Below are 115,343 nucleotides of genomic sequence, written 5' to 3'. Positions count from 1 at the left end.
TCCAGTCGTTCCACTTGATTAATTCCTTGAATGTGATAGACAATGTGGAACTTCCGCTCCTGTACCGGAATGTATCGGCGAAGGAACGCCGTCACCTGGCCGAAGAAGTGCTGAAGAAAGTAGGATTGAGCCATCGTATGCGTCACATGCCGACCCAGCTCTCCGGTGGTCAGTGCCAGCGTGTAGCCATCGCCCGTGCCATCATTGGAAATCCGGAAATCATTCTGGCCGACGAACCGACCGGTAACTTGGATTCCAAGATGGGTGCCGAAGTCATGGAGTTGTTGCATCAGCTCAATCAGGAAGACGGACGCACCATCGTGATGGTAACTCACAACGAAGAACAGGCCCGACAGACTTCGCGTACGGTACGTTTCTTCGACGGACGTCAGGTGGGATAATATGTGAACTGAATAAAACATGACACGAATGATGATCAGACAATATTTTCAACAGGCATGGGCGCAACTCCGCCAACAACCCCTCATCAGTGCGGTGACGGTAGCGGGTACGGCACTTTCCATTTTCCTCATCATGCTGGTGGTGATGATGCAGCAGGTGAAGGTAGCTCCTTTCTCACCCGAGAGCAACCGTGACCGCTTCCTGCATGTGAAGTGGGGAAGTATTACGAATGAGGCTTGGGGAGAGAGTACCAGTAACGGTCCGCTGAGTGTACGGACCGCCCGTGAAGTCTATGGTAAAATGACCACTCCCGAAGCGGTAACCATTTATTCTGTATTTTCAAAATCCCGTCCGGTCAGCTTACCGGGACAACCTGCCATTTCGGTGGATGTACGAGAGACCGATAATCAGTTCTGGACGGTCTTCGATTTTGTCTTTATCGATGGAAAACCTTATGATCAGGCTACCTTCGATGCCGGCCAGCCTGTAGCGGTCATCACCGAAAGTGTGGCACGGCACTTGTTCAAGACTACCCAAGTAACAGGAAAGGAGTTCCTGTTGGCTCATGCGCCTTATCGGGTGTGCGGGGTGGTGAAAGATGTCTCTACGTTAGCCGAGACCGCTTATGGTCAAGTATGGATTCCCTATACATCGACCGACCAGATAAACAATACCTGGAACGAGGATTTGATGGGATTTGTCAGTTGTACCATGTTGGCACGTGACCGTAGTGATTTCCCGGCCATCCGCGAGGAGGCGAACCGTCGGTTGGACGAATACAACAAGCTGATAGGTGAGGACGGGTGGAAATTCATCAACCGTAACCGGCCTTACGACCAGGAAAAGAATGTACTTGCCACCGGTGCCAATTGGGAGCCCGATGTAAAAGTTGAACGCCGTAACCGCTTCATCATTTTTCTTATCCTGCTTATTGTTCCGGCCATCAATCTGAGTAGCATGACCCAGAGCCGTTTGCGTCGGCGCATCAGTGAAATCGGAGTACGCCGTGCTTTCGGATGTACCCGTATGGAGCTTCTGGGACAGATATTGGGGGAAAATCTGGTCATTACCTTGCTGGCCGGTATTTTGGGCTTGCTGATGAGTTTCCTTTTCGCTTATTGGGGCAATGAATTGATTTTTGCCCAGCAATATAGCATGACTCTCAATCCTCCGACCGTGGATGCGTCCATTCTGATACATGCTTCTACCTTCGGTTGGGCTTTGCTTTTTTGCTTTATTCTGAATCTGCTGAGTACCGGTATTCCTGCCTGGCGTGCGTCAAGGATGAATATTGTAGAAGCGATAGGAGGAAAGAATCATTAAATGAATAGAATAGAGAGTCGACTAAAATATCGAATATGGAAAAGAAATTATTTACACAAATACGCAATGAGTGGCATAGTAACCTGTGGTTGGCGCTTGAGTTGCTGGTAGTGAGTGTGGTGATGTGGTACATCATCGACCTGCTTTATAGCCGCATTGCGACATATATGGAACCGCGCGGATTCAATACCGAGCATTGTTACCTGATAGAAATGGGGGTACTTACCGATAAGAGTCCCGATTTCACACCTTATAGCGATACGCACAAGCAAAGTGATGAGGTACGTGAATTGGTGGAGCGTCTGCGCCATCGTCCGGAAGTGGAGGCGGTCAGTCTTTCTCAGAACTCCTATCCTTACAACGGCAGCAATTCGGGACTGGATGTGATGTATGATACCCTTCATGCTCCTGGCTGGACTATTCGCCGTTTGGCAACTCCTGACTTTTGCCGTGTATTCCAATACAAGGGAACCCGGGGAGAAACGTCCGAGCAATTGGCGGAACTTTTGGAACGGGGTGATTTTCTGGCATCGGACAACCTATATCATCACTATCAGATATCCATGACTTCGCTGGTGGGTAAAAAGGCATTCCGTTTCAATTGGAGTAGTCCCGATGATAGTACGGAATACCGTTTGGGAGCTGCCTTGCAGAATGTCCGTTATAGCGATTACGAGCAGGGACGTTTCTGCTACTCGATGTTGTATAACTTGAATTTGATAGGCGAAGGATGGATCAATGCGGACAACGAACTTTGTGTCCGTGTCCGTGCCGAACATGACAAGAATTTCATTGAGAATCTGAAGGCTGATAGTGAAAAACAGTTCCGGGTAGGAAACCTCTACATCAGCGATATACGTAGTTTTGTGGATATCCGCCGGAATTACCAGCAATCCTACGCCAACGAATTGCGTAACTACATCGTAGGCATGGGCTTCCTCCTGCTCAACATCTTCCTGGGCCTGCTGGGCACCTTCTGGTTCCGTACCCAGCAACGGCATTCCGAAATAGCCTTGCATAAGGCACTGGGAGCTACCAATGGCGATGTTTTCCGCCGGCTCATGGCCGAAGGCTTGTTCCTTCTCATCCTTGTGACGGTACCAGCCATCATTATCGACATCGTACTTGCTCAGAATGAATTGAATGCCTGGCATAACGGAACGACGCTGGAATGGAACCGCCTGTTGCTTTGTGCTTCCGCCACGTTTGTCCTGATAGCCCTGATGATAGGCATCGGTATTGGTATTCCCGCCCGCCGCGCCATGAAGGTGCAGCCCGCCGAAGCCTTGCACGATGAATGATTTAACCGAAAAAAGAACAGTATGTTTACACAATATTTCAAACAAGCCCTCTGGCACCTGCGTGAGAATCCCGTCATCAGCTGGATTTCCGTACTGGGTACGGCCTTGTCCATCTGTATGATTATGGTCATTGTCATTACCTTGCGGGCACGTATCGCCGATTGCGAACCGGAAGTGAACCGTAGCCGTTCGCTTTATGTGCCCAACATGTCCTACCGGGCCAAGGGCGATACCAGCGGAAGCTCTGCCAATTCACGCATGTCGGTACAGACAGGGCGCGAGTGCTTCAAGGCATTGACTACCGCCGAGGCCGTTACCTTGGTGTCACAACCCGGTAAGGTGCGGGCTTCGTTACCAGCCGGAGCCAAGATGACTATCGATAAAGTAGAAACCGATGAGGCTTTCTGGCACATATTCCGATTCCGTTTCCTCGACGGGAAACCTTTTACCGGAGCCGATGTACAGAGCGGATTGCCACGGGCCGTCATCGCCGCTTCTGTAGCCCGCCGGCTGTTCGGACGTACGGATGTGACGGGGCAACACTTGGAGCTGAACCACGTGGATTTCCAGGTGTGCGGCGTGGTGGCCGATGTCTCCATGCTGGCTACGGATGCCTACGCCCAGGTGTGGATACCTTACACGGCAGGCGATGCAGAGGCCAGTACATGGGGGTACAACCTGATGGGGCAGATGCGGGCCGTTATCCTGGCCCGTAGTGCCGATGATTTCCCGGCTATCCGTGAGGAATGTGAACGTTTGAGACAAAAATACAACGATATGCAAGATGGTGTGGAAGTGTTTTACCGGGGCCAACCGGATACCCAATTCACCCACCTTTACCGTTCGTGGTCGCAGGTTCCCGATGTGCAGGGAGTTGTTCTCCGTTATCTCGTCGTCATTCTGGTTCTCCTCATCGTGCCCGCCATCAACCTGAGCAGCATGACGCTCTCGCGGATGCGTCGGCGGATGGCGGAAATCGGGGTGCGGAAAGCTTTTGGAGCTACGGCCAACGAATTGTTACGACAGGTGTTCGTCGAGAATCTGATGTTGACTTGTCTGGCGGGTTTGCTGGGATTGTTGTTGAGTTATGCGGTCACGTTCGTATTGAACGGTTTCCTGTTCGGTAACTCCATCAATGCCTATTATTCCGGAGAGACTACCTTGACGGCAGGTGCCTTGCTGAGCCCGTGGATATTTCTGGTAGCCTTTGCCTTCTGCCTGCTGATGAACCTGCTCAGTGCGGGAATTCCGGCCTGGAGGGCTTCGCGGATGAACATCGTAGAAGCGATAAACGGAAAAATGTAAGCAAGTAACGGGCACTTGCGGATAATTTGTGAAAAACAGAGAATAAGACACTTTATGAGAACGATATTCCGACAATTAAGAAATGAATGGCGAAGCAACTTTTTCCTGGCGCTGGAGTTGCTGGTAGTCTTTGTGGTATTGTGGTACATCGTAGACTGGTGTTGTGTAACGGCACGTGTCTATTTTGCACCGATGGGCTTCGATACAAATCATTGCTATTGCCTGATGTTGAATCGGCTGACGCCTAACTCGGCTCTTTATGAAGCCGGCCGTACACCGGAAAACGATATGGATGATATGCTGGAGATAGCCGAACGCCTGCGTCATCGTCCCGGTGTAGAGGAAGTAGCCATCTCTCAGAACAGTATTCCTTATGGAGACGGTAGTAATGGTCTTACGGTGTGTGTAGACACGGTACCTGTCCATGCCATGCATCGTTGGGTGCAACCCGACTTCATGCGGCTGTTCCGCATACAGGGCGTAGCCGTACAGGGGGCGGACGGACAGACGGTCTATACCACGAGTCCCGATTCGCTGGCTTCTGTCTTGAATTCGGGTACCCTCATCCTCTCACGTAATGTAGCGGCCGATTACGAGGAACTCCATCTGCCCGACGCCACTCCGTTATTGGGACGTCAGTTACCTTTGGGGGAACCCGATAATGATTTCCGGAGGCGGGTAGCCGGTATCGCCGAACCTATGCGCTGGAGCCATTTCCAGACTTCCGACCAGTGGGGAGGGCCTTTCATCGCTACCGACCTTTCGCGCGAGGTCATGATTGAATTCGAGAATCCGGCGTATTTGCAATTGAGCGTGCGCGTAAAGCCGGAAGCCGACCATGATTTCGTTGAAGGACTGATGAATGATGCCGACCGGCTTTACCGCATAGGCAATGTGTATATTTTAAATGTATTGCCTTTCCATCAGTTGCGTACGATTGAAGAACTGGAAGATGTGAACGAAGTCAAGACCCAGCTTTGCATCCTGGGTTTTCTGCTGCTGAATATCTTCCTGGGCGTTGTCGGCACTTTCTGGTTCCGCACGCAGCACCGCCGTCAGGAAGTCGCCCTCCGCATGGCGTTGGGGAGTACCCGTCAGGGCGTGTTCATTCGCCTGATAGCCGAAGGGTTGCTCCTGTTCGTCGTGGCGATGATACCCGCTTCGCTCATTGCGTTGAATATCGGTATCGCCGACTTGGTGGATGTCTCGTGCCTGCCTTTCGATACGCTTCGCTTCTGTATAGCTCTGTCGGTGACGGCAGTACTCATGGCCCTGATGATTGTTCTGGGCATCTGGTACCCCGCCCGCCGCGCCATGAAGGTGCAGCCCGCCGAAGCCTTGCACGATGAATGATAGGAATGTGGAATCTTTAAAATGACTCGGGTATGAAGTATTCTTTTGGACATAACTTACGGTTACTCTTGAACCAGCTGAACCAGCACCGTTTCTATACGGCGGTGTGTGTAGTAGGAACGGCGGTTACCATGGCCTTTGTGATGGTGGTGGTAATGGTTTACGATTTCCGTACGGCCGATGTAGCGCCGGAAACACGTCGTAGCCGGGTGCTTTATAATTACGGTACCCAGTGTATGCGTCCCGACGGTACCAACATGTGGGGGTATCGGGGATTGGGACCGACGGCTTTCCATGCTTTCTTTGATGACCTGCCGGGGGTGGATGAACTGACCTTCCACGGAGGACTCCGCAAGGCGGTGTGTGCCTTGCCTGCCTCGTCCGACCGTCATTCGGTATTGATTCGTCCCGTAGCGGCCAACTGGTTTGAATTTTTCCGTTACGATTTTCTGGCGGGACGTCCGTTCACCCAGGCTGAGTACGATGCCGGGCGGGCCGCTCTCGAGAAGGCCGATGACGAATGGCGGAGCGTCCGCAACCGCGATGACGGTGTGGTACGCCGGTTCGTCGTCATCAGTGAAAAACTGGCAGGAGAGTTGTTCGGAGGAACCGCCGAGGCGGTAGGCAAGCAATTCCTGCTGGATTTCCAGGAGGTCCGTGTCGTAGGTGTGGTACGTAATGTCAGCTCCATATTCCAGACGGCCTACGCCGATGTATGGGAACCGTTTACGTTGATCTACGAAGAAAATATGGACCCTTCTACCAGCACCGGCGGTTTGATAGGATTTCACTATACCGTCCTTCACTTGTCGTCAGATGCGTCACCGGATGAAGTACGTGCCGAGGTGAACCGCCGGATGGAACAGCTCAACAAACAGGGGTTGGAGTATATCCTTCAGGATCCGCGTCTGTATACGCATACGGAGTACACCTTCTTCCGCGATGGAAGCATCCATGCGGGGCTGGTTTATGGATTGTTGCTGGTGATTCTGCTGGTAGTGCCCGCCGTAGGCATATCAGGACTGGTCCATGCCCAGATGCAGAGCCGGTTGGGCGAGATAGCCATCCGCAAGGCGTATGGGGCCTCCAATGCCGACATCATCGGACGGTTGTTTGCCGAGAGCCTGTGTACCACCTTGATGGGCGGTGTACTGGGTTATGCGTTGTCGTGTGTGTTGGTAGTGGCAGGCGGTACGTGGTTGTTCGGTACTGGTGGTGTGGAACTGGAAGGTATCGTGTTGGGTAGCGACCTGTTGTTACGTCCGACGTTGTTCTTGACGGTACTGGCGGCCTGTCTGGTGTTCAATGCCTTGTCCGTATTGTTGCCCGCCTGGATAGCCGTACACCGGAGTATCTCATATACATTGACAGGAGGAGAATAAGCTATGTGGAAACAGATTTTCAATCAGATATGGAACCAGCGGCGTACCAACGCCTGGCTTTGGACTGAATTGTGTATCGTAACCGTATTGTTGTGGTATGGGGTCGATGTGGTGTACAATTACGAAGGGGCAGCCTGGCAACCCAAGGGATATGATACCTCGTGTGTGTTCGACCTGACGATGGGTACCAAACCGATGGATTTTATCAACGATGCCGACAACCGGCGGGCAGGAGAAGATTTCACTTACCTGTATAACCTGATAAAGGATTATCCCGGCGTGGAAGAAGTTTGCGCCTATTACGGGAGTGTTCCTTATACGGATGAGGTGATGTCCGAAGGATATGCGCCGCATACCGATTCTACGCATGTGGTAAATTGTTACATCAGATACGTGACCTCTTCCTACTTCAAGGTGTTCCGCCTGAATCCGTTGGCCGGGCAGTTGGACGAGGAACATTGGTCGTCGGCCGAGAATCCCGTCCCCACACTGATGAGTGTAGACTTGGTGGATTCTCTGTTCCAGTTGCCTCATGCGGCCGATGCCGTGGGCAGGACCTGTTTCAATCCCTATTGGCTGAACACGAAGCATCCGGTGACCAACTATCGGGTATCGGCCGTCCTGCCTCGCCACAAGCTGGGCGACTATGAGCGCTACGAGCCTTTCATCTACCTGCCTGCCGACAAGGCCTTGTTCTGGCAACACGTGGCACTACGGGTTTCGCCCGATCAGGTGGCCGGTTTTGCCGAACGTTTCCGGCGTGACATGCAGCCGGTGTTCGACCGGGGCATCTTCTACCTGGACAACATCCGCTTGTATGGAGATATGAAAGAGGCTTATGACATTCAGAAAGGCACGGTGAATTACCTCAATACGGTCTATACTGTAGCCGCATTCTTTCTGTTCAATGTCTTCCTGTGTGTGTTCGCCACCTTCTGGTATCGCACCCGCAAACGTCGGTGCGAGGTGGCTCTCCGCATGGCCTTGGGAAGCAGCCGGAGGCAGGTGATGCGGTATTTCTTGCTCGAAGGACTTGTTCTCCTGTTGATGGCGGTGATACCGACGCTGCTGATTGCCCTGAATATCCAATGGGCCGACCTGACGGTACATACACTGGTCGATGTCTCGGCGGCCCGTTTCGGTGGCTGTTTCGGGGTGGTGCTCCTGCTCATGGCCCTGATGATTGTCCTGGGCATCTGGTACCCCGCCCGCCGTGCCATGCAGGTGCAGCCCGCCGAAGCCTTGCACGATGAATGATTTTTGTTGAACCCTATTATCCCTGGAAATATGAAACGAACGATTTTATTTCTTTGTTCTTTACTCTCTCTTAACACCGTGCTTGCGGCCGGAGCAACCGATGCTCCGGCGCGGCAACGCACCATTTCGCTGGACGAAGCCATTACCTTGGCCCGGGTACAGAGTGTGGATGCCGCCGTGGCATTGAACGAGTTGAAGACCGCTTATTGGGAATACCGTACCTTCCGGGCCGACCTGTTGCCGGAAGTGAATTTTGCGGCTACCCTGCCTTCCTATAACAAGAGTTACAATTCCTATCAGCAGGACGACGGTTCGTACACCTTCGTGCGGAACAACTACCTGCAGATGAACGGCCAGCTCTCCATCGACCAGAACATCTGGTTTACGGGAGGTACCTTGTCTCTGAATACCTCGCTCGATTTCCTCCGTCAGTTGGACGGAACGGTGGGGAACCGTTTCATGTCCGTTCCGGTGGCCCTGACCTTGAACCAGCCTATTTTCGGCGTGAATAATATCAAGTGGAACCGTCGCATCGAACCGGTGCGTTATGCCGAGGCGAAGGCGGCTTTCCTGAGTGCGACCGAAGAGGTGACCATGACCACCATCAATCATTTCTTCAACCTCCTGCTGGCACGCGAGAATGTGGCCATCGCCCGTCAGAACCTGGCCAATGCCGAGAAACTTTACGAAGTGGCGAAGGCGAAACGCCGCATGGGACAAATCAGCGAGAACGATTTGTTGCAACTGGAACTGAATGTGCTCGATGCCCGTTCTACCCTGACTTCGAACGAGAGCTCCCTGAAGAGCAGCATGTTTACCCTCCGTTCTTTTTTGGCACTCAGCGAAGACGAGGAACTGGAACCGGTGGTACCCGATTCGGTGCCCGATGTACGGCTCGACTACGACGATGTCCTCCAGAAGGCGTTGGCCAACAACTCCTTTGCCCATAACATCCGTCGCCGCCAGTTGGAGGCCGATTACGAGGTGGCGAAGGCCAAGGGGAACATGCGCGAAATCACCCTCTTCGCCCAGGTGGGCTTCACCGGTACGGACAACCGCTTTGATAGCGCCTACCGCCGCCTGAAGGACAACCAGGTGGTAGAGGTCGGGTTCAAGATTCCGATTCTGGACTGGGGCAAGCGCCGCGGACAGGTGAAGGTGGCGCAGAGCAACCGCGAAGTGACCGAGAGCAAGTTGCGTCAGGAATCCATGAACTTCAACCAGAACATCTTTATCCTGGTGGAGCAGTTCAACAACCAGCAGACCCAGCTTCACCTGGCCGATGAGGCCGATCGCATCGCCCGGAAGCGGTACCATACCAACGTAGAGACCTTCCTCATCGGAAAGATTTCCACACTCGACCTGAACGACTCTCAGACTCAGAAGGATGAGGCACGCCGCAAGCACATCAACGAGCTTTTCTACTACTGGTATTACTACTACCAGTTGCGGAGCCTGACGCTTTGGGACTTTGCTTCCGGTACGGGAATCGATGCCGATTTTGAGAAGATTGTCAGACAATGAATCTCCGGATTCGAGGAATTATGTTTACTTTTGCAGGGTTATGATACTGATAATTGATGATGATAGTGCAATCCGTTCTTCGCTCAGCTTCATGCTCAAGCGGGCGAAGTACGATGTTCAGGCGGTTTCCGGTCCGAAGGAAGCCATCGAGACGGTCCGTTCCGTTACGCCGCAACTGATTCTGATGGATATGAACTTCAGCCTTTCCACGAACGGCGAAGAGGGGCTGGTGCTCCTCAGGCAGGTCAAGCTCTTTTGTCCGGATGTGCCGGTCATTCTCATGACGGCGTGGGGGAGTATTCCGTTGGCGGTGCAGGGGATGCAGGCCGGAGCCTTCGATTTCATTACGAAGCCCTGGAACAACGCGGCCCTGATGCAACGCATCGAGACCGCCCTGGAGCTCACGGCCAAGGACAAGACGGCCGATGCGCCGGTGACTGACGATGACGGGTTCGACCGGAGCCGCATCATCGGCAAGAGCAAGGCGTTGCTGGACGTACTGGCCACGGTGAAACGGGTGGCACGTACCGGAGCGTCGGTACTGGTCACGGGCGAGAGCGGTACGGGAAAGGAACTGATAGCCGAAGCCGTCCACCTGAACAGCCCCCGCCGGAACAAGCCGTTCGTGAAGGTCAACCTGGGCGGTATCTCGCAGACCTTGTTCGAGAGCGAGATGTTCGGACATAAGAAAGGAGCGTTCACCGATGCCGTGACCGACCGCAAGGGACGTTTCGAGCTGGCGGATAAGGGGACTATCTTCCTCGATGAAATCGGCGAGCTGGACTTGTCGTGCCAGGTGAAGCTGCTCCGTGTGTTGCAGGAACAGACCTTCGAGCCGTTGGGCGAAAGCCGTCCGCGGAAAGTGGATGTGCGGGTGGTCTGCGCCACGAACGCCGACCTGGAGCAGATGGTGCGCGAACATACCTTCCGCGAGGACCTTTTCTATCGCATCAACCTCATTACGGTGCATCTGCCGGCCTTGCGCGAACGGCGGGAGGACATCCCCCTGCTGGCACGTCATTTTGCCGAAAGCCGTTGCCGGGCCGACGGGCTTTCTCCGGTAGAACTGACCGCCGATGCCTTGGAGTTCCTGAGCCGCCTGCCTTATCCGGGAAATATCCGCGAACTGAAGAACCTGGTGGAGCGCACGTTGCTGGTATGCGGCAAGCCGCAACTCACGGCCGACGATTTCAAGGCCCAGTATCATCCGTCCGCTCCCGGCGTGTCTGCTACGGAAAGTTTACAGGGCCTCACGCTGGAGGAACTGGAGAAACGTACCATCCTGCAGGCGCTTGAGGCTCACGGGAACAACCTTTCCCAGGTAGCCCTTTCGTTGGGAATCAGCCGGGCGGCTCTATACCGGCGTCTGGAGAAATACGGCATTTCGTTCAACGACTAATCCGAACGACCGATGAAACTGAAAACCTTGTTCTTTCTGCTGGCCCTGTTGTTGCTGGGCGCTTGGGGTATCCTGTTTTTCTTCGTCTTGAAGGAGAAAGGAACCTTGGTGTATGTGGGCGAAGCGGTCGTTACCGTCAGCCTCATCGTGCTGGTCTATTTCTACCGGAAAGTGGTCCAGCCGCTCAACAGCATCGCCAACGGGATGGACTTGCTCCGCGAACAGGATTTCAGCAGCCGTCTGGCTCCGGTCAGACAGGCCGAGGCGGACCGCATCGTCGATATGTTCAACCGCATGATGGACCAGTTGAAGAACGAACGGTTGAGGCTTCGGGAACAGAACCATTTCCTCGACTTGCTTATCAATGTTTCTCCCATGGGGGTGGTCATCCTGGATTTCGACGGAAAGATTTCCATGCTGAACGCGGCGGCCTTACGGTTTCTGGGCTATATGGCGGCCGATGAATTGGCAGGCAAAAGTTTCCAGGACCTGGATGCCCCGTTGGCCGGTGAGATAGCCCGTCTGCCCAGGGATACCGTCGAAACCATCCGCCTGAGCGATGCCATGATTTACCGTTGCTCGCGGCTCTCGTTCATCGACCGGGGATTCGCCCATCCGTTTGTCCTGATAGAAAGTCTCACCACCGAAGTGGTGAAGGCCGAGAAGAAGGCGTACGAGAAGGTCATCCGCATGATAGCCCACGAGGTGAACAATACCACCGCCGGCATCACATCGACGCTGGAGACGGTAGGCGAGGCCCTGAAGGAGATGGACGATACGGAAGACATCCAGGAAGTGATGAAGGTGTGCGTGGAGCGTTGCTACGGCATGAGCCGCTTCATCACCAACTTCGCCAATGTGGTGAAGATACCGGAACCCAGTCTGGAACAGGTGCGCCTGAACGACAGGGTGACCGCCTGCCGGATGTTCATGGAGACGGTGTGTCGGGACCGTCGGATTACTTTCCATAACGAGCTTTGTCCCGAGAATCCTACGGTGCGGATAGATACCGTCCTGTTCGAGCAGGTACTGGTGAACATCATCAAGAACGCGGCGGAAAGCATCGGCGAGTGTGGCGACATCTACATCCGTACCACCGCTTCACCGGTCACACTGGAGATAGCCGATTCCGGCAAGGGTATCAGCCGCGAGGTGGAAGCCAAGCTTTTCAGCCCCTTCTTCTCCACGAAACCGAACGGGCAGGGCATCGGCCTGATTTTCATCCGCGAAGTACTCACCAAGCACGGATGCACCTTCTCCCTCCGTACCTATTCCGACGGTCTGACCCGCTTCCGCATTTCGTTTCCGCCCGTTCCGTCCCGCTGATTTCCTCCGAGTGGCCTTTCCGGAAAAAATGTGACAAGGTTCCGCGAGATATGTTTGTGCGGCACGGCTGAATTCCCTAACTTTGCAGGCTGAAAATTAATGAGACTATGTGGTTACTTTTGGCTTTCTGCTCGGCGGCGCTGCTGGGCTTCTATGACGTATTCAAGAAAAAATCGTTGGCAGGCAATGCCGTACTTCCCGTACTGGGACTGAACACCCTCTTTTCCAGTCTGATATTCCTACCGTTCATCCTCATTTCCCATTTCCGTCCGGAGTGGTTGCAACAGACCATCTTCTTCGTGCCCGATGCCGGGTGGGAGGTACACCGGTACATTCTTCTGAAGTCGGTCATTGTCCTTTCTTCGTGGACCTTCGGATATTTCGGTATGAAGCACCTGCCGCTCACCATCGTAGGCCCCATCAATGCTACCCGTCCGGTCATGACCTTGGTGGGAGCCTTGCTGATATTCGGCGAACGCCTGAACCTGTACCAGTGGATTGGTGTATTGCTGGCCATCGTTTCGTTTTTCCTGCTGAGCCGTTCGGGTAAGAAGGAGGGCATTGATTTCCAGCACAACCGGTGGATTTGGTTCATTGTGCTGGCTGCCCTGCTGGGAGCCGTCAGCGGGCTGTATGACAAGTACCTGATGGGACGGTTCGATAACATGGTGGTGCAGGCCTGGTACAACGTGTATCAGCTCTTCCTCATGGGCGGAGTGCTGATGTTCCTCTGGTGGCCTAAACGGAAAACCACGACTCCCTTCCATTGGGACTGGTGCATCATCCTGATTTCCGTGTTCCTCTCGGCGGCCGATTTCGTGTATTTCTATGCCTTGAGCCTGGACGGTTCCATGATTTCCATCGTGTCGATGGTGCGCCGGAGCAGCGTGTTGGTTTCTTTCCTTTTCGGTGCCATGATTTTCCGCGAGAAGAACCTCACGAGCAAAGCTATCGACCTGGTGCTCGTCCTGCTCGGTATGATTTTCCTTTACATCGGAAGCTCGCATTAATAAGTGATGACCATAAGTAGGGACGCACGGTCCGTGCGTCCTGACATCATTTCAAGTTCCGGAGACAAAAAAATGTCCGTTTGTTCGAGCGAAAACAAACGGACATTTTGATGAAAACGAACGTTCCTTTGGGTTGAAACGAACGGACGTTCTGATGAAAACGAACGGACGTTTTACTGACCGGAGAAACGGTTAGTGTTGTTGCAGGTATTGCTTCATGCCGGTGGTGTAATAGATTTCCGTATTTCCCTTATCGGTAGTATAGATGAAATACGCGTCCAGTTCCGGATGAGCGTTGCAGATTTGTTTGGCCGAATCCAGACCCAATACCATGAACGAGGTGGCGTAGGCGTCGGCGGTGGCACAATCCGGAGCTACCACGGTAGCCGAAAGGATGTTGTGCTGGATGGGATAACCGGTGCGCGGGTCGATGGTGTGGGCATATTTCTTGCCTCCCTTGTAATAGAAGTTCCGGTAGTTGCCCGAAGTGGCCAGTCCCACGTTGGTCAGTTTCAGTACGGTTTGAATTTCCTGGTTCACCGACAAGGAATCGTCTATCGGCTTGTTCACGCCGATGCTCCAGGTCTCCATCTTCGGATTCTCACCCTTCATCACCAGTTCTCCGCCGATGTCAATCATGTAGTTGCGGATGCCCTTGCTATCCAGCAGACGGGCCACACAATCCACTCCATAGCCTTTGGCGATAGCGCTGCAATCCAGCATCAGACGCGGGTCTTTCTTGACAACCTTGCCGTCTATCAGCTCTACCTTGTCGATGCCGACAAACTGATGCAGGCTGTCTATCATGATGGAATCCACCTGTGCCGCGTTCTTGAAACCGAATCCCCAGGCGTTCACCAGCGGAGCTACCGTGATGTCGAAGGCGCCGTGAGTCTCTTGGGAAATCTGTTTGGCCAGCAGGAAGACCTCCGTAAAGAGCGAATCGGCGGTCAGGTCTGTATTTTCGTTGATGTGGGTGATGACCGAAGCCTTGTTGAACGGAGAAAGCGAGTTGTCCACCTTCTTCAGTTCCGCTTCGATTTCATCTTTCAGGTTTTCTTCCGACTGGTACGTAATCTTGTAGATGGTTCCGAACACGAACCCCTGGTCGGTCTGGTAGGGCGCCTGTTTCCGCAGAATCAGTACGGTACCTACAATCAGTACCACGAGGAACGGGAGCTGCCATCTGAGTTGTTTGTTTGCCATATACAAATTAGAATTAAACGTTTGTAAATAAATGCTCTATCAGTATCTTCACACCGATGCCGATAAGGACCAGTCCGCCGAAGAGTTCCATCCGCAGGTGAAATCTTTTACCGCAGAATACCCCGATAAGGCTTCCGATGATGGAAATCACGAACGAGGCGATACCGATGGCGGTAAGCGGGAAAGCCAGCGAATCCAGGCTCCGGTAACCGGTAAAGGCGAATGAGATACCCACGGCCAGAGCATCGATACTGGTGGCCACGGCCAGGGTGAGAATCACCTTCAGGCGGGTAGGGTCGAAGCTGCTTTCTTCTTCGTTCTTGAAATGTTCGCGGATCATCCGAATCCCTAAAAAGGCCAGCAGGCCGAAAGCTATCCAATGGTCGTAAGATTCTATCAGCTTGCTGAAACGGCTGGCTCCCAGCCATCCGATGAACGGCATCATAGCTTGGAAAAGACCGAAGAAGAAACCCATCTTCAGGAAAGTACCCCATCGTATCCGGTGGAGGATGATACCGCTGGTGACGGACACGGTGAAGCAATCGATGGCCAGACTGACGGCCAATAACCAGATTTCGAATGCACTCATGGGTTAGAACGGCAGGTTATAGATGAGGTTGTACGTAAAGTTGAAGCTGGTCTCGCCGTTCTTTCCGAATCCGGGGACGTACCAGGCCTCGGCATTCTCATTGGCGGTGATGCTGAGCCGTCTCTTGTAGCGCACACTCCAGCCCATGCAGAACCCTTTGTAGATTCTGGCCTTCATGCCGCAGACGATTTCCACCCATCCGGCCTTGCTCTTCTGTCCCGGATAGTCGAAGGGGACGGTAACGAGGCCTCCGTAGTTCGGGTCCTGCATGGCAGGGCCTTTCACGTCGTAGGTGAACGAGGTGAATCCGTAGCGGATACCTACCAGCAGCCAGCCCGGCAGGTGGGGTTTCTTGTACAGGGCGTTGATGTCCAGACCTACCCGGAAGTACGGGGCCGAGGTCTTGTAGGACAGTTCGGTGTCTTCGTTGAAGGAGTCCGTTTTTCCGTAGCCGATTTCTACCGTCGGGAAAAACATGTTCTTCAGGTTGCTCTGCACCTGGACTTCCGAATTGAGGATGTCGCTTCCCAGCAGGTGGCTGATGGGACCAGCGACCTCCACTCCGATGGCTGTCCCCTGGTAGAACGGAACCTTTTCCTTTTCCTGGATGATGGTCACCTTCTCGAATTTGGTCTGACTCCGTCCCGCTACCGGCACGAGCAGCAGACTACTCAGTAGCAGCGGTAAAATATAGTTTGAAATTCTCTTTCTCATTGTTGTCGATATTCGGGTTAGTGATGACGATGGAGTCCATCATGCGTATCTGGTCGGCAGTGACGCCGGTCACCTCGTAGAACATCATGGTTCCGCAATCCAGGTTCATGAAGTAAGGGATGTTCCGGTGATGGATGGTGAACTGGTCCTTGTACGTGTTGTTGTATACGAGGGTGATGATGGTTTCGTCGTCGTAGCTCAACGGGATGCTGAGGGTACTCACATTGGTCTCCCGGTTGACAAGGGTGTCACTGATGAGGGAATCGTGTACGACGACTTCCTTCAGGGTACCGTCGGCCAATGTGTCGTAGCGGGTCACATCGGCCTTGATTTGTCCGATGACGCTGAGGGTATCCAGGTAGCTGATGGCTTGTCCGTACTGGTTCACCAGCTGGAACTTGGCAAACGACAGGGCGTTGGGTGGACATTCCTCTACCTCACAGGCCGGGATGCAGAGGAAGGCCAGCAGGATGCATACGATAACCGGTAGTTTCTTCATACGTATTACAGTTCTTTCTCGATTTGGTATTTGTTACGCTCGCTGGAGTTGCGGGCAATCAGTTCGCCCAGGAAGCCTGCCAGGAAAAGCTGGGTTCCGATAATCATGGTGGTCAGCGCCAGGTAGAAGTACGGGTTTTCCGTAACCAGGCGGTAGGGATTGCCGCAATACATGTCATAGAGCTTGGTGGCACCTACGACGATGACCGAAATGAATCCGAGGATGAACATGATGGAGCCCAGGAAACCGAAGATGTGCATCGGTTTTACGCCGAAGGTGGACAGGAACCAGAGGCTCAGCAGATCCAGGTAACCGTTCACGAAGCGGTTCAGGCCGAATTTGGTCTTTCCGTACTTGCGTGCCTGGTGGTGTACCACCTTCTCGGCTATCCGGGTGAATCCGGCGTTCTTGGCCAGGTAGGGGATGTACCGGTGCATCTCACCGTACACCTCGATGTTCTTCACCACATCGCGGCGGTAGGCTTTCAGCCCGCAATTGAAGTCGTGCAGGTTATGGATGCCCGATACGGCACGTGCCGTGGCGTTGAAGAGTTTGGTCGGGATGGTCTTCGAAAGCGGGTCGTAGCGTTTCTGCTTCCATCCGGAAACCAGGTCGTATCCGTCTTGGGTAATCATCCGGTACAGTTCCGGAATCTCGTCGGGGCTGTCCTGCAGGTCGGCGTCCATGGTGATGACCACATCGCCCTGTGCCTTCTCGAATCCGCAATAGAGTGCCGGCGATTTCCCGTAGTTGCGGCGGAACTTGATGCCTTTCACCTGTTCGTGTTTCCGGCTCAGTTCCTCGATGACGTTCCAGGAGCCGTCGGTACTTCCGTCGTTCACGAAAATCACTTCATAGCTGAAGCCGTTGGCATTCATCACTCGTTCAATCCATGCGTAGAGTTCCGGCAGGGATTCTTCCTCATTATATAAAGGTATTACAACAGATATATCCATAATGCTAATAAAAAAATCAAAGTCAAAATCATTGGCGCTTTCTCCGCATCACCAGCAGGGCGGTAGGCAGTGCCAGCAGTGTCCCGTACAGGAAGTTCTGCGAAATCAGCTGGAAGGTCAGCTGGATGGGGGAAAGCGAAGAAATCAGGCTGAACCCCTCGATGAACTGGTCGATGCTTTCCCTCAGCTCTTCCGTAGCGGCGGGTTTCATGGCTTCCAGCTGGCCGATGTAGCTGTCTATCAGGAATCCGTTGTCGATGTAGCGGAAATAGATGTAATGCGCCACGGCGGCCAGCAGGGCTGCAAACAGGTACATCAGTACCGTAAAGGCGAACGCGCGCGAGAACGTGATGCTTCCTCCGCAATAGCGGTTGCGGAACTTGCGCGCATACAGGTATCCCAGTATCGGAACAAAGAAGGTGAGCAACACGAACAGGAGTTGCAGGAGCGGGATGGTGAATCCTAACGGGAGGAAAGTGAACTTGATAATCCAGAATATTCCCATGAGGGTTCCGAAATACATGGCGGTCTGTTGCAGACTGATTGGTTGGTTCTGTGTCATGTGCGGTGGTTTAATTTATGCATGCAAAAGTACGTTTTTTCGCTCGTTGTAGGAATGAAAAACCCGAAAAAAACGTGTTTCCGGTGAAAAAACAGCATTTTTTTTGCGGAAGGTATTGCAGATTCAAAAGAAATGTCTACCTTTGCACCCGCAATCGAGAAACAAGCGCAAGTTTGGTATCTCGGAAGCAAAAGACACGGGTAAGTCCCATACGGCCAGCTCCCTTCGAATCCTCCAGGGCTTGATCGCAGCAAAGGTAGTTGGTTGTAGCGGCGCGATATGGTCAGCTTACCCACCCGCCTCTTTAGCTCAGTTGGCCAGAGCACGTGATTTGTAATCTCGGGGTCGTTGGTTCGAATCCGACAAGAGGCTCGAAGAAACAGACGGGAGTAAGCGTCTGTGGATTCAGAAAAACTGCTTACTCGTTTGCCTCTTTAGCTCAGTTGGCCAGAGCACGTGATTTGTAATCTCGGGGTCGTTGGTTCGAATCCGACAAGAGGCTCAGCAAAGGAAGTCTTCGAAAAGAGATTTCCTTTTTTTTTGTCTTAACGCTCCGTGTTTGCGTATATTCTTCCATTTTCGTACTTTTGCAAAAATTTTCAATTTTGAACTACTAAACAAACACTATGGGAGGATTTTTCGGAACAGTCTCTCAGACTGAATGTGTGACCGATTTATTTTACGGGACAGACTATAATTCTCATTTAGGTACCAAGCGTGCCGGTATGGCTACATACGCCGAAGGCGAAGGCTTTGCGCGTACGATTCACAGCCTGGAAAGCTCTTATTTCCGGACCAAGTTTGAACCGGAGTTGAAGAAATTCAAAGGAAAGGCCGGTATCGGCGTCATCAGCGATACGGACCCTCAGCCTATCTTGATCAATTCTCATTTGGGGCATTTCGCCATTGTTACAGTCGCTAAAATCAACAACCGGGAGGAACTGGTGCAGGAGCTGCTCGAAGCCAACATGCACTTCTCGGAAATGAGCATGGGGAAGACCAATCAGACGGAACTCATCGCTTTGCTGATTATCCAGGGAAAGACTTTTGTGGAAGGTATCGAGCACGTGTTCAAGAAAATTAAAGGTTCTTGCTCCATGCTGATTCTGACCGAAGACGGCATCATCGTGGCGCGCGACCAGTGGGGACGTACGCCGATTGTCATCGGTAAGAAGGACGGGGCCTACGCGGCTACCAGCGAATCGAGCAGCTTCCCGAACCTGGACTATAAGATTGACCGTTTCGTAGGTCCGGGAGAAATCATCCGGATGCGTGCCGACGGACTGGAACAGCTCCGCAAGCCGAACGACAAGATGCAGATCTGTTCATTCCTGTGGGTGTATTACGGTTTCCCTGCCTCCTGTTACGAAGGCAAGAACGTGGAAGAGGTGCGTTTCGCTTCGGGATACAAGATGGGACAGACCGATGAGTCGGAAGTGGATTGCGCCTGCGGTATTCCGGATTCCGGCGTAGGAATGGCATTGGGGTATGCCGAGGGGAAAGGGGTGCCTTATCACCGTGCCATCGCCAAGTATACACCGACCTGGCCCCGTAGCTTCACACCGAGCGACCAGAGCATGCGCTCGCTGGTGGCTAAGATGAAGCTGATTCCGAACCGGGCCATGCTGGAAGGCAAACGTCTGTTGTTCTGCGATGACTCCATCGTACGTGGAACCCAGTTGCGCGACAATGTGAAGGTGCTTTATGAGTATGGCGTGAAGGAGGTACACATGCGTATCGCTTGTCCGCCGCTGATTTACGGTTGTCCGTTCATCGGTTTCACCTCCTCGAAGAGCGATATGGAACTCATCACCCGCCGCATCATCCAGGAGATAGAAGGCGACGCGAACGCCAAGCTGGATAAATACGCTACGACTGATTCTCCGGAATACAAGGAACTGGTGGAACGTATCCGCAAGCAGTTCGGTCTGACTTCGTTGAAGTTCAATACCCTGGAGACACTGGTCGAGGCCATCGGTCTGCCGAAGTGCAAGGTCTGCACCCATTGCTTCGACGGTTCCAGCTGTTTCTGATAGGCAAAATAAAATCCTTTGCTTGGGTTGGTCCGGGCAAAGGATTTCAGATATAAATTGGGGAGGGGCTTTCTGGTCGGTGTATCAGAAAGCCTCTGTCATATTCAGGTAGAACAGGTTCTGCTTGTTGATGAAATTCCGGCCGAAGTCCAGGCGGACGTTCATACGGGGTTGTACTTCGATGCGCAGACCGAGACCGGCATTCGGCAATACACCTTCGATGTGTACCGGGTCGGGACCCATGAATCCCACGCCTCCCCATGCTACGTAGCCCAGGTGAGAGATAACCCGTTTGAACCACGTGTCACGGCTGTTGTTGAACATCTGCCGGTATTCCACCAGGGCCATGTGCGAGGTCTTGTCGCGGTATTGTCCCATGTAATAGCCGCGCAGGTCGAACGGTGTTCCGCTCAGGACGTATTTGTTCAACGGGATGTTGTCTCCGAATACATTCTTGCTCTGGATGGTCCAGGCGAGGACTTTCCGTTTCCCTACGGTCTTGAATTGGCGGTAGTCCAGTTCCAGTCTGTAGAAGTTGTTGTCACCGCCCAGCCATTTCTGGTACATCAGCCCGCGGAAATCCAGGTAAAGCCCCTTGTACGGGTTGGCCGGAATGTCCCGGGTGTCGTAGCTCAGCAGGAATCCCACTCCGGAACTGAAGTTGCTGTAGCCGTTTTCTGTTCCTCCGGCGGCGATGTAGTAAGGGTCTTTGGTAATCCCTTCGGCCACGTCTTTCATCTTGTCGTAGTTCAAGTCTACTTGGGGGCCTAAGAAGAAGTTGCTTTCACCCAGACGGAACAGGAACCAGGGATTGACCTGTATGCCGCTGTATTGGTACTGGCTGGTCGTTTCGCTCCGCACATAGTCCTTGTTGGTCTCATAGCCTACGCCGTAATAGTTCTCTTGGGTGTTCTTGTAAGTGAATTGTCCGAAGATACGGAACTTGTCGTTTCTGAAGAACAGCTGAGGTTTCACTACCACGTTCAGCCCTCCCGAAAACATGAAAGCCATGGAAGCCGGTACTACCGAACGCATCATGGTGGTGTCCTTCGGGTCCATCCGGAAAGTCATCAGGGCACTACCGCCTATCAGTACGCCGAAGTCCGGCGAATAGCTGGGGCCTCCCAGGATGTTGTAGTGAAAATTACGCTTGGCAACTTTCTGCTTGTGAAGCTCTTTCTTGGTGAGCGGGCGTTCGGCGACAGAAGCCGTATCAAGTGTTGTCTTGTCAGTCTGTGAGAAACCGGCCAGCACGGTTAAACACATGAGGAATGATAAAATAATTTTTCTCATGAATGTCTGTTTCATAATGGGTTAAGGATTCATCTCCTTAAAAACGTCTGCAAAGGTACGAAAGTTTTTCTGTTGTCCCTCAAGATTTCCGTTCTTTACTCCTGTTTGGAGTGTTAAAAACCAGTTGCTTGGGTATGTTTTTCCGGAAATGTCGCTCGCTGCCGGCCGTGGAAGGTGCGGGTTTCTGCCAGGGCGTACAGTTGGAACAGCCGGAAGAGGGGTCAGAACTTCGGCGGTATGAAGTGCATGTTTCGTTTCGGGTTTAGTCGGTCAGTCAGTTCAGTTGTTCGGTTAACGCTCATGTGTTCAGGTTTTTTGCGGGGGGGGGGTACGTTCTGTATTTTTTAATCTGTTCCGGCTGTTTTTAAAACCGTCGGAAAAAATTTTGTATTACAAAGATAAGGGATGTTATCTATAATACCAAAAATCAGGTGTCGTTTACGAGTGGAAATATGTTAAAAATAAAAATTATTTATGATTATCCGCATGTTGTCCGTCTGTATGTTCTTGACTTGAAATCGGTGTTGTAGCTGATGGCAGCCAAGACGACCCTGTCGAAGAGCTTCTCTCCGAAATACCTTCTGTTGAACTTGTAGCAGAATTCGTTGAGGTAATACTGTAGATACTCATGCTTGATCCTGTGGTGCATATCCAGAAGCAATCTCTTGGCATTGCTGATGGCGATATGTACCCACGGCAGTATCTTCTCCACGTTCTTCTTGTCCGAAATCACCGTCTGGTGTTTCTGTACATGTTCTCCGAGCTTATGGTAGGAGGTGGAATCATCAGTGGTCAGTTCGACGGACGGTTCAAGGTGTTTCTTCGCAACATCGGTAACTGTCTGTGTTTTCAGGTCTGGAATGACCTGCATCTTCAGATGTCCTACCACTTTGGAAGGCTTTCCTTTCCTGGGATGTCTCTGCGAAGGGGCACTTTCCACCATGACCACCACTTTGGACTTCTTCTGACTGCCACGTCCCCTTTTTAAGGGGGTATCCTTCTCCTCTTCGGGACGTTCCGTGGTAAAGAAGCCGTCGTCAAGCTCGACCTGTCCGTCCAGGGAGTACTGTGCGTCACGTTTACCCATGACGTCACGAAGCTTGCAGACCATCTCCCAGACAGGCTGGTATCGTTTATGCCCCAGCTGACGACGGATTTCCTCTGTGGAAAAGGATTTCTTGGTGCTAATCAGCAGGAACATGGTGGCAATCCAGTAGCGGAACGGAAGTTTGCTGTTCTGCATGACAGTACCTGAACGTAAGGACTGACGGCTGTGGCAGTTCCGACACTCGAAACAACGTTTGTGAGCATCCCAACGGTGTTCGGTGCAACCGCAATGCTTGCATACGACTCCGCGGCGTTCCCGTTGTTCTTTCAGATAGGTCACACAGGATTCCTCATCTGCGAAATTACTCATGAAATTCAGAAGATTCATAATGGTAGGTTTTAATGTTTCATGGTATAAATATACTGAATTTCAACGATATATAAAAATATTTCACATGGTATATTTACAGTCTGAATGTTAAAATTTAACGGACAATATACGGATAATCATTAATTATTTTTTGTCATGCGTAAGGGGAGAGGAGAAAATATTCTCCACTTGTTAATGATTTTTCACATTTTAGCGATGTGTGGTTTTGGCCCTGAGAAACAGGCTGTTATCTTTTCATTGTAAGATTCAGAACAGAATGGTCGTAGTTGAAACGATTGGATTTGCCTTTTTAGTTTGCGATATAAACTTTTTTATTATATTTGCATCATATTGGAAAGGAGATGATAACCTCTTGCTTTTCAGGATGTAAGTCTGATTTTTCTCTTTGGAAAGACGCATGGCGGGGATGCGGCTGGAAAGAAGAGTGGAAGGCTTTCATCCGAAAAAACGAAGAGGGGGATGAAGGACAGGTACCCTTTGGAAATGTTGGCGGGCAAAGGAGAAATTTCCTTTTATTTTCCTTCTTGGAGTTTATGATGTAAACTTTTAGCAGACGTACTATGGAAGAAAAAACACTGAATCAGAACGAAAGTCTGGAACTGATAACCCGGATAATGTCCGAAAACCGTGCCCGTTTGAGCTGTAAAAACAGCGATATTTTGTGGATGACGGGGGTAGCTTTGGTCTTGATTTGTATCGGCATGCTGGTAGCAAGGAGGTATTTGGCCGATTCCCAAGTGATGTGGTTTACGTTTCTGATGCCGGTATCGGCTTGGTTGATAGCTCTCCGGTACCGGGAAAAGCGGGTCAAGACCTTCCTCGATGAGATGTTTCATGCGGCTTGGATGTATATGTGGCTGTTTCCGGCTCTGCTCTCGGGAGTCTATCTCTTTTCAAACGAAGGGAATTACAACGTGGTGTTTCTGATATATCTTGCCTCTTTGTTTGTCGGACTTGTCATCATACTGGAGGTACTGTTGAAGTTGCGTTACGCGTCTTCCTGCCTGATAGGAGGCTGTTCCATGGCTTACCTGTATGTGACTTCGATGAACGGTTCAATAGGGTATGGAATCCTTTCTTTCATCCTGTTTTGTCTGATTGGCCTGGTGTTGGCCGGGTGTGCCATGCAGTGGCAGGTGAGACATCGCATCAAGAATCCGGTTACTTCGGTCAAATGATGAAAAACAGGGTGTATGCCTATGTTCCGTCCGCTGAATCCGTTGTTGCACTCCCAGTTGAGGTTGGCCGTGATGTCCATCCTCATGTCGGTGGCGGAAGCCGATTTCGTGTACTTGAAAGAGAAGACGGCATCGACTGCGGGCAACCTGTCCGTGCAGTTGGATAAGTTGCTGACGGCAGGGTATATCACCATGAAGCGTGTCAATGCCGGGCGGAACCAACGGACAACCTTTCGCATCACCTCCCGGGGGCAGGAAGCCTTCGAGGAATATGTGGAGGCCCTCAAGGATTATATCCGGGCTGGCGAGGCGGGAACGTAAATCAACCTTTTGTTATACGAAAAAATGATAATCTGTTTGGCTGTTTGTAACCCTTTTGCTACTTTTACATGTAAGAAATCATTAAATTCAGAAAGAGGATTATGACAGTAATTGAACGCTTTTTAAAGTATGTGAGTTTTGATACACAATCTGACGAGTCGACAGAGGTTACTCCGAGTACGCCCAAACAGATGGTGTTTGCACAATATCTGAAAACGGAACTGGAGGCTTTGGGGCTGGAAGAGATAACCCTGGACGAACACGGCTATCTGTTTGCCACCTTGCCTTCCAATGTAGAGTGGGAAGTACCTACCATCGGTTTCATAGCCCACATGGATACCAGTCCGGACATGAGCGGTGAGAATGTGAAGCCGCGGATTGTTGAGAAATACGACGGGAAGGACATTCCGTTGTGTGCCGAAGAAGGGATTGTCCTTTCTCCGAAACAGTTCCCGGAATTGCTGGACCACGTAGGCGAGGATCTGATTGTAACGGACGGACATACCCTGCTGGGAGCCGATGACAAGGCGGGTATCGCCGAAATTATCGGTGCCGTGGCCTACCTGAAAGCGCATCCCGAGATTCCGCACGGAAGAATCCGTATCGGTTTCAATCCGGATGAAGAAATCGGTCTGGGTGCCCATAAGTTCAACGTAGAACAGTTCGGTGCCAAGTGGGCCTATACCATGGACGGTGGTGAAGTGGGTGAACTGGAGTTCGAGAACTTCAACGCAGCTTCGGCCAAGGTGCATGTGAAAGGACGCAATGTACATCCGGGATATGCCAAAAACAAGATGATCAATTCCTTGCTGGTGGCCAATGAATATGCCCGCCTGCTTCCGGCCGACGAAACTCCGGCCACTACCGAAGGATACGAAGGTTTCTTCCACCTCATCGGTATGGAAGGTGAAGTGGAGCAGACACAATTGTCTTACATCATCCGTGACCACGACCGCCAGAAATTCGAGGAACGCAAGCAGCTGATGCTGTCATGCGCCGAGCAGATGAACGAAAAGTACGGCGAAGCCATCGTGACCGTAGAATTGAAAGACCAGTATTACAACATGCGCCAGCAGGTGGAACCGTTGATGCACATCATCGACATCGCGTTTGCCGCCATGCAGGAAGCCGGGGTAGAACCGAAGGTGAAGGCTATCCGTGGCGGTACGGACGGTGCCCAGTTGTCGTTTAAGGGGCTGCCTTGTCCGAACATCTTTGCCGGCGGACTGAACTTCCACGGACGCTATGAGTTCGTTCCGATACCTTCCATCGAAAAGGCCATGATGGTAGTGGTGAAAATCGCCCAGTTGACCGCCAAACGGTATTGCTGAGTTTTAGTTAAAAGTTAAAAATTAAAAATTAAAAGTTGGAAACCTAGCTATTGGTAATAAGGCTATCAATTATATTCCGACCTTGGTTTTGAGGCGAGACAGCGGAGAAACGGCATCCTGCGCTTCCGCCGGAGGACGCTTTGCAGCCGCCTCAAAACGGAAGTCGGTGTTTTTTCTTTGTCAGCTTTTCCTTTTTGACATCAAAAGAAAAAAGCAATCATGAAAAATGAACTTTAAACCTGATAAGTATGAAAACAACCCCCTTTACCGAGAAACATATCGCTCTCGGTGCCAAAATGCATGAATTTGCCGGCTATAACATGCCGATAGAATACTCCGGTATCCTGGATGAACACCTGACGGTGTGCCATGCGGTCGGTGTCTTCGATGTCTCCCACATGGGAGAATTCTGGGTAAAAGGTCCCCATGCCCTCGAATTCATCCAGCAGGTGACTTCCAACAACGCGGCCGTGCTGGTGCCCGGTAAAGTACAGTATACCTGTTTCCCGAATGAAACGGGCGGTATCGTTGACGATTTGCTGGTCTATGATTACGGACAGGACAAATACATGCTGGTGGTGAATGCCGCCAACATCGAAAAGGACTGGAATTGGTGTGTTGCCCACAATCAGGTAGGCGCCGAACTGGAAAATTCTTCCGACCATATCGGTCAGCTGGCCGTTCAGGGACCGAAAGCCCTGGCTACCTTGCAGAAGCTGACTCCGGTCAACCTTTCCGAGATACCTTATTATGCTTTCCAGGTAGGTGAATTTGCCGGTATTCCGGAGGTCATCATTTCGAATACGGGGTATACAGGTGCGGGTGGTTTCGAATTGTATTTCTATCCGCAGGATGCCTTGAAGATATGGGACGCCATTTTCGAAGCCGGAGCGGAATTCGGTATCAAGCCTGTCGGTCTGGGTGCCCGTGATACCCTCCGTCTGGAAATGGGATTCTGCCTGTATGGAAACGACATCGACGATACGACTTCGCCGCTGGAGGCCGGACTGGGATGGATTACCAAATTCGTGGAGGGGAAGAACTTCACCAACCGGGCTGCCCTGGAAAAACAGAAGGCCGAAGGAGTCACCCGCAAGCTGGTCGGTTTCGAGATGATAGACCGGGGAATCCCGCGTCACGGCTATTCCTTGACCGATGCGGAAGGAAAGGTCATCGGGCATGTGACTTCCGGAACCATGTCGCCTGTCCGCAAAATCGGTATCGGAATGGGATATGTGGCCGTTGATTTCTCCAAGCCTGGTACGGAAATCTACCTGGATAACCGGGGGCGCCGGTTGAAGGCCCAGGTGGTGAAACCGCCGTTCCGCAAATAAACGGTTCGTCGTGGGTGCATGACGGGCAAGCCATACAGGGGCGCACAGGACGTGCGCCCTTTTCTTCTTCGACCGATGAAGATACATTGAATATTCCGATTCGTTGGGGTAGTCTTAAAGTTCGTGGATATGTCAAACGGTATTCCGGACGCACGGGCCGTGCGTCCCTACGGGTTTTTTCGAACATATTACAATACTTACAATTATCAGATTTGCCGACCGGTTCTCTTATTCCTTGTATCAGCGAAAAGATTGGTGTACCTTTTTTCTGATAATCCGTCGCACATGTTATATTATTGTTTTACTTTTGCACGGTAATTCAAACACAAGGAAAAATGTCACATTTAGCTCCGCTTATCAGTGATTTGGCACTGATTCTGATTTGTGCCGGTGTTATGACACTCATCTTCAAGAAACTGAAGCAACCGTTGGTGTTGGGGTATATCGTTGCCGGTTTCATGGCCAGCCCTCATTTTGAGATTACTCCGTCGGTCACCGATACCTCCAATATCCAGACCTGGTCGGACATCGGTGTCATCTTCCTGTTGTTTGCCTTGGGGTTGGAATTCAGCTTCAAGAAACTGATGAAGGTAGGCGGGTCGGCGGTGATTTCGGCCTGTGCCATCATTCTCAGCATGATTGTGGTGGGCGTTTTCGTGGGCTGGTGTTTCGGGTGGAAACAGATGGACTGTCTCTACCTGGGCGGTATGCTGGCCATGTCTTCCACTACCATCATCTACAAGGCCTTCGATGACATGGGGCTCCGGCAGCAACGCTTTGCGGGGCTTGTCCTCAGTATTCTGATACTGGAGGATATTCTGGCCATTGTCCTGATGGTGATGCTGTCTACCATAGCGGTGAGCCAGAATTTCGAGAGCGAAGAGATGATTTCCAGCATCCTGAAGCTGATATTCTTCCTGGTATTGTGGTTTGTGGTAGGCATTTACCTCATTCCGCTGTTCCTGAAACGGGTGCGGAAGATGATGAGTGACGAGACATTGCTCATCGTTTCGTTGGCCTTCTGTTTCGGGATGGTGGTGCTGGCGGCCCAGGTAGGTTTCTCGCCGGCTTTCGGCGCGTTCATTATGGGGTCCATTCTTTCGGAAACCATCGATTCGGAGCGTATCGAGAAACTGGTGAATCCGGTGAAGGACCTGTTCGGAGCCATCTTCTTCGTATCGGTCGGTATGATGGTAGACCCGGCCATGATTGTCAAGTATTGGGGGCCTATTGTGGCCATTGTGATAGCCATCCTGCTGGGACAGACCATTCTGGGAACCGGAGGTGTGCTGCTTTCCGGTCAGCCGCTGAAGATTGCCATGCAATGCGGGTTCAGTCTGACCCAAATCGGTGAGTTCGCTTTCATCATCGCCTCGTTGGGAGTCAGCCTGAAGGTGACCAGCGACTTCCTTTATCCCGTTGTGGTGGCCGTATCCGTCATCACGACGTTCCTGACACCTTATATGATTCGTCTGTCGGGACCGGCCTATCAGCTGGTGGACCGGCTTCTTCCGGTTCGCTGGAAGAATCTGATAACCCGCTATACTTCCTCTTCCGGCGCGCAGAACGCCAACGTAACCAACTATTGGCGGAAGCTGCTGGTGGCCATTGTCCGTATCATTGTAATCTATGTGGTGCTTTCCATTGCGGTGACCGCCTTTTCCCTGCATTTCATCCTTCCGTTGCTGAAGGCGGCCATGGGAGATCTGTGGGGACGGATCATCGGTGCGGTGATGACTACCCTGCTGCTTGCCCCGTTCCTGCGCGCGCTGATTATGAAGAAGAACCGCTCCATCGAGTTCAAGGCGTTGTGGGCGGACAGCCGTTTCAACCACGCCCCGCTCATCTCGCTGATTCTGCTCCGTGTCGTGATAGCGAGCATGTTCATCATGTACCTCATCAATTACCTGTTCCGTGCCTCGGCCGCTCTGGGAGTCGGTATCGCCTTGTTGCTGATTATCTTCATGATATTCTCCCGTTTCCTGAAGAAGCAATCCATTGCGCTGGAACGTACCTTCGTGCAGAATCTGCGTTCGAAGGACATGCACAAGGAATATCTGGGCGAAAAGCAGCCGGAATATGCCGGCAACCTGCTCGACCGTGACTTGCACTTGTCGGATTTGGTGGTAGCCGCCGAATCGTTGTGGTCCGGTTGTACCTTGCGCGAACTGGATTTCAGCCGGAAATACGGAGTCTACGTGGCCTCCATTATCCGCGGAGCCCACCGCATCAATATTCCGGGTGGTGACAACCGGATTTATCCGGGAGATACCTTGCAGGTAATCGGTACCGACGAGCAACTGGCTGAATTCGCGGCCCAGGCAGATAAGGTTTCCGACGGACGCGAGGAAGAGGATTTCGAGAAGCGGGAAATGTATCTGAAACAATTCGCCTTGACGGCAGATTCTCCGTTTGTCGGCCGATCAATCATCGATTGCGGCATCCGGAATGTGTACCATTGCCTGGTAGTGGGCGTGGAGTCCGGTCATGACGGCAACCTGCATACGCCGGATGTACAGGCATCGTTGCTGAAGGACGATGTGCTTTGGGTGGTAGGCGAGGCCGGAAACCTGAAACGCCTGTTCGATGCCGGTACGGCCGTGACCGCCTGAGGGCAAAAGAGCGGCCAATTCCTTAAAAAGCACTAAAGGGAAGAAATTTTCCACTGGAAATTTTGTTATAAGGAAATAAAATAATTCCTTTGTAAAAATTTTCCAGTAGAAATAATTTAAAACAACTTTAGTGTGATGAAATATGTCGTAATAGGTGGAGTAGCCGGAGGTGCAACGGCTGCTGCCCGTATCCGTAGAAATACAGAAGAAGCAAGCATCGTTCTTTTTGAGCGGGGAGAATACATTTCGTATGCCAATTGTGGCCTACCTTATTATATAGGCGGTGTGATAGAAGACCGTGAGCGGTTGTTCGTACAGACGCCGGAGGTGTTCGGCCGTCGGTTCAACATCGATGTGCGTACCCGTTCGGAAGTGATAGCCATCGACCGTGCGAAGAAGGAAGTGAGTGTCCGTACCGCCGACGGGAAAGAGTACCGTGAGTCTTACGACAAGCTGTTGCTCTCTCCGGGAGCTTCGCCGGTGCGTCCTCCCTTGCCCGGTATCGACCTCCCGGCTATCTTTACCCTGCGCAACGTCTACGATACAGACCGTATCAAGCAATACCTGAACAGCCATACCGTACGTCGGGCCGTCATCGTAGGAGGCGGTTTCATCGGTCTGGAGATGGCCGAGAACCTGCATCATGCCGGAGCCGAGGTGGCGGTGGTAGAAATGGCCGACCAGGTGATGGGGCCGATTGATTTCTCCATGGCGGCGCTGGTGCACGAACACCTGTTGCAGAAGGGGGTAAAACTCTACCTGAAGCAGGGTGTGGAGGCTTTTGAACCGTCGGCAGAAGGGGTGACCGTGAAGTTCCAGTCCGGTATCCGTCTGGAAGCGGACCTGGTGATTCTTTCCATCGGCGTGCGTCCGGAAACGAAACTGGCCGTAGAAGCCGGAATCGAGTTGGGCGAGATGCGGGGAATCAAGGTGAACGAATACCTTCAGACTTCCGACGCCTCCATCTACGCCGTAGGCGATGCCATCGAATATCCGCATCCGTTGACGGGCAAACCGTGGCTGAATTATCTGGCCGGTCCGGCCAACCGGCAGGGACGCATCGTGGCCGATAACCTGGTCTTCGGGAACAAGGTGAGGTACGAAGGAGCCATCGGCACATCCATCGCCAAGGTCTTCGATTTGACGGTAGCCGCTACGGGACTCCCCGCCAAGCGCTTGAAACAGATGGAAATCCCATACCTCTCGGCGACGATTCATGCCGGTTCGCATGCCGGATATTATCCCGGTGCCTTACAGATGGACATCAAGATTACTTTCTCGCCCAAGGACGGCAAGCTCTACGGAGCCCAGATTGTGGGGTACAAGGGGATAGACAAGCGTATCGACGAATACGCCCTGACCATCAAGCGGGGAGATTCCGTATACGATTTGATGGAGCTGGAGCATGCATACGCGCCTCCGTTCGCTTCGGCCAAGGACCCGGTAGCCATTACCGGATATGTAGCCGGTAATATCCTGAGCGGCAAGATGACTCCGCTCTATTGGCGGGAACTCCGGGAGGCGGATTTGTCGGAAGTGACTCTGGTGGATGTCCGTACGCCGGATGAGTTTGCCCTGGGTAGCCTCGAAGGAGCGGTCAATATTCCGCTGGACGATATGCGTGAACGCATGAGCGAGATTCCGAAGGACAAGCCGGTCTTCCTGTTCTGTGGAGTAGGATTGAGGGGCTATCTGGCTTCGAACATCCTGAAAGCGAACGGATATGCCGATGTACGCAACCTCATCGGCGGACTGAAGACGTATCTGTCGGCCGTCAAGCCGGTTGTTTCTTCGGGCTGGTCGTGCGCGCCTGTTCCCCGAAAAGAAACCTGTACCTGCGAAGAGCCGGTGGCTGCCCGGGTAGTGAAGGTGGACGCTTGCGGAATCCAGTGTCCGGGTCCTATCCTGAAGCTGAAGAAGAGCATGGAGGAACTACAGGCCGGCGAGCACCTGGAAATCCGGGCGACCGATGCCGGATTCCCCCGCGACGCGGAAGCCTGGTGCCGGACAACCGGACACCGCTGGATAGGAAGCCGTTCGGAAAACGGAGTCTATCGGGTTGAAATAGAGAAGGCTACCGCCTGTTCGGTAGCGGCCCATCAGCAGGCTCCCGTAGAGAAAGGAAAAACTTTCATCCTTTTCAGTGATGACCTTGACAAAACTTTGGCTACTTTTGTGCTGGCAAACGGCGCGGCGGCTACCGGACAGAAGGTGACTGTCTTTTTCACGTTCTGGGGACTGAACGCCATCAAGAAGGTACAGAAGCCGAAGGTGGAGAAGGACTTCTTCGGTTGGATGTTCGGCAAGATGCTTCCTTCCAGCTCGTTGAAGCTGAAGCTCTCGAAAATGAACATGGGCGGCATCGGCAGCAAGATGATGCGTTACCTCATGAAACGCAAAGGCGTGGATTCGTTGGAATCCTTGCGTCAGCAAGCCCTGGACAACGGTGTGGAATTCATCGCCTGTCAGATGTCGATGGACGTCATGGGCATCAAGAAAGAAGAGTTGCTGGATGAAGTCACCGTAGGCGGTGTAGCCACCTACATGAGCCGTGCCGAAGAGGCCAACGTGAATCTCTTTATTTGATTATGGAAAAAATTCAATGTATATGCAGGATGAGAGAGCTGTTCAAGGCTCTCTCTGATTTGGAAGCCGACCTGATAGCCAATTACCAGGTGACACTGAACGAGGCGATGGCGTTGTGCAGCATCGGACAGGAGACGGTGACGGCCAGCGTCATCGTCGAACGGACGGGGATGACTCCTTCGCATGCCTCGAAGGTGCTCCGTTCCATCGAGGCGAAGGAACTGGTTATCCGTAGCCTGGGCGAACAGGACAAGCGGCAGATGTATTTTGTACTCAGCGAAAAGGGTCGGAATTGCCTGGAAGACATCAAGCGGAAAGGCGTGCGTGTACCGGATTTGCTGGTACCTTTGTTCAGCGAAGGAGAGGAAGCGTGATGAAAAAGAAGAAGTTTGAACTGGAAGTGCCGGGCGGTGCCGATAAGGTGCTGCTGCATACCTGTTGTGCCCCCTGTTCGTCGGCCATCATCGAATGTCTGATGCAGCACGGCATCCGTCCCACCATCTATTATTGCAACCCGAACATTTATCCGCTGGAAGAGTACCTGATCCGTAAGGACGAGTGTACGCGTTATGCCACCTCGTTGGGGCTGGACATCGTGGATGCCGATTACGACCACGAAGCGTGGCGATGTGCGGTGCAGGGACTGGAGCAGGAACCCGAACGGGGAGGGCGTTGCCTGAAATGTTTCAAACTCCGTCTGCGCGATACCGCCCGTTATGCCCACGAACACGGCTTTACGGTCATCACCACGACCCTGGCTTCTTCACGCTGGAAGAGTCTGGACCAGATCAACGAGGCCGGACGTTTCGCCGTCGAGGCTTTCCCCGATGTGACCTGGTGGGACCAGAACTGGCGGAAAGGCGGCTTGAGCGAACGCCGCATCGCCATCATCAAGGAATATGATTTCTATAACCAGCAGTATTGCGGTTGCGAGTTCAGTATGCGGAAAGAATAAGCAGCCATGCTGTTTTAGAATCGGAGAACCGTTTTTAGGGAGGCTACTTTACTGAAAGGGTGAAGTGGCCTTTTTCCGCTGGATGTCCTGACTGTCCCGTTGGAAGAGAAAAATCCGTTTTTCATTTGTCTATACTGTCGCCATTTCGTATCTTTGGTGGTGATAGTCTATAATGATTTTCTATATGAAGTATCCGATAGGAATCCAGAGTTTCGACCGGCTGATAGAGGACGGTTACGTGTATGTCGACAAGACGGACATGGTGTACTCCCTGGCAAAGGAGGGGGCAATCTATTTCCTGAGCCGTCCGCGCCGTTTCGGCAAGAGCCTTCTTGTGTCCACGTTGAAGAACTATTTCCTGGGCCGTAAAGAGCTTTTCAAGGGGTTGAAGATAGAGGCCTTGGAGAAGGAGTGGAAGGTCTATCCAGTATTCCACATGGATTTCAACGGTTCTGATTATACCAGACAGGGGATGCTGGAAAACCGCATAAGAAGTTATGTTTCCGATTGGGAAAAAATATATTCACTGGATTCAGGTGAAATCGGTTCGGACATCGGGAACCGCTTTGTCAAGGTGCTTCGAGCGGCTCATGAACAGAGCGGCCGTCGCGCCGTAGTTCTTGTCGACGAATATGACAAGCCGATATTGGATGTGCTTGACGTGAACAAGAACCTGGAAGAGGAGCACCGGAATATCCTCAAGGGTTTCTATTCGGTGTTCAAGAGTGCCGACGAGCATCTTCAGTTCGTGTTCCTGACGGGTGTGACCAAGTTCTCTCAGGTGAGCGTGTTCAGCGGTTTCAACCAGCCTAAGGATATCAGTATGCACGGCAAGTACGAGACACTCTGCGGCATCTCCCAGGAGGAGCTTGACGCTACTTTCCGTGATCCGATAGAGTCGATGTCCAAAGTATACCGGTGCTCTTACGACGAGATGCGTGCGATGCTTAAGGCCCAGTATGACGGCTATCATTTCAGCGATTTCATGACCGATGTCTATAACCCGTTCAGCCTTCTGAATGCCTTTGACGCGCAACGAATCAGTGACTACTGGTTCAAGAGCGGTACGCCGACTTATCTGATCCGTCTACTTTCGCATACTGACGAGAATATGGACGAGATAACGGGCAAGTATTATGCTCCCAAGGAGTTCATCGACTACAAGGCCGATGTGGAGCAGCCTCTGCCGATGATCTATCAGAGCGGTTATCTGACAATAAAGGATTTTGATCTGCGCCGTAACCTGTTCCTGCTTGACTATCCGAACAATGAGGTGAAGGACGGTTTCCTTTCACTGGTTGCCACCAAGTATTTCAAGGGGAGTGAGAGCGTGGATTCCTGGACGAAGGATGCCGCCTTCCAGCTGGAGGAGGGTCGGCTTGATGACTTCCGCGCAGGCCTTACCTCTTTCCTGGCCAGCATCCCGTACACGATGCGCCGCAAGGAGAACGAGCGTGAACGTGAACGCTATTTCCACTACACGTTCTACCTGATTATGCGCCTCATCAGTGTGTATGCGGTGTATGCGGAGAAGGTCCAGAGCCGCGGGCGGGTGGACTGCATCGTGGAGACTCCGGAATATGTGTACATCTTCGAGTTCAAGCTCGACGGAAGCGCGGAGGAGGCACTCCGTCAGATTGAGGAGAAGGGTTATGCCCTTGAATACGCGTCCGACAGACGTAAGCTCTATAAGATAGGTGCGGTGTTCTCTTCCGAGACGGGTACGATATCGGAGTGGCGGACGGCATGATTGGATATACCCATGTAAAAAACGTCCGTTTGTTCAAGTCAATACAAACGGACGTTTTGATGTAAATACGAGTTCGTTTTAGGTAAGACGTCCGTTTGTAATAACGGATGTACAATGAGTTGATTAGCTGATTTTTATTCCTTTTGCGATTCTAGCGGTGTGGTATTTTCCTTGTACGCCGCGAATCCCTTCACTTTCACCCGGTCTTTCTTCTCTTCCGCTTCGGCGGCGGCCGAACCGAGCTGGTTCATGTTTTCCTTGATGGCATTGTGGGTGTCGAAGAAGGAATCGAGCAATAGTTTCAGGTGTTCCTCCAGTTCGCCTTCGTTGGGTGAGAAATAGGTATGGCAACGGGAATGGATACCGACGGTCTTCTCGTCCTCATCGGCCATGTACACGGTAGTGACCAGCGAGTTCACGTTCACCAGGTTGATGAATTCCTTCAGATACGGGAAGGCTTCGTTGTCGGCCGAGATGGAGCCCCACCACGGGTTCCAGATCATGATGAAGCGGCTGTCCTCTTCGGCGGCGATGTAGAAATCGTCTCCCTGATACTTGAAGGTGACGTTCCCTTCCTGATTGATGGAAGGCTGGCAACCTATTTTCTTCAGGGTGCTGATGACCAGGTCCTGGGTGGAGATGTCATCCAGTTCGTTGCGGCTCATCCGTTCGATGTGTTCCAGTTTCTTCTTCCGTTCATGGATAATCCGTAGTGCAAACAGGGTAATGGGCCATAAGGCCAATGCAATGACTGCAATCAAGATGGTAATATCGGTCACGTTGTTCATAATACAGGGCGATTTAAGATTTCTATCAATTTTTCCCCTTAAATATACGGAAATAATCGATAGGAATAACATCTATTAGTCTTTTTTATGAGGTATCTCTTAAGTAAAACGCCAATTAGGTTTGTTTATAGTACGAAACTAAACTAAATTTTTAGATTATGAAAAAAATTGTATCATTTGTGGTGTTAGCTCTATGGGTGGCTCTCGGGCACATCCATGCCCAGGATCAACAGGATCAGAAGAAATTGTTGCGTGAGCAGCGGCGTGAGGAGCGCAGGGCACAGGAAGAGCGTCAGGACAGCCTGCAGTTCAGCCAGGCTTTTCAGGCTATCAACAACAAGGCATTTACGCTGGAGGCCAATCAGGTTGTCTTCAAGTACGGGCAGACAGCCTTTGTATCTTCCAATACCAATTTCGTGTCTGTAAACGATGACCAGGCGGTTGTCCAGATTGCCTTCAATATTCCGGCCGCCGGTCCGAACGGCTTGGGAGGCATTACGGTGCAGGGTTCCGTATCCGGTTATCAGGTGACGACAGACAAGTCGGGCAATGTCTATGTGGCGATGAATGTGATAGGTGCTGCCATATCGGCTGCCGTAAACATTACGCTCTATAGCGGAAGCAATCAGGCTTCGGTTACCGTAAATCCGAACTTCAACTCCAATCAGCTGACTCTGAACGGACAATTGGTTCCTTCTTCTCAGAGTACGGTTTTCCAAGGTTCAACATTCTAAACTATATCTTAAAAGTAATTCGATTATGAAAAAACTGTTTTTTCTTCTATGCTTGGCACTGGGAATGGTGTCTTGTGAAAAGGATCCCAATCTGGATGACTTGAGTTCCCAACTCGTGGTCTATACGGACTATGACAAGAATGCCGCATTCGATTCGTTCCAGACTTATTACCTGCCGGACAGTATCCTGCTGCTGAACTCTTCGAAAAACAAGACGTACTGGAGTGACGAAAATGCCCAGGCTATCATCCAGGAAGTGGCCAACAACCTGAACGAGCGTGGATACGTACGTATCGCAGACCCTCAGTTCAAGTCGGATGCCGACTTGGGTGTACAGGTTTCTTACCTGGCGCAACAGACCGAAGTGATTACCGGAAACTATCCGGGCAACTGGTGGAACTGTGCCTACTGGGGTAGCTACTGGGGTGGCTGGTATTATCCGTACCCGTTGACGTATTCGTACAACACGAATGCTCTGGTGATGGAGCTGCTAAACCTGACTAACCCGACCAACAGCCTTCAATCGTCCAACAAGCTACCGGTAATCTGGTACGCCAATGCTTCCGGATACAAGTACGGAAACAGCGATTATAACCTCGATTTGTTGCTCGATGCGGTAGACCAGGCTTTCGAGCAGTCATCTTATATCAGTGCAAATAACTAATAAGAAGTAACAGTCATGAAAAAATTGAATAGATTATTCAGACAAGCTGCTGTAGCGGTAGGCTTGTTGGTTGCCGGTGTAACACAGAGCTCGGCTCAGGTGGATATGAATAAATTCCATGCGATAGTAGACTGGCAGGTGAACTCTCCGTTGTCAAACGATTTCACCGAAAAGATGAGCGGTTGGGGTATGAACTTCGAGGTGCTGTACGATGTACATCCGAACGTAGGGCTGGGCGGCTTCATGTCCTATCATACCAACCATAAATACGTAGGCCGCGAAACCCTGTCGCTCTCTTCGACCGAGGCCCTGACTACCGACCAGCAGCGTTCGGCTTTCCAGCTTCCTTTCGGTCTTTCTGCCGCTTTTCCGTTGGTGAACAATTCGATAGCCAAACCTTACCTGGGCGTGAAGACAGGTGCCATGTATGCCCAGTATACCACTTATTTCGGTACGGGCGGTGTACAGCATGACAGCTGGGGCTATTACGTTTCTCCGGAATTCGGTGTACGCATCCATCCTACCGGACAGCATTGGGGACTTCACATAGCCGGTTACTACAGCTATGCCACCAATCATGTACAGACACTTACAGGCGAGATAAAAGGTTTACATAACTTGGGTTTCCGCTTGGGTGTGATTTTCTAACGACTCAGAAGAAGCACTCATTTTTACAAACATAAACTTTCTCATTTCAGGCATGGTAGTTGTGAAACTGCCATGCCTTTCTTCTTGCTTTCCAAAAAGCGCGGACGAAGACCCGGTAGATTTGAAACTTCCGGAATCTTCGTCCGCTGTATTTTTCGGAATGGTTCTCTATCATCAGATATCTTCCAGGGTGATGGTATATCCGCCGGTAAAGCTCTTGCCCGGTTTCAGGTGTTGCATCCATTCCCGGTCTTTGAATTCGCCGTCATAGCCTACCTGGTCGCATCGTCCGTACCAGGGCTCCAGGCAGATGAACGGAACATCCGGGTGCACGGCGCTGGGCGACCAGATAGCCACCAGCGGTGTGGAGAACTGCATGCTCAGGTAAGGTTTCTTATCCTTGTCGCAGAGTACCAGATGGTTCACCTGGCTGTTATCGAAGATGTAAGTGTCGCAGGCGAAGGTCTCACGTCCTATCTCCATCAGGCCGTCCTGGGTGCTGAGGGTATGCCGGGCCGGAGATACGCATCCTTTTTCCACCGGGCTGATGTATTGCAGTCCTTTCGCGTCGGGACCTATGCCGACATAGGCATGTACTTCGTCCAATACATTGAAGTCTCTGTAATAGAATGCCGGATGGGCACCAATCTGGAAATGCATTTCCTTTTCCCCTGTATTCTGTACGTTCCAGATGACTTCAATGTGGTTCTCCTTTAACCGATAGCCGATTTCCAGAACGAACGGGAAAGGATATTTGGCCAGTGTCTCTTCGTTGCTTTCCAGGGAGTAGACTACGGCGTTTTCTTCTTCATAGCTCAGCTGGAAATCCATGTCGCGGGCAAATCCGTGTTGTCCCAGTTCGTAGGTTTTTCCTTTGTGGGTATAATGGTTGTTCCAGACTCTTCCTACGATAGGGAATAATACCGGCGAGTGGCGTTGCCAGAATTTCGGGTCGGCCTGCCACAAGTATTCGTTTCCATTGGCTACAATGCTGGTCAATTCAGCTCCTGATTCAGAAATCTGTAGCGTGATTTTATCATTCGACAATGTTTTCATGATAGTTGTTGTTTAAAATTTCATTAGTCCAAAGGTAAAACTTTTTTCTAGTTGGTTAACAAAAGATTAAATATTTTTTGTTTCTATTTTCTACTTGTTTACTTTTGTAGGATAATCAAATGAAGAATGAAGCTAAAGGCATTACTATATATTGTTGCGATGTGTGTGATGGGAGGGTGTTTGGGTGGCATCTTTTCCTGCAACCGGATTCAGACGAACAGGCCGGAAGAAGACATGGATTCCTTTCTGTTCGATTTGTCCGCGTCGATGGGCGATACTTCCAGTGACGTTGTACGGAAGGTAGACAGCATGCTGCAGGTTACTACCGACAGCTTCTGGTATTACCGCTGCTTGTTGTTGAAATCGAAGATAGCCTTTTATGAAGGCCGCTTTGACACTTCCATCGTGATGCTGAAGCAGGTGGAGCGTTTCGGAAACCGGTTTGCGGAGGATAAGCGGGTCTTCTCTATCTGGGCGGACTTCTTTAACATGCGGGGAAACATCTACGGGCGGAAAGCGCAGATAGATTCCATGATTTGGGCTTTCGAGAAATCCTACTATTACGTGCAGAAATCGGGGAATGCCCGGATTATGCCGGATATCTGCCTGAACCTGGCCGACGCGTATGTGCGTGACGGCCGTTACGACTGGGGGGCTTTCTGGTACAGGCGCAGCTTGTCGGTGATGGATTCACTCCGGTTGCCCGACTATACCCGCTTCCCGGCTTATTATGGGTTGGCCCAGGTGGAGATGGAACTCCGGAATTTCAAGGATTGTGATTACTATTACGACCTGGCGTACCAGTATTTTGACCGGATGCGTCCTTACGAAAAGCATATCTACCTGAATAACCGCGGAAATTCTTATTATTTCCGTGATGATTATCAGACCGCTCTCACTTACTTCAGACGTTCGCTGGCGTTGGTGTCACAATATCCGGAGTTGGAGTTCGAACGGAACCTGACCATGGTCAATCTGGGTGAGGTGTTCATGCTGATGAATCAGACAGATTCGGCTACCTATTATCTGAAACTCTGTTACGATTATTTCCATCGCACCGGAAATGTATCGGCTCTTTATTATATCGATACCCAACTGATTGAACTGGCCCTGAAGCAGGGAAAGGTGGACTTGGCTACCCGATACCTGAAGCAAGCCGTTGTTCCGGAATACATCGAACCTAACATGCTGCACATCCGGAACCGCTACCTGGAACATTATTTTGCCGAAAAGGGAGATTTCCGGACCGCTTACCGGTATCAGGCAGAGAACGAGAAGATAGATGACTCCATCCGGAGTGAACGTATCCGGATGCGGGCCGAAGAAATCGCTTTGAAGTATAAGCAGGACAGTACCTTGATGAAGAAGGAGCTGCTGATACAACAACAGGAGAATGAAGTGCTCCGCCTGCATCAGGTAACCTATGGCTTGGCTTCGGGGCTGTTGCTGGTATTGGCCGTATCTGCCCTGGTGGTGATTTACAGGAAGCGGAAGAGCGACCGTGAGCAGTGGAACCTGCAACGTGCGATAGCGGCGCTTCGTCTGGAGAACGCCCGTAACCGGATTTCCCCTCATTTCATCTTCAATGTGCTGAACCGGGAACTGGCAAGTACACAAGGTGTTGCCCAGCATAACAAGCTGATGAACCTGGCCAAACTGATTCGTTGGAACCTGGAACTGACCGATAAGGAAGCGGTCTCGTTGGCCGAAGAACTTGATTTTGTCGATACCTATGTAGCCCTTGAGAGCGAGGGGATGGAGCAGTTCGAGTACATCCGGCGGATAGACGATGCCCTTTCCCTGCCTCATGTCCGGATTCCTTCCATGCTGATTCAGATTCCGGTGGAGAACGCCATCAAGCATGCCTTGCGGGCCAAGGAAGGGGCAAAGAAACTATGGGTGGAAGTGAAGGCGATGAAGAACAATGAGCTGGAAGTGATTGTCTGTGACAATGGAGGAGGCTACCGGCGGAACAGCGCTTTCAAAGGGACAGGCACCGGATTGAAGGTAATCACACAAACCATTCAGATGCTGAATGCCTGCAACAAGCAGCCGATTGTGCTGACCGTGGAGAATGTATCGCTGGAGAATGGGGAACAAGGATGTAGAATCCGCTTTACAATTCCGTTGAATTATTCTTATCAACTTAGATAACAGCTATGGAAACCAAGATGAAAGTTGTCATCATCGATGACGAAGAAAGTGCAATAGACAACCTTTGTTTTCTGCTCAAGAAATACGAGGGGGTGTCGGTCGTGGGAGTGGCCCGAACAGGTGCTGCCGGTCTCAAGCTGGTTCAGAAGGCAAAACCGGAGCTGTTGTTCCTGGATGTGGAACTTCCCGATATGATGGGGATGGATGTGGCCACCCGTTTGAGGGGAACCGTTGACTGGCAGATGAAGATTGTATTCTATACGGCTTACAATAAATACCTGATAGATGCGTTGCGTAGTAGGGCTTTCGATTTTTTGTTGAAACCGATTGATGTCAATGAGATGGAAGTAGTGATGAAACGTCTGTTGCTGGATGAGGGCGACACAAGTGAAGTGTCCGCACCACGGATGGTATTGGATGAAGACAAACCTTTCATGCTGTTCACTCCGACCGGAGACTTGCGTTTTGTGCGTCCGTCTGAAATCGGTTATTTCCGTTACGTCTCTTCGCGGAAAATCTGGGAAGTAGCCTTGTCCAACGGCTCGTTCCTGCCGCTCAAACGGAATACTACCGCCGATCAGCTCTGCGAGTTCGACAATTCCTTCGTCCAGATTCATCAGTCTTATATTATCAATATGAACTATCTGGTGATGGTGAAAGAGAACCAGTGTATCATGTATCCGCCTTTCAATCTCGGCGAGGAATTAATGATTTCAAAGAAATACAAGAAAGAGATGATGGAGAAATTCTATCAGTTGTGATTCCGGGTGTATCCTGACCGGGAACGGAACATGAACGGAAATCCCTCCTGCTGCATGGAAGTAGCGGGAGGGATTTTCTGCATCTGGGGCTTCAGAAAGACTGGCTCAGGTGTTTGAGGGGAGTCCCGTCCAGCCGGTAGACGGTTACACTTCCGTCTTCGTAGACGGCAAAGGTCGGTTCGTTTCCTCCTTTGGGCAACGTGATGGAACCCGTATTGCAGACCACGGTCTGCTCCGTCTGTTCCAGTTCCCAGAGATGGGTGTGTCCGTAGAAGAAGAAATCGTGATGGCCTTTCGGGAAATGCTGTTCATTATAGATGTGTCCATGGGTCAGAAAGAGCCGTTTCCCGTTGTCTACCAGTTGCAGGTAATCGGACAGGACCGGGAAATCCAGCATCATCTGGTCTACTTCCGAGTCGCAATTTCCGCGGACGGCCACTATCTGGTCGGCCATGCCGTTCAGGCGTTGGGCAACCCCCTTCGCGTTGATTCCTTCGGGTACTTCGTGACGGGGACCGTAATTGAGGACATCGCCCAGGATGCAAAGCATGTCACATCGGTTCTTCTGATAAAAGTCCAGCACTTGTTCCAGCGTGGAAAGCACTCCGTGTATATCGGATACAATCAAGTATTTCATGTGGTAGGGATTAAGGGTTATGTTTCGTTTTTTCGGGCCAAAGATAGGGATTCCCGGGCAAATAAAAAAGAGGACACCCCGTTTGGAATGTCCTCTTCTAAGTTTATGCGAGGAATGGATTATTCTTCGTTAGACCAGTCCATGGCAGCCATACGCTTGTAAGAAGCGTAACGTTTCTTAGCCATGTCTTCGCAAGCAGCGAACAGGTCGGCAGCTTCTGCCGGATACTGTTTCATTACAGATGCGAAACGAACTTCACCCTTCAGATAATCCTGGAAGCCTTCCCAGTTCGGTTCTTTAGAATCGAGTGAGAACGGATTCTTACCTTCTTCTTCCAGAGCCGGGTTGAAGCGCCACAAGTGCCAGTAACCACATTCAACAGCCTTCGCTTCTTCAGCCTGAGATTTACCCATACCGGCTTTCAGACCGTGGTTGATACACGGAGCGTAAGCGATAACCAATGACGGTCCAGGATAAGCTTCAGCTTCGCGGATAGCCTTCAGTGTCTGAGCCTGGTCGGCACCCATAGCAATCTGAGCAACGTATACATAACCGTAAGTAGTAGCAATCATACCCAGGTCTTTCTTACGTACACGTTTACCTGAAGCGGCAAATTTAGCGATGGCACCCAGCGGAGTAGCCTTAGAAGACTGACCACCGGTGTTAGAGTAAACTTCAGTATCCAATACCAGGATGTTTACATCTTCGCCAGAAGCGATTACATGGTCAAGACCTCCGTAACCGATATCGTAAGAAGCACCGTCACCACCGATAATCCACTGAGAGCGTTTTACCAGATAGTCTTTGAATTCGGCGATAGTAGCGCAAGCGGCACACTTGTCTTTTGCAGCTTCTACCAACGGAATAATCTTTTCAGCGGCAGCTTTGCTCTTGTCTGCATCGTTGCGGCCGTCAATCCATTCCTGGAATGCTTCCTTGTATTCAGCCGGAGTACCTTCGGCAGCGATAGCTGTCTTCATGGCGTCTTCCAGACGGTTACGCAATTTCTTGTTGGCTAATTCCATACCCAGACCGAATTCGCAGAAGTCTTCGAACAATGAGTTAGCCCAAGCCGGACCCTGACCCTTTTCGTTGGTTGTATACGGAGTTGAAGGAACAGAACCAGAGTAGATAGAAGAACATCCGGTAGCGTTGGCAATCATTTCACGGTCACCGAACAACTGAGAAATCAGTTTTACGTACGGAGTTTCACCACAACCAGAGCAAGCTCCAGAGAACTCGAACAACGGAGTAGCGAACTGAGAGTTCTTCACGTTAGCCTTGGTATCTACCAGGTGTTGTTTTGTCTTCACGTTTTCAGCGCAGTAAGCCCAGTTGGCAGCTTCGCTCATCTGAGTTTCAAGCGGCTTCATAGTCAAAGCCTTGCCACCCTTCTTCGGGTTGCCCGGACATACATCGGCACAGTTACCGCAACCCAGACAGTCGAGAACGTCTACCTGTACGCGGAATGTCATACCGTCGAACTGCTTACCTACAGCCTTCAATGTCGGGAAGTTAGCACCAGCCTGTTCGTTGGCATCCAGTACGAACGGACGGATAGCAGCGTGAGGACAAACGTAAGCACACTTGTTACACTGGATACAAGTTTCAGGATTCCATTCCGGAACGAAAGCAGCTACACCACGTTTTTCGTATTTAGCTGTTCCCTGATGCCATGTACCGTCTTCGATACCCTTGAATGCTGATACCGGCAGCAAGTCGCCGTCCTGTGCATTGATCGGACGAACTACTTCGTTGATGAATGCAGGATCGTTGTTGGCAGCAGCGCCTTCCACTTCCAGGTTAGCCCAAGCCGGGTCAACAGTCAGCTGTTTGTATTCACCACCACGGTCAACGGCAGCATAGTTCTTGTTAACTACGTCTTCACCCTTCTTACCGTAAGACTTCACGATGAACTTCTTCATCTGTTCTACAGCCAGGTCAACAGGGATAACGCCTGTGATACGGAAGAATGCAGACTGGAGGATGGTGTTGGTACGGTTGCCCAAACCGATTTCCTGAGCAATCTTAGTAGCGTTGATGTAGTATACAGTGATGTTGTTTTCTGCGAAATATTTCTTAACCTTGTTCGGCAGGTTCTTAGCCAGTTCTTCGCCTTCCCAGATAGTGTTCAGCAAGAATGTACCGTTCTTACGCAGACCACGGGTTACATCGTACATGTGCAGGTAAGCCTGTACGTGGCAAGCTACGAAGTTTGGAGTAGTTACCAGGTAAGTAGAGCGGATCGGATGATCACCGAAACGCAGGTGAGAACAAGTGAAACCACCTGATTTCTTAGAGTCGTAAGAGAAGTAAGCCTGGCAATATTTGTTGGTGTTGTCACCGATAATCTTCACTGAATTCTTGTTGGCACCTACAGTACCGTCGGCACCCAGACCGTAGAATTTAGCTTCGAACATGCCTTCGCCGCCCAAAGCGATTTCTTCTTTCTGAGGCAGAGAAGTGAATGTTACATCGTCTACGATACCGATAGTGAAGTGGTCTTTCGGAGTCGGCAATGCCAGGTTTTCATATACGGCCAGAATCTGAGCCGGAGTAGTATCCTTAGAACCCAGACCGTAACGTCCACCTACAATCAACGGAGCGTTTTCTGTTCCGTAGAAGCAGTCTTTTACATCCAAGTACAACGGTTCGCCGTTAGCGCCCGGTTCTTTGGTACGGTCGAGTACGGCGATACGCTTAGCAGTCTTAGGCACGGCAGCCAGGAAGTGCTTAGCAGAGAACGGACGGTACAGGTGTACAGAAACCAAACCTACCTTTTCGCCGTTAGCAACCAGGTGGTCGATAGCTTCGCGGGCAGCTTCTGTTACTGAACCCATTGCGATGATGACGCGTTCTGCATCTTCGGCACCGTAGTAGTTGAACAGACCGTAGTGACGTCCGGTGATTTTGTTGATTTCATTCATATAATCTTCTACGATAGCAGGAACTGCTTCATAGAACGGATTGCAAGATTCTCTGTGCTGGAAGAAGTGGTCAGGGTTTTCAGCCATACCGCGTGCAACCGGTTTGTTCGGGCTTAATGCACGTTCGCGGAATTCAGCCAAAGCTTTCTGGTCTACCAGCGGAGCGAGGTCTTCGTTTTCCAGCATTTCGATCTTCTGGATTTCGTGAGAAGTACGGAAACCGTCGAAGAAGTTTACGAACGGAACACGAGACTTGATTGTTGACAAGTGAGCCACACCGGCCAAATCCATAACTTCCTGTACAGAACCTTCGCACAACATCGCGAAACCAGTCTGACGGGTAGACATGACATCCTGGTGGTCGCCGAAGATACACAAAGCATGAGAAGCCAATGTACGTGCTGATACGTGGAATACGCAAGGCAAGAATTCACCGGCAATCTTATACATGTTAGGAATCATCAGCAGAAGACCCTGAGAAGCAGTGTAAGTAGTTGTCAAAGCACCAGCCTGAAGAGAACCGTGTACTGCACCGGCAGCACCACCTTCAGACTGCATTTCCTGAACCAGAACTGTTTCGCCGAAGATGTTCTTACGACCTGCGGCAGCCCATTCGTCTACATATTCAGCCATAGTAGATGACGGGGTGATGGGGTAGATAGCTGCAACTTCCGAGAACATATAAGAAATATGTGCTGCAGCTTGGTTACCATCACAAGTGATGAATTTTTTTTGTTTAGTCATACAATTACTCAATTATGTTAGGTAATATAAAATTAGAATCTGTTATCTTTTTCGTATCAATACAGGAAACCGAACAGCCATAAAGGTATCTGGTTTCCGTGTCCCATTTCCATTTTGTGCATGGCATAATATACATTCGGATTGCTTTTCACCTTGCTGTGTTCACTGCAAATCCGGAAGTGCAGTTTCTCGTCCACCAGGAAAGAGGTCCCTTTGTCGCCTTTGTTCACTTTGTGGTCTTTCCACAAGGTATTGACGAAAAAGGTCTCCAGCACGTCCTGCTCTTCGACCTTGACCGGATAGATACTGTACATCAGGTTGGTGTTGTGCATCATTATCTTGGCCGGTTTCTTCGGGAACATTTCTCCCTTGGGATATACCATATTGATAAGCCTTGCATCTGCCAGGTATTTGATGTAGTTCATTACGGTGGCACGTGATGTCTGTATCTCGGTCGCCAGCTGACTTACGTTAGGAGCTCCGGGGCCGTCAACCGCCAACAAATATAGTAATTTTTTTATCTTTGAAAGATATTTCAGCTCAATTTGTTTGATTAAAAGGATATCAACCTCGATCATCATGTTCATGGTTTTCAGCAGGTTCTCTGAGAAGTTCCGCTTTTCGAGGAAAAACGGGTAGAAACCATGGTGAATATAGTCTTGCAGGTAGTTGAGCGGGTTGATGTGTGGAAGAATCGTCTTCGCGATGTGTTCGTGGTTCTGCAGGATATCTTCCAGGGTATAAGGGGTGAAATGGTTGCCGGTCTGTAGGTTCAGAAACTCGCGGAAAGAGAAGCCTCGCAGGTTGTAGGACTGTACGATGCCGTTCAGCTCTGGGTTTTCTTCTTTCAGACGCATGACGGAAGACCCGGAAAAGATGATTTTCAGATTCGGGTATTTCTCGTAGCAGGTACGGAGCGCCTTGCTCCAGTCTTGTAACTTGAATACCTGGTCGATGAGAAGTACCTTTCCTCCTCGTTTTACGAATTCTCCGGCAAATTCTACCAGGCTGACTTCTGAGAAATAGAAATTATTCATGTTGATGAACAGGCAGGAACGGTCTAATCCGAATTTTTCTTTGGCATATTGTAGCAGGAATGTGGTTTTTCCCACTCCACGTGTCCCTTTGATTCCGATTAGTCTGGCATTCCAGTCTATTTCGTCCATCAAATCGCGGCGTACCGGGGCGCTGGTATGCTCTACCAAGTAGCTGTGTGTTCTATAAAAGGCTTCCATGAATTTCTGTTTCTACCCTGCAAAGATAAGAATACTTCATGATATTGCAAACTGGAGTTGTCAAAATTTAAATTTTTCATGTAACTTTGTGTCTCATCTGAAAGCTCAATCTGTATGAATGGCTGGCTTTATTTGTTTAACCCGGAGCATGACATGGCTTTGGCTAATTTTACACCTTATTATCGTCCTCCCCGCGAAATAATCCGAATGGGACAGGATTTGTCTTACCTGCCCTTGTGGTATGCCGAGAAGGGGAGTGGGGTGAAGGTGGCCGACGAGTGTCTTTCTGCTTCTTTTCTGGCGGAATGTATCTCGATGGGGGTACATCCTGAGGGTGTGACCGCGACGACCTGGGAAGGAACGTCTATTTCCCCGTGGGGATGGGACCCTGCTTTGGTGAATCGCTTGCGGAGCGAAGGGGTGCCTGCAGAGCGTTGTCCGGATGAGACGGAACTGAGGCGGATACGTTTTCTTTCCGGAAGACAGCGTTGTGTAGAAGTCCTGAAACAATTCGGTGACATGGATGGCATTTGCGGGAAGGCTGTAGAATGCCTGACGATAGACGACGTCAGGAATTTCATGGAAGATGCCGGCGAGACGATCTTGAAATCGCCCTGGTCGGGGAGTGGGAGAGGACTTCTCCGCATATCTCCGGACAGCTGGAGTGAGAATGTAGAAGGTTGGGTGGCCCGTATCATCCGGACGCAAGGAGGAATCATGGGAGAACCCTTGTATCAGAAGGTCTGCGATTTCGCCATGGAATTTTATGCTGACGGGATTGCCGGTGTCTCTTTTGCGGGATATTCCCTGTTTGAAACGGATTCCCATGGAAATTATAAATTGAATCTGCTATTGCCGGATTCAGTGATAGAAAAGCGTTTGTCCGAGTATGTTCCTTGGGAGACATTGCACGCGGTGAAGGGACGCTTGCTTTCTTGTCTTCGTGCTTTATTGGGAGGGGATTATACCGGTTATCTGGGCGTAGATATGATGATTTGTCATGAAGCTGGAAAATATGTGATACATCCTTGTGTAGAAATCAATCTCCGGATGAATATGGGAGTCGTATCGCGGTTGTTTTTCGACCGTTATGTGGCTCCTTCTTCTTCAGGAAAATACGTGGTCGAACATTTTCAGGCTGATGGGGAAGCTATCGAGAAACATCACAGGCTTATGGCCGAATCTCCCTTGTCGGTTTCTGATGAGGGCCGTATTCTTCAGGGATACCTTTCGCTTACTCCAGTAGTATCTGAAACCCGTTATCAGGCTTATGTCGAAGTGGAAAATGGGGAAGGGAGATAGGAAAAGCCTGTACGTATAAAGGATGAGGTGTACGTACAGGCTTTTTCGGCTATTTCAGCTTTATTTCTTGAAAGTTATAGGTCTGTCGGCGGCAGGTAAAAGAATGCGTTTGCCGAAGTTCGCTTTTTGCGGCTGTCCTTTCACCTTTTGCCAAGGTATTATGCTTCGTGAAAGTGCATTTGTTTCGGGATATTGTTTCCCTTCTTTTTCCAATGCGACACGGAGCAATGCCTCATTTTCATCTCCCAGTTGTACGGGCTGCATGGGGTCGTCAGTGGCTTTAATATCTGGTGTCAGTCCGTTAGGCATACAAGGGGTTTCATTTTCGCTGTTCATGTAGATGCTTATCATGACATAAATTCCCCAGTTCTTGATTGCAGTTGGAGTAACTTCTTCCATCATATCATAAAGTTCTTTGCTGGATAGAGGTATACCTGTACAATATTTGCCATGCGATTGTTCACCTATCAGTGTGATAGGCATATATGGCATCAGGCCTCCTATCAAAGCTTCGGAAGCTGAGGCTGTATTAGGGCCTATGAGGGCATAAATGTGTTCTAAACCGATATTTGCTCCCTCAGTGCTGACGTTTAGCCCTACCGATTCATAATTGAAGGTAGTGGTAAAACGGGTGACACTGCTCCACCCGGATGCGGTCAGTAGCTCATTGTAGTCTTCTTTTTCAAATATTGCTTTGGAGTCAACTACGTCTTGTGGGGCAAACATAGAGGCCAGTACATTTTCTGTGATAACATAACCGCCACCATTATAACGTAAATCTAATACAAGCTTCTTGACTCCTTTTGCCTTAAAATCTTTGCAGATCTCAATCAGTTCGGGTATTGAATTTAAATCGAAACTGCTATAGGCCAGATAGCCAATTTTATTCCCGTTATCTAAATCAATGGTTTTGTAACATAAAATAGGATTTTCATACATTTCAACAGCTTGCATTGTAACCGTCTGTTCTGTTGGCACAATTGTGTTGATTGTTGCATCGTAAGCAGCTAGTGAAAGTGTGATTTGAGAAGAATAGAATAAGTCTGTATAATTGTTTACAGTCAATGGCTTTCCGTCAATTTCATAGATGATGTCACCTCTCTTTAAGCCTGCTTTTTCTGCAGGACTGTTTTGATATACATAAGCCACGGCCGAAACACATTGCCCTGTACTTTCATCCAGCAGATAAGTTATAGGTTGATAACCATATGTAGTATAGACACCTTCCAGGCTGCTGTTGAAACTTTCAAAGTCATCAGTCAGCATGGTCCATCTGTCTATTTCTGTATCTCCTTCATGGTAACGGATTTCATTGACAGTTGTGATGGGGTCTGTGTTTGTTTCCGGATTCAGTCTTAGCAGATCGTTTGATATATCCTTGTTCCAATAATAAAAAGTTTCTAATGATGTTCCGGCGAAAATATTGGCATGGTATTGTTCATCGGTTGTTATTCTTCCGTTCTCTGCTTTTTCTTCTGTACAACTGTTGAATAGACTTAAACAGCAGATTATGACAAATAGTTTAAGGTTAAATATCTTTTTCATATTGTATGTTTTTGTGGTATATATCAGATATGGAATATCAACTTGGGCAGCTATTAATGAAGTCAGGCCGTCTTGATGGCATAAGCTTTCAAGACGGCCTGACTAAACATTGCTATATAATCTGTTCAGATAAACAGGTGTCGCTTAATGATTAGAAGAACAGATAGCGTTCGTCTACGACATTGGCTCTCTGATACAAATCATTGATGAACTGGCTGCTCATGCGTGCGGCCATATTCGATAATGTTGTTTCTTCTTTTTTAGCATCGTATGTTTCAGCGGTCTTGTCTTTTTGAAGAACCTGAATCATGTAAACTCCTGCATTACCCTTAATCGGAGCACTTACCTGATTGACTGCAGTCTTGGCAGCGTAGGCACCGATAACCGGTTCGCTGGCTCTAGCTACAGAAATGTAAGCAGGTGCAGAGAAAGTTACATGTTTTACGGTATCACTGACAGCACCGTTCATTGCTTTCACCTGTGCCAGAGAGTTGAATCCCTTCATCTGTGTCATCAGCTGTTCAGCTTTCTTGTCGCGACGGATTTCTGTACGGAGCATGTCTGCTACAGAATTGATGTCACGATATCCTGCCTGATGAATCTTGTCGAGTGCTACAACCATCAGGTGGTCGTTTTCACCGCATTCGTACAACGGAGAAACTTCTCCTGGTTTAGCGGCGAATACCCATTTTAAAGCTTCGCGGGTAGATTTTACACCACCTACATAATGTTCTGCACTGGAGAAATCGGTACGCGGAATCAAGGAGTATCCATTTTCTTCAGCGTTCTTTTCCATATCTGCGATGGTAGTGTTCTGTGCAACAAACTGGCTGAACTTGTTGTAGGCATCGTTGTAAGTTTCCTTGCTGAACTCTACCGGACGTTTCACGATAGCTACTTTGTATTTGTTCTGGTTAGCCTTCTTGTCCATTACTTGCAGAATCAGGTTCGCCTGTCCAATCTGCAGGTTGGTAATGTCCTTAACCGGTTGGTCAATCAAGGCATTGATGAACTTACTGTTTTCAGCATCCAGTTCTGCTCCTTCCCAGCTTCTGGCACTTACCCAGGTTGCTTCACCGGTCTGACCGTACTTCTTGGCCAGTTCCGCGAAATCGGCTCCGTCTTTCAGCGCAGTGTAGATACTGTCAGCCAAAGTCTTGGTCTTGGCTTCGTCTTCAGCATAGACCTGAATCTGACGGAACTGGATAGAATCTGGGGCAGTTACTTTAGCGATAATCTTGAACGCATTGTAAGAGTCGTCTGCCTGATTGTAATACGGACCATAAATTTCATTGATGGCTGTAGAATCCAGACGGGCAGCTACATCGCTCGGTAATACGTTTTTGCTGACCGGAACATCTGAATATGATACAGCTGAACCAGTGGTGCGTACGAAAGCGGCATAATCAGCAGTAGTGTTTGCCAACTGGTTGCTGTATTCTGTTACCTCTTCCTGAACGGCTTTTCTATCGGCGTCTGAAGGTACGACTTTAATGTCGATGTAACGGATATCACGAGTTTCTACCAGCTGTTTGAACTGTTCTTTTTTCTGGTTGTACAAATCCTTGACTTCTGCATCGCTGACCTGGATTGTAGAGTCGCTGATAGCTGTATAAGGTACGCCAGCTACTAACAAATCGCTTTGCTCGGTACGTCCCTTAAATGCATCTTCTGCAGATACAGGATTCGAAATCAGAGATTTGGAAATCAGATTCTGATATTTTTCTGCCAAAGTAGATTCTCTCAGTGTCTTTTCGATGAAATTCCACAGATTACCCATTTTCTGATAGTATTCTACATACTGTGCCGGCATTTGAGAGTTGTTCAGGTTAGCATAGTCTACCAGGAACTTTTTCAGCATATCCTTGTCGAAAGCACCTGTTTGCGGGTTGCGGAAAGGAGTCTGCATCAGCAACGGGTGTGTACCTTGGTCGATGATAGCCTTGATTTCTGCGTCTGTTACAGTCAGACCCAGTTTTTCTGCTTCTGCAGCAATCAACTGGTTGTTGACGTAAGACTGCCATACCTGGTCTTTGATGTTGGTAAGTTGTTCATCTGTCAACGAATTCAGTCCGTTAGTCATTTTGATGACTTCGCTGTATTCATCTACCATTTTCTGAAAATCCTGTGCGGAAAGTTCTTTTCCATTCACCTCTCCAACGTCTTGTTTTCCCTGATGAGGCTGGAGGATTTTCCAGGCATCACCTGCAATAAAGGCAAAAAGGGCAAGACCGATTACAATGACCAATAAAGGTCCTTTGCTTCGAATTGTTTGTAAAGTTGCCATTTAGATGTGATTATTTTTTGTTTATTGTTTTTTTATCTCTTCATAATTAGCGCACGAAGATACAAAAAATGCTTTTTCGTCGCTATTTTTGGGTTAAAAAAAACGATTATTTCTGTACTTTCAGCTTCACAAGTTCAATTTTAGTGGCAGTAACCTTAATTATTTTGAATTGGAAGTTCCCCACTGTAATAATTTCATGAACTTTCGGGAAGCTTTGGTATTCATGAAGAATCAATCCTCCGATAGTCTGATAGTCGTCTTTTTCAGGTAGATTCAGACCGAATTCCTCGTTGGCTTTTTCAATTTCCAGTCGGCCTGATAGAATATATTCATTTTCTCCGATGGCTTTGGCAATGGTAGAGTTGGTGTCATGTTCGTCTTCTATGTCACCCAGGATTTCTTCGACAAGGTCCTCTAAGGCTACAATACCGGCAGTTCCTCCGAATTCATCTACCACGATGGCCAAAGAGCGTTTTTGCTGCATGAAAAGTTTCATCAGTTTATGTGCGCTCATTGTTTCCGGTACGATAGGAATCGTCCGGATATTTTTTCTCCAATCGTTGATACCCTTAAACATTTCAGAAGAATGGATATACCCGATGATATTGTCAATGTCATCTTTGTATACGATGATTTTGCTGACTCCGTTTTCTATAAAGGTTTCTTTCAGTTCCTCCAGACTGGCTTCCTGGTCTACTGCGATAATTTCTGTACGTGGAATCATGCAGTCCCTGATTTTGATGGTAGAAAAATCCAACGCATTCTGGAATATCTTTACTTCGGTGTCGATTTCTTTTTGGTTGCCGGACTCTTCGATGCTGCTTTGGATGAAATAGTCTAAATCTACTTTAGTAAATGCCTTGTCGGTATCTTCTTTATTGATGCGTGTCCCTGTCAGATAAAGGAGGCCTGCCGAAAGTGTGGAGGCAAACCGGCTGATGGGGTAAAGTACTACGTAGCAGATGTAAGTCGGTATGGCAAACAGACGGAGTGTTACGTTCGGATTGATTTTAAACAGCATCTTCGGGAGGAATTCTCCTGTCACCAAGATGATGAGTGTGGAGATGATTGTCTGGATAATGACCAGGCTTGCTTCGTTGGAGATGATTCCTGCCAGGAGATGGTCCTGGATAATCTGTGCCATGAAGATACCGTAAATAACCAGTGCAATGTTGTTTCCTACCAGCATGGTGGAGATGAAATTATTGGGGTTATGATAGAAAACGGATAAAATCCGGGTAGTCATATCGTTCCCCTTTTCCATTTCGAACCGTAACTTGCTGGACGAGACAAAGGCGATTTCCATTCCTGAGAAGAAAGCGGAAAACGCCATTGAAATAAGTAATGGTATGATGAGTCCCATGTTGGTACTGAATTTTCTACGCTAATTCTGTGTTTTAGTGGAATCTGCCGCCGTTTGATCTTCTACGGTGAAGATTCCGGTGTTATTGAATATCTGATAAGCTGTCAGTTGCTGGTTCGACTCAAAGCCGTAACCGGTCAGGATCTTATCAATCTGTTCGATACGTATATATTTGTCTGAATAAATTTTCTCTTTGGTCTGGTCCCAAAACAAGAGTTCTGTGTCGAATTTGTCGCCTTGCTGATTCTGGATATGTACGTTGCCTCTCAGTTCCCATAACTTCTTAGGTTCGTAATAATATGCAGTATCCGCTTTGATACTGGCGTCTACGTGGAAGACACTGTCGAATTTTTCCAGATAGATTCCTTTTTCGAAGGCCCAGAATGGTGGGTTTCTTTGATTATAAATCAGCCACTCTTCTGTGATAATCTTGTATCGGATGGTTCCCGAGTCTGAAATCAACGTCGTTACTCCTGTCGTTTTCATATCGGGTAATGAATCTTTTTTGTCGACGGCTGCTGCCATCGGTTTTTCCTTGCTTCCGCAGGCAGGTAAAAAAAGAAACATAACAGTTGCCCAGACGGCAACTGTTATGCTTATGATTGATTGATATATAGTTCGTTTTCGTTTATCGGACATAATTATCTGATGGTTGTAGTTTCGCCAATCCATCCACCGATTGTTACAGAAGTACCTTTCTTCAAACCTAAGAAGAACAAGTCTTCATCTTTCGGAGTGTGGGCAGCATAGGTTCTGATCAACTCATTTGCTTTTTCAGCTACGCTTGGGTCTACACTTTTAGCACGCTGCAACTTGTCGATAACGGCAAAGTATGTACATTTGTTCAGTGCAGGTTCGTTGTTCCAGTTCGGGCTTGATGCATACATCTGGGCAATCAGGATGTAAGCTTCACCGTAGTTCGGGTTGTAAGACAACGCTTTGTTTGCGTATTGTTTTGCACGGCTCAACTGTTTCTTGCTGAAGAGGATTGCAGCTGCACTGTAGCAGTTGTCTGCCTTCTTTTCAGGATCCTGTTCCAGTTCGATTGCCTGGTCAAAATAGCTGATACTCTTGTCTATATCGCCTTTCTTGAAGTACATGTAACCGCAACCTACAGCTGTAGCGGCAGTCGGTTCGATGGCATGAGCAGCTTCAGAAGCTACGAAGTAAGCTTCTTCTTCTGTACATTTCAATAACTGCATGACATTGATTACCTGTTTCAGATAGTCCAGGTTAGTCTTGTTCTGTTCAACTTTCGGACCGTAGATAGCCTGCAGGTTTTCGCAGCTTGCTGCACCACTGTTGATGAAGTAAGCGTCTACATTGTCTTTAGCCAGTTTCAACAGCTGTTTGTCTTTTTCTGAGGTAGCTGCTTTGTAGGCTGCATCAGCATAATTGGCTGCAGTCAGGTAATCCTGAATGAACTGTTCCTTGTGAGTTTCGTCAGCTTTCAGCTTACGAGAAGAGATATCCATGAATTCCTGCAATGCATAGTATTCTGAATTTTCTTTTTCGCTATCGATAGCTTCCTTACTCATGGCGTATGCTTTGTTCACGTCAATCTTGCCACAATAGTTCAAGTAATCATGCACCTGCAGACCCAGGATAGAACCTTTGGTAGTAGGTTTCTTAACCAAAGTATTCAGCTGATCCAAGTATTTGATACGCTGGTCATAAACAGCCATCAGCTCGTCCATATATACTTTCTGCTGAGCTGCATCTTTTGAAGCGGCAATCAAGGCACGCAAGATTTTTGCACCATTGGTATATGTACTTACCTGCGCTGTAGGAGCTTCGGTAAATACAGCTTTCCATGGCTGATATGCATCTTTAAAGTTGTCTGTCTTGACATACTCAGTATAGATACTGATATTCTTCAAACAACGAACACTGTCTTCTCCGTGTCCAAATCTAGAACCGTCTTCTACTCCTTTCTGAGCAAAAGTCGCTGTTGCTCCTAATGTAAGCGCACACAGCATTGTAAACATCTTCATCTTCATCGTATATAAATTTAGTTGTTCTTCATTTCGTCGTCAAAGGTTAATTAACTCTCCACTTCATGAACCAGTGTTCATTGAAGGTCAGGCCCAACTTCAGTACAAAGCGGTTTTCTGACAACATTCCTTTTACAGAGGGTAGCACCCGTACATACTGTCCGGTAATACTGAGTACCGTGTTGCGTTGGAACAGATGCAACGGTAATCCAAATCCCGCACTTACTCCCCATTCCTTCGGCCCGTCGTATTCTGGCAGTTTCATGTAAGAGGAGGAATAATAGGCTCCTGCCCGATATCTGATACGTGACAGATAGTTCCGTCCATACAGGCTGGGCATGTATTCAATTCCTGCTCCAATCCGAGTTCTGTTCTTGTAGAAATCCGTCGAGTTGTCGTATTTCACATTCTCGAACTGTTGCAATGTATAATCTGCTCCTACGGTCAGGTTTTGTTTATGTTGCCAAGTCAATCCGGCTCCAAAGGTACTTGGAATTCCATACGAATCTTTGATGGTTTCTTCGGTCAGTTCCGAATAGCTGGAACCGTCAGTCACTTGGATACCTTTTGTTTCTGTTGACTTCAAATCATGTCCCAGACCGTATACAAGTCCTAAGGTTACCTTATCGGTTTTACTCAGTTTCTGCGTATACTGCAGACCGAAGTTTGCGATATAGCTGTTGATACTGATGTTGTTGTATGTCGTGGTCTGGTCTCCTCCGTTACTGAGCGTTGCCAGGGTCTGGTAGTCGATTTCTCCGTAGAGGTATCCTACGTTTGCTCCTATCGACAAGTTGTCCAGAATCTTGAAGCCTATACCTCCAAAAATCTGCTGTAATCCTCCGTCACCGTAGAATGTATTGGTCAGCGTCACATCGTCGCTGTTTTCAATATCTGAAGTTCTACTGAATTTATAACCTACATTCGAGTAAGGAGTAAACCCTACGGCAAAGCCGACTCTCGGGTGTAATCTGAACTGCATGGCCAAATAATCAAAGCTGGCGTTTTTGGCATTGGTCTTATAACCGTTCTCCTGATAGTTTGAACTTTTTAGCCCCATACCGATATCAAACATGAACGACAGGGAATCTACTGCACTGTAAGAAGCCGGGTTCATTACGTTTATCTGTTCACTGGATCTCAACGCATATCCTATTCCACCCATGGCTGCATTGTGTGCAAATGCCTGGTCGGACAATTCTCCCAAACCATATCGTGTGTAGGGGGAGTTTGTGCTCGATTGTGCATTTGCTGCAACCGCTCCCATAATGAACAATGCGCTAAAAAGTGCTTTATTACTTGACATTATAATTCAGTATTCTGTTTAAACCTTTCAAGACTAAAAATCTATCTGCAAATATGATACTTTTTAAGTTTGTATCAAAAGAAAATTTATCTCCTCCAGTTAAAAAAACCAAAAGACCGGGATATTTCTTTCGCATATAGGTGATGTATCCTTCTATTTCCAGTTCCATTCCTTTGATGACTCCTGAACGGATGGCCGTTTCTGTATTGTAACCGAATTCTGGCCGATCTCCATCCTTTTCTATCAAAGGCAGCTTGTCGCAATAGGCGCTTAATGCCTTGAAGCGGGTGTAGATTCCCGGAGAAATATTTCCTCCGTGGTAGTTCCCCTCCGCGTCTACGAACTCGTAGGTCAGCGCGGTTCCTGCATCAATGACCAGCAAGTCTTTCCCCGGTTGCTGGTCGGAAGCTCCTACCACGGCTGCCAGCCGGTCCATCCCTAATGTTTGTGGACTACGGTACAGGTTCCGGACAGGTACAGGTGTCTGGTAATTCATTTCAATCATTGGAAACGGTGTCTCCTTCAGTTGTCTGCGTATGGTCTTACTGAGGGTAATGACCGATGCGATGATTCCTTTTTCTATAGGATACTTATGATACAGCAACTGCAGACAATCCAGACTGTGATTGGACCCTCTCAATACTTCAATGATCTGATTGCCGTCGAACACAGCGAGTTTTGCAACCGTGTTTCCTATATCTATTACTAAATTCACGTTACATTCGTTTGATTTGTCTGCAAAGTAACGTAAAAATAAACAGATTGCCCATAAAAATAATGATTTATTTTGGTTTGGTATGAATTATTCGGCGTATTTTTGCAACAAAATATAGCGTAGAAGTAATAATAGTTGAGAAAATGAGGTTTTTGTTGTTGCTATGTTTTCTGATCGGGCTGTCTCCGCTTCGTGCGCAGCAGGCGGATAGCATTCAGTTCAGTCTGTTGACTTGCGCTCCGGGTCAGGAAATCTATGAATTGTTCGGTCACACGGCTATCCGTTACCAGAATTTTACCCGGAATGAGGATTATGTATTCAATTATGGTATGTTCAGTTTCCGGACACCTAATTTTGTATATCGTTTTGTGAAAGGTGAGACAGATTACCAGTTGGGGATTACACCTTATATATATTTTCAGGCAGAATATGCCATGCGGGGGTCGTCAGTCTACCAGCAGGTACTGAATCTGACAGAGGCTGAAAAGCAAAAGTTGTATGACCTCTTGCGTGAAAATTATCTTCCCCAGAACCGGATATACCGGTATAATTATTTTTACGACAACTGTACGACACGGGCCCGTGACCAGATTGAAAAAGCTGTCGCCGGTACTGTCGTATATCCAGAACAGGTTCCTGCCTCTTCTTTCCGTGAAATTGTTCATCATTATACCGATGGCTTTCCGTGGGATGAGTTCGGCATTGATTTATGCCTGGGAGCGGAGGCCGATGCTCCGATCGGTATCCGGCAGCAGATGTTTGCTCCGTTCTACATGAAGGAATTTGCGTCGCAGGCTTATATTGTATCGGCCGATGGCAGTCGCCGTCCGTTGGTGGCTTCGGAAACCAAGATTGTTGACGTAGAACCGGAGCCTGTCGAATCTTCTTTTCCTTTGTCTCCGTTTGCATGCGCTTCCTTGTTTCTGGCATTGAATGTCTGCATCGCCTGGTTGCAGTACAGGAACAGGCGTATCTATTGGGGATGGGATATCGTATTATATGGTATACAGGGAATTGCCGGGTGTGTCATAGCCTTCTTGTTCTTTTTCTCGGTCCATCCTACGGTGGATTCCAATTGGATGCTGATGCTGTTCAATCCGGTTCCGTTGATTTATCTACCAATCATGGTCTATCGTGCCATCCGGCGTAAAAAAGACCTCTATCACGGGGTGAATTTGGTGTATTTAACAATTTTTATAGTCTTATTTCCGCTTTGTGGCCAAAAATTTAATTTAACAGTATTACCTTTGGCGCTCAGTTTACTGGTGAATGCTGCCAGTCATGTTTTAGTTAGTAGGAAAAGAACAGAATGAAAGAACGCATACTTACATCTTTATTGACCGTTTTCGTCATTACCGGTTTACAGGCTCAGTCCGTATCGCCGGTTCCGAAGCTGGTTGTTGGTCTTACCATCGATCAGTTGTGGACCGATTATATCGAGGCTTTCTCGGCCATGTATGGAGAGCGTGGATTCAAGCGGTTGATGAAAGAAGGGCGTGTCTATTTCAATGCTGAATACGACTTTATCAATGTCGACCGTTCTTCTGCCATGGCTGCCATCTATACCGGGACTACACCGTATCAGAATGGTGTGGTAGGGAACCGTTGGATGGATCGAAGTTCGCTGTGTGTAGTCAAGAGTGTCGACGACAAGGATTTCATGGGTATCTATACGTCTGAATCGACGTCGCCCAAGAACCTGCTGGTATCTACGGTTTCTGATGAGCTGATGGTAGCTACCCAGGGTACTGCTGAAGTCTATTCCATTGCTCCGACACGTGAAATGGCTGTTCTTGCCGCCGGACATGCGGCTAAAGGAGCTTTTTGGCTGAATGAAACGACGGGTAAATGGTGTGGTAGTACTTATTATGGAAATTTCCCTCAGTGGGTGACTACGTATAATGACCGTGAAGCCATCGATTTCAGAATCGATAACCTGGTATGGCAGCCTTATTTGCCTGTCAATTCGTATCAATACATCACTTCCGATGCCAAACAGCTTACTTTCAAGCATGATTTTACGGATGAACGGTCGGATAAATACCGGAAGTTCAAGACCAGTCCGTATGTCAATGATGAGGTGAACCGTTTGGTGAATGCCTGCCTGGAGAATACTTCCATCGGCAAAGATGGGGTTCCCGACTTGCTGACGCTTTCTTATTATGCCGGCAATTACGATCATCGTCCTAACACGGAACTCCCCCTGGAAATTCAGGACATGTATGTGCGGCTGGATAACAGTATCGGCGACTTGCTGGAGCTGATTGACCGGAAAATCGGTCTCTCGAATACCTTGTTCTTCATCACTTCAACCGGTTATTCCGATTCAGATCCTGTCGATGCGCCTCAGTACCGTATCCCGGGAGGCGAATTCCACATAGACCGCTGTGCGGCTTTGCTGAACATGTATCTGATGGCCATCTATGGGCCGGGACAGTATGTGGAGACCTATTACGACCAACAGCTTTATTTCAACCATAAGCTGATAGAAGAGAAGAAGATGGACCTGACCGAAGTGATGAACCGGGCTTCCGATTTCATCGTACAGATGAGCGGAGTCCGTTCGGCATATTCTTCGCAGCGTTTGTTGCTGGGTTCATGGACTCCCCGTATTGATAAAATCCGGAACAGTTTCACTCCTACCTGCTCAGGCGACATCTATGTGGAAGTGATGCCAGGATGGTCGGTCGTCAATCCGTATTCAAAGACTGTCAAAGTGGTACGGGAGACTTATGCGTCAGTACCTCTGGCTTTCATTGGATGTAATATCAAGCCCGAAATCATTTATACACCTGTCAAGGTTGCAACGGTGGCACCTACTGTCACACATTTCATGCGTATCCGTGCGCCCAATGCGGCCAGTACTTCGCCTTTGACAGGAATTCGTAAATAACCGGAAGATACATGCTTCCTGTCTGTAAGATTTTTTGTATTTTTGCATGTCTTTTCCGGACAATCTATTTTTTGAAATAATAAACACTGATATACAATGGGATTTAATGAATTTATAAGCAAGTTATTCGGAAACAAGGCTACCCGCGATATGAAGGAAATCCAGCCGTGGGTGAATAAGGTAAAAGCTGTCTATCCGGAAATCCAGAAGCTTAGTAACGATGAACTCCGTGCAAAAACCTTGGAGTTGAAGAAGATGATCAAGGATTCGGCCGCCGACAAGAGTCAGCGTATCGAAGAATTGAAAGCGTCGATTGAAACTACTGATATCGAAAAGCGTGAACCGATTTTTGCAGAAATCGATAAACTGGAAAAAGAGGTGCTTGATAAGTATGAAGAAGTATTGAATGAAATTCTTCCTACTGTATTTGCCATTGTAAAAGATACAGCCCGCCGTTTCTCTGAAAATGAAGAAATCGAAGTGACTGCCAGTGAATTCGACCGTCAGTTGGCCGGCCAGGGACGTGATTTCGTTTCAATCGAAGGCGATAAGGCTATCTGGAAGAATCATTGGAAGGCCGGTGGTAATGAAATGAACTGGAGCATGATTCACTACGATGTACAGTTGTTCGGTGGTGTAGTATTGCATCAGGGTAAGATTGCCGAAATGGCAACCGGTGAAGGTAAGACATTGGTGGCTACCCTGCCGGTATTCCTGAATGCCTTGACCGGTAACGGTGTGCATGTAGTAACCGTGAACGATTATTTGGCTAAACGTGACTCTGAATGGATGGGTCCGCTCTATATGTTCCATGGCCTGAGTGTAGACTGTATCGACAAGCATCAGCCTAACTCGGCTGCACGTCGTCGTGCATACATGGCCGACATCACCTTCGGTACCAACAATGAGTTCGGTTTCGACTACCTGCGTGATAACATGGCTACCAGTCCGAAGGACCTGGTACAGCGTAAACATAATTATGCCATCGTCGATGAGGTGGACTCTGTATTGATTGATGATGCCCGTACTCCGTTGATCATTTCCGGTCCGGTACCTAAAGGCGACCAGCAGCTGTTCGAAGTGCTTCGTCCGTTGGTAGAACGTCTGGTGGAAGCTCAGCGTAGACTGGCCACCCAATACCTGGCCGATGCCAAGCGTCTGATTGCTTCCGACAAGAAGGAAGACGTCGAGGCAGGTTTCCTGGCTTTGTTCCGTAGCCACAAGGCACTGCCGAAGAACAAGCCGTTGATCAAGTTCTTGAGTGAACCGGGTATCAAGGCTGGTATGCTGAAGACCGAGGAAATCTACATGGAGCAGAACAACAAACGTATGCCTGAAGCGGTAGAGCCGTTGTATTTCGTTATCGACGAGAAACTGAAGAGTGTGGATTTGACCGATAAAGGTATCGATTTGATTACAGGTAAGTCTCAGGACCCGACATTGTTCGTGCTTCCGGATATTGCCGGTCAGCTGTCTGAACTGGAAAATGAAACCGGATTGAGCGATGAAGAGAAATTGGCGAAGAAAGACGAACTGCTCACCAATTATGCCATCAAGTCAGAACGTGTACATACCATCAACCAGTTGCTGAAGGCTTACACCATGTTCGAAAAGGATACCGATTACGTGGTGATGGACGGACAGGTGAAGATTGTAGACGAACAGACCGGACGTATCATGGACGGACGTCGTTGGAGTGACGGTCTGCACCAGGCCGTAGAAGCGAAGGAAGGTGTGAAGGTAGAGGCAGCTACTCAGACATTCGCTACCATTACCTTGCAGAACTACTTCCGTATGTATCATAAGCTGTCTGGTATGACCGGTACAGCCGAAACAGAAGCCGGTGAGTTCTGGGACATCTATAAGCTGGATGTAGTGGTAATCCCGACTAACCGTCCGATTGCCCGTATCGATATGAACGACCGTGTCTACAAGACCAAGCGTGAAAAATACAAGGCTGTTATCGAAGAAATCGAGAAGATGGTACAGGCTGGACGTCCGGTACTGGTGGGTACTACTTCCGTAGAAATTTCTGAAATGCTGAGCAAGATGCTGACACTGCGTAAGATACCTCACAATGTGTTGAACGCCAAGTTGCATCAGAAGGAAGCCGATATCGTAGCGAAAGCCGGTCAGGGAAGTACGGTAACCATTGCTACCAACATGGCCGGTCGTGGTACCGATATCAAGCTGAGTCCGGAAGTGAAGGCTGCAGGCGGTCTGGCCATCATCGGTACAGAACGTCACGAGTCCCGTCGTGTAGACCGTCAGTTGCGTGGTCGTGCCGGACGTCAGGGAGACCCGGGTTCATCTGTATTCTTCGTTTCGCTGGAAGACGATTTGATGCGTCTGTTCTCATCCGACCGTATTGCCCGTGTAATGGATAGACTGGGCTTCAAGGAAGGCGAAATGATTGAACATAAGATGATTTCCAATTCTATCGAACGTGCCCAGAAGAAGGTGGAAGAAAACAACTTCGGTATCCGTAAACGTTTGCTGGAATACGATGACGTAATGAACAAGCAGCGTACGGTAGTCTATACGAAACGTCGTCATGCCTTGATGGGTGAACGTATCGGTATGGATATTGTCGATATGATTTGGGACCGTTGCGCAAATGCGGTTGACCAGCCGACATACGAAGATGTACGCATGGAAATCCTTCAGACACTGGCAATGGAGACTCCGTTCTCGGAAGAAGATTTCCGTACCAAGCGTAAGGAGGACCTGGCTAATCAGACTTTCGAGCAGGCTATGGTCAACTTCAAGCGTAAGACTGAACGTATGGCTCAGATTGCTTACCCGGTTATCAAGCAGGTATACGAAAATCAGGGTCAGATGTATGAAAATATCCTGATTCCGATTACAGACGGTAAACGGATGTACAACATTCCGGTAAACCTGAAAGCTGCTTACGAAACCGAATGCCGTGAAGTGGTGAAATCGTTCGAGAAAGTCATCCTGTTGCATACCATCGACGATGCCTGGAAGGAAAACCTGCGTGAACTGGATGAACTGAAACATTCTGTCCAGAATGCAAGTTACGAACAGAAAGACCCGCTGTTGATTTTCAAACTGGAATCTGTGAACTTGTTCGACAGCATGGTCAGCAAGATCAACAACAATACGATTTCTGTCCTGATGCGTGGTCAGATACCGGTACAGGAACCGCAGCAGGTGCGTGAAGCCGCTCCTGAACAGGCTCCTAAACGCAACCAGTACAAGGAAGAAAAAGTGGATTTGAATGATCCGGACCAGCAGGCTGCAGCTGCACAGGATACCCGTGCACAACAGAAGACGGAACCTTACCGTGCAGAAAAGACTGTAGGCCGGAATGATCCTTGCCCATGCGGTAGCGGTTTGAAATATAAGAACTGTTGTGGTAAGGACAAAGAATAAGTCATTGCACTGATAATTTACAGAAGCCGACCCTATCTCTCATCGGGTCGGCTTTTTTTATTACCTTTTAACTCAGTCATCCGTCAGAATATATTATTTTTGCTTCCAGACAATAGAAAGACTCATTCTTATGAAAAAGACTAGTTGGTTATATGTATTCATCGCTTGTTTTCTGGCTTCGTGCAGTTCTATCCAGTCGTTTACTTTCGATGAACTGATTCCTGCCGAGACGAGTTTTCCGGAACAACTGGCTACTGTAGCTGTAGTGAATAATATGGTGGCTATTCCTGTTCCCAAGCCATCCCTGCTTACGCTGGGTTCCTTGGAGGGAGATGGAAAGGTTGCTTCAGAAATGTTGGCCGGCGGTTTGGCGGACAGCCGTTATTTCCGTCAGATAATCATTTGTGACTCGGCATTGCAGGGAAAAGAAGTGCATCCTTTCACAGGACATCGTATGCTTACTTCGCAGGAAGTGGATAAGTTGGCATCCGAATTGGGAGTCGACATGTTGTTTTCCTTAGACCGTATAGCTATCCATACAGAACGGAAACAGGTGGTCTATCCGCAGTTCTCTGTTCCTTTCGAGGCCTTGCAGGTTCAATTGGCACCTACGTTGAGTGTGTATGTACCAGGACGTGACAAGCCGATGCGGGTCTTGACCGTACGTGACAGTGTCTACTGGGATATTGACCCGTCTGTATCTGACAAGGCTGTAATCAGAGAGATTTCAGAACGTGCCTCTTCTTTACTGGTTCCTCACCTGACCCCTCACTGGGAGAATACTGCCCGCATTTATTTCAGTGGAGGCTCGCCGGAAATGCGCGATGCGGTAGTTTATCTGCGCGAGAACGATTGGGCCGGCGCGCAGAGTTTGTGGGAGTCTGTATACGAAAGCCGGAAGAAAGGGAATCTGAAGCTGAAGGCGGCTTTCAATGCGGCTTTGGCTTGCGAGATGCAGGGAGATATCAACCAGGCATTCGCTTGGTTGGTGAAAGCTAAGGCTTTGGCTAAACCGGCTACGGAAGAAGAGCAGGCCATCGCTTTCTATGCTTCCCAGCTTGAAAAACGGAAGGAGGAGCTGCCTAAACTGGAATTGCAGATGAGTCGTTTTCAAAACAAATTCTGAGGTTTTTGTTTGTACGTTTGATTTTTTTTGTACTTTTGGGTATATAAAAGTAAGAGCCTATGAAAATTAGTGATAAGTCACGCGCTGCAATTACGGATTCCTTGAAGGAGGCCCTTTGCAGATATGTAACCGGTACGGATAATGCGGTGGTTACAGATATTCATTTACAGCCTAATCCTGACAGTGGGGAACTGCTGATATTCAACGATGATGACGAGGAGTTGTCTCGGGTGATTGTGGATGAATGGGTAGAATATGAAAGTGACGACTTTTACAAGGAGGTAGAACCTGTGTTGCGGTCTATACTTGCCGGACTGAAGGATGCAGGGATGCTGGATAAGTTATCGTTGATGAAACCCTTCTCGTTCGTACTGGTGGATGATGAGAAAGAAACAGTGGCCGAATTGTTGCTGATTGATGACGAAGACACTTTGTTGCTGAGTGACGAACTGCTGAAAGGGTTGGATGAGGAGTTGGATGACTTCCTGAAGAAACTGCTGGAAGAAAAATAAACTATCGGAATAAGTTCGCCGGAAGAGGGACCGCATGTCCTTTTTCCGGCTTTTTAGTATACTAGAATCTATTGCTATGGGTGAACGTATCGTTTTTCGTCGGAATAATCAGCTTGCTTCTATAAATCCACGCTGGCGGGGGAATCCTTCCGTCAACGGAAAGTTTTTCAACAGGCAGCACCGTTGGCGACCGGGGATGGGGAGTGTCTTGAAATGGCGTTTCTCGCCCAATCCACAGCGGAGGGAGAAGCGGACCATTCCTTGGAATCCGTCTGTGCATTTTCTGCATTCCCTGGACCAGGTGGTGGGGAATTCCCTGATATGGCTGGGACATAATTCGTTCTTCCTGCAACTGGGAGGAAAGCGGTTCATGATCGATCCGGTTTTCGGGAATATTCCTTTTGTAAAGCGGCGCTCCAAATTGCCGGCCAATGCTTCCATCTTCCGGAATATCGACTATCTGCTTATCAGCCATGATCATTTCGACCATCTGGACAAGCCGAGTGTAGCACAGCTGTTTGCCCAGAATCCGCAGATGAAACTTTTCTGTGGACTGGGTACCGGTGCCTTGATCGGTTCCTGGTTTCCGGAGATGAAAGTGATAGAAGCTGCCTGGTATCAGCAGTATACCGATGACGGACTGACGTTGACCTTCCTTCCGGCCCAGCATTGGAGTAAACGGGGGGTAGGAGATGGAGGCGAACGGTTATGGGGGGCTTTCATGATTCAGGCCGATGGGATTACCATTTATAACAGTGGTGATACGGGGTATGCCCAGCATTTCCGTGAATTGCCCGACCTCTTTCCACACATTGACTACTGCATGATCGGCATCGGTGCCTATAAGCCCCGATGGTTTATGAAACCCAATCATATTTCTCCATACGATGCCTTGACAGCCTCGTCAGACATGGAGGCCTATGTAACAATACCGATGCATTACGGTACTTTCGATCTTTCTGACGAACCGTTGTTCGACCCGCCTCACGTATTCCGGGCAGAAGCTAAGCTCCGTAACAAGGAGATTATAGTACCTGAGCTGGGGGAAATCATTAAATTGAAACCGCAACGATGAATGAATCCGGAAAAACGAACGTTTGTTTTGCTTTGAATGAACGTTCGTTTTATACAAAACAAACTCGTATGTTCATTGAAATGCGAGTTTGTTTTTGCACAAAATCTGTTATGGACAAAATTAGTCTGTTCGTATATTAGAAACTGTTAAAAAATATTCATAGTAATAGTCAGTTCAAATTGTAGGTTCAACTAGAACTGGTACCTTTGGATTATGATATACCTGAATTTTACTTTAATAAAGTTACTGACCCTCGTGTAACCGATTGTTGTCTGCATCTGTCTGTCAGACATTCGAGAGAGATTGTCCTGCATATTGTTTCGGGACAGAAAGACAAAGTGAATATAAATCGAAGACTCTACAATGCAGCTTTAGACATAAACTATCTGAAAAAAATACTGGAATTTTGATTAAGTTGCCTTGTTGAATACTAGGGTATATATGAAAAAATATTTATATTTGCATATCGAAACCCTCTCATTGGTGAAATTACTTTAAAACATTTCTTAACATTGTTATCGAATGTTAATGGGGGGGTAACCTGTATTATTATGAAAAGAGGCTTGCCCAATCATTGATTTTTATGGTTTTGATGTTAAATTTATTAACATTTGGGCTGCCTTAGTTTATTGTAGGCATTTCGGAAAACCATAGGAATTGTTTTTTGATTAGAATTAACTGTCTAAAAAACTATTTTCTATGACTTTGCACTCTGTTAACGAACATTTTGGTTGTAACAACTATGCTACAGATGAAACATCATTGTTCTTTTTGCGCGATGTTAAGCCGGGTGAAACAATCATGAGGAATTATCTTGATTTCACTTTGCTTGTTTTTTTGTATAGTGGAGATGTTGAAATTGATTATGGAATTGACAGTAAATTACATTTAAAAGCAGGAAATGTATTTCTCTTACCTAAAAATTTTGAAATAAAAGTTACATCGTCAGGGGACGTAGCACGTGTACTTTTATGTAAATTCACGAGCGATATTAAAATGTGTTCCATGTATTCGCTCAAGCAATTGGAAAAAAACTTGCCGGACAATCTTGATAACCGCTTGTTTAGTTTGCCTTTTGATGACAGAATCAAGTCGTTTGTAGATCTTACTGTCCTGGCGTTGTCGGCAGGTTTGAGCTGTATACATTATCATCAGATAAAGCGTGAGGAGCTGTTCATGTATCTTCGTGCCGGTTATACGAAGGAAGAACTTGCAATGTTTTTTTCTCCTGTCCTTGGAAAGGATCTTGATTTTAAGGATTTTGTTCTTACACATTATAAACAAATATTCGATGTCAGGGAGTTTGCCCAAAAAGCCAATATGAGCCAGAGCACGTTCAACCGCCGTTTCAAGGAATCCTTCAATGATACAGCCCTGAAATGGCTTCTTGCCCGCAAGTCGGAAAGTATTCTGAATGATATTGTAAAGAGCGATTTGACATTTGCCGAAATCTCGGAAAAATACCGTTTCTCTTCTCCTTCTTATTTTGTGACTTTCTGTAAAAAGCATTATGGAAAGACCGCAGCAAAGCTTCGTAAAGAGGGTATTTGATTAAAAATCGTAATTTATTGACGCTTTTTTGCAATTTGTCATTTCTCCAAACTACCTATTTTTGCATCGAATATTTATAGAATTTTTGAGTACATGAGATTTAAGAACAGAAGAATATTGTTTTTATGCTGTTTTTTATTTTTAGCATGTATTGCTAATGCGCAGAATATAGCTGTAAAGACAAATGCACTTTACTGGGCAACATTATCGCCCAATGTCGGTCTGGAAATTAAATTGGACAGACAGTTTACTACCGACCTTCAGGCAGTGTATAATCCTTGGGAGTTTAATAACGGGAAGACAATGAAATTCTGGCTTGCCCAGCCCGAATTGCGATACTGGTTTTGTGAGGCCTTCGAAGGTCATTTTGTTGGAGTTCATCTTCATGGGGCACAGTTCTATGCGGTTCCCAAAGACAAGGTTTACGACGGATATCTTGCTGGTGGAGGGTTTACTTACGGTTATAACTGGATTTTGTCTCCCCACTGGAATCTTGAAGCGCTTATCGGTGTAGGGTATGCGCGTCTGTGGTATAAGGAATATCCGGACATGCCGTGTATGAAATGTTATGAGAACAAGAAGAAAGATTATGTGGGTCCTACCAAGATAGCCCTTTCAGTATCTTATCTGTTTTAATTAAAGAGTTTTCCTGTATGAAATCAAGATATGCTTATTATATATTATTAGGACTGATTCCGATGGCTGTTGCAACCGGAGCGGTCCCCGATAAGTCGAAGAAAGTTACTGTGGACCCTGTAAAGACACTTACCCCTGACAGTGCCTCGGCCGTAAATGTAGATGTCATGATAAATGTTCCTGCGCACGCGTTTTCAAGCCGTAGCCGTCTGATTATAGTGCCACAGCTTATCAGCAATGATACTATGGTGTCGGAATGCAGGGCAATGGTGCTTGATGCTCCTATATATTCTAAGAAGATGGAACGGCGCGTCAAGCTGGAAGGTTATGTAGATACCCTTGCCGAAAATTCAGGAAGAGTGAACAACCGTGAGAATCAGTCGATACCCTATATCGAACGTGTGTCTGTTCCGGAAAATATCGACGGAGGACGTATCATTGCCGTGCTTTCTACCGACGGATGCGGTGAATGCGAGGTTACAGACACTGTAGATATGGCATACATAGCAAACCTGCCTACACTTATAGAACCGAAGAAATCATTGCAGCTTAACTGGATAGAACCTGAGTTTGTAGTCAAGCCAAAGGTGATGCAGGGCAAGGGCGAGGCGCTACTGCAGTTTGTGATAAACAGGCATGACATCAATCTTTCATTGGGAAATAACGAAAAGGAGATGAACACAATGCTTTCTGTACTTGAAAAGATTGTGAACGACAGCCTTGCCACACTCAACAGTGTAAATATATACGGTATGGCGTCGGCTGACGGTTCGTTTGCGTTTAATACTACCCTGTCGAGGAACCGTGCAAATTCAGCCAAGAAATGGCTCGTTTCACAGTTGGGTATTCCGCAGAAGCAGGCCGATGAATTCAGTATCGGTTCGCGTCCCGAAGGATGGTTGCCTGTGCTTGAGGCTATGCGCGCCGACGGGCATAAGGACACGCTGAAGGTGAAGGAAATTCTTGACAAGTACAATGCCGAGAACGATGATGTGGCTGAACGCTACATCCGCCGTCTGGCCTGCTGGAACGATATCAAAAACAGGTATCTGCAGAAAGACCGTAAGGTGGAATACGAATATACATATACTATAAAGAGTTTTACTTCCGACGAGGAACTGCTCAGTATGTACAGCAAACGTCCCGACGCATTCAACGAGGAGGAACTGCTCCGGGTATCAGTGCTGAAGCAGACACCGGAAGAGAAGAAGGAAGTCTATCGCACGATACTTCGTTATTTCCCCCAGTCGAAGGTGGCAGCCAATAATTTGGCAGTCCTTCTGCTCAGGGAGGACAAAGTGGACGAAGCAGAGCAGGTAATCAATTCAGTGGAAGGATATACCTCGGAAATTATGAACACCAAGGCAGCGGTTTATGTATATAAGAACGACTACGAAAGAGCGATAGAACTGCTTCAGGCCGATGTCACGCTGCCTGAGGCAAAGTATAACCTCGGCATCATAAAGGCAAGTGCCAGACAGCTGGACGAGGCATACGAGCTGCTTAAGGACTATCGCGATACGAATGCCGCTGTGGTAGCGCTCAGTGTGAACCGTAACAATGAGGCATACGATATAATGTCTGCCAATGAGGACACCACGCCGCGTGCCGAGTATGTACGGTCTTTGGTTTTCGCACGCCGTAACGAGGCGAACAATATGTTGTCGCATCTTGAGAAAGCCGTGGTGGAGGAGGCTTACAGAAACCGAGCCCGTACGGAAGCCGACTTCATGCCATACGCACAGTTGGATAAATTCATTATTCTGATTAATAATGGAGGAAAGAACCATGAATAAACTTCAACACATACTGAAATGTTCTGCAATGGCGTTGGTGCTGTTGATAATGCTGGGGGGATGTATCCGCACGGAATTGCAGGACTGTCCGCCGCTGCAGATAACACTTACGGTGAAGGACAAGAACTATTTCAATATCGACGATGCGGTGAAGCTGGGCCTGAAGGAAAGAAAAGCCGAGGACCTGCCTTTCCGCGAATATGTGAGTTCTATCTACTATATAGTGCACGACGAGGAAGGCAATGTGGTGGCAGAACAGAAAAATACAGCTGTCGACAATGACGGGCAGACACAGCTTATCGTCCTTCCCGTTTCGCTTCCATACGGAAAATACACTGTTACCGTATGGGGAAACATGAAGAGCGAGGCACCGCTTGGCGATAATCCCACTGAGGCGGAAATGGAAGCTGCCGGAGCATCGCTCAATGACATTTATCTGGCAAGCGGCACTTTCGACTACAGATACGGAAGCGAGGAATATACGCTCGGGATGGAACGTACCAAGGGCGACCTTCTAATAAAGGTGGAGGGAATACCGGAGAATATCGACTTCTCTACCAAGGATATTGAAGACATCTTCGGACGTGTGGACAACGATTTCAACTATTCAAGGCTGACCAATCTCCATACGGAACTTGATTGGGAGAAGAGGGTGGAGCTGAAGAGCGAAACGCTGATGTGTCCTTCGCCTACTTACGAAGGCTCTACGCTGAGCGTGATGTTTATCGACAAGTCGGCAGCAGAAAATGCCGGAAGGGCTACCTACTATCCTACACTGGTCCCTCAGGATATAAACATCACGATGGGGCGTAACGAGATAACCATTCTGCGATATGTCTATCTGGAGGATGGCGGAGGAGGAACAGTAGACCCTGATCCCGACCCGAATCCGGACCCCGACCCAGATCCGGACCCTGATCCCGACCCGGACAATCCTGATAACCCTGACCCGGACGAGCCGGACAACCCTGATAATCCTGACCCGGATGAACCGGATACCCCCGATCCGGACGATCCTACACCGCCTGTACAAGGTGAGTTTAAGATTTACGTCCGTGTGAACGATAATTGGGAACTGATACATGGTATGGAGCTTGATTAAAAATATTTGAATTATTAATAACGCTACTAACTATAAGATTATGAACAAGAAGTTTATTTTGGGAATTACATTGCTTGGAGCTTTGTCTTTCTATTCCTGTTCAAACGAAACTGTTATTGACAGTGAAACGGGACAGGAAGTCGGTAATAATGAGCAGGTTTTATCCCTGACTATTCTCAATTCTGGTGATGGACTTACAAGCCGTGCCGGCAGACCTATGTACGGTACTGAGGCTAAACAGACTATTGATAAGGTAAGGTTGTGGATTTGTGACTCAGGTGGTAAAGTGGTTTATATCAAGGATTATTCAGACTGGCTGAGTGATTCGGAATCATACGACAACGGACGGATGACAAATTTCGTACTTGAGAACCGTCTTACGGCAGGTACTTATACCGTTTATGCCATAGGTTATGATTCAAATTCGGATTATGATTTGTCTGTGTTTACAAGATTGGCTAAAGAATCAACATATTCACCTAATACAATAATCTCAAAGACAAGTGATGGAGGTGAAACTGTACATGGAGAAGAATTCTTTGCCGGTTCGCTTGATTTTACACTTAGTGATAGCAAAGGATTTAAGAAAGATGTGGTTCTGAATCGTCAGGTGGCAGGTGCATATATCTATGTAAAAGATATTCCATTTATGAATGGAAATTCCCGATATATACGTCTGGTAGCATCGGCAAAGAACAACGAACTTGTCTTTGGTAATTTTGCAAATATTGATATTGCTTCGAATGGAGGAGCCGGTACAGCTGCTAAGTTTGTGGTGAACGGTACAAGTCCTGCTACATTGACAGGTAATGAGTATGAGATTTGCAAGATTGATTTACAAAATTGGTTCTACAGTATCTCTGATGAAAACAATGACGGATTGATAGATGCTACAGTAACAACTGATCCTTCTGGTTGTCAGTATTCTGGTTTACAGGGAAATAACTGGAAGAATCCATATAAGCCGACTGATCCTAATTCAACCGATTATCCTACATTCCGTAGAGGTTCTGTCTTCGGAGGAGAATTTATTATTCCGTTTGCAAAAGTGGCTGGAGAACAGACTTTGAAACTTCAGTTGCTTGATTCTAGTAGTCAAGAATTGCTTTCATGGAATATCAATCTTTCAAGCACAGACCAGCAGGTAGGAAAGACAGTTACTTATTGGAATAACAGCAGTTGGGGATCTTTCACAAGCAAAGATGATAAGAACAGTTACAGCCTTGTGCGTAACCATGTGTATGGAATTGGCAACCGTACGATGGACAATCCGGGATGGAATCCTGATCCTGAAGATCCGGGAACAGACCCTGAACCACCTGTTGACCCAATTGATCCAACAGATCCGTCAGATCCTGATCCGGATAAACCAACAGATCCGGACCCTGATCCAACAGATCCTACAGACCCGGACAATCCAAATCCAAACCCGGATGTAGATGACCCAGAATCGTTGGACAACAAGCAGTATCTGACAGTCAAGGTGAACGATAACTGGGAGATTATCCACGATATGGAGCTTGAATAAAAAATATGTATCGTTTAAACAGTGTTTAAACACTGTTTAAACGATGTTTAAATAGCGATTAAATTATAACAAACAATTAATAATGATTATGAGAAGACAATTTTTAGGTGCGCTGTTGTTTGCCGGAACATTGGCTTTCACAGCTTGTCAGAATGAAACAATTATTTACGTTGACGAGAATGGAAATCCTATTGAGAATGTAGAACTCAAGGAAGGTGAAGGCTTGTTGAAAATCAACTTGTCAAACACAAGTGCTGACTCACGTGCTGTACGTCCTGTTGGTAGTTCGGCAGCGGCTAATAATGTGAATGTGGTTAAGATTTATGTGTTTAAAGAAAATCAAGGAACATATAAATTTGATACTTCTGTAGATGTTTCAACTGAAGAATCAACGGACGGTATCATTGTTATTAATGATTTTACAGCTAAGGATGAACATCCTAATCCAACACAAAATTGGGAAGATCACACCGACCAGACAAAAACTATAAAGCTTAAAGGTCTGGTTCAAAATTCTAAATATAAGTTTGTGGCTGTAGGTTATAATGTAGATAATCCGTCAAGTAATACTACAAATCCTTATGGAGAACCAAGCTTGTCTAATGGAACTACTACTTTGGACGTTTTTACAACTACTGCATTAGGCGAAGAAAAAACAGATTATGATATAGAAGAACTTTTCGCCGGTGTATCTGATGAAAATGCTACACAGACTGATAAAGCTGCTTTTAGCACTCCTGCTTCAGTTACTTTAACTCGCCAGGTAGCAGGTATGTTGGGATATTTCGATAATGTACCTACTAAGATTGATGGTAAAGTTGTACAGTATGTAAGAGTGTATGCAAATGATGAGTATACTCAGTTTAAATGGCCTGCACAGCTTTTAACTGATGATGATTTCAATGGTGATACAAAGCAGACTACTGTAGGGTCAGGCAATGGTGAATCAACAACAGGAACTAACGGAAAGTTCCTTTTAATGGAGTTCGATATGTCTAAGATTGCTACAAACTGGAATGGAACAGCTGCAGAACAGTCAGCGACATCTTATACATTTAATACATTAACCAATAATGCAGTTGCGACTGCATCTGTATCAACAAATTCATCAGCAAAACCTTTTGCAGAGGGTTACAACGGAACAACTAATTTAACACTTAAAGAAAACTCTATCTTTGGCGGTCGCTATATCATTCCTTACGCAGGTCATGTTGACTCACAGACTTTGACTGTTGAATTGCAGGGTACTGATGGAACTGCATTGAAAACATTGAAGGTAACTACAAATAACGCTCCAAGTGGCGTTACCGATGGAACTTACAAATATGACATCCGTTGTAACAACTTCTACTCTATCGGTAAGAAACTATATACAGACAATACCGGTGGTGACCCAGATCCAGATCCAACTCCCGAAAATCCAGATCCAGACGAACCAATCGACTTGAGTTCAAATACCAATATCGTAGTAATAATCAACGATGCATGGGAAGTGCTTCATAACATGGGTGTAGAAGAATAAAAAAATAAATTGCTTTGAGGATACTCAAAAGACTCATGGCATGGTTCCTTGTGGAATCATGCTGTGAGTTGATTAAAAAAGTAGAACACTATAAACTTTAAGTTCAGCAGGTCAGTTCTTTATATCTGATTTTTATTTTATACCGATCATGACTATCGTTTCATTTGCATTTATGGTAACACAGAAAAGATTAGGTTTTTGCTGTATTACGATAAATGAATGAGTTTGTCCGATAGTTATAGATAGAAATAATGAAAATGCTTAAAGATAAAAGTATGATGAAAAGATTTTTGGTTCGCACAGCGCTTGTCTTTAGCGTTCCTTTTGCGTTATACTCATGTTATGACGGTTTCGAACAGATTACCGCCGGAGCTGTTGTGCCCGAAGATACACGAACGAATAATCCTATAGAGGTTGAAAAACACAGCGCTTTGAAGCAACAGAGTGATGGTACATGGAAAGCAGAAAATGCCCGTGTTCCATTAGTCGGTGTTGGGCGCGTGGTAAACCAGGTCTCTAAAGAAACGGTGAGTGTAGCTTCCGGAACAGGTGACTTAGGTGCGATAGTAAATCTTGATTTGACTGATTCATATAAGGTTGGTGGATTGGTAGGTGCTGGTTTAGGAACAGCAGATGCCATCGCTGTCCGTGATATTTATCGTACTTATAGTGCAGGACAGAAGGTCGGTTTTGTGATAGATCCGGGAAGCAGTTCTTTGTTGAGCCTTGATGTCTTGAGTGGGTCTGTCATTTCTTTTTATTGCAATGGTAATCCTGTTAAACAGGTTATGGTTGATGGAAATAATACTAATGTAATCGGTCTGGATTTAATTGGTGTAAGCAGTGGAGAAAACACTGAACAGACTTTGATAGTGAATGCACCCTGTATCTTTGACGAAGTAAGGTTGAAATTCTCCGGTGCTGCAGTCACTGCATTAAGTGGGTCTGTAGGTATCAAATACGCTTTTGTTGGGGATAATAGTGATGAGATAGCGATTAAAAGTGAAGGAAATGAGTATCCTAAAATAGATTCTAAATCAAGTTCAATAGAAGATAAAGAGGCTAAAGTATTGGTAACTGCTCCAATAACTGATAAATTGCATCTGAGGTGTTCACTTACTTTTCCTCAATTTGTGACTGTAGATTGGGGAAATAGTATAGATATAGATTTACGTGGATATGAAGTGGGTTTTGTCTACGAATCTACAGGATTACTGAGCGAACTTGGAAGTGTCATAAATATTGCTAACTTATTGAACAATGCTCCTGAACTTACAGCAATTGATGCAACAGGAGAAGAGGTACAAGAATCATCTAAAGATTTTTCTTTGATAGGCTTGGATATATTGAATACCGAAAATGCGAAAATCAGTATGAATATATTGAATGGAGAACAGCGTGTCTCGAAGGTAAAAATAACAGCACCACGAGCTTTATTGGGAGGAATTACAGGTGAGGGTATAAACGTATTTTACGCCTACATCCGCAAACCCGTCACCATAGACAACAGCAGTTATTTTGCTTTTCCGGGAGCTACTATCTATACCGATACATACCAGTTACCAGTAGTAGCCCAAGAGGATAATTCTTCTGTAACGTATACTGTTCTTAGCTGGCCGAATGCCTGTGAAGAAGAACCAACGGTAAAGAATGGAGTACTTACCGGAGCGACAGCCAACGGAGCATACGTCATTCAGGCTGTATATACCAAAGATGGAGTCGGCATGAGCTATACATCTACTATCTACCGTGAGAGTCTGGTTTCAACAGCTTCCGGTTGTAATACCTATATTACTGCAACAAGCTATGGAGCATATCCTACGGAAACTCTTGATTCTTGGAATGGCAGTTTGATATCTATATTGTCGGGCTTGAAAAATCCGGATGCTGTAGTAGACGATGATTATAATAACTATGCTACAAGAAGTGGGATAAATGTCGTAGAAAATAAAGCTATCTATGCCATGAAGACCACACGTATGATAAATGCCGGAAACGGATCTGTGCGTGCCGGATTCATTATAGAACCTAATTTGGGATTGCTGGATGTAAACTTATTGGAAAATTACGAAGTAAGACTGTATAATGGAAATACGCGCGTAGATGATGGAGCGACTTCTTCGGGAGATAACTCCAATGTGCTGGGACTTGACCTGATTGGCGATGGTAACGGACGCCTGAGGGTTTATGTAGAAACTGATAAGGCTTTCGACCGTCTTGAGTTATGGAGCAAAGGTTTGGCGAATGTTTCCCTCTTCAGTCAGTTACGTATATATGGCGCTTTCTTCGAAGATACTTATTGCAGTACCAGTTTCGCGCAGGACTTGTGTATGGAGGTGATGAACAACTCCAATTACGGTGTCGATTTGGATTATAGTGTGTTTAATAACACTACGTTGGTAGGCTTGAAAGATAATATTGACGGATTGGGATACCTTATAGATAATGATCTGGATACAGGTGTTGAAATAGGGGGGCTCTTGAATATTGGAGGCATTTCATTAGGACTGAAATTCAATGACATGCCGGCAGGCCAGCCTATAGGTATCGTGCTGGATGGAATGGGAGGACTTGCCAATATTAACCTTAGCGGAATAACAATGACTGTATATAATGGTGAGTCTGAAGTCGCATCTAAAACATCTTTCAATTTGCTTGATCTGGATTTGATAAACAAAACAGGGAAGCTTTATCTGGAGATGACTCCTTCAAAGGAAGAAGGTGAATATAACAGACTGAAGATTACTTTAGGAGGAATAACCGGTCTTACTCAACCGAGAATAACCGGTATATATACCCGTAAGGATTCAGATGGTGACGGTATTCCCGACTGTGTACAGTCGTCAGATGATGACTCCGGATTTAAGTTCGATGTAACGAACCCGGATATTTGCTATCCTGAAGATATTATTCTCAATATAACAGGGTCATATTCTGAAGGAGCCGAGTATATCTTCAAATGTAAGAATTCTACAACTAATGAAGAATTCCAGTTCGAGGAAGTTATAAACAGTGATAAAACAATAACATTGCAGGGGCTTTCGCCGGGTGAATATAGCATTACAGCTTATTCGCCGTTATCCGGCTCTCCGTTATATAACGATATGGCATATATACATCCTGCCATTACGGAATGGCTTGGAAAGTCAACCGACTGGAATAGCAAAGCAAACTGGACTGACGGTGTGCCTGCCGGTTGTACGAATGTGATTCTGCGCAAAGGTGTACCTTACTATCCGGTGCTGACAGAAGCAGAAGCCTCTTCTTGTGCGAATATTCATTTTGAAGAAGGGGCGTATATTCAGAACATCGACCGTCTACGGTACGACAAGGCTTTTGTGGATATGCTCTTGCCGGGAGGTACTTATACGGGAATTACAGCTCCGCTTATGGAAACGTTCTCGGGAGATATGTTTGTCAATACAGGTGTCAATTGGACTAAAGAGAAATATTTCACTTATTTAGACTCCAAGAACTATCCGGAAAATCGTGTGTCGCCTATTGTCTATCAGGCCGTATGGGGTACAAGCTCAAATGAGGTTTGGAATGTACAGGATGGAGGAACTAAAGAAAGTGTTACAGTTCAGGAGAGTGGATGGACAGAGGATTTCAACTACTTGAACTATGAGCATAAACCTGGCAAAGGCATTAATGTTCGTCCGGGAGAAGAGACTGATAGGTCATCGTACAGGCTGAGATTTCCGAAGGCTCATACAAATTATAAATATTATCGTCCTGATGGTACGGGAACCACTCAAACGGCTACAATAAGTAGAGAAAAAAATAATATGGGAAAGATTGTAACAGATCGTACTTATAATATATCATTGCATACGGATGCCAGCGGATGTGTAGCTGTAGGTAATCCATACCTATCCATGATGTCTGTACAGAGCTTCTTTAGTAGTAATCAAAGTGTGGAGAGCCTGACGCTGGATGGTATAGTATATACAAGTGCAGGTCTGTCATCAAAGGATGGCGAACGTATGTATATCAAACCTGCTGAAGCATTTGTGATAAAAACGACATCTAAAAGCAGTTCTATAACTGTTACTTTTAATGCCGGTGACGTTTACAGTGAATCGTCCTCATCAGTAAGCAGTAGAGCTACTGCAGGGAAAAATGCATTATACTTGCAGGCGCAGAGCGGCGGCGAAACAACCTGCGCTTCTGTATGGCAGTATGCAGAGGCTTCTAACGGATTGGATGAAGCGGAGGATGTAGCTGTGATGATTGATAAGAAGAATATGCCTGCTGCAACGGTGTTTACCATAGCTGAAAAATCGGCACTCAGTATTCAGTCGGTTAATAATGCTGAAAGAATTCCTGTTGGACTGATTGTTGATGGACAGACTGATGTGGTATTGAAACTTCATACCTTGGATACAGAGTGGAAGGAATGGAAACTTGTAGATACAAAGACAGGGAAAAACTATAGTCTGGCTGATGGCGAGATGGAAATAGACCTTGGAAACACAGGTTCGTCCCTGACAAGATTCTATCTGCAGAAGTGATAATGAATAATTAATATAATGGGCAAATGATATTAAAGAGATATTTGATAGGGATATTGTTAGTGACCGGATTTCTATCGGCATGTACCGTAAGAGAACTCTCGGATGATAACGGTTTGGAAGTAGCTGAAAAGGATAGCATACGTATCAATATTCAGATAAAATCGAGCCTTGTTTCATCAAGAACACCGGTTATTGATCCGGAAGATGATACTTCAGACCATGATGGTAAACAACATGTCACGTATGTGCATCTTTATATGTTTCAGTTAACTGGAAATCAATATAAACTGGTATACGATTCTCCGGTAGATTGGACTGGAAATCTTCCTGCTTCTCCAGTTGGTGAAGATAAAAAAACAGGAACACATACCATTGCTATCGACTCGTATGATGCAGATGCTGAATATTATTTTGTTGCAATAGGTCTTGATGCGGAAAGTGGTTATCTGGGTTATACCGGACAAGAAATTGGTGGTCTGTCTGGAAATTCTGCTGATGCGTATTGGGGAGGTATACAGAGTCTTATGAAAGAATCAACTTTTGGATTTAATGAATCAGATAAATCTCCTTCATTCCCCGAAGTTTGTGGTATTATATCTGTTGAAAAAGGTGATGAATCGATAAATCCAATTCCTCGTTCGGAGTTTTTTGCCGGGGGTATTTATGTAGATAACATCAAGAATGAAAATATTACAGTAGTTGCTAACAGAAGAGTAGCCGGCATAAAGGCTTACTTTAAAGGAATACCAGATAAAATAGATGAATCTGAAGTGTGTTATTTGGCTTTCGGTACAGGACCTTCTGAGGAATTATATTCAAGGTATAACAAATATTTGCCATTGTTACCGCTATCTGCACAAGGAGGACAGGAATACAGTGATTACTATAGCAAAACAGAAGATTACCTTGAAAATAGTTATCCAATCATAGTGCCGGTAAATAATAGTGAAGCAGGTGTTGAAAAATCAGTAGGAATAGGAAGTTCTTCTGGAACAGGAACTTTATCAGAACTTCTACCTGATGAAGATCTGATAGATAAAAATTATACAGATGGGTTAGCGGTAATGGGGTATCTTCCTCCAGTGGCATTTTCTGCCGAAGAGACCGGCTCAAACAGTACATTGATGCTTTATCTGCTGGATGAAAATTTTCAGGTATTATCCCAAAAGAAGATTGTTCAAAATTCAGAAATTAATTTGCCTTTATCAAGAGAGGGTACTGGTATTATTCCTGGAGAAGGAGGATACGACGGCAGATATCATTATCCAATAATGGCAAACCACATATACAGGATAGGAAGTAAGGATAATCCGGTAAATCTGGATGCTTCAGAGGCAGAAATAGTGGTGTCAATAGATGAGTTTCAGGATGAATATTACGGTGGTCATCTTGATGAGGAGAATCCGGATGGGGTGAATATAGATACTTCCTGGGGTGATCATGATGCCGGAGATTTAGAGAATGAGTAAATGAGTGTTCAATAGATTAAACAATAGTATATATGAGACAAAATGTTATAACCAGACTGTCGTTCTGCTTCATGCTTGTAATGTCGCTCTTTGCATGCGACAAGAGCAGTGAAGTGTTACAGGAGAATGGTGAGGTAAGCATCAGCATCAGTAGCGGAATAGAACAGGCTTCTTCAAGAGCTGTCGTAGAATATCCTGAAGAAAGATACACAGGAAAATATTATGTATATAACAGTGACGGTAGCTATTTGAGCGACGGCCCGCTGACCTCAGTCTTGACAATTGACGGACTGACCTCAGGTCAGGAGTATAAGGTGGTACTTTTGGCTGTACCATCAGAACAAGCATATGAAATTACTACAGGTAGTACAGAATCAGATCCTTCTTATAATGAAGCCAAAACACAATATCAGGGCGAAGGAACGCAATATGGCTACGAGATATTCAGAGATGTTCTTACAATAAGACCTACGGTTTCGAATACTGATTTCAATGCCGTACTGACACGTCAGAATGGTGCTATTGAAATAAGAATCAGGAATATGCAGCTGAGTGAAGTAACTCTCCAAGTTAATGGTAAGCAGTATATGTATTTCCATGACGGAACGGGAGGCGAGGTGTTTTCTGATACAGATTTAACGTTGACTAGAACACTTACTTCTGACCAGTTGACAAGTTCGGAAACAAGAATACGTATCAATCTGTTGCCGCAGGAGGATATTACAGATGACAATGGAGATACGAATTTCTTAAAAATTACTACAACATCCGGAGCTGAAACAAGATATCCATTGAAATCTTCCGAAGGCAGTATTCCTATCTATCCTAATCAGGTTACATGGCTGACATTAGGCAATGGTGGTGAAGGTTCGGAAGGAGGTTTTACAGTAGATTTCTCTGGCAGTGGTGGCGGCATTCATCTGGAAGATCATATCTGGGATGGATGGCAGGATAATTATTAACTTTTAGTTGGATATGATTATGAAAATGAAATACAATAGATGGTTATTGATGCTGATGTGTGCATCATTTGCTTTCACCGGGTGTGAGAAAGAGGATCTACCTGAAAACGGAACTGAGCAAGGTACAGGTAATGAAACGGAAGTTCCTGAAGGGTATTTTGTGGCTAACCTGATGCCGACCACGTATGACCTTTCCCGAGGATTGGTGATTGGGGAAAGTACAGCCGTTCAGTCTTTGAGATTCTTGATTTTCAAGAAGGAAAAAGATGATGATGGGAATGAAAAATATATGTACTATAACCCGAATAATGACGCATCATTCGGAATTGTATTTGAAGCGACAAATCAGAGTGGGTTGGTTAATCAGACTCATATCTGGCCGCTTGATGGTAATGATTATAATGGAAAACTAACAGTTACCTTACCAGTAGGTGATTACCGTGTGGTATTTCTCGGAAATATGATGACAGATCAGTTTACTGATCAAGAAGATAACTCTGAGATAGTATATATAGGTAACGGTGAATATGATAATGTACGCATAAATTTACCGAGTGCCGGACCGCAGGCTTTCTATCCTTCATTGACAGATGGTTCTGTTTATCAGAATGCTTTTTATATGGGGGCTGCCGATTTTAATATAAATAATCCGTCTCCGAAGATTGTACTGCAGAGACTCCTGTCGCAAAGTTGTTTCTCAAGAGATCTTATTGACACCAAAGATGCAGTAGGAATGTTGGTACAGAGTATTGTTGACCAGATTAAGGATGGACAACTGTCAACCGACATTGTAAAGGGAGTACTCAGAACGAATCTTACGAAGATTCTTGAACCGTTATTAGGTGATATTCTGTTATATCCTCTTACAACAGTGGTTGACCGTTTGGTAAATATTCTGTTGGGGGACTTGGTGAATGCCTTGCATGAAGCTGTTCTGGAGCAGGTTACAGTATTGGTGAATAATGAATTGAAATCTGGGTCATACAATGAAGCAGCATTATATAAAATCCTGAATCCGTGGTCAACAGTAGGAAGTATTGATGCTAAAGTTGCTTTGGCAAAGAGTATTGATTTGAATAGAAGAGTTAAATCTTATAGTGATCCGTTATTGATAGAAAATATTACTGTAAAAGAAGATAATGATAAAGCTCCTAATTTCACCATCACTTCTTTGAATGGACCTTTCACACTGATAGAAGCTAAGGTTCATGATACGGACGCTAATGGTTTGAATAATGCAATTGAGGTATTACGTCCTGCTGTTAGTGAAATAGATGATGCATTGCTTGCTGGTCTATTGATCAATATAGAAACGTCTTTGGCTTATACGCAGGAATCGAATCAGAGATATACTACGAAATATGATTTGTTAAATCTTAAATTGACTGATTCGTCTCCACAAGATAAAGGTGAGACTATTAATATAGAAACTGCATTATCAAAAGTTTTAGATGCTAAAAAACTTACTACAGCAATTTCAGGCGATGGGATATTGTCGGGCGTGCTTTCTGGTTTGCTCGGTGGAGTAGATGGCTTGGTTAATTCATTATTAGGGCCTCTTGAGACAAGTCTGTTGGAGAATCTTGATTTAAGATTACCGAATATAGCCATAGGAAATATCAGCCTTGACGGTCGTTGGGATGTAACCAGACAGGACGATAATACCATTATAGAAACAGAAATTGGCGGTTATGACAATTAATAAAATGTGATTATGCTTGAAAAAATAAAATATGCTTTAGGTATTGCAGCACTTCTCCTGTCATCATGCAGCACCGACACCACTTCGGTTTCGGACATTAATACTGAAAAGCCTCAGCAGCAGACCTTCACCGTAGTGGTGGAAAGTGTGGGCGAGCTTTTCGAAGGAGGAGAGGGAGTGAATCCAGGTACTTTGGCGTCGCGCCGTCCTATATCGAGCGTCACTCCTACACAGACGTTCGACAAGCTGGCTTTGTTGATTATAGAATATGCTTCGCCCGCAAAGGTGGTGTATAAACGGACTATCGACAACTGGAGTAACCCGGACAATAAGGCAAGCTATCCCTGGAGTACGGAAGAAGGACAGGGACGTTATGCCACTGTCACTCTGACGGGTGACGAATGTCTGGAGGAAGGAAAAAACTATATGGCGTACGTGATAGGCTATCATGCGGGTACGTACGGAGGATATGAGCCGTTCAAGGATATAGAAGTGGGCGACTACTACAATCATACTGAGGTGGTTACGGTGCCTGAAAACGGAAGTGTGGATGAAGTCTTTGCCGGAGCGGAAGTCTTTTGGGTAAAGGACGGGATTATTCTGTCGCAGCGTAGTTCTGAGACAGAGGTGGAACATGGCTTGATGGTGGCTCGCCGTCAGGTGGCAGGTACGTTCGGTTATTTCACCCGTATTCCGGTAACGGCGGGCGGCAAAAAGGTGGCTAAATTGCGTCTGGTTTCTACCAAAGAGAACCGTACGGTGATTTTCGGAGGTTTCCGCAGTGTGGACGATAATCTGAATTTCCATAAGGATAATGTGATAAACGGCATGAATCCGGCTACGGACTATGACTGTGTGTTGGCAGGCTCGTTGAAAAAGGATGCCTTTTCGGTATATGAAATAGACTTGTGCAAGTGGTTCCCCGGAAATACGGAGAATGCTTTGTTGCCTTTGGATGCCAATGGCGACGGCTATCTGGACAGTGCTGACACCAACTGGCAGACGGACGAGGAAAATTATCCGAAAGGTACGATTTCTCTGCCGCGTGGAACAGTGTTCGGCGACAGTTTCATGGTTTCTATCGCAATGCTGCGGGATGATGTGGATGAGGGTATTCCCACATTCCAGATGCAGATGCTTGATGCGGGCGGAAAGGTGATAAAGTATTGGGATGTTGTTCTGCGTAATTACGAAACAGCAGGTGAGAATCGTACATTGGTGTCACTACCCGAAGGAGTTGATGGACGTACAGAGATTATGGAACTGGAGAATATTGATACGGAAACGTGTTTCAGTATTGTGCGCAACAGACTGTATACTATGGGTGAAAAAAGCCAGTCGCAGAATTACGGTGAGGATGAGCCTATCGATTTAAGCATTGCTAATGAACTCGTGCTTGATGCGCGTCATGAGTGGCAAATCATGAATTCTATTATTTTTAACTGATTTAGGTTAAAATTATACTTTGAGGTAATAATTTGTGTTTGTTTTTGGGTATCTGATAAATACTAAGTAGGGATATTCAGTAAATATAACAAAATTAGCCAACTAATTCATACACAAAGTATTGCGAATTAGTTGGCTTTTTTGTATCTTTAGATATTCCCCCGAAAATAAGGTTTATTATTTCTCTCGTCTTTTTCGTAAGGTGATGGGAATGTCGCCGATAGCTTATAAGAGGATGAAAAAAGGATAGCAGTTAAAAAGAAAAACGGATTATATGGATGATTCCAGAAGAATGTTTTCTTCAGAGATTCTCTATATAATCCGTTTGTTGTATTAGTTGAGGATTCTTCCTCTTCTGTTTATTTCTTCAGCACTGCGATGCTTTCTTTCAGTGCGGCAATTTTCGTTTCGGCATCGGCCTGTTTCTTACGTTCCATTTCGATGACGTTGGCCGGAGCCTTGCTGACGAATTTTTCGTTGCTCAGTTTCTTCAGTACGCTCTGCAGGAATCCTTCCTGGTATTTCAGGTCGGCTTCCAGTTTCTTCAGTTCTTCTTCCACGTTGATGAGGTTCCCCAAAGGTACTGCATATTCGGTCGTACCTACCATGAAGGCTGCAGCACCGTCTGCTTTGGTTGCAACGGTCTGGATAGCCGACAGGTTACACAACTTGGCAATAACGGCGTTGAACGCTTCTACCGGGTTTTCACCTATTACTTCCAGTGACAACGCTTCTTTCTGTGCAATGTTCTTCTGCAGACGGATGGTACGGATACCACCGATGACTTCCTTCACAGCTTCGAAACGTGCGATGATATCTTCGTTGTATGTCTCTGAAACCTGCAGTACCTGAACCATGATACTTTCGCCTTCCTTGCGGTCGTAGATGTGCTGCCACAGTTCTTCGGTGATGAACGGCATGAACGGATGCAGCAGTTTCAGCAGGGTATCGAAGAAATTCAAGGTCTTTTCATAGGTCACCTTGTCGATAGGTTGGCCGTAAGCCGGTTTCACCATTTCCAGGTACCAGCTTGAGAATTCGTCCCAGAACAGTTTGTATACTGCCATCAGCGCTTCGCTCAGACGGTATTTACCGAAGAGGTCGTTTACCTCGGCTGCTGTCTTAGACAGCATGGCTTCGAACCATTCGGTAGCCAGTTTGGCATATTCCGGCTGTTCGATGTCGGCTACTTCCCAACCTTTTACCAGACGGAAAGCATTCCATATCTTGTTGTTGAAGTTACGTCCCTGTTCGCACAATGCATCGTCGAAGAGGATGTCGTTTCCTGCCGGAGCAGACAACATCATACCCATACGTACACCGTCGGCACCGAAACGGTCGATCAGTTCCAGCGGGTCGGGGGAGTTACCGAGTGACTTTGACATCTTACGTCCCAGTTTGTCGCGTACGATACCCGTAAAGTAGACATTCTTGAACGGCATATCACCCATGTATTCGTATCCTGCCATAATCATACGGGCTACCCAGAAGAAGATGATATCCGGACCTGTTACCAAATCGGAAGTCGGGTAGTAATATTTGATTTCTTCGTTGCCCGGGTTGTTGATACCGTCGAACAGAGAAATCGGCCACAGCCATGAAGAGAACCAAGTGTCCAGACAGTCATCGTCCTGACGCAAGTCTTCCAGCTTCAAATCTGGATTTCCGGTCTTTTCTTTAGCCAGTTCAAGTGCTTTTTCGGCTGTCTCGGCTACAACAAAACCACCTTGTGGTAAGAAGTAAGCCGGAATACGGTGTCCCCACCACAGCTGACGGCTGATACACCAGTCCTTGATGTTCTCCATCCAGTACTTGTAGGTGTTCTTGTATTTGGCCGGGTAGAACTTCAGGGCATCTTCCATGACCGGTGGTAAAGCCATGTCGGCAAAATGTTTCATCTTCAGGAACCACTGCATGGAAAGCTTCGGTTCGATGGCTACGTTGGTACGTTCAGAGAAGCCTACCTTATTGGTATAGGCTTCCACCTTTTCCAACAGTCCTGCGGCATCGAGGTCTTTTTCTATCTGGGCACGTACATCGAAACGGTCCATACCTACATACATGCCGGCAGCTTCGCTCAAAGTACCGTTGTCATTGAAGATATCGATAGACTTCAGGTTATATTTCTCACCCAGCATGTAGTCGTTCACATCGTGGGCCGGAGTGACTTTCAGACATCCGGTACCAAATTCGATGTCAACATAATCGTCTTCGATGACCGGAATTACGCGGTTTACCAACGGTACAATGACCTGTTTGCCTTTCAGCCAATGGTTCTTCGAGTCGTTCGGGTTGATACACATAGCCGTATCGCCCATGATGGTTTCCGGACGTGTGGTAGCTACTACGGCATAGCGGCGTCCCTGTTCATCACGGTGTACCACTTCGCCTTCTGCTCCGGTTTCACCGCTCATATCGTCGTTGGCAACGTAATAGCGCAGGTAATACAGTTTACTGTGTTCTTCCTTATAGATCACTTCCTCGTCAGAAAGGGCAGTCAGGGCTTTCGGGTCCCAGTTGACCATACGAACGCCGCGGTAGATGAGCCCCTTGTTGTACAGGTCGACGAATACCTTGATGACACTGGCGCTACGTTTCTCGTCCATGGTGAAAGCGGTGCGGTCCCAGTCGCAGGATGCTCCCAGACGGCGCAGCTGCTTCAGAATGATTCCACCGTGTTCTTCTGTCCAGGCCCAGGCATGTTTCAGGAATTCTTCGCGGGTCAGGTCTGTCTTCTTGATACCTTGCTGTGCCAGTTTGTTCACCACCTTTGCTTCGGTAGCGATGGAGGCGTGGTCGGTACCCGGTACCCAGCAGGCGTTCTTGCCCATCATGCGGGCACGGCGTACCAGAATATCTTGGATGGTATTGTTAAGCATGTGTCCCATGTGGAGAACTCCGGTCACGTTTGGCGGCGGGATGACGACGGTGTAAGGTTCACGTCCGTCGGGTTTAGAACTGAAAAGTTTGTTGTCCAGCCAATACTGGTACCATTTTCCCTCCACGTCAGCGGGATTGTACTTACTTGCTAATTCCATGGTGTATATCTTATTTTAAATGTTTCCGATTGTCGGTTGCAAAAATAATAAAAGTAGTTGGATTTTCAGACATCTTCGTCCTCATCGTCGAAATCGAATTCCAGATCGTCCAGGTATTCCGGTGTGAAGAAATCGTCCAGGTCACGCCGGTCTTTCTTGGTCGGACGTCCGGTACCGCGGGCACGGTCGATGAAACCGCTGATCCGGTTCATTTCCAACAGTTCATATTGGTCGGGGGTGGTCACGTTCTCCATGACTTCGGGCACCTGTTTGGCTCCCACACGCTTTTCGATAGCCTGCAATACCTTGAAAGAGTAGGTGACAGGCGGTTTCCGTACCTGGATGGTGTCGCCCGCCTTGATCATGCGGGCCGGTTTAGCCTGTGCGCCGTTGATGCTGATACGGCCTTTCTTACAGGCTTCGGCTGCAATGGTACGAGTCTTGAAGATACGTGCAGCCCATAACCACTTGTCTATTCTAGCTTCAGCCATACTTATTTGTTGTTGTATTGGTTCATGGTGAGGTTCAGGCCTGCCAGACAGAAACTCTTGATGATTTCGCCTGCCAGTTCCAGCCGTTCGGGCATCTGTTTCCGGTCTTCTTCATCGAAGTTCCCCAGCACGTAATCCACTTGGGCACCCTTGGGAAAGTCGTTGCCGATTCCGAAACGCAGGCGGGCGTAGTTCTGAGTGCCTAACGTGGCCGCGATGTGCTTCAGTCCGTTGTGTCCGGCGTCACTGCCTTTCCCTTTCAGACGGAGGCTTCCGAACGGCAATGCCAGATCGTCCACGACTACCAGTACATTCTCCAACGGAATCTTTTCCTGCTGCATCCAGTATCTGACTGCATTTCCGCTCAGGTTCATGTAGGTGGAAGGCTTAAGCAGGATGAGCTGTCTGCCTTTTACCGAAAGGGTAGTGGTGGCTCCGTAACGGCCATCCTTAAAAACAATATTGGACGCCTTAGCTAGGGCGTCCAATACCATAAATCCTATATTATGACGGGTTTCACGGTACTCGTCGCCGATATTCCCCAGTCCTACTATCAAATATTTCATTGAAAGGATTTTGAAAACTCAGGTTAGATTCAGATTATTTACCTGCAGCAGCCTGAGCACCACGAGCGGCACGAGTCAATTTAACGGCACATACCACAGCTTCTTTTGCGTTCAGCAGTTCCAGACCTTCGTAGTTCAGTTCGCCTACCTTGATAGTCTTACCCAGACCCAGGTTAGTTACATTGACAACCAGACGTTCCGGAATAACATTGTACAAAGCTTTCACTTTCAGCTTACGGATCTGAAGAGCCAATTTACCACCGGCTTTCACACCTTCAGCCAGACCTTCCAACTGAACAGGAACTTCCATTACGATAGGCTTAGCTTCGTCAATCTGGTAGAAGTCTACGTGAAGAATCTTGTCTGTTACAGGGTGGAACTGGATATCTTTCATGATAGCGTTCACGATTTTGCCATCGATGTTCAAGTCTACTACATAGATGTGCGGTGTGTATACCAGGTTACGCAGACCATCTGTTGTTACAGTGAAGTGAGTAGCAACCGGATTTCCGTTTTCATCTTTCTGTACACCATACAATACGCAAGGTACGATGTCGTTGTTACGCAGTTCACGGGTAGCTTTCTTACCAGTTTCAGTTCTTAAAGAACCTTTGATTTCGATTGATTTCATGTTTTTGATTTTTTTGTGTTACTCTAAATTAAGTATTTTCTTGTGCTTAATTCGCCATCACACGATGTGGTATATCACACGATGAGCTTAAAAAAGCGGTGCAAAGGTAAGGCTTTTGCGGGAATTGTGCAAATTTGTGCCGAATTTTTATTCATGGGGTAATCAATATCTGATTGAATGCTTGTCCGGTAGGTCCGATTCTCCATCAGAGGCATATCTTCCTTTGGGTGAAAGGTTTTCGCTCCGGCGCTTCCTGTCGGCACTGCACAGGCTTGACGGCCCATCAGGCAGTCCTGTCGCTTGGGGTGGGGTTAGAAGTCAATGTCTATTTTAATTTCTCCGGTATTCAACTCCTGCGGTTCGGGATGTCCGTCGTCTGTCGGGTCGTCTGCGGATAACCCTTGTTTGTCTTCTATGTAGTTGATTACTTGTTGTAGTCCGTGTATGAACTTGTCGAAATCTTCTTTGTACAAGAAAATCTTGTGTTTCTCGAAACTGACTTGTGGATTTTCTCCTTCTCCGGCAACTACCTTTTTACTCTCTGTGATAGCTACATACATTTCGTCTTTCCGGCTTTTCTTGACATCCAGGTAATAGATGCGTTTTCCGGCTTTCACGGCTTTCGAGAAAAGGATCTCTTTGTCGCTGTTCTCTGTAGTGTTTTTCTTCTTTAAATTTTCCATAACCTTAGCCTTGAGTTCTTTAATCGCGCTTCAAAATTGACTATTTTTTTTATATGAACAAAAAAATGAGGCTTTAAAAAACGCTTTTCCATAAAAAAAAGAAAAAAAAGTGTTGTGGTATAGGGTATTTGAATGAAAATATATATTTTTGCAGCCTAAAAGTTATATTTAAAAAAGTATGATTAACAGAGTTCTCATTCGTCTGAAGATAGTTCAGATAATCTATGCTTATTATCAGAACGGTGGTAAAAACTTGGATACTGCAGAAAAGGAGTTGTTCTTCAGCCTTTCCAAGGCATACGATTTGTACAACTATCTCTTGCTCTTGATGGTGGAAGTTACACGTTATGCACACAAGCGCCTGGATGCAGGTAAACACAAGCTGGTTCCTACCAAAGAAGATTTGTCTCCAAACACTAAATTTGTTGATAACCGGTTCATTGCCCAGCTGGAAGTGAATAAGCAATTGAATGATTTCTCGAACTCCCAGAAAAAAACGTGGGAGAACGAAGGCGATTTCATCAAGAATCTGTGCGAACAGATCATGCAGAGCGATATATATAAGGAATATATGGCGAGTGAAACCTCTTCTTATGAAGAAGACCGTGAAGTATGGCGTAAAATCTACAAGAAGATTATTTTCAATAACCCGGCTTTGGATGAAGTCTTGGAAGACCAGAGTCTGTATTGGAACGATGACAAGGAAATTGTCGACACTTTTGTCTTGAAGACCATCAAGCGTTTCGATCCGGCAAACGGAGAGAATCAGGAACTTCTTCCGGAATTCAAGGACGAGGAGGACCAGGATTTCGCACGTCGTCTGTTCCGCCGTTCTATTCTGAATGCGGATTATTACCGTCATCTGATCAGTGAAAACTCCAGAAACTGGGATTTGGACCGCGTAGCCCTGATGGATGTCATCATCATGCAGATAGCTTTGGCTGAAATCCTGAGCTTCCCGAATATACCGGTCAATGTTTCATTGAACGAATATGTAGAGATAGCCAAGTTGTACAGTACACCGAAAAGCGGTGGATTTATCAACGGTACATTGGATGGAATTGTTAATCAATTGAAAAAGGAAAACAAGCTGACCAAAAATTAATATCTTTGTCCAGCTATTAAATAAAATAATAATCAAGATAACGTATGAATTTGTTAACTATTGTGTTACAGCAAGCGGGAGCCGGAGCTGACTACTCCTTCCTGATTATGATGGTAGCCATCTTTGCTATCATGTACTTCTTTATGATTCGTCCTCAGAACAAAAAGCGTAAAGAAATCGAGAACTTCCGTAAAGGACTGGAAGTAGGTCAGTCTGTCGTAACAGCTGGTGGTATCTATGGAAAAATCAAAGAAATAGAAGATAGTACAGTGATTGTTGAAATTGCTTCGGGCGTAAAGATCAAGGTAGATAAGAACTCTATCTATGCCGATGCTCAGGCCCAGGCCCAATCTCAGGCTAAATAACAACGATTTAAAAAGACTGTTCGATGTGAAGAACATTAAGAAATATTATATCCCTCTTCTACGGAAAATCAGAAACTTCCTGCTCAGTGACAAGTGCCGGGAGTTTCTGTTTTTTTTGTTTTTCGTATTCATTTCTTTCTGTTTCTGGCTGTTGCAGATACTGAATGAAACCTATCAGACCGAATTCAAGATTCCGTTGCGTCTGAAGAATGTTCCCAAAGAGGTTGTACTGACTTCCGATATCCCGTCGGAAATCCGGGTGAAGGTAGAGGACCGTGGAACAATTCTGCTCAACTATATGTTGGGAAGAACTTTCTTCCCGGCAACCTTTGATTTCGCTGATTATGAAAACAAAGGTACCCGTGTGGTGATACCTGCTTCGGAACTCTCCAAGAAAATTGCTACTCAGCTGAATGGTACTACACGCATCCTGGCCATTCGCCCGGATACGGTGGATTTTATCTATACGCGCGGTACGGCCATGAAAGTGCCTGTTGCGGTGAATAAGGAAGTGACGACCGGCAGACAGTATTACGTGTCCGATGTGAAATGTCAGCCGGATTCGGTGACGGTCTATGCGCCAGAAGAAGTCCTGAAGAATGTCCTGACTGCTTATACGCAACCTATCGACCTGAAGGATATTACTGATACGGTAGTGAAGCATGTACCGTTGCAGACGATACGGGGTATCAAGTATGTGCCATCCTCGGTAGAGGTTGCCGTTTGCGTGGATATGTATTCTGAAAAGACGGTTGAAGTGCCGGTGGTAGGGTTCGATTTCCCGAAAGGCAAAGTTCTCCGTACTTTCCCTTCGAAGGTGCAGGTTACTTTTCAGGTAGGTCTTGCCAATTTTAAGTCGATTACGGCGAATGATTTTCTGGTGGGGGTTGCTTATCCGGACCTGCAGAAGGAATCGGGCGACAAGGCGACTGTCATCTTGTGGGCTACACCTGAACATGTCAGCCATATCCGTATTTCGCCGGCTACCATCGATTACCTGATAGAGGAACAGACCGTTTTACCAAAGGATTCGTTGGCTCATGATTAGGATAGGGATTACAGGTGGTATAGGCAGCGGAAAGACGTATGTTTCCCATCTGCTTCAGAGTTTGGGAGTACCCGTTTATGACTCCGATTTACGTGCCAAACAGTTGACGGTGGCCGATGCGGGTATCCGGCAAGGTTTGATGGCTTTGTTGGGCGAACAGGTTTACCGGCACGGTAAGCTCAATAAGGACTTGTTGGCTTCTTATTTGTTTGCGAGCCGCGAAAACGCTGATCGGGTGAATGCGGTGATTCACCCGGTGGTTTTTCGGGATTTCGACCGTTGGTGTGAACAGGCGGGGACTGAACTGGTGGGATTGGAGAGCGCCATCCTTTTCGAGTCAGGATTCGATAGGCATACGGACTATGTATGTGTCGTTTCGGCACCGCTGGAGCTGAGAATTCAGCGTACAATGGAGCGTGACGGACGTGACCGTGCTGCCGTTGAAGCCCGTATCCAGGCACAGATGGATGAACGGGAGCGGGAGGAACGGGCCGATTATGTGATTGTGAACGATGGCATTTGTCCGCTGTTACCGCAATTGGAAAAGATGCTTCAAGCACTCAAGGCAAGAAAAAATGCCTGATAGTTTGTGTATGTCATAACGGAGTTGTATTTTTGTTGGCAATTAGTTAATTTTCAAAATTTAGTAACTGAAAATATTATGTTGAAGACAATTTTGGCAATCTCGGGAAAACCGGGTTTGTATAAGCTGATTTCACAGGCTAAAAATATGTTGATTGTAGAGACCGTTTCGGCTGAAAAGAAACGTGTTCCTGTGTATGCTAGCGATAAGGTGATTTCTTTGGGCGATATCGCCATGTATACTGATGCGGAAGAAGTTCCCTTGGCTGAGGTGTTGGAAGCTGTGAAAAAGAAAGAGAACGGTGCTGTGGCTTCGTTGGATTACAAGAAAGCTTCTCAGCAGGAGCTGGTGGATTTTATGGCAGCAGTGTTGCCTAACTTCGATCGCGACCGTGTACATACAAGTGATATCAAGAAACTGATTCAGTGGTATAACATTCTGGTAAATGCCGGTGAAACCGATTTCGTAGAATCGGCTGAATAATCAGACCATATTATTAGGAAATGAAGGAGGACTCTGTCTAAACGGGGTTCTCCTTTTCTTTTTTGATGGAATCCAAAACCTTTTAGAACTCGGATTGTTTTATATAGTGACTTGACTAAACTATTCTTAAATAATAATTGAGTATGAAAAAAGGTTTTTTTCTGGGGTTGCTCCTGACGGCTGCATCCCTGCATGTAAATGCACAGGCCCTTATGGGAACTAATTTCTTCGACAACTGGTATGTTGGCTTGAATGGTGGTGGTATTACACCGACAACTCACGCCCCTTTTTGGAAGAGTATGCGTGGTATTACCGGTCTGGAAATTGGTAAGCAGGTGTCTCCGGTGTTGGGGTTCTCGTTGCAGGGACTTACGGGTATTAATACAACGAAGAGTAAAACAGCTTTCGATGACCTGAATATCTCGTTCAACGGTAAGATGAACTTGAATAACCTGTTTGGAGGCTATAACGGTGTTCCGCGTCTGTTCGAAGTAGAAGCCGTGGCAGGTGTAGGTTATGGACATAACTTCCAGAGTCAGGCAGTGGGCGATGAACGGAATTATATCACTACCCGTTTCGGTTCCAGCTTGAACTTTAATTTGGGTGAATCAAAGGCTGTAACCCTCAGTTTGAAACCGGCTATCGTTTACCGTCTGGATGGAGATCGTCCACAGGCGTTGAATGTGAACCGCTCTAAGATTGAATTGTTGGCGGGAGTGACTTATCACTTCGGCAACAGTAACGGTGAACACTACATGACATTGGTTGAACCGATGGATCCGCTGGCGATAGAGGCGGTGAACGACAAGGTAAACCAGTTGCGCGGAGAAATTCAGGTACGTGACCAGGCTTTGGCCGAAGGTGCGGCTGTTATCCAGCAGTTGCAGACACAGCTTCAGAATTGTCAGAACAACCAGCCTGAGGAAGTGGCTATGGTGGTAGAACAGACACAGGTACGCTCATTGGAATCAATGGTGACATTCAACCTGGGAAGCTCTGTCATCCCGAATTCACAGATTCCTAATGTGGAACGCATCGGCATCTACATGAAGAATCATCCGGCCAGCACAGTGGTCATTAAAGGATATGCGTCTCCGGACGGTAATTTGGAATTCAATCAGAAATTGGCTCAGGCACGTGCTGAATCTGTCAAGGCTATGTTGATGAAGAAGTACAATATCTCTGCCGACCGCATCACGGCTAAAGGTGAGGGTATTACGGATATGTTCTCAGAACCGGCATGGAATCGTGTGAGTATCGCAACACTGAATGAAAACAACAACTAAGCTAGTCTTTTTTCGCAAAACAACTAAACTGTTTTGATGGAGCCTGTGAAGGTGTAGTAATTGTTTGAAGGGTGCATCGTTTGTGCGGTGCATCCTTTTTTTTCATGCCTTTTTAAGGAGAATCGTAGCGTATGTCTAAGTTTTCGGATACTTAAACGGGGCATGATGGGAGGGAAAAGGTAGATATTGGATATAAAAAAAAAGATGTCTGTTCAGACATCTCTCGGAGAGCGGAAGACGGGACTCAAACCCGCGACCCTCAGCTTGGAAGGCTAATGCTCTATCGACTGAGCTACTTCCGCAGTTTTGCGTGGGCAAGGATGGATTCGAACCACCGAAGGCGTAAGCCAGCAGATTTACAGTCTGCCCCATTTGGCCACTCTGGTACTTGCCCTTTCAATAAGTGGAGCGGAAGACGGGACTCAAACCCGCGACCCTCAGCTTGGAAGGCTAATGCTCTATCGACTGAGCTACTTCCGCAATTTTGCGTGGGCAAAGATGGATTCGAACCACCGAAGGCGTAAGCCAGCAGATTTACAGTCTGCCCCATTTGGCCACTCTGGTATTTGCCCATTCGCTTTCGAAAAACTTTTTGATTGACTTCGTTTCTCAATTGCGATGCAAAGGTACGATTATTTTTTTAATTTGCAAATAAAATCGATCATTTTTATTGCTGTAACTGCACATTCGTCTCCTTTGTTTCCTAATTTACCTCCGGCACGATCTTCTGCCTGCTGCATGTTATTGGTGGTAATTAGTCCATAAATGACTGGTACGTCGGAAGTTGCGTTTAACTGGGCAATACCTTGCGTAGTCCCGGCGCATACATAATCGAAATGTGGAGTATCTCCGCGTACTACACAGCCAATGGCGATGACTGCATCCACTTTTCCGCTTTTAATCATCTGTGCCGATCCGAAAGTCAGTTCAAAGCTTCCGGGTACAGTCTGTACCAGGATATTTTCTTCTTTTGCGCCATGCTTTTTCAGTGTATTTACAGCACCTTCCAGCAGTGCGCCTGTAATGTTACTGTTCCATTCGGATACTACGATACCGAAACGCATAGCCGATGCGTCAGGTACGGAATTGAAATCGTAATCAGAAAGATTGTGATACGCTGTTGCCATATGAGATTTAGTGTTTAAGATAAATAAGATAAAAAAAGAAACGGATTCCACATAGCCACAACGACGGTTGGCCGTGTGAACTGTGAAATCCGTTCTTCCTAATTATTATGGATAAATTATTTCGATTTATTTGGAAGCACGCTCGATGTATTTATCGATGTCCATAGCTTGGTAAGAATTGGCATATTTGTTCTTTACCTGTTTGTAAGCTTCTACGGCTTCGGTATTCTTGCCTTGTTTTTCCAGAATCTGTCCGGCCTGAATCAGGTAAACAGGACTCAGTGAAGTGCTGTTTGCACGGTCGGCAGCCTTCAAGAGGGTAGCGGCAGCTTTGTCCAGCTGACCCATGTGCGCGTAGCAGTTACCCAAAGTACCCAGTATGGCCGGAGAAACCAATTGGTCGTCTGCGCTGAACTGATTCAGGTATTTGCTGGCTTCTTCGTATTTGCCCAACTGTGCATAACAGATTCCTGCATAGGCGTTGGCCAGGTTACCAGCTTTAGTTCCACTGAATTCATCAGCTATTTTGATAAAACCGTCAAATCCTTGTTTGTCTCCGTTCAGGGCAGTTTCGTATTCGTCTGAACCAAAATATTGTTCACCCTTGAATAGTGCTTCAGAAGCTTTCTGTTCGTTAGGGGCTGAGATGAAATGTTTGTACCCCAAGAAGCCACATACGATAACTACTACGGCGATGACTGCTCCCAGCAACACATTCTTGTTCTTTAAGAGGAATGCTTCTGAAGATACCAGTGCTTCATCCACATTCAATGGATCATGAGTTTGATTTTTTCCTGTCATTTTTATTGTTGTTTTTTATATTTTCTGATGAACCGATATTTCGGACAGCAAAAGTAAGGCATTTATACGTATTAATGAAATTTGTGGGCATGTTTTTTTACCTATCTTCCTTTTATTGCTATTTTTGTGCGTAAAATACGAAATCATTATGTGGCTGAAACGCATCTCCATCTTAAATTATAAGAACTTGGAACAAGCTGAACTTTCGTTTTCCCGAAAGATGAATTGCATTATCGGTAAAAACGGGATGGGAAAGACCAACTTGTTGGACGCCGTCTATTACCTGTCATTCTGCAAAAGTGCGACGAATCCCATCGACTCGCAGAACATCCGTCATGATCAGGACTTTTTTGTTATTCAGGGATTTTATGAAACTGATACACCGGAACCCGAAGAGGTGTATTGTGGGTTGAAACGGAAACAGAAGAAACAGTTTAAGCGGAATAAGAAGGAGTATACCCGTTTGTCCGACCATATCGGATTCATTCCTCTGGTTCTGGTATCGCCGGCTGATTCTTTGCTGATAGCCGGCGGGAGTGAAGAACGCCGTCGTTTTATGGATGTCGTGATTTCGCAGTTCGACCGCGAATACCTGGAGGCGCTTATTCGTTATAACAAGGCGTTGATGCAGCGGAATACCTTGTTGAAATCGGATATTGAACCCGAGGAGGAATTGATGGCGGTATGGGAGGAGATGATGGCTACAGCCGGTACTGTCGTCTATCAGAAACGGAAAGCCTTCATCGATGAATTCATCCCGGTTTTCCAGTCTTATTATGCCTATATCTCGCAGGATAGAGAGGAGGTAAGCCTGGCTTACGAATCGCATGCGGCGCAGGGAGATTTGTTACAGTTGATTCAGGAGAGCCGGCAGCGTGACCGTATTATGGGGTATTCTTTGAAAGGTGTGCATAAGGACGATCTGGTCATGCAGCTTGGTGAGTTTCCTATTAAGCGTGAAGGGTCACAAGGGCAGAACAAGACTTATCTGATTGCCTTGAAGTTGGCGCAGTTCGAATTCCTGAAGAGGACGGGTAGTCAGACTACTCCTTTGGTCCTGCTGGATGATATCTTCGATAAACTGGATGCGTCACGGGTTGAGCAGATTGTGAAACTGGTGGCGGGAGACAATTTCGGTCAGATCTTTATAACGGATACTAACCGTGACCACCTGGATAAAATCCTGAAGAAAATAGATGGAGACTATAAACTCTTCGAGGTGGAGGGTGGAATGGTAACGGAACGGAAGGAGGAAGCTCATGAAGCGGAATAATACCGAACAGGTAGGCGATGTCATCCGTCAGTTGCTTCGTCAGGAAGGGTTGGAAACCCCATTGAATGAGTACCGGCTGGTTGAGTCGTGGAAAGATGTGGTAGGCCCTTCTATTTATAAATACACCACCAATCTGTATATCAAGAATCAGGTTCTGTACGTGCATCTCTCTTCGTCTGTTCTTCGTCAGGAACTGATGATGGGAAGAGAAATGCTGGTACGGAACCTCAATGCGCATGTCGGTGCGCAGGTTATTGTGAATATCGTTTTTCGCTGATGCACCCTTCTTGGGTCCAGACTTCATCCATCGGGCGGTCGAAGGATTCTGTCGGAATCTCCGGAAGGACTTGAAAAGAGAAGCAGACACCGATATTATAGCTTTGTAATTTCGGGAGCAGACGGTCATAATAGCCCTTTCCTCTTCCCAGGCGGTTTCCATGCTTGTCGAAGCCTACCCCTGGAATGATGGCTACATCGATGCTGGAGAAATCTGTTACGATTTCTCCAGTCGGTTCATCAATGCCGAAGCTTCCTTTCTTTAAATCGGTCTTCCCCGAATACCTCCGCAGTTCCAGTTCGTCGCCTGTCACTACCGGAAGCACCACTTGTTTTTTCTGGCTGATACGTTCCACAAATTCATGAGTCCGTACCTCATCGGGCAGTGAGTAGTAGAGTAGGACCGTCTGGGCCTCCCTGAACCGCGGATGGTCTATCAGCTTGTCAAGCAAGCTGGTAGACCACGTCGTAAGTTGAAGTGGGGAGTATTGTTTTTTCTGCTGTTTTATCCAATTGCGCAACTGTCTTTTCATCGTTCTTAGGATTGTTGGCCGGTGATGGGGCTTCGGGGAATGATTTTCCTTCTTTCAATACTTCCAGTGCTTTTTGTACAGTCTTGTCACTCTTGTTCAAGTATTGGATATATGCCTCCATACCAAGCATATTGTAGATGATATTGCCGTAGAGGGCGGTTTCGAACAGTTTTTTCGATTTCAGCATCATCAGGTTGCGTCGTTTCAACCCTTTCTTTTCGGCCCAGGTAGCAAATTTGTCCAGTACATTCTGTGTCTTCAGGTAGCTTTCCAGTTTGTCCGGAGTTTCAAATTCCGACAGTTTGTTCCTGTTCTGGTCAGTATATTCGAATGTATAGCGGATAATCATTCCCCGGTTGGCTGCCATGCGGAAATAGCTGGTCATACCTGTCGTATCCTGTGGAACGAAGATATCCGGCATGATACCTCCACCTCCGTATACAGTACGTCCCAGACGGGTATGATAGATTTCTTCGGTATTCTGTTTGATGCTGTCGGCAGAGAAGAATTCCCCGTGTTCATAGCGGGTAAGCAGGTCCAGTTCATATTCTTCACCCTTTCCTTTTTCGTAAGGTTTCTGGATGCATCTTCCCGAAGGGGTATAATAGCGGGCGATAGTCAGCCGGATGGCCGAACCGTCGCTGAATTCGATGGGCTGCTGTACAAGTCCCTTTCCGAACGAGCGGCGTCCGATGATGGTTCCACGGTCATTGTCCTGTATGGCTCCGGCAAAGATTTCGCTGGCTGAAGCCGAACCTTCGTCTACCAGTACCACCAGCGGCATTTTCTGGCTGCTTCCCGTTCCGTTCGAGTTATAGTCTTCCCGTGGCGATTTACGTCCCTGGGTGTAGACAATGAGGCGGTTGTTCGGCAGGAACTCGTTGACCATCTGGATGGCTGCTGCCATGTATCCTCCTGTGTTTCCACGCAGGTCCATGATGATACCTTCACAGTCGGCCTGGTTCAATTGTGCCAGGGCTATCAGCAGTTCGGTATAGGTCGTTTCGCCGAATTTGTTGGCCTTGATATACCCGAACTTCTCATCAATCATGTAGGCGGCATCGATGCTTTTTACAGGGATGTCTCCACGTACGACGGTAAACTGCAGAATATCTTTTTCTCCCTGACGGAAGATACCCAGTTTGACTTTGCTTCCTTTTTTACCTTTCAGCCGTTTCATGGCTTCGTTGTTGGTTACTATCTTACCGACAAAAGCGGAATCATCGACCGAGACGATACGGTCACCGGCCATCAGGCCGACTTTTTCAGAGGGACCTCCCTGGATGACACTGTTGATGTGGATGGTATCATCCTGGATGGTAAACTGGATACCGATACCGCTGAAGCTGCCTTTCAGATCTGCGCTGACTTCTTCCATATCTTTGGCGGGGATATACGAGGAATGCGGATCCAATTCCGATAGTATCAGTGGCATGGCCTGTTCTACCAGGTCATTCATCTTTACCGTATCTACATACTGGTCATCGATGATTCTCAACAGGGCATTCAGCTTGTTGGAGGAAGTGTTGATGATACCCAGTTTGTTTCCGGAAAAGTGATTGGCGTAGAATGTACCGATTAGGATTCCTGCTACCAGGCAGACGGCAATCAGTATCGGCATTAAACGGTTTCTGTTACTTTTCATTGCTCTTCTCTTCGTTTGGATTGATATATACTGTTTCTATGTTCGCTTTTTCCAGCAGACGTAATCCGTCTTCTAGGCGATATTTTTCTCCGTAGACTACTCTTTTTATACCTGCCTGGATGATAAGCTTGGCACATTCGATGCAAGGCGAGGCGGTGACGTACAGTGTTGCCCCTTCGCTACTGTTGCTGGAACGGGCTATTTTGGTAATTGCATTGGCCTCGGCATGCAGTACGTATGGGTGTGTGAGGTTGTTTTCATCCTCGCATACGTTTTTGAAACCGGAAGGTGTTCCGTTATATCCGTCGGAGATAATCATTTTGTTCTTTACAATCAGAGCACCTACTTTCCGCCGTTGGCAGTAGGAGTTTTCTGCCCAGATTTCTGCCATCCGCATGTAGCGTTTGTCCAACAGTTCCTGTTTCTTTTCTTGTGTTTCCATGTGATTAGTCATTGTTATGCATTAGCTGGATATACGAAGTCCGTGATTCAGGAGCCAGCTGCAGGGTGCGGCTGTCTCCTTTGTAATATTTCACTTGTTTCAACCTTTCGATGAATTCTTTGCTGGTTCCGTTGGGCGAAACGGTTGTTTTTACCTGTGTGATGGAAATCGTGCGGGTGGAAGCATCACCCTGCCATCTGGCGGTAAATTCACCGTCGGTTAATACTCCTTTGACGCTTCCGTCGTCATTGAACGTGATGGAAATCCAGTTCTTGCTCGAAGTCTCCGGTTTGGTGATAAGCGGAGTGTCACCGTGGCTGTTGGTGGATTCCCAGTTCTTGGTTTCGAAGAAGTTGACCAGAGACCACTGGCCGCTGCAGAAGATTTCTTCAATGTCATCTTCCTGGCTGCAACCTCCCAGAAAAAGGGTCGCCAGTAGTAGGGTATACAGTTTGATAGATTGTAGGAATACTTTCATCGCTTGATATCGTTTCTTTTTAATAATGCGTCAATAGTCGGTTCCTGTCCCCGGAAACGTTTGTAGAGCGTCATCGGATGTTCGGTTCCACCTTTCGACAGGATGTTTTCTCGGAATGAACGGGCCACATCGGTATTGAAGATTCCTTTTTCCTTGAATACCGAGAAGGCATCTGCGTCCAGTACTTCCGCCCATTTGTAGCTGTAGTAACCGGCAGAATAGCCTCCCGACATGATGTGGCCGAACTGGACACTCATGCAGGTTTCCTCCGGTTGCGGCAGTACCTGGGCTTTCTTCCAGGCTTCTTTTTCGTAGGCCTTCACATCGCCCTCGAACGGAGTCTGCCTTGTATACCAGGCCATATCCAGCAGACCGAAGCTGACTTGGCGCAGGCAGGCGTATGCCACATTGAAATTGGAAGCGTCGATAATCCGCTGGATAAGCGTTTCCGGAATCGGTTCTCCGGTCTGGTAATGCCGGGCGAACGTGTTCAGGAATTCTTTTTCTATGGCGAAGTTCTCCATAATCTGTGAAGGGAGTTCCACAAAATCCCAGTATACATTGGTTCCGCTCATGCACTGGAAACGGGTGTTGGCGAACATGCCGTGTAGCGCATGACCGAATTCGTGGAGGAAAGTGTTCACCTCCGAGAATGTCAGCAGTGCCGGCTTTTCGGCGGTAGGCTTCGTAAAGTTCATGGTTACGGAAACATGTGGCCGGCTGTTGGTTCCGTCGCTTTCTATCCATTGTTCCTTGTAGCTGGTCATCCAGGCTCCTGAACGTTTCCCCGCACGAGGATGGAAATCGGTATAGAGTACAGCCAGATAACTTCCGTCACGGTCGAACACTTCGTAGGCCTGTACATCCGGGTGATAAACAGGGATGTCCTTGTTCTCTTTGAAGGTGATGTCGTACAGTTTAGTAGCAAGCCCGAATACTCCCTGTTTTACCTGCTCCAGTTCGAAGTAGGGGCGTAGTTCTTCTTCGTTCAAGGCATATTTCTGTTCTTTCAGCATTTCTGCGTAGTAGGAGAAATCCCAGGGCATCAGCTGGAAATCTGTCCCTTCCTGCTTGCAGGCCAGTTGCTTGATTTCCTCCACTTCCTGCAGGGCTTTCGGGGTATAGGCCTCCAGCAGGTCGTTCAGCAGCTTGTATACATGGGTGCTGTCCTCGGCCATGCGTTTACGGAGTACATAATCCGCATAATCGGTGAATCCCAACAGTTGGGCTATCTGCATACGCAGGTTCACCAGTTTCTTCACGATTTCTTCGTTGTTGAATTCATCGTCGTGGGTACACTGGGTATTATAGGCCAGATACAGTTGTTTCCGCAAGTCACGGCGTTTGCTGTATTTCATGAAAGGTACATAGCTGGGAGCCTGGAGTGTGATGACCCATCCTTCTTTCCCTTTCTCTTTGGCTGTCAGAGCGGCTGCTTCCCGTGTGCTTTCCGGTAGTCCTTCCAGGTCTGCTTCGTCGGTCAGTACCAGTTCGTACTTGTTGGTTTCTTTCAGGTGATTCTGCGAGAATTTCAGGGTGAGCGAGCTGAGTTCCATGCTCAGGTTCCGGTATGTTTCCTTGTCTTTTTCAGACAGGTTGGCACCGTTCCGTTGGAATCCGTCGTATGTCTTTTCCAGCAGTCTCTGTTCTTCTTGGGTCAGGGTGAGCCGGTCTTTCTGCTGATAGACCTGTTTGATGCGGTCGAACAGCTTTTCGTTGAGGCTGATGTTGTTGGCGTGTTCAGAGAGTTCCGGCATCAGCTTTTCGGCTATCGCATCCAGTTCGTCGCAAGTTTCGGCACTCATCAGGTTGAAGAGGACGGTGGTTACCCGGTCCAGCAGTTTTCCGCTTTGTTCCAGCGCCAATACGGTGTTTTCGAATGTCGGTGCTTCCGGATTATCTATGATTTGCTGGATTTCTGCGTCTTCTGCTTCCATTCCCTTCCGGATGGCCGGTTCGTAGTCTTCCAGCCCGATGCGGTCGAAGGGGGTAGTATCATGGAGTGTATGGTACGGTTGTAATAAAGGATTTTCCATAACAGTTTATTTGCTTGCAAAAAATGAAAAGGAATCGGTCACTGGAGGCTGTTTTCTGTTTCTGCGGTTTCTTCTTCCGGAGAATCGTCGGATAGCTTCCGTTCTTTATAGGCTACCAGCCGGTTCAGGTCCGGAATGATGATTTTCTTCCGGCTCAGCTCTATCAGTTCCTGCTGTTGCAGTTCGTTGAGTACCTTCGATACATTGATACGGGTGTCGTCAATCAGTTCGGCCAGGTCCTCCATCTTGATGAACAGTGTCTTCTGTCCGGTAGGCGATGTGCAGCGCAGTTGCAGGAAGTTGGTGATTTTGTCTATCGTTGAACCGATGTGCGAATTCCACAGTTTCTGGTAGGCCATCTGTGCCCGGTTGCTGAGGATGTTCAGCAGGTTCAGCTGGAAGATGGTATAATTGTTCAGTTGCGTCAATACGTATTTCTTGTCAATCATGACCGTATGTACTTCGGTCAGTGCCTGGTAGGAAGCGGTATAGGTCGTCATCATGCCGAACAGGGAATAAGGTTCAATGATGGTCGGGCTTTCCAGTTCTTCCTGGATGGTATATCCATGGACTTCGTCTGTCGATTCAGATTGGATTTGTCCCGATAGAATGAATACAAGGTGGTTGCACGGTTCGTTCTGCTTTATCAGGTAAGAGCCGGGCGTATATTTCTGAAAATGTAATTTGACTTTTTCCAGAATATTGGTAAAATCAGTTTTGCATAACCCTTGAAACAGGGGTAATTGCAACAACTTATCGTACATTGTGATTTCCATATGCCAATTAACTTTGTTAAAGAACTGTTTAACACACAAAGTTAGCGATAATTTCTTTTTTCTCAACGAATTTTTTCGTGGTTTTATCTTTTTTTGTTTATTCGTGTCCGATAGCAGGCTTTGGTATGTGGTTTTTAACTGAAAAAGATTATCTTTGCGTACGGATTTAAACTTAGACTTATGGGTACTTTTAATTTTCAGGAGTTTTTGAGCGCATTCATCGTGCTGTTTGCGGTAATCGATATCATCGGTTCCATTCCTATCATTTTGGATTTGAAACAAAAGGGCCGTTCGGTCAATTCCATGAAGGCTACACTTATTGCTTTTGCCCTGCTCTTGGGATTCTTTTATGCCGGCGATATGATGCTCCGCCTGTTTCAGGTAGACATCGCTTCGTTTGCCGTAGCCGGTGCCTTTGTGATTTTCATGATGTCGCTCGAAATGATTCTGGATGTAGAGATTTTCAAGAATACAGGACCTATCAAGGAAGCTACCTTGGTTCCGTTGGTCTTTCCGTTACTGGCTGGAGCCGGTGCCTTTACCACCTTGCTGTCGTTACGTGCCGAGTATGCTCCTGTCAATATCGTACTGGCATTGATTCTGAATATGGTATGGGTATACATTGTACTTCGGATGACCGACCGTATTGAACGTGTGTTAGGAAAGGGAGGTATCTATGTTATCCGTAAGTTTTTCGGTATCATTCTGCTGGCTATCTCTGCCCGTCTGTTTACAGCCAACCTTACTTCCTTGATTGAACAGTTCCAGAAGGCTGCCCAATAACGAAAAAAACGGGCGGTGTCTTATTTCACCGTCCGTATTTCTCCACTCCCGATGCACAGGTGGGCATCCTTGTCGTAGATTACCCCGAATTGTCCCGGGGCGATTCCTTGCAGTTTCTCTTTGCTTGTTATCCGATACCCTTCGGGGGTATTTATCAATGTTCCTTTCTGGAAGCTGTCTGTGTGGCGTATCTTGAAGCAGACCGGAGTTTCCGTTTCTGTCCACGGATTTTCGGTGATGAAATGGAAGTCCACCAGCCGGAATTCGTTCCCGTATTGTTTCTCGGTATCATAGCCCCGCGATACATACAGGATGTTCTCTTTCGTATCTTTTTCGACAACGAACCACGGACCGCCACTCAGCCCCAGTCCTTTCCGCTGTCCGATGGTGTGGAACCAGAATCCTTTGTGGATGCCCAGTTGCCTGCCGGTTTCCAGTTCGATAATCTTTCCCTGTTTTTCTCCCAGGAAACGGCGGATAAAATCGTTGTAGTTGATTTTCCCAAGGAAACAGATGCCCTGGCTGTCTTTGCGTCGGGCACTGGGCAGCTTGGCCTGTTCGGCTATCGTACGGATTTCCTGCTTCAGGTAACCGCCTAGCGGGAACCAGAGTTTGGAGACTTGCAGGTAGTTGATTTGGGCCAGAAAATCGGTCTGGTCCTTCACCGGGTCTTTGGCGGTAGCCAGCCATACCTTCCCGCCGATTTCTTCGGTAGAGGCATAATGTCCGGTCACAATCTTGTCGTAGGCATATCCGGCTTTTTCTTCGAAACAGCCGAACTTGATGAGCTTGTTGCACATCACGTCCGGATTGGGGGTGAAACCCTGCTTTACCTTGTCGATGGTATAGGCCACTACGTTCTCCCAATATTCTTTCTGCAAGTCGATGATGTCGAAGGAAAGCCCGTATTTCCGGGCGGTCGCTGTAGCCAGTTCGATGTCTTCTTCCGCCGTACAGGTCAGTGACTCGTCGGTGTCCATACCTATCTTGATATAGTACAGGTCGGGTCTGTATCCTTGTTCGTACAGGAGGTGTACCGCTACGGCGCTGTCTACACCTCCCGAGAGTAATGCTGCTATCTTCATATCGTTCTTTTTCCGGGGGCAAAGATACCGTTCTTTCTATATCTGTGGAATACCTTAAATGTGGTATAGTCAGTGGAGTATCCGGATGTTTTTTCGTTAGAATATTAAGTTGATGGACTATAAAATAGGCTATGGCTGCGAATCTTATTTCTTGGTTTTTGGTTACTAAAACAAATAATGCTAAAATTAAGGTTATATCTTGGCTTTTAATCAACCATTTAAAATTTATTCTTGTAATCACATTTGGAATAAATCTTAAATGATTGATTTTATTTTCATTAGTTATATTATTCTTCCTCTTCTAATTTTAATCCTAATTGTTGAACAGATTCTTTCACTGTTTTATAGATCTGTGCTGATTCGTCAAGTGGTTTAGAGGGAGTGGAACCAGCTTTAAAGCAAACCTCAATTTCCAATTTGTTTTGATTTAGTGGCACAATGAAACTAGAAAATAATTGGGTCCATTGGTCAACAGGAATTTTACCGGAAATTTTGATAGATTTAAAATGACGTATTGATTGTGGTGATACATCATCTGGCTTATGCGGAGAATTATCTGGTGGTGTATGGGAATTGTTTTCTGATTTTGTCTTGTTATTCCCAGATTCCGTTTCTTCTTTATCTTTAGGTATAACGCTCTTATCTGTCAACCAATATTGACGGTCAGTGACATCAAGCCCAAAGATGTTTTCACGATGATAGATACGTGAATAATTCCCTTCTTCTCCGAAAGCCACATTGAATTCACCGTTGTAGCAATATTTTTGGATAGTGCTGGCTACAGCATCTGTTCCTGTAATCATGGGTTTGTCATCATATTGCAGGAAAGCTTCATATAGTGCAGTTACATTGATAGGATTTTCGAGGGTAGGATACAGACGGTTGGCTTTCAATGTTCCGATGCCAATCGAACGTATCAACCATTCTTCTTCAATAATAGCTTCTATTAATTTGTCCGTAATTTGCGTCTGCATATCGCGGGCAAAGTCATGTAATTCCAAGACTTCTAAACCATCGGTTGCAGAGTAACGCATGGCAATGTTGTACACAGAAATCAACTGGGTATTAGCTTGTTCGTTAGCATCATTTTTCTTGTCAATAATATCCTTTTTTTGATCTATGTCCAATTGCCCGCTATATTCATGTTGTACTCTTTCACATGCCAAGTACTCTGTCAGTTTAGATTGTAATAACCCAAGCTGGCTTTCAGAGCAAGTCAGATAGAATATTGTATTCCGGAAAATGCGCTGTGTACTTCCTTTTTTAGTAGCAATTTGTTCTACATAATTTTCAACTTTCTTGTTAATTGAGTTGATTTGGGTAGCATAGTCCGGACTTAATATGACTAAGGTCAATGTTTTCTGCTCGGGAACATCACCTGATGGGTTGATTAATATGCGCAGTTGGCTGTTGCTGTTTATTTGATTATTTAGCCGTTTTAGTATATCAGCCTTGACATCTGCTGCTGATATTTCTGATTTAGCACTATTAATTAGAATATTAATGTTAGGTTTTGCTTGAAACCAATAAGTTTTGGCTCCTACATTGGTTGAATAAAGGTAATAAGCAACCTGCTCCAGTTTGTTCAAGGCATTGTTGATTTCGCTATGCTGGAATGCAGATGGGCGAAGCATACAAAGTTTTAATTGTTCTATGTTTAATCCTTTGTTCTGCGATCCGCCTATACTGCTCATTAGTAGTGTGGTGGCTATTCCTTGTGCTAAACTGTATTTACAACTATTGCTTTGCGGGTCTTCGTTATCTATTTTATAAGCATTGCTTGAAGTGCCTATAATATCGGCATGCATTACCGTTTCCCATTGGCTACCCATCAAGCTGGTGATAGTTCCTGTTAAGGTTGGTAAATTGGTGAGGTTGACATCTGAAGTGTGTATCAGAGCTTGTGAGCCGCTTAAAGAACCACGACGGCTCCATAAATCCTTGACGATGGAGGCCAACAAACGCAATACACCTCGTGTGCGTTGGAAATGTGGGTCGTTCCCCCATTTTAAGCGAAACATATCTATCAGTTCCGGGTGGAACGGATAAGATTTACGCATTTTATTGATATATTCTATACGGTCTGCTTCAGCTGGTAAATCAGAACGGCGATTGTGGTAGGTATTCTTATATCGTGTTAGTACTTGCTCTATCACTTCCGGGTTTCCAACATTTTCAAATAACCGACGGCGAACCACTTCGAATATTTCTTCATCATCTACTGGTTTGATGCCAGTACCCACACGTACAATACGGTTCTCCAAAGAAGAAAGTATCTGTTGGCCAATTTCTGATGAAGCTACTTCTGTTGCACTGGCAGGAAGAGTGGCTATCAATACACATCGAGGCACTGTAGCGACTGATTCGGTCAGTGTTTGCAGAAAACTTACTGTTTGTGTATAAAGGGTGCCTTTACCTACCATTATTCCATTGGCTTTATTACAGTAATCTGCCAACTCATCAATCAGGATTAGAGAAGGTGTGTTTTGAGCCAGAATAGGCTTGAATATGGAAGAAGAAGGTGCTGTCCGACTTTCATCGTTGGCTCGTACCTTATTGTAGCCTTCTGCTCCTCCTAGTTGATAGGCTAATTCGCCCCATAAGGTATGAATGGTTATACCTTCCTTTGTAGTACGTCCTTGTGCGACATCGGTTGTGTTATTGGTAAAGACGGCAACCTTTGCGTCATTGTATTCAGGATGTATATCTTTATTTAACAGATGGGTTGTATAGGCGGAACTTAACAATGAACGTCCGGCTTTGGCTATATGATATAATGAAATCAAAGTGTGGGTCTTACCACCACCAAATCCTGTTTGCAATGAGATGACTCGGTTCTCACTTTCTTCACCATTCAATGCACGAACCACCCGGTTGGCAATGTCTCGAAGTCCGGCAGTGATATAGGTTTTTTCGAAGAATATTGTCGGATTGTTATAAACTTCCTGTCCGATACCCAAGGCTACTTCTCCCAGATTGGCTGCGAAGATTGACTCATCCAGTACGCCGTTTCGAATGTCGTAATGAGGATATACGTTGGTGAACCATGCAGGGATAGGAGCATCTTCTCGCATGGTTACGGCGGCAGTTTGCATTGGAGGAGCCATTGCTTGGACGGGTTGTGCCATTGGTTGTTCTTGATTCTTAATATTGTCTATTTCGCTGACCAGTTCATCCATTTTCATCAGTTTGGCAGCCTGTTTGATATAGAGATAGGCACCGTCTATTTCTTCGTTATCCAAAACTTGATAATGGTTACACTTGTTGCGGATATCTTTCAGCTCTTGCAGATAACTGATGAATTTATTTGCCTTATCCGGGAGTCCGAATTCTATACCCAGTTCTTGCTTAAAACCGAGTGCAAAATCCGTCAAGTTATTGTAATCAATCAGGCTGATGCATGATTGATTTTCACCTTGTGCTTTCAGTGCCTGATTCCAGGTGGCCCGTTTGGGAACTTTCAATCTGGAAAAATATAATCTTTCCCATGGCTCATTCGGAAAATGTTGTTGCAGGAAGCCTACTACAAACGGACGCATGGCATCTAGAAAGATGCCGAGGGCTTTATGTATCTTATCGTTCATATCTATAATTCTATTGGTATTGACAGGTTAATTAAATAATGTACCTTGGGTGTAGGTCATGCTTTCTCCGCAATGCTGTATCAGGTCGGCCGAATTAGAGATGAGTTCCTGTACTTGTTTTAAGTCATCTCCTTCCGGCAACAGTTCTTTCAAGGATGCCAACACACGCCAGAAAGGATTATTGGCTTCTTTTCCTACTATATGTATGTGGTGAAGGATTTTTCCGCGGTCGCCATCCCGCCAATTGGCCATGGCCCGGTGTACTTGGTCTATCAGCGGGTCACTGGTACTCATACCTAATTTTTCATTTATCGTGCGTTCGGTGTAGGTCGCCAGATGCTGTTTGTTACCGGTACGGATAAGTAGATTGTGAGCGAAAATGTCACTGATATTGACGCTCATTCCCACGCGGGCAAACTTGGCTGCATCGTCAAAGTCAGTGTCTCCCATGCCGTTCATCTGCAACCAAAAGATATAGAAACGGGTATATTCATCTCCGTCAAAACCACTGAGCAAAGCGTTAAATGCCGCGGTCCGAGCTAACTCCAAAAGTTCACCTACAGTTACTTCGCTACCATCTGCTTTTTCCACTGTTTCGTATTTCCCAAATTCACTGACAGCTTGTCCAAAGCAGGCTGTCAAGAGGTCTGCTCCCCGAAACCCCAATTCGTAGAGGGCATTGACTTCTTCTGTGACTTTGGTTTCAATGGCTCGTTTCACTCGTTTGAAACTTTCGAATCCGTTACGTTCAGACGGGCGACATGAAACGGTTACAGACGATTCGAGGGCAGCCCCAGCCAATCCTAAACTTCTATTGGCCATTTCTGTATCCATTGGCCAGCTGCCGGTAATGTTCATTCTTGCTCCCAAGATTGAATTACAGAGTGTAGTCCAAGCCTCGGTACTTTGATGGGCAAACATAATGCTGACAATATCAGAAGTCTGGTATTCAATGGCATCAAAAATGGTCGTCAGTTTGTTTTCGAAATGTTTTTTGGCTTCTGCCTCACTGTTGTGATGATGGTGTTTCAATGCCGTACACTCTTCTGCTTTTGGGGTTTGGGGAGTAGCAAAATTGATGGGGTAGATGTCTCCCAATGTGCGCTTCATCCATACATAAAAGAAGTCTGAGATATCCGCATAGGCTATGGCGTCATAATAGGGTGGGTCTGTTACGACAGCAGTCAGTGTTTTGGCAGCGAACTGTCCTTTTTCTCCACTGGAAGCATTTGCAAACAGTGCAGCAAAAGGAGAATTGCTTTCCGACTCGATGTAACGGGTTATCCACTCCAGTTGGTTGAGGGCACTACCCGAACTGTTGCAGAAAGGGTTGGATTCCGGGTAATCGAAAACCATGGCAATAGCTTGGCGGCTGAAAGGGTGTTCTAGTTTTTCTCCGCTTATATGCCATCTGCCTAATGAGGTATTTGCCACGGCTATACGGTCAAACCAGATAGATAAATAGGTAAATAATATATTCGTATAATTAGATTGGTTTAACGTTGCTTTTAAGTTTAATAATTGTTTATTTATCGTTAAAAGCATATTTAGTTGACGATTAGAAAACATCTGGTACCATTGATTAATATTCCAGCCACGGCTACTGATTAAGTCAGTTTGTTTAGTCATATTTTCAGTAGGTATACTTTGATTGAGTAGCGTTATATGTGGTTGCTCTAGTTGTATTGATGGAATGGTATATTGTTTTCCATTTGAACCTTCACTGATTATTGCGATAAAACGCTCTTTTAATCCAATTTTATTGGCTTGCTCTTTAACTTGTTTAGAAGTTGTGATACTACCACAACATGGGCATATGAGATTTCCTGTTTTATTCCATCCGGGCAATACCTTCTCGTCATAACTTCCTTCTTTTATTTCGAACTGAATATCAGTACCATGGATGATAGGATTCAGGTATACCTTTTTCGATTTGGTGTTTGCCAAATAAAACTGCTTTAGCAGAGGTACTTCTGCTTTGCAAGAAGGATTAGAACACGTAGCTGTCCGTGCCCAATAATAAGCTATGGGCTTATTCCCTTTTTCGTCCGCAGGATAAAGATGCCCCACTTCGGCCTCAGTCATGGCTAGTAACTTTTTGGCATAATATTCTACATCAAAAGACAATCTATTGGGTATTTCTACATTGCCCGTAGGCATGCCTCCAAAATTTTCGGTATACAACTTTATTCCTTCTTTGCCATATAAAGCCATAAATTCCTCGTGAGTGTAGGTGATAGGTTTACCGTATTTTTGAGGAAACTCTACCGAACCTTTTTCAATGATATGCGCTACAGGGTTGATGTCGTTACCGAAAGAACGACACCCCAAACGGGCTGCTTCCAAGGGTATGGCGCCACCACCGGCAAAAGGATCGAATACGCTGGGCATCCGGTTCTGGAATTTCTCGATAGCCTTTTGTAAGGCGGCTTCTTTGGCTGTTACTTCTGGAGAAGCGAGATGTCGGTTCGGTGTATGATACAATGCAGTTTCAGCATTCGTGATAGCTTTAGAAGCTTCATCAAATTCTACAGTCAAGTCTGTGTATGTGGCTTCAGGACGTAGTTCGGAATTGTGGGCTACCCATATCAGCAAACGAGCCAGACGAAGCACTGTAGGGTCATTTTTACTTTCCCATTTTATCAGGCATCCTTCTTGCACTTGGTCCTTGGAAGGAGTTGTTTTTCCGGCCAGCATATTTTTCTGGCAGGCAGGTGAAAATTTCCCGATAAACATCAACAGTCGGTTGCGAAGGTTGTCAGGCATCGGGTCATAGATAGATGTATAGGGAATATCTGGATAAGGGGCATAAAGCGGATTATTGGCCAGCAGGTCTTGCACGGCATCACAGAATGCTTGCGGACACTCAGGATCCAGCGGATCGGGTACCAGACTTGCAAATATTACCGCCCGGCATACAGGCAATGGCCGACGGGCCCACCACAGATGCAAGGTGGAAATATGTCCATGACGGATGGATTTGTCGCGTACACTTTCTGCCGAGATTTCCTTAATCGGCATTGCTACTTCTATGAGCTTCTTTGCTTTTGTCATAATTAATCTTCTATATCCGGAAGTTTACCAATCATTGTTTCAAGTTCTTTTTTGTAGGCTTCATCAAAAGATTTGTTCTTCAGAAGGTTGTCAATGTCTGTTTTGTCAATGTCCTTTAAGTTGTTATAAAATGCGATGAAGCTGGTAATCATTGCGTCAAAGTACGTTCTTACGATTTCGGTTACCTTATTCGGGAAATTCATTCCTCTCAGTTTTTGCTCATTGTCTGATTGGAAGACTTCTGTCATATTTTTTTGTAAAGTATCGAAATCCGTTTTCCGAGAAGCATACATATATCCGGCTAAGTAATAGGTACTTTTTTTGAAGATAGGAAGTTTTCCCAGATACTTTGCATTATCTTGTTGGATTTGCTCTCTTATGGCATCGAGTATACCATTGGCAATGATAAATTTAAAACATAATTCATCCAGTTGTTTTTCATTCCCTTCTTCCAGCAAGTTGCCATTGAATATTTTATCATATTCGGCTTTTTGGAATACACGTGATTTGCCTAAACCGGAGCGTAATGAACGTGCCATGAAAAGGTAAACTGCTCTGTAAGCCAATGCTACATTGACCATGCTTATAATCATTTGATTACCCTGTATATTCTTGCCTTCTCCTTTTCGGTCATAAATGATGTTGAACTTTCTGAGGACCTCAGCAATGCGTATTTGTATAGGGTCATTAGCCATCAACGAATAACTTTTTACAGAATTCTGATTATTTGTTGCTTTGATAATATTCATTTTGAAGTCGGTCTGTGACGGATTAATTTCATAAATTCGCACCATTACATTGGCCGGTCTGAAATTATCCCGCGTGTTTTCACCGTATTTTGCACTATATAACGCATTGACTGTCTGGCATCCATTGATAATCTGCATGTTCTCCAAGGTAAAAGTTTGCACATGTTTTGCTGCATTTGTGTTGCCAATGGCCAAGGAATCACAAATGATACTAATCCCGTTGTTCATATAAGGAAACCAAAGACTTTCACTGCTGGTAATGGTTGCAATGATATCCTTGTTAACATTTCCGCGGTCACCCAGGTATAATCTGATGTTTTCTGCATACAGTTGGTTGTGGTGATATTTATTCTGCAGCCTGATGAATTCATTGACATTGCACATCCCCACAATCACTTTCTTAGGTAATCCAAGACTTTCGCGTTTGGAGTTATCTTCAAGTCGGTAAGAATACATTCCTTCATTAACTAGTTCCAGGGATTCACTTCCTACTTGGATTTTTCCTTCTCTGACCAGTTCCAAAATTTCTTTCACTCCATATACCTGAATGGAAAATCCTAATAATTGCCGGTCTGCGTTGAAGCGGGCTAAGACATTATTTATTTCTTTTTCATTATTGCGATAGATACCTGTAGCATTGTTGATATAATGGCAATATACGATGATGCGACGATCTCTTCTTCCTTTCAGAAACTCATCACATTTTGTTTTTATTTCAGCTACTACTTCATTGTCCGAAGGTTTTTCCAGAAACTCCGGGTGTACAAAATTATTGTTCACAAAAGTCGCAAAATTGAGTAACTCCACGGGAGACGCGCTTTTGGAATCGTTTGCGTATAGCTTGTATTGGAAAATATGAAGCTGTTTTACTTTTGAACTTTCGGTTTCAATAAGAGCATACGCATCAATTTGCAATTCAGAACGTCCTGAAATACTTTTGTCGGTGATGACGAAATTTTCAAAGAAACCATCTTCTGAATAATCCATGACTAATGATGCAGACATGGCCATGTAAAGAATCTCATTCGTTGCATTCTTCACTTCGGTGGAACTTTTTCCAGCCTCAATCTCAAAATGCTCATTAGTTCTTTTAAAGAAATCAAGTTCTTGTTGTAAGTCTTCACTGATATACATGATAGTCTTTTTTTATTGTTCATATTTCTGTTGCCATTCTTTTAAAGGCAAGTAATATTGTACTCCTTTTGATACCTTTTCAAAGGTAAGACGAATGGCGGGGTTCTGTATTCTGTAAAGTTCAGGCGCGGTTTTGCAGTTTATAACTATATAGAGCCATGCTTTGTCACCTAATTGTGCCAAGCGGTTCCATTCGTTTTCCGACAGCATGACTCCATCGGTACCGGCACGTCCTTTCACTTCAATATACCGT

Annotated in this window: 91 protein-coding genes and 6 tRNA genes (2 of these 97 cut by a window edge); 55 read left to right on the top strand and 42 right to left on the bottom strand. The window is 46.8% G+C overall.

Annotated features, from left to right (window positions below; translation table 11 throughout):
• From C510_RS0101095 to C510_RS0101045, 11 genes are all read left to right on the top strand, one after another.
• Positions 1 to 401, top strand: partial view of an ABC transporter ATP-binding protein gene (locus C510_RS0101095; RefSeq protein WP_025892122.1) — the 3' portion only. 265 nt of this gene lie to the left of the window's left edge; 401 of the gene's 666 nt are visible here — the last part of the coding sequence; its start codon lies beyond the left edge, outside the window; its stop codon occupies positions 399 to 401.
• Between the two features lie 31 nt (positions 402 to 432).
• A complete protein-coding gene (locus C510_RS0101090) occupies positions 433 to 1,725 on the top strand; it encodes an ABC transporter permease (protein ID WP_025892123.1) in 1,293 nt (430 codons plus the stop codon).
• A gap of 35 nt (positions 1,726 to 1,760) precedes the next feature.
• Positions 1,761 to 3,026: an ABC transporter permease gene (locus tag C510_RS0101085; RefSeq protein WP_018709486.1), complete on the top strand. Its 1,266-nt coding sequence runs from the start codon at positions 1,761 to 1,763 to the stop codon at positions 3,024 to 3,026.
• A 21-nt stretch (positions 3,027 to 3,047) separates the two neighbouring features.
• Positions 3,048 to 4,331, top strand: a complete 1,284-nt coding sequence (locus tag C510_RS0101080) for an ABC transporter permease (RefSeq protein WP_018709485.1) — start codon at positions 3,048 to 3,050, stop codon at positions 4,329 to 4,331.
• 54 nt (positions 4,332 to 4,385) lie between these two features.
• Positions 4,386 to 5,684 (top strand): ABC transporter permease, encoded by a 1,299-nt coding sequence (locus C510_RS0101075; RefSeq protein ID WP_018709484.1) that lies wholly within the window; start codon positions 4,386 to 4,388, stop codon positions 5,682 to 5,684.
• 32 nt (positions 5,685 to 5,716) lie between these two features.
• Positions 5,717 to 7,066 (top strand): ABC transporter permease, encoded by a 1,350-nt coding sequence (locus tag C510_RS0101070; protein ID WP_018709483.1) that lies wholly within the window; start codon positions 5,717 to 5,719, stop codon positions 7,064 to 7,066.
• 3 nt (positions 7,067 to 7,069) lie between these two features.
• Positions 7,070 to 8,323, top strand: a complete 1,254-nt coding sequence (locus C510_RS0101065) for an ABC transporter permease (RefSeq protein ID WP_018709482.1) — start codon at positions 7,070 to 7,072, stop codon at positions 8,321 to 8,323.
• A 30-nt stretch (positions 8,324 to 8,353) separates the two neighbouring features.
• Positions 8,354 to 9,847, top strand: a complete 1,494-nt coding sequence (locus C510_RS0101060; protein WP_022340580.1) for a TolC family protein — start codon at positions 8,354 to 8,356, stop codon at positions 9,845 to 9,847.
• A gap of 40 nt (positions 9,848 to 9,887) precedes the next feature.
• Positions 9,888 to 11,246, top strand: coding sequence for a sigma-54-dependent transcriptional regulator (locus tag C510_RS0101055; protein WP_018709480.1), 1,359 nt, complete (start codon positions 9,888 to 9,890; stop codon positions 11,244 to 11,246).
• A gap of 12 nt (positions 11,247 to 11,258) precedes the next feature.
• A complete protein-coding gene (locus C510_RS0101050; RefSeq protein ID WP_018709479.1) occupies positions 11,259 to 12,572 on the top strand; it encodes a sensor histidine kinase in 1,314 nt (437 codons plus the stop codon).
• Positions 12,573 to 12,679: 107 nt separating this feature from the next.
• Entirely contained in the window at positions 12,680 to 13,582 is a 903-nt protein-coding gene (locus tag C510_RS0101045; protein WP_018709478.1) for a DMT family transporter, read from the top strand.
• A gap of 192 nt (positions 13,583 to 13,774) precedes the next feature.
• Here C510_RS0101045 and C510_RS0101040 read toward each other — a convergent pair whose 3' ends face one another.
• Genes C510_RS0101040 through C510_RS0101015 form a run of 6 tightly spaced genes read right to left on the bottom strand, consistent with a single transcriptional unit; the run spans position 13,775 to position 18,108 of the window.
• A complete protein-coding gene (locus C510_RS0101040; RefSeq protein ID WP_018709477.1) occupies positions 13,775 to 14,788 on the bottom strand; it encodes an FAD:protein FMN transferase in 1,014 nt (337 codons plus the stop codon).
• Positions 14,789 to 14,801: 13 nt separating this feature from the next.
• Positions 14,802 to 15,377, bottom strand: a complete 576-nt coding sequence (locus tag C510_RS0101035; RefSeq protein ID WP_018709476.1) for a manganese efflux pump MntP — start codon at positions 15,375 to 15,377, stop codon at positions 14,802 to 14,804.
• Between the two features lie 3 nt (positions 15,378 to 15,380).
• Entirely contained in the window at positions 15,381 to 16,091 is a 711-nt protein-coding gene (locus tag C510_RS0101030; RefSeq protein ID WP_022340586.1) for a DUF6048 family protein, read from the bottom strand.
• Complete coding sequence (locus C510_RS0101025; protein ID WP_018709474.1) at positions 16,045 to 16,590, bottom strand: DUF6452 family protein; 546 nt, start codon at positions 16,588 to 16,590, stop codon at positions 16,045 to 16,047. The genes C510_RS0101030 and C510_RS0101025 overlap by 47 nt, the downstream gene beginning before the upstream one ends.
• A gap of 5 nt (positions 16,591 to 16,595) precedes the next feature.
• Positions 16,596 to 17,546 (bottom strand): glycosyltransferase family 2 protein, encoded by a 951-nt coding sequence (locus C510_RS0101020; RefSeq protein ID WP_025892124.1) that lies wholly within the window; start codon positions 17,544 to 17,546, stop codon positions 16,596 to 16,598.
• A gap of 28 nt (positions 17,547 to 17,574) precedes the next feature.
• A complete protein-coding gene (locus tag C510_RS0101015) occupies positions 17,575 to 18,108 on the bottom strand; it encodes a DUF4199 domain-containing protein (RefSeq protein WP_018709472.1) in 534 nt (177 codons plus the stop codon).
• A gap of 298 nt (positions 18,109 to 18,406) precedes the next feature.
• On the opposite strand from C510_RS0101015, the gene C510_RS0101010 reads away from it, so the two are divergent.
• The 3 genes from C510_RS0101010 (at position 18,407) to C510_RS0101000 (ending at position 20,141) form a co-directional block, all read left to right on the top strand.
• Positions 18,407 to 18,480 (top strand) — tRNA-Thr (locus C510_RS0101010).
• Between the two features lie 56 nt (positions 18,481 to 18,536).
• A tRNA-Thr gene (locus tag C510_RS0101005) sits at positions 18,537 to 18,610 on the top strand.
• 124 nt (positions 18,611 to 18,734) lie between these two features.
• A complete protein-coding gene (locus C510_RS0101000; protein WP_018709471.1) occupies positions 18,735 to 20,141 on the top strand; it encodes an amidophosphoribosyltransferase in 1,407 nt (468 codons plus the stop codon).
• 84 nt (positions 20,142 to 20,225) lie between these two features.
• On the opposite strand, the gene C510_RS0100995 is transcribed toward C510_RS0101000, so the two are convergent.
• Together C510_RS0100995 and C510_RS0100985 are read right to left on the bottom strand one after the other, a co-directional pair.
• Positions 20,226 to 21,434, bottom strand: coding sequence for a BamA/TamA family outer membrane protein (locus C510_RS0100995; RefSeq protein WP_026320050.1), 1,209 nt, complete (start codon positions 21,432 to 21,434; stop codon positions 20,226 to 20,228).
• A gap of 478 nt (positions 21,435 to 21,912) precedes the next feature.
• Positions 21,913 to 22,869, bottom strand: a complete 957-nt coding sequence (locus tag C510_RS0100985) for an IS1595 family transposase (RefSeq protein ID WP_018709468.1) — start codon at positions 22,867 to 22,869, stop codon at positions 21,913 to 21,915.
• Positions 22,870 to 23,432: 563 nt separating this feature from the next.
• Between C510_RS0100985 and C510_RS0100975 the strand changes: the two genes are divergently transcribed.
• From C510_RS0100975 to C510_RS0100935, 9 genes are all read left to right on the top strand, one after another.
• On the top strand, positions 23,433 to 24,050 hold the full coding sequence (locus tag C510_RS0100975) for a hypothetical protein (protein ID WP_018709466.1): 618 nt from the start codon (positions 23,433 to 23,435) through the stop codon (positions 24,048 to 24,050).
• Between the two features lie 21 nt (positions 24,051 to 24,071).
• Positions 24,072 to 24,371 carry a winged helix-turn-helix domain-containing protein gene (locus C510_RS0100970; RefSeq protein WP_025892127.1) on the top strand — a complete coding sequence of 100 codons (300 nt, stop codon included), beginning with the start codon at positions 24,072 to 24,074 and terminating at the stop codon, positions 24,369 to 24,371.
• A gap of 101 nt (positions 24,372 to 24,472) precedes the next feature.
• Complete coding sequence (gene pepT, locus C510_RS0100965; protein ID WP_026320049.1) at positions 24,473 to 25,702, top strand: peptidase T; 1,230 nt, start codon at positions 24,473 to 24,475, stop codon at positions 25,700 to 25,702.
• A gap of 248 nt (positions 25,703 to 25,950) precedes the next feature.
• A complete protein-coding gene (gene gcvT, locus C510_RS0100960) occupies positions 25,951 to 27,036 on the top strand; it encodes a glycine cleavage system aminomethyltransferase GcvT (protein ID WP_018709463.1) in 1,086 nt (361 codons plus the stop codon).
• Between the two features lie 335 nt (positions 27,037 to 27,371).
• On the top strand, positions 27,372 to 29,648 hold the full coding sequence (locus tag C510_RS0100955) for a cation:proton antiporter domain-containing protein (protein WP_025892128.1): 2,277 nt from the start codon (positions 27,372 to 27,374) through the stop codon (positions 29,646 to 29,648).
• A 135-nt stretch (positions 29,649 to 29,783) separates the two neighbouring features.
• The gene (locus C510_RS0100950) at positions 29,784 to 32,234 is read left to right on the top strand and encodes an FAD-dependent oxidoreductase (protein ID WP_018709461.1); all 2,451 of its coding nucleotides are present in this window, start codon (positions 29,784 to 29,786) and stop codon (positions 32,232 to 32,234) included.
• Positions 32,235 to 32,236: 2 nt separating this feature from the next.
• Positions 32,237 to 32,608 (top strand): MarR family winged helix-turn-helix transcriptional regulator, encoded by a 372-nt coding sequence (locus C510_RS0100945; protein ID WP_025892129.1) that lies wholly within the window; start codon positions 32,237 to 32,239, stop codon positions 32,606 to 32,608.
• Entirely contained in the window at positions 32,608 to 33,189 is a 582-nt protein-coding gene (locus tag C510_RS0100940; protein ID WP_018709459.1) for an epoxyqueuosine reductase QueH, read from the top strand. Before C510_RS0100945 ends, C510_RS0100940 begins: the two co-directional genes overlap by 1 nt.
• 184 nt (positions 33,190 to 33,373) lie before the next feature.
• Entirely contained in the window at positions 33,374 to 34,939 is a 1,566-nt protein-coding gene (locus C510_RS0100935; RefSeq protein ID WP_025892130.1) for an ATP-binding protein, read from the top strand.
• A 134-nt stretch (positions 34,940 to 35,073) separates the two neighbouring features.
• On the opposite strand, the gene C510_RS0100930 is transcribed toward C510_RS0100935, so the two are convergent.
• Positions 35,074 to 35,718 (bottom strand): hypothetical protein, encoded by a 645-nt coding sequence (locus C510_RS0100930; RefSeq protein ID WP_025892131.1) that lies wholly within the window; start codon positions 35,716 to 35,718, stop codon positions 35,074 to 35,076.
• 167 nt (positions 35,719 to 35,885) lie between these two features.
• On the opposite strand from C510_RS0100930, the gene C510_RS0100925 reads away from it, so the two are divergent.
• From C510_RS0100925 to C510_RS0100915, 3 genes are read left to right on the top strand one after another with little or no spacing between them, the layout of a single operon-like run.
• On the top strand, positions 35,886 to 36,461 hold the full coding sequence (locus C510_RS0100925; RefSeq protein ID WP_025892132.1) for a DUF4251 domain-containing protein: 576 nt from the start codon (positions 35,886 to 35,888) through the stop codon (positions 36,459 to 36,461).
• Between the two features lie 25 nt (positions 36,462 to 36,486).
• Positions 36,487 to 37,125 carry a DUF4136 domain-containing protein gene (locus tag C510_RS0100920; RefSeq protein WP_025892133.1) on the top strand — a complete coding sequence of 213 codons (639 nt, stop codon included), beginning with the start codon at positions 36,487 to 36,489 and terminating at the stop codon, positions 37,123 to 37,125.
• Between the two features lie 15 nt (positions 37,126 to 37,140).
• Complete coding sequence (locus tag C510_RS0100915) at positions 37,141 to 37,773, top strand: outer membrane beta-barrel protein (RefSeq protein ID WP_022340601.1); 633 nt, start codon at positions 37,141 to 37,143, stop codon at positions 37,771 to 37,773.
• A gap of 174 nt (positions 37,774 to 37,947) precedes the next feature.
• Here C510_RS0100915 and C510_RS0100910 read toward each other — a convergent pair whose 3' ends face one another.
• Positions 37,948 to 38,829, bottom strand: coding sequence for an aldose 1-epimerase family protein (locus C510_RS0100910; protein ID WP_018709453.1), 882 nt, complete (start codon positions 38,827 to 38,829; stop codon positions 37,948 to 37,950).
• 126 nt (positions 38,830 to 38,955) lie between these two features.
• Here C510_RS0100910 and C510_RS0100905 point away from each other — a divergent pair, with 126 nt between their 5' ends.
• Both C510_RS0100905 and C510_RS0100900 read left to right on the top strand, forming a co-directional pair.
• Positions 38,956 to 40,983, top strand: coding sequence for a tetratricopeptide repeat-containing sensor histidine kinase (locus C510_RS0100905; protein WP_154651927.1), 2,028 nt, complete (start codon positions 38,956 to 38,958; stop codon positions 40,981 to 40,983).
• Positions 40,984 to 40,988: 5 nt separating this feature from the next.
• Entirely contained in the window at positions 40,989 to 41,744 is a 756-nt protein-coding gene (locus C510_RS0100900; protein ID WP_018709451.1) for a LytR/AlgR family response regulator transcription factor, read from the top strand.
• A gap of 91 nt (positions 41,745 to 41,835) precedes the next feature.
• Here C510_RS0100900 and yfcE read toward each other — a convergent pair whose 3' ends face one another.
• From yfcE to C510_RS0100880, 3 genes are all read right to left on the bottom strand, one after another.
• Positions 41,836 to 42,381: a phosphodiesterase gene (gene yfcE / locus C510_RS0100890; protein WP_018709449.1), complete on the bottom strand. Its 546-nt coding sequence runs from the start codon at positions 42,379 to 42,381 to the stop codon at positions 41,836 to 41,838.
• 119 nt (positions 42,382 to 42,500) lie between these two features.
• Positions 42,501 to 46,052: a pyruvate:ferredoxin (flavodoxin) oxidoreductase gene (gene nifJ / locus C510_RS0100885; protein WP_018709448.1), complete on the bottom strand. Its 3,552-nt coding sequence runs from the start codon at positions 46,050 to 46,052 to the stop codon at positions 42,501 to 42,503.
• Between the two features lie 56 nt (positions 46,053 to 46,108).
• On the bottom strand, positions 46,109 to 47,287 hold the full coding sequence (locus C510_RS0100880) for an ATP-binding protein (protein ID WP_018709447.1): 1,179 nt from the start codon (positions 47,285 to 47,287) through the stop codon (positions 46,109 to 46,111).
• A 114-nt stretch (positions 47,288 to 47,401) separates the two neighbouring features.
• Between C510_RS0100880 and C510_RS0100875 the strand changes: the two genes are divergently transcribed.
• The gene (locus tag C510_RS0100875) at positions 47,402 to 48,589 is read left to right on the top strand and encodes a hypothetical protein (RefSeq protein WP_018709446.1); all 1,188 of its coding nucleotides are present in this window, start codon (positions 47,402 to 47,404) and stop codon (positions 48,587 to 48,589) included.
• A 60-nt stretch (positions 48,590 to 48,649) separates the two neighbouring features.
• Here the strand turns inward: C510_RS0100875 and C510_RS0100870 are convergent, their stop codons facing one another.
• From C510_RS0100870 to C510_RS0100840, 7 genes are all read right to left on the bottom strand, one after another.
• On the bottom strand, positions 48,650 to 50,134 hold the full coding sequence (locus C510_RS0100870; RefSeq protein ID WP_018709445.1) for a S41 family peptidase: 1,485 nt from the start codon (positions 50,132 to 50,134) through the stop codon (positions 48,650 to 48,652).
• A gap of 151 nt (positions 50,135 to 50,285) precedes the next feature.
• On the bottom strand, positions 50,286 to 52,421 hold the full coding sequence (locus C510_RS0100865; protein WP_022339462.1) for a peptidylprolyl isomerase: 2,136 nt from the start codon (positions 52,419 to 52,421) through the stop codon (positions 50,286 to 50,288).
• A 106-nt stretch (positions 52,422 to 52,527) separates the two neighbouring features.
• The gene (locus C510_RS0100860) at positions 52,528 to 53,784 is read right to left on the bottom strand and encodes a hemolysin family protein (RefSeq protein ID WP_018709443.1); all 1,257 of its coding nucleotides are present in this window, start codon (positions 53,782 to 53,784) and stop codon (positions 52,528 to 52,530) included.
• Between the two features lie 21 nt (positions 53,785 to 53,805).
• Positions 53,806 to 54,423, bottom strand: coding sequence for an LPS export ABC transporter periplasmic protein LptC (gene lptC, locus C510_RS0100855; RefSeq protein WP_025892134.1), 618 nt, complete (start codon positions 54,421 to 54,423; stop codon positions 53,806 to 53,808).
• 2 nt (positions 54,424 to 54,425) lie between these two features.
• On the bottom strand, positions 54,426 to 55,784 hold the full coding sequence (locus C510_RS0100850) for a tetratricopeptide repeat protein (RefSeq protein WP_018709441.1): 1,359 nt from the start codon (positions 55,782 to 55,784) through the stop codon (positions 54,426 to 54,428).
• Positions 55,785 to 55,824: 40 nt separating this feature from the next.
• Entirely contained in the window at positions 55,825 to 57,084 is a 1,260-nt protein-coding gene (bamG, locus tag C510_RS0100845) for a BamG family beta-barrel-assembly machinery protein (RefSeq protein ID WP_025892135.1), read from the bottom strand.
• Positions 57,074 to 57,799, bottom strand: coding sequence for a type III pantothenate kinase (locus C510_RS0100840; protein ID WP_022339459.1), 726 nt, complete (start codon positions 57,797 to 57,799; stop codon positions 57,074 to 57,076). Before C510_RS0100840 ends, bamG begins: the two co-directional genes overlap by 11 nt.
• A 143-nt stretch (positions 57,800 to 57,942) precedes the next feature.
• Between C510_RS0100840 and lnb the strand changes: the two genes are divergently transcribed.
• From lnb to C510_RS0100750, 17 genes are all read left to right on the top strand, one after another.
• The gene (lnb, locus tag C510_RS0100835; protein ID WP_018709438.1) at positions 57,943 to 59,112 is read left to right on the top strand and encodes a lipoprotein N-acyltransferase Lnb; all 1,170 of its coding nucleotides are present in this window, start codon (positions 57,943 to 57,945) and stop codon (positions 59,110 to 59,112) included.
• Positions 59,109 to 60,692: an alkaline phosphatase family protein gene (locus C510_RS0100830; protein WP_018709437.1), complete on the top strand. Its 1,584-nt coding sequence runs from the start codon at positions 59,109 to 59,111 to the stop codon at positions 60,690 to 60,692. The genes lnb and C510_RS0100830 overlap by 4 nt, the downstream gene beginning before the upstream one ends.
• 96 nt (positions 60,693 to 60,788) lie before the next feature.
• The gene (secA, locus tag C510_RS0100825) at positions 60,789 to 64,091 is read left to right on the top strand and encodes a preprotein translocase subunit SecA (RefSeq protein WP_018709436.1); all 3,303 of its coding nucleotides are present in this window, start codon (positions 60,789 to 60,791) and stop codon (positions 64,089 to 64,091) included.
• Positions 64,092 to 64,221: 130 nt separating this feature from the next.
• On the top strand, positions 64,222 to 65,217 hold the full coding sequence (locus C510_RS0100820) for a DUF6340 family protein (protein WP_018709435.1): 996 nt from the start codon (positions 64,222 to 64,224) through the stop codon (positions 65,215 to 65,217).
• 59 nt (positions 65,218 to 65,276) lie between these two features.
• A complete protein-coding gene (locus C510_RS0100815; protein WP_025892136.1) occupies positions 65,277 to 65,729 on the top strand; it encodes a hypothetical protein in 453 nt (150 codons plus the stop codon).
• Positions 65,730 to 65,805: 76 nt separating this feature from the next.
• Positions 65,806 to 66,804 (top strand): MBL fold metallo-hydrolase, encoded by a 999-nt coding sequence (locus C510_RS0100810; protein WP_025892137.1) that lies wholly within the window; start codon positions 65,806 to 65,808, stop codon positions 66,802 to 66,804.
• 699 nt (positions 66,805 to 67,503) lie between these two features.
• The gene (locus C510_RS0100800) at positions 67,504 to 68,355 is read left to right on the top strand and encodes a helix-turn-helix transcriptional regulator (RefSeq protein WP_018709431.1); all 852 of its coding nucleotides are present in this window, start codon (positions 67,504 to 67,506) and stop codon (positions 68,353 to 68,355) included.
• A gap of 93 nt (positions 68,356 to 68,448) precedes the next feature.
• Complete coding sequence (locus C510_RS0100795) at positions 68,449 to 68,991, top strand: DUF3575 domain-containing protein (RefSeq protein ID WP_025892138.1); 543 nt, start codon at positions 68,449 to 68,451, stop codon at positions 68,989 to 68,991.
• A 17-nt stretch (positions 68,992 to 69,008) separates the two neighbouring features.
• On the top strand, positions 69,009 to 70,787 hold the full coding sequence (locus C510_RS0100790; RefSeq protein ID WP_018709429.1) for an OmpA family protein: 1,779 nt from the start codon (positions 69,009 to 69,011) through the stop codon (positions 70,785 to 70,787).
• On the top strand, positions 70,780 to 71,889 hold the full coding sequence (locus C510_RS0100785) for a FimB/Mfa2 family fimbrial subunit (protein ID WP_018709428.1): 1,110 nt from the start codon (positions 70,780 to 70,782) through the stop codon (positions 71,887 to 71,889). Before C510_RS0100790 ends, C510_RS0100785 begins: the two co-directional genes overlap by 8 nt.
• Positions 71,890 to 71,929: 40 nt before the next feature.
• A complete protein-coding gene (locus C510_RS0100780; RefSeq protein WP_018709427.1) occupies positions 71,930 to 73,417 on the top strand; it encodes a FimB/Mfa2 family fimbrial subunit in 1,488 nt (495 codons plus the stop codon).
• 88 nt (positions 73,418 to 73,505) lie between these two features.
• Entirely contained in the window at positions 73,506 to 74,939 is a 1,434-nt protein-coding gene (locus C510_RS16815; RefSeq protein ID WP_154651926.1) for a hypothetical protein, read from the top strand.
• Between the two features lie 251 nt (positions 74,940 to 75,190).
• Positions 75,191 to 79,453, top strand: a complete 4,263-nt coding sequence (locus C510_RS0100770; RefSeq protein WP_025892139.1) for a hypothetical protein — start codon at positions 75,191 to 75,193, stop codon at positions 79,451 to 79,453.
• Positions 79,454 to 79,479: 26 nt separating this feature from the next.
• The gene (locus tag C510_RS0100765; RefSeq protein ID WP_018709424.1) at positions 79,480 to 80,925 is read left to right on the top strand and encodes a hypothetical protein; all 1,446 of its coding nucleotides are present in this window, start codon (positions 79,480 to 79,482) and stop codon (positions 80,923 to 80,925) included.
• A gap of 32 nt (positions 80,926 to 80,957) precedes the next feature.
• Positions 80,958 to 81,887: a hypothetical protein gene (locus C510_RS0100760; RefSeq protein WP_154651925.1), complete on the top strand. Its 930-nt coding sequence runs from the start codon at positions 80,958 to 80,960 to the stop codon at positions 81,885 to 81,887.
• Between the two features lie 13 nt (positions 81,888 to 81,900).
• Complete coding sequence (locus C510_RS0100755; RefSeq protein ID WP_025892141.1) at positions 81,901 to 83,589, top strand: hypothetical protein; 1,689 nt, start codon at positions 81,901 to 81,903, stop codon at positions 83,587 to 83,589.
• 12 nt (positions 83,590 to 83,601) lie between these two features.
• Complete coding sequence (locus tag C510_RS0100750; protein ID WP_244870439.1) at positions 83,602 to 85,035, top strand: hypothetical protein; 1,434 nt, start codon at positions 83,602 to 83,604, stop codon at positions 85,033 to 85,035.
• Positions 85,036 to 85,394: 359 nt separating this feature from the next.
• On the opposite strand, the gene C510_RS0100745 is transcribed toward C510_RS0100750, so the two are convergent.
• The 5 genes from C510_RS0100745 to C510_RS0100725 form a co-directional block, all read right to left on the bottom strand.
• On the bottom strand, positions 85,395 to 88,073 hold the full coding sequence (locus C510_RS0100745; protein WP_018709420.1) for a valine--tRNA ligase: 2,679 nt from the start codon (positions 88,071 to 88,073) through the stop codon (positions 85,395 to 85,397).
• Positions 88,074 to 88,138: 65 nt separating this feature from the next.
• A complete protein-coding gene (locus C510_RS0100740; protein WP_018709419.1) occupies positions 88,139 to 88,564 on the bottom strand; it encodes an RNA-binding S4 domain-containing protein in 426 nt (141 codons plus the stop codon).
• A 2-nt stretch (positions 88,565 to 88,566) separates the two neighbouring features.
• Positions 88,567 to 89,130 carry an aminoacyl-tRNA hydrolase gene (gene pth / locus C510_RS0100735; protein WP_018709418.1) on the bottom strand — a complete coding sequence of 188 codons (564 nt, stop codon included), beginning with the start codon at positions 89,128 to 89,130 and terminating at the stop codon, positions 88,567 to 88,569.
• Positions 89,131 to 89,164: 34 nt separating this feature from the next.
• A complete protein-coding gene (locus C510_RS0100730; RefSeq protein WP_018709417.1) occupies positions 89,165 to 89,761 on the bottom strand; it encodes a 50S ribosomal protein L25/general stress protein Ctc in 597 nt (198 codons plus the stop codon).
• Positions 89,762 to 90,072: 311 nt separating this feature from the next.
• Complete coding sequence (locus C510_RS0100725; RefSeq protein ID WP_018709416.1) at positions 90,073 to 90,444, bottom strand: DUF3276 family protein; 372 nt, start codon at positions 90,442 to 90,444, stop codon at positions 90,073 to 90,075.
• 178 nt (positions 90,445 to 90,622) lie between these two features.
• On the opposite strand from C510_RS0100725, the gene nusB reads away from it, so the two are divergent.
• From nusB to C510_RS0100695, 6 genes are all read left to right on the top strand, one after another.
• On the top strand, positions 90,623 to 91,549 hold the full coding sequence (nusB, locus tag C510_RS0100720; RefSeq protein ID WP_018709415.1) for a transcription antitermination factor NusB: 927 nt from the start codon (positions 90,623 to 90,625) through the stop codon (positions 91,547 to 91,549).
• Positions 91,550 to 91,593: 44 nt separating this feature from the next.
• A complete protein-coding gene (gene yajC, locus C510_RS0100715) occupies positions 91,594 to 91,914 on the top strand; it encodes a preprotein translocase subunit YajC (protein ID WP_018709414.1) in 321 nt (106 codons plus the stop codon).
• Between the two features lie 16 nt (positions 91,915 to 91,930).
• On the top strand, positions 91,931 to 92,962 hold the full coding sequence (locus C510_RS0100710) for a CdaR family protein (RefSeq protein WP_025892143.1): 1,032 nt from the start codon (positions 91,931 to 91,933) through the stop codon (positions 92,960 to 92,962).
• Positions 92,955 to 93,545: a dephospho-CoA kinase gene (gene coaE / locus C510_RS0100705; RefSeq protein WP_018709412.1), complete on the top strand. Its 591-nt coding sequence runs from the start codon at positions 92,955 to 92,957 to the stop codon at positions 93,543 to 93,545. The genes C510_RS0100710 and coaE overlap by 8 nt, the downstream gene beginning before the upstream one ends.
• Before the next feature lie 78 nt (positions 93,546 to 93,623).
• Entirely contained in the window at positions 93,624 to 94,028 is a 405-nt protein-coding gene (locus C510_RS0100700) for a DUF5606 family protein (RefSeq protein WP_018709411.1), read from the top strand.
• Between the two features lie 143 nt (positions 94,029 to 94,171).
• Positions 94,172 to 95,314 (top strand): OmpA family protein, encoded by a 1,143-nt coding sequence (locus C510_RS0100695; RefSeq protein ID WP_018709410.1) that lies wholly within the window; start codon positions 94,172 to 94,174, stop codon positions 95,312 to 95,314.
• A gap of 229 nt (positions 95,315 to 95,543) precedes the next feature.
• Here C510_RS0100695 and C510_RS0100690 read toward each other — a convergent pair.
• The 6 genes from C510_RS0100690 to C510_RS0100665 all read right to left on the bottom strand — a co-directional run bounded on the left by C510_RS0100690 (position 95,544) and on the right by C510_RS0100665 (position 97,242).
• Positions 95,544 to 95,616: transfer RNA gene (locus tag C510_RS0100690), tRNA-Gly, on the bottom strand.
• A 9-nt stretch (positions 95,617 to 95,625) separates the two neighbouring features.
• Positions 95,626 to 95,708: transfer RNA gene (locus C510_RS0100685), tRNA-Tyr, on the bottom strand.
• A 10-nt stretch (positions 95,709 to 95,718) separates the two neighbouring features.
• Positions 95,719 to 95,794 (bottom strand) — tRNA-Gly (locus tag C510_RS0100680).
• Positions 95,795 to 95,803: 9 nt separating this feature from the next.
• A tRNA-Tyr gene (locus C510_RS0100675) sits at positions 95,804 to 95,886 on the bottom strand.
• A gap of 60 nt (positions 95,887 to 95,946) precedes the next feature.
• Entirely contained in the window at positions 95,947 to 96,441 is a 495-nt protein-coding gene (gene ribH / locus C510_RS0100670) for a 6,7-dimethyl-8-ribityllumazine synthase (protein WP_018709409.1), read from the bottom strand.
• Between the two features lie 126 nt (positions 96,442 to 96,567).
• Entirely contained in the window at positions 96,568 to 97,242 is a 675-nt protein-coding gene (locus C510_RS0100665; protein ID WP_022340104.1) for a tetratricopeptide repeat protein, read from the bottom strand.
• A gap of 148 nt (positions 97,243 to 97,390) precedes the next feature.
• Here C510_RS0100665 and recF point away from each other — a divergent pair, with 148 nt between their 5' ends.
• Positions 97,391 to 98,515, top strand: a complete 1,125-nt coding sequence (recF, locus tag C510_RS0100660) for a DNA replication/repair protein RecF (RefSeq protein ID WP_018709407.1) — start codon at positions 97,391 to 97,393, stop codon at positions 98,513 to 98,515.
• Positions 98,502 to 98,792: a DciA family protein gene (locus C510_RS0100655; protein WP_018709406.1), complete on the top strand. Its 291-nt coding sequence runs from the start codon at positions 98,502 to 98,504 to the stop codon at positions 98,790 to 98,792. The genes recF and C510_RS0100655 overlap by 14 nt, the downstream gene beginning before the upstream one ends.
• Here C510_RS0100655 and C510_RS0100650 read toward each other — a convergent pair.
• From C510_RS0100650 to C510_RS15920, 6 genes are read right to left on the bottom strand one after another with little or no spacing between them, the layout of a single operon-like run.
• Positions 98,767 to 99,324 (bottom strand): 5-formyltetrahydrofolate cyclo-ligase, encoded by a 558-nt coding sequence (locus C510_RS0100650; protein ID WP_081621806.1) that lies wholly within the window; start codon positions 99,322 to 99,324, stop codon positions 98,767 to 98,769. The two genes, C510_RS0100655 and C510_RS0100650, sit on opposite strands and share 26 nt — an antisense overlap.
• On the bottom strand, positions 99,236 to 100,969 hold the full coding sequence (locus C510_RS0100645) for a S41 family peptidase (RefSeq protein WP_018709404.1): 1,734 nt from the start codon (positions 100,967 to 100,969) through the stop codon (positions 99,236 to 99,238). Before C510_RS0100645 ends, C510_RS0100650 begins: the two co-directional genes overlap by 89 nt.
• Positions 100,959 to 101,411 carry a deoxycytidylate deaminase gene (locus C510_RS0100640; protein ID WP_022340108.1) on the bottom strand — a complete coding sequence of 151 codons (453 nt, stop codon included), beginning with the start codon at positions 101,409 to 101,411 and terminating at the stop codon, positions 100,959 to 100,961. The genes C510_RS0100645 and C510_RS0100640 overlap by 11 nt, the downstream gene beginning before the upstream one ends.
• Before the next feature lie 4 nt (positions 101,412 to 101,415).
• A complete protein-coding gene (locus C510_RS0100635; RefSeq protein WP_018709402.1) occupies positions 101,416 to 101,889 on the bottom strand; it encodes a DUF4847 family protein in 474 nt (157 codons plus the stop codon).
• Positions 101,886 to 103,925: a M3 family metallopeptidase gene (locus C510_RS0100630; RefSeq protein ID WP_018709401.1), complete on the bottom strand. Its 2,040-nt coding sequence runs from the start codon at positions 103,923 to 103,925 to the stop codon at positions 101,886 to 101,888. The genes C510_RS0100635 and C510_RS0100630 overlap by 4 nt, the downstream gene beginning before the upstream one ends.
• 38 nt (positions 103,926 to 103,963) lie before the next feature.
• Positions 103,964 to 104,701, bottom strand: a complete 738-nt coding sequence (locus C510_RS15920; RefSeq protein WP_022340111.1) for a Crp/Fnr family transcriptional regulator — start codon at positions 104,699 to 104,701, stop codon at positions 103,964 to 103,966.
• Positions 104,702 to 104,881: 180 nt separating this feature from the next.
• On the opposite strand from C510_RS15920, the gene C510_RS0100620 reads away from it, so the two are divergent.
• Entirely contained in the window at positions 104,882 to 105,484 is a 603-nt protein-coding gene (locus C510_RS0100620) for a MarC family protein (protein WP_018709399.1), read from the top strand.
• A gap of 20 nt (positions 105,485 to 105,504) precedes the next feature.
• On the opposite strand, the gene mnmA is transcribed toward C510_RS0100620, so the two are convergent.
• The 5 genes from mnmA to C510_RS0100595 form a co-directional block, all read right to left on the bottom strand.
• A complete protein-coding gene (gene mnmA, locus C510_RS0100615; RefSeq protein ID WP_018709398.1) occupies positions 105,505 to 106,569 on the bottom strand; it encodes a tRNA 2-thiouridine(34) synthase MnmA in 1,065 nt (354 codons plus the stop codon).
• A gap of 287 nt (positions 106,570 to 106,856) precedes the next feature.
• A complete protein-coding gene (locus C510_RS0100610; RefSeq protein WP_018709397.1) occupies positions 106,857 to 110,153 on the bottom strand; it encodes a DUF499 domain-containing protein in 3,297 nt (1,098 codons plus the stop codon).
• Between the two features lie 27 nt (positions 110,154 to 110,180).
• Positions 110,181 to 113,207: a DUF1156 domain-containing protein gene (locus C510_RS0100605; RefSeq protein WP_018709396.1), complete on the bottom strand. Its 3,027-nt coding sequence runs from the start codon at positions 113,205 to 113,207 to the stop codon at positions 110,181 to 110,183.
• Between the two features lie 2 nt (positions 113,208 to 113,209).
• Complete coding sequence (locus tag C510_RS0100600) at positions 113,210 to 115,090, bottom strand: AIPR family protein (protein ID WP_018709395.1); 1,881 nt, start codon at positions 115,088 to 115,090, stop codon at positions 113,210 to 113,212.
• A gap of 12 nt (positions 115,091 to 115,102) precedes the next feature.
• Positions 115,103 to 115,343, bottom strand: partial view of a helicase-related protein gene (locus C510_RS0100595; protein ID WP_018709394.1) — the 3' portion only. The gene runs 3,179 nt beyond the window's last position; only the last 241 of its 3,420 coding nucleotides appear in the window; its start codon lies beyond the right edge, outside the window; its stop codon occupies positions 115,103 to 115,105.

The sequence above is a fragment of the Phocaeicola barnesiae DSM 18169 = JCM 13652 genome (assembly GCF_000374585.1).
In the GTDB taxonomy this organism is placed as follows: Bacteria; Bacteroidota; Bacteroidia; order Bacteroidales; family Bacteroidaceae; genus Phocaeicola; species Phocaeicola barnesiae.
This window is presented reverse-complemented; position numbering and strand designations above follow the sequence as displayed.

Excerpts from the sequence above, each read along its gene's own strand:
- C510_RS0101090 (WP_025892123.1), top strand. The coding sequence starts at position 433 with ATGATCAGACAATATTTTCAACAGGCATGGGCGCAACTCCGCCAACAA.
- C510_RS0101085 (WP_018709486.1), top strand. The coding sequence starts at position 1,761 with ATGGAAAAGAAATTATTTACACAAATACGCAATGAGTGGCATAGTAAC.
- C510_RS0101080 (WP_018709485.1), top strand. The coding sequence starts at position 3,048 with ATGTTTACACAATATTTCAAACAAGCCCTCTGGCACCTGCGTGAGAAT.
- C510_RS0101075 (WP_018709484.1), top strand. The coding sequence starts at position 4,386 with ATGAGAACGATATTCCGACAATTAAGAAATGAATGGCGAAGCAACTTT.
- C510_RS0101070 (WP_018709483.1), top strand. The coding sequence starts at position 5,717 with ATGAAGTATTCTTTTGGACATAACTTACGGTTACTCTTGAACCAGCTG.
- C510_RS0101065 (WP_018709482.1), top strand. The coding sequence starts at position 7,070 with ATGTGGAAACAGATTTTCAATCAGATATGGAACCAGCGGCGTACCAAC.
- C510_RS0101060 (WP_022340580.1), top strand. The coding sequence starts at position 8,354 with ATGAAACGAACGATTTTATTTCTTTGTTCTTTACTCTCTCTTAACACC.
- C510_RS0101055 (WP_018709480.1), top strand. The coding sequence starts at position 9,888 with ATGATACTGATAATTGATGATGATAGTGCAATCCGTTCTTCGCTCAGC.
- C510_RS0101050 (WP_018709479.1), top strand. The coding sequence starts at position 11,259 with ATGAAACTGAAAACCTTGTTCTTTCTGCTGGCCCTGTTGTTGCTGGGC.
- C510_RS0101045 (WP_018709478.1), top strand. The coding sequence starts at position 12,680 with ATGTGGTTACTTTTGGCTTTCTGCTCGGCGGCGCTGCTGGGCTTCTAT.
- C510_RS0101040 (WP_018709477.1), bottom strand. The coding sequence starts at position 14,788 with ATGGCAAACAAACAACTCAGATGGCAGCTCCCGTTCCTCGTGGTACTG.
- C510_RS0101035 (WP_018709476.1), bottom strand. The coding sequence starts at position 15,377 with ATGAGTGCATTCGAAATCTGGTTATTGGCCGTCAGTCTGGCCATCGAT.
- C510_RS0101030 (WP_022340586.1), bottom strand. The coding sequence starts at position 16,091 with ATGAGAAAGAGAATTTCAAACTATATTTTACCGCTGCTACTGAGTAGT.
- C510_RS0101025 (WP_018709474.1), bottom strand. The coding sequence starts at position 16,590 with ATGAAGAAACTACCGGTTATCGTATGCATCCTGCTGGCCTTCCTCTGC.
- C510_RS0101020 (WP_025892124.1), bottom strand. The coding sequence starts at position 17,546 with ATGGATATATCTGTTGTAATACCTTTATATAATGAGGAAGAATCCCTG.
- C510_RS0101015 (WP_018709472.1), bottom strand. The coding sequence starts at position 18,108 with ATGACACAGAACCAACCAATCAGTCTGCAACAGACCGCCATGTATTTC.
- C510_RS0101000 (WP_018709471.1), top strand. The coding sequence starts at position 18,735 with ATGGGAGGATTTTTCGGAACAGTCTCTCAGACTGAATGTGTGACCGAT.
- C510_RS0100995 (WP_026320050.1), bottom strand. The coding sequence starts at position 21,434 with ATGAGAAAAATTATTTTATCATTCCTCATGTGTTTAACCGTGCTGGCC.
- C510_RS0100985 (WP_018709468.1), bottom strand. The coding sequence starts at position 22,869 with ATGAATCTTCTGAATTTCATGAGTAATTTCGCAGATGAGGAATCCTGT.
- C510_RS0100975 (WP_018709466.1), top strand. The coding sequence starts at position 23,433 with ATGGAAGAAAAAACACTGAATCAGAACGAAAGTCTGGAACTGATAACC.
- C510_RS0100970 (WP_025892127.1), top strand. The coding sequence starts at position 24,072 with ATGTTCCGTCCGCTGAATCCGTTGTTGCACTCCCAGTTGAGGTTGGCC.
- pepT (WP_026320049.1), top strand. The coding sequence starts at position 24,473 with ATGACAGTAATTGAACGCTTTTTAAAGTATGTGAGTTTTGATACACAA.
- gcvT (WP_018709463.1), top strand. The coding sequence starts at position 25,951 with ATGAAAACAACCCCCTTTACCGAGAAACATATCGCTCTCGGTGCCAAA.
- C510_RS0100955 (WP_025892128.1), top strand. The coding sequence starts at position 27,372 with ATGTCACATTTAGCTCCGCTTATCAGTGATTTGGCACTGATTCTGATT.
- C510_RS0100950 (WP_018709461.1), top strand. The coding sequence starts at position 29,784 with ATGAAATATGTCGTAATAGGTGGAGTAGCCGGAGGTGCAACGGCTGCT.
- C510_RS0100945 (WP_025892129.1), top strand. The coding sequence starts at position 32,237 with ATGGAAAAAATTCAATGTATATGCAGGATGAGAGAGCTGTTCAAGGCT.
- C510_RS0100940 (WP_018709459.1), top strand. The coding sequence starts at position 32,608 with ATGAAAAAGAAGAAGTTTGAACTGGAAGTGCCGGGCGGTGCCGATAAG.
- C510_RS0100935 (WP_025892130.1), top strand. The coding sequence starts at position 33,374 with ATGAAGTATCCGATAGGAATCCAGAGTTTCGACCGGCTGATAGAGGAC.
- C510_RS0100925 (WP_025892132.1), top strand. The coding sequence starts at position 35,886 with ATGAAAAAAATTGTATCATTTGTGGTGTTAGCTCTATGGGTGGCTCTC.
- C510_RS0100920 (WP_025892133.1), top strand. The coding sequence starts at position 36,487 with ATGAAAAAACTGTTTTTTCTTCTATGCTTGGCACTGGGAATGGTGTCT.
- C510_RS0100915 (WP_022340601.1), top strand. The coding sequence starts at position 37,141 with ATGAAAAAATTGAATAGATTATTCAGACAAGCTGCTGTAGCGGTAGGC.
- C510_RS0100910 (WP_018709453.1), bottom strand. The coding sequence starts at position 38,829 with ATGAAAACATTGTCGAATGATAAAATCACGCTACAGATTTCTGAATCA.
- C510_RS0100905 (WP_154651927.1), top strand. The coding sequence starts at position 38,956 with ATGAAGCTAAAGGCATTACTATATATTGTTGCGATGTGTGTGATGGGA.
- C510_RS0100900 (WP_018709451.1), top strand. The coding sequence starts at position 40,989 with ATGGAAACCAAGATGAAAGTTGTCATCATCGATGACGAAGAAAGTGCA.
- yfcE (WP_018709449.1), bottom strand. The coding sequence starts at position 42,381 with ATGAAATACTTGATTGTATCCGATATACACGGAGTGCTTTCCACGCTG.
- nifJ (WP_018709448.1), bottom strand. The coding sequence starts at position 46,052 with ATGACTAAACAAAAAAAATTCATCACTTGTGATGGTAACCAAGCTGCA.
- C510_RS0100880 (WP_018709447.1), bottom strand. The coding sequence starts at position 47,287 with ATGGAAGCCTTTTATAGAACACACAGCTACTTGGTAGAGCATACCAGC.
- C510_RS0100875 (WP_018709446.1), top strand. The coding sequence starts at position 47,402 with ATGAATGGCTGGCTTTATTTGTTTAACCCGGAGCATGACATGGCTTTG.
- C510_RS0100870 (WP_018709445.1), bottom strand. The coding sequence starts at position 50,134 with ATGAAAAAGATATTTAACCTTAAACTATTTGTCATAATCTGCTGTTTA.
- C510_RS0100865 (WP_022339462.1), bottom strand. The coding sequence starts at position 52,421 with ATGGCAACTTTACAAACAATTCGAAGCAAAGGACCTTTATTGGTCATT.
- C510_RS0100860 (WP_018709443.1), bottom strand. The coding sequence starts at position 53,784 with ATGGGACTCATCATACCATTACTTATTTCAATGGCGTTTTCCGCTTTC.
- lptC (WP_025892134.1), bottom strand. The coding sequence starts at position 54,423 with ATGTCCGATAAACGAAAACGAACTATATATCAATCAATCATAAGCATA.
- C510_RS0100850 (WP_018709441.1), bottom strand. The coding sequence starts at position 55,784 with ATGAAGATGAAGATGTTTACAATGCTGTGTGCGCTTACATTAGGAGCA.
- bamG (WP_025892135.1), bottom strand. The coding sequence starts at position 57,084 with ATGTCAAGTAATAAAGCACTTTTTAGCGCATTGTTCATTATGGGAGCG.
- lnb (WP_018709438.1), top strand. The coding sequence starts at position 57,943 with ATGAGGTTTTTGTTGTTGCTATGTTTTCTGATCGGGCTGTCTCCGCTT.
- C510_RS0100830 (WP_018709437.1), top strand. The coding sequence starts at position 59,109 with ATGAAAGAACGCATACTTACATCTTTATTGACCGTTTTCGTCATTACC.
- secA (WP_018709436.1), top strand. The coding sequence starts at position 60,789 with ATGGGATTTAATGAATTTATAAGCAAGTTATTCGGAAACAAGGCTACC.
- C510_RS0100820 (WP_018709435.1), top strand. The coding sequence starts at position 64,222 with ATGAAAAAGACTAGTTGGTTATATGTATTCATCGCTTGTTTTCTGGCT.
- C510_RS0100815 (WP_025892136.1), top strand. The coding sequence starts at position 65,277 with ATGAAAATTAGTGATAAGTCACGCGCTGCAATTACGGATTCCTTGAAG.
- C510_RS0100810 (WP_025892137.1), top strand. The coding sequence starts at position 65,806 with ATGGGTGAACGTATCGTTTTTCGTCGGAATAATCAGCTTGCTTCTATA.
- C510_RS0100800 (WP_018709431.1), top strand. The coding sequence starts at position 67,504 with ATGACTTTGCACTCTGTTAACGAACATTTTGGTTGTAACAACTATGCT.
- C510_RS0100795 (WP_025892138.1), top strand. The coding sequence starts at position 68,449 with ATGAGATTTAAGAACAGAAGAATATTGTTTTTATGCTGTTTTTTATTT.
- C510_RS0100790 (WP_018709429.1), top strand. The coding sequence starts at position 69,009 with ATGAAATCAAGATATGCTTATTATATATTATTAGGACTGATTCCGATG.
- C510_RS0100785 (WP_018709428.1), top strand. The coding sequence starts at position 70,780 with ATGAATAAACTTCAACACATACTGAAATGTTCTGCAATGGCGTTGGTG.
- C510_RS0100780 (WP_018709427.1), top strand. The coding sequence starts at position 71,930 with ATGAACAAGAAGTTTATTTTGGGAATTACATTGCTTGGAGCTTTGTCT.
- C510_RS16815 (WP_154651926.1), top strand. The coding sequence starts at position 73,506 with ATGAGAAGACAATTTTTAGGTGCGCTGTTGTTTGCCGGAACATTGGCT.
- C510_RS0100770 (WP_025892139.1), top strand. The coding sequence starts at position 75,191 with ATGAAAATGCTTAAAGATAAAAGTATGATGAAAAGATTTTTGGTTCGC.
- C510_RS0100765 (WP_018709424.1), top strand. The coding sequence starts at position 79,480 with ATGATATTAAAGAGATATTTGATAGGGATATTGTTAGTGACCGGATTT.
- C510_RS0100760 (WP_154651925.1), top strand. The coding sequence starts at position 80,958 with ATGAGACAAAATGTTATAACCAGACTGTCGTTCTGCTTCATGCTTGTA.
- C510_RS0100755 (WP_025892141.1), top strand. The coding sequence starts at position 81,901 with ATGATTATGAAAATGAAATACAATAGATGGTTATTGATGCTGATGTGT.
- C510_RS0100750 (WP_244870439.1), top strand. The coding sequence starts at position 83,602 with ATGCTTGAAAAAATAAAATATGCTTTAGGTATTGCAGCACTTCTCCTG.
- C510_RS0100745 (WP_018709420.1), bottom strand. The coding sequence starts at position 88,073 with ATGGAATTAGCAAGTAAGTACAATCCCGCTGACGTGGAGGGAAAATGG.
- C510_RS0100740 (WP_018709419.1), bottom strand. The coding sequence starts at position 88,564 with ATGGCTGAAGCTAGAATAGACAAGTGGTTATGGGCTGCACGTATCTTC.
- pth (WP_018709418.1), bottom strand. The coding sequence starts at position 89,130 with ATGAAATATTTGATAGTAGGACTGGGGAATATCGGCGACGAGTACCGT.
- C510_RS0100730 (WP_018709417.1), bottom strand. The coding sequence starts at position 89,761 with ATGAAATCAATCGAAATCAAAGGTTCTTTAAGAACTGAAACTGGTAAG.
- C510_RS0100725 (WP_018709416.1), bottom strand. The coding sequence starts at position 90,444 with ATGGAAAATTTAAAGAAGAAAAACACTACAGAGAACAGCGACAAAGAG.
- nusB (WP_018709415.1), top strand. The coding sequence starts at position 90,623 with ATGATTAACAGAGTTCTCATTCGTCTGAAGATAGTTCAGATAATCTAT.
- yajC (WP_018709414.1), top strand. The coding sequence starts at position 91,594 with ATGAATTTGTTAACTATTGTGTTACAGCAAGCGGGAGCCGGAGCTGAC.
- coaE (WP_018709412.1), top strand. The coding sequence starts at position 92,955 with ATGATTAGGATAGGGATTACAGGTGGTATAGGCAGCGGAAAGACGTAT.
- C510_RS0100700 (WP_018709411.1), top strand. The coding sequence starts at position 93,624 with ATGTTGAAGACAATTTTGGCAATCTCGGGAAAACCGGGTTTGTATAAG.
- C510_RS0100695 (WP_018709410.1), top strand. The coding sequence starts at position 94,172 with ATGAAAAAAGGTTTTTTTCTGGGGTTGCTCCTGACGGCTGCATCCCTG.
- ribH (WP_018709409.1), bottom strand. The coding sequence starts at position 96,441 with ATGGCAACAGCGTATCACAATCTTTCTGATTACGATTTCAATTCCGTA.
- C510_RS0100665 (WP_022340104.1), bottom strand. The coding sequence starts at position 97,242 with ATGACAGGAAAAAATCAAACTCATGATCCATTGAATGTGGATGAAGCA.
- recF (WP_018709407.1), top strand. The coding sequence starts at position 97,391 with ATGTGGCTGAAACGCATCTCCATCTTAAATTATAAGAACTTGGAACAA.
- C510_RS0100655 (WP_018709406.1), top strand. The coding sequence starts at position 98,502 with ATGAAGCGGAATAATACCGAACAGGTAGGCGATGTCATCCGTCAGTTG.
- C510_RS0100650 (WP_081621806.1), bottom strand. The coding sequence starts at position 99,324 with ATGAAAAGACAGTTGCGCAATTGGATAAAACAGCAGAAAAAACAATAC.
- C510_RS0100645 (WP_018709404.1), bottom strand. The coding sequence starts at position 100,969 with ATGAAAAGTAACAGAAACCGTTTAATGCCGATACTGATTGCCGTCTGC.
- C510_RS0100640 (WP_022340108.1), bottom strand. The coding sequence starts at position 101,411 with ATGGAAACACAAGAAAAGAAACAGGAACTGTTGGACAAACGCTACATG.
- C510_RS0100635 (WP_018709402.1), bottom strand. The coding sequence starts at position 101,889 with ATGAAAGTATTCCTACAATCTATCAAACTGTATACCCTACTACTGGCG.
- C510_RS0100630 (WP_018709401.1), bottom strand. The coding sequence starts at position 103,925 with ATGGAAAATCCTTTATTACAACCGTACCATACACTCCATGATACTACC.
- C510_RS15920 (WP_022340111.1), bottom strand. The coding sequence starts at position 104,701 with ATGGAAATCACAATGTACGATAAGTTGTTGCAATTACCCCTGTTTCAA.
- C510_RS0100620 (WP_018709399.1), top strand. The coding sequence starts at position 104,882 with ATGGGTACTTTTAATTTTCAGGAGTTTTTGAGCGCATTCATCGTGCTG.
- mnmA (WP_018709398.1), bottom strand. The coding sequence starts at position 106,569 with ATGAAGATAGCAGCATTACTCTCGGGAGGTGTAGACAGCGCCGTAGCG.
- C510_RS0100610 (WP_018709397.1), bottom strand. The coding sequence starts at position 110,153 with ATGAACGATAAGATACATAAAGCCCTCGGCATCTTTCTAGATGCCATG.
- C510_RS0100605 (WP_018709396.1), bottom strand. The coding sequence starts at position 113,207 with ATGACAAAAGCAAAGAAGCTCATAGAAGTAGCAATGCCGATTAAGGAA.
- C510_RS0100600 (WP_018709395.1), bottom strand. The coding sequence starts at position 115,090 with ATGTATATCAGTGAAGACTTACAACAAGAACTTGATTTCTTTAAAAGA.